We start from the raw sequence: 115,343 nt of genomic DNA on the forward strand, positions 1-115,343 counted from the left end.
GTAATGGTATAAAAATAAATAAATATGAATAAATATTCATAAGGTGTTTAAAAAAAAGTGGTTTTATTGTATCATAGATAATAGAGAAATAATATTGAACTTATCTGCTATCAAGTATTTATATCAGAATTATTTTGTGAAATAAGTAGTTGGAATATTTTTAAATATATTACTATTGTATAATTATTAATAATAAATTCCTTGACAGATATATTTATAAAATATAAAATAATATAAAAAGATAATTGAATTTTATATCAAGTTAAAAAGTACACTTTAAATTGGTCCTGTGAGGCCAGAAAGGGAGTATGTATTTATGTTATATTTATATTCACAAAATAATTGCATAGCAATGTCAGTTAGGACTTTTTCTAATACTGATATTAAATATAGAAGGATAGTAGGGAGAAAACGTTAGTTTAGTTGTCTCCTTAGTATCCTTTTTGTTTTAGTAAGATAAGCTTTTATGAAGTGTATTTTTAGCTATATATATTTATATTTTAGGAGGGCTAAATATGAAAGGGAAGCTAATATTAGAAAATGGTATGATATTTGAAGGCAAAGCTTTCGGATATTTAAAAGACAGTATAGGGGAAGTAGTATTTACTACAGGAATGACAGGCTATCAAGAGGTTTTAACTGATCCATCCTATTATGGACAGATTGTTACTATGACTTATCCCCTTATAGGTAATTATGGAATAAACTTAGAGGATATGGAATCAAAGACACCAAAGGTTAAAGGATTTATAGTAAGAGAAAAATGTAATTTTCCTAATAACTTTAGATGTGAAATGGATCTTGAAAGTTATTTAAAACAAAATAAGATAATAGGATTAGAAGGTATAGATACTAGAGCATTAACTAAGGTATTAAGAAATTATGGAACTATGAAGGGGATGATCTCTTTAGAAGATATTACTTTAGAAGATGTTAAAGAAAGAGTAGATGGCTTTTCAAATAAGAATGCAGTTAGTATGGTAACTACAAAAGAGAAGTACACTGTAGAAGGAAAAGGAAAGCATATAGCAATAATAGATTTTGGAATAAAGGAAAATATAATTAGAAACTTTAAAAAGAGAGACTGTAGATTAACAGTATTCCCAATGAATGCAACCGCAGAAGAAATTTTAGAGGTAAATCCAGACTTAGTGTTTTTATCAAATGGGCCAGGAGATCCAGAAGATTTGGGAGATGTAATAACAAATATTAAAAAGTTAGTAGGAGAGAAACCGTTAGCTGGTATATGTTTAGGACATCAGATTTTAGCATTAACCTTAGGTGGTACAACTACTAAATTGAAATTTGGTCATAGAGGGTGTAATCATCCAGTTAAGGATTTAGAAGAAAATAAGGTTCATATTACATCACAAAACCATGGATATGTTGTTGAGACATTACCAGAAGATGTTGTAGCAACTCATATTAATATTAATGATGGAACTATTGAAGGAATGAAGCATATAAAACTTCCTATATTCTCAGTTCAATTTCATCCAGAAGCTGCAGCAGGGCCACAGGATAGCCAGTATATATTTAATAAGTTTTTAAAGTATGCACTATAGGAGGGTTTAGATATGCCATTAAATAAAGATATTAAAAAAGTTTTAGTTATAGGGTCAGGACCAATAGTTATAGGACAAGCAGCAGAGTTTGATTATTCAGGAACTCAAGCATGCCAGGCATTAAAAGAAGAAGGAATAGAAGTAGTATTAGTAAATTCAAACCCAGCTACTATTATGACTGATGCAGAAGTTGCTGATAAGATTTATATAGAACCATTAACAGTAGAATTTTTAGAAAAGGTCATTGAAAAGGAAAGACCTGATAGTATGATTACAGGAATGGGAGGTCAAACAGGACTGAACTTAGCTGTAGAATTATATGAAGCTGGAATTTTAGAAAAATATGATGTAAAAGTAATTGGTACATCTATTCAATCTATCAAAGAAGGGGAAGATAGAGAGCTTTTCAGAGATATGATGAATAGGATTAATGAGCCAGTTATCCAAAGTGAAATAATAACACAAATGGAAGCTGGAATTAGATATGCAGAGCAAATAGGTTATCCAGTAATAGTTAGACCAGCCTATACACTAGGAGGAACTGGTGGAGGAATAGCTGATAATGAATCAGAGCTTAGAGAAATATTAGCGTCAGGATTACAGCTAAGTACTATTGGGCAAGTTTTGTTAGAAAAGTCAGTTAAGGGATGGAAAGAAATAGAGTATGAAGTAATGAGGGACTCTTATGGAAACTGTATTACCGTATGTAATATGGAAAACATTGACCCAGTAGGAATTCATACTGGAGATAGTATAGTTGTAGCACCATCACAAACTTTATCAGATAAAGAATATCAGATGCTTAGAACTTCAGCAATTAATATAATAAATGCTGTAGGAATTGAAGGAGGATGTAATGTACAATTTGCATTAAATCCAAATTCATTTGAATATGCAGTAATAGAAATTAATCCTAGAGTTTCAAGATCATCGGCTCTAGCATCTAAGGCGACAGGATATCCAATAGCTAAACTTGCTGCAAAGATAGCTTTAGGATATGGATTAGATGAAATTAAAAATGCAGTTACTCAAAAGACATATGCATGTTTTGAGCCAACATTAGATTATGTAGTAGTTAAGATTCCAAAGTGGCCATTTGACAAATTCTTTACTGCAAACAGAGCCTTAGGAACTAAGATGATGGCAACTGGAGAAATAATGGCGATAGGTGCTAATTTAGAAGCAGCATTGTTAAAGGGAATAAGAAGCTTAGAAATAGGAAAATATTCATTAGATCATCCTAAGTTTAAAAAACTAAGTATTCAGGAATTAAAGTCAATAGTAGTTAAACCAGATGATGAAAGATTATTTGCTTTAGCGGAAATGATAAGAAGAGATTATAGAATTGAAAGTATAGCGAAAATAACAGGAATAGATATATTCTTCTTAGAAAAATTTAAGTGGATAGTAGAAGAGGAAACTAGATTAAAGCTAGGCAAAATAGAGGATTTAGATAAAGAATGGTTATTAAATTTAAAGAAAAAGGGATTCTCAGATAAGGCTATAGCAGACATGCTTAGAGTTGATCCTGAAGATGTTTATAGATTAAGAAGTATATGGAATATCAAGCCTGCATATAAGATGGTTGACACTTGTGGTGGAGAATTTGAAGCCTTATCACCATACTATTATTCAACTTATGAACAATATGATGAGGTAGAAGTATCTGATAACAAAAAAGTAATAGTTATAGGATCAGGGCCAATAAGAATAGGACAAGGTATAGAATTTGATTATGCTTCAGTACACTGTGTAAAATCATTAAAGAAAATGGGAATTGAAACTATAATAATTAATAATAATCCAGAGACAGTAAGTACAGACTTTAATATTTCTGATAAGTTATATTTTGAACCATTAACGGAAGAGGATGTTCTAAATATAATTGAAAAAGAAAATCCATGTGGAGTTATACTTCAATTTGGAGGTCAAACAGCCATTAAGCTTGCTAATTTCTTAAAGGAAAAAGGAATTAAAACTTTAGGAACTACAGCAGATCAAATAGATATGGCCGAGGATAGAGAGAAATTTGATGAATTATTAGAAAGTTTAGGAATAGATAGACCAAAAGGCAAGGGTATTTGGTCAATAGAAGAGGGCTTAGAAGAAGCAAGGAGATTAGGATTCCCAGTATTGGTAAGACCATCTTATGTCTTGGGTGGACAAGGTATGGAAATTACACATGATGAGGATGAATTAAAATACTATTTAAATAATGCTTTTGCTAAGGATAGCAAGAACCCAATTTTAGTAGATAAATATTTAATGGGTAGAGAAATAGAAGTTGATGCTATATCAGATGGAGAAGAAATATTAATTCCAGGAATTATGGAGCATCTAGAAAGAGCTGGAGTTCACTCAGGAGATTCAGTTACGATGTATCCAAGCCAAAATATAAGTAAAAAAATTAAGGATAAAGTATTAGAGTACACAAAGAAAATAGCAATTGCTATAGGAATAAAAGGTATGATTAATATTCAGTTTATAGAGTTTGAAGGGCAGCTTTATATAATAGAAGTTAATCCAAGGGCATCAAGAACTGTTCCATATATAAGTAAGGTAAGTAAGGTGCCGATAGTAGATTTAGCTACAAAGGTAATGCTAGGATATAAGTTAAGAGATTTAGGATATGGAGTAGGTGTGTACAAAGAACCAGAGTTAGTATCTGTTAAGGTGCCAGTATTCTCAACTCAAAAGCTTCCTAAAGTGGAAGTTTCATTAGGGCCTGAAATGAAATCTACAGGAGAAGTATTAGGCATAGGAAGAAATATTAAAGAAGCATTATACAAGGGATTTGTAGCAGGGAATATGTACCCTTCAAATAAAATAGGAAAGATATTAGCAACTATTAAAGAACATGATAAGAAAGAATTTTTACCAATAGCAAAGATGCTATCAGCTGCAGGATATAAATTTGTTGCAACTAAAGGAACAGCAAAGCTATTAAGTGAAGCTGATATAGAAGTTGAAGTAGTAAGGAAGTTACATGAAGAGAAACCAAATATATTAGATACAATTAAGAATGGAGAAATTGATTTAGTTGTAAATACTCCAACAAAGGGTAATGACTCTAATAGAGATGGATTCTTAATAAGAAGAGCTGCAGTAGAAAGAAATATAGGTGTAATAACAGCGTTAGATACATTAAGAGCAATAGCAGAAGTTATGGTGCAAGAAATAGATAAAAAGGATTTAGAGGTATTTGATATAACAAAATAAGACCATATATTTTTAATAAGAAAGAGGCTTCATATTAAAAAAGCCTCTTTTTAATATTATTCTAGGTTTATAATAAGCTTAGAAGGTATTTAAAAATTAATGAATTTATGAGGGAGATAGATAAATGGAAAAGTATAAAATGAGTTGGCAGAAAGATGGCATTGTTTTACGTTCCTTTCAGCATGGACAAGCAGATAAGTATTATAAGGATTGCTTCCAAGTACCAGATGAAGAGGTAGATAGATTAACTGGCTCCAGTGGTAATCTTAACTATGAAGGAGTAGTTAATTATTATAATAGAATTGTGGATGATACAGATAGATATGATTTTATGATTATTGATTCAGAAGGAAGATTTATTGGAGAAAGTGTTATTAATGAAATAGATTGGGAATTAAAATCTGCAAATTTTAGAATTGTTATTTTTAGAAAGGAAGGCCGTTCAAAGGGGATAGGTTCATGGGTAGTAAAAGCTACTAGGGATTTTGCTTTTGAATATTTAAATCTTCATAGATTAGAACTGGAAGTGTTTGCATTTAATCCAAGGGCGAAAAGAGCTTATGAAAAAGCTGGATTTAAAGTTGAAGGAGTAAAGAAAGAAGCTATTCTTAATGGAGATAAATATGATGATGTTATTATTATGGCTATTTTAAAAGATGAGTGGAAGGCAATTAAGGAGTTAGAATAATTATTAAAGATACTAATTTTAGAAATATAATTTAATGTAATTATATTTCTAAAATTATATTTACATAAATTTCTAAACAGATATTTTTTAATAAATATTTACAAAAATAGAGCCAAAATCATTGACAATGAACATGTGTTCGGTTAATATAAATATAGAACTTGTGTTTGGTTGGAGGGTCGTAATGAATAATGATGTTTTTGTAAAGTTAAATTATAAAACAATTGGAGAATTTAAGAGCTTAATAGTAGATAGACAACATAGAGATTATGATAATGATAAATATATGATTTGCACTGGGAAGTATGATAAGGATGGCTGGACATTTGTATTTAAAGCAAACAGCCTAAAAGAAGCAGAGGAGTTTATTAATAAAAACTCTATAAAAAAAAGAAATATAATTAGCAAAAGAAGAATTATAGAAGACAACATCTCACTAATTAATAGTGATAAAATACATATTCCAGCTTGGATATAAAAGAAGGACTCAATTTTTTGAGTCCTTATTTTATATAAAAAACTGTATGTACTAGAAGTATGTGTCATTTATAAGGAAATATATTAATTATTTAATATGAAGGGTAACTTAATAGTAAATGTAGTCAAATCTTTATTACTGCTTACACTGATACTTCCATTACAATTATCAATTATTTCCTTAGTTATGTATAAGCCGAAGCCATTATCGCCATTTTTATTTTCCTTGGTTGAAAAGCCTTCTTCAAAAATTTTTTCAATAATATCTTTACTTATTTCAGGTCCATTATTTTGTATATGTATAATTATATGATTATAGTTATAATAACTTTTTATTATTAGTAGTCCTTTTCCGTCTAGTGCTTCAACAGAGTTTCTAATAATATTAGAAATGATTCTTTGAAGATCTAATTCACTTATATTTGCATGCTTTAATTCAGCATTTTCATCTATAAGGACATCTACATCTTTTAAATCAGTTGAGTTTACCACTTGGGATATAAGGGATAAATCAGAACTTATAACTTTTACTTTAGATGAAATATCATGTCCTTCTATTATCCCTTTTAGTAATTCACCTAATTTTTCATAGTTCCCCATAAGATAGGCCCCATATAAGTAGGAGATTTGTGAACCATAATCATGCTTAATTTTTTTTAATTCATTAATTTTTTTTGCTAACTCTCTATTTAATCTATTAATTTCTTTAGCTTTTTTATCTATACTTGCAAAATAGATAGTAATAAAGATAATAAATGCTGCTAAAAAAACAAATATTATTTCTTTAAAAATTGGATTATCTTTATCATTAGAAATAAATAAAAATGATATTGTAAAATCCAGAACTAAAGTAGTAATTATTAATGTAAATATTGAAGAAATTCTTGATCTAATAATTAGTCCTATTTTAAATAGGAATTTCATATTTTTTAATACTAAATATGAAATAAAAAATTGAGGTAGATACATTATTAATATGTTTGCATATGTTACATCTACATTTGTATTATTTATTACAAACATAAATGAAGAAAAAGTTAGAATTACAGTTAGTCCGATTAATAAATAAACTATGGTAAATCCAATGGTTGCTCCAAGTTTATCATTCTTATAAGCAAATCCAACTAAGAATACTAATTCAGCAATATGTATAATTATAATAGATAAACTAGAATTACCGAGTGCTTTGGTAACTATTGTAATAAGTAACCAAAGTATAATTGATAATAGAATTATTTGCTTTTTACTTTTTTTATAATTTTTATTAACGCAATAATTTGCAGAGATTACAAACATAATGCTTTGAAGAATACTATTTATAGTATCAATTAATCCTGTATACATAATTTTCTGTCCTTCTATCGTAAGTATATATATAAAAAGAGCTGGTTTTAAACAGCTCTTTCAAAGTTTTTTAAATATCTAATAGATTTTTAATATAATCACTATAAAGATCTCTTAACTTTTTCATATTATCTTCTAATTCAATAAGTAGAGTAGAAGCTAAAGAATAGTCTTCAGTTGAAATAGCATCCTTAATACGAGTAAATAACCCTTTTGAAGTATAGGTATCCTTCATTATATAATGTCTTAAATTATTTATCGTCATCCAGTTAGATATATCAAGATCTAGTGCATTATTAGAATGTACTAATTTAAAGCTTCTAATTTCATTTGAGTGATTTAATATAATTCTATGAATTATATCAGTAGTCCATCTTTGAATTATTGCAAGTTTAAAGCTATTTATTAATTGATCGCTGAAAACATCATTTCTCTTTAATACTTTTAATTTCTCTGAATAGTTATCTAATTGTATTAGATTTTCATAAACTGTAGCAGGTGCTTTTCCAAAATAAGAATCTCTTTCTTTATCACTATAGAATTCAAATACATCTTCTTCGCTTCTATAGGCTCTATCTTTTTCTAAATAACTTGCATCTTCTCCTGCATTTTTAGAAAGCTCTGCTAAAAGTTCTTCTTCAGTTTTGTTATTTTCTAGTGCATAAATGATTCCATCAAGCATAGACATATATGAAACTGCAAGAGTTAAATATATATTACTATGTGGATTTGGAGATCTAAGTTCAAATCTCGTTGCTAGAGGATTTGCTAAATCTCGTATTAGGCCTATTAGTATTGTTCTATTTCTAGATGGATTATCAGGAGACACACCTAGTGAAGTAACTATACATATTGGTGCTTCAAAACCTGGCCTTAATCTCTTAAAGGCGCCGTTAGTAGTAGATATAAATGGATTCATTATTTCATAGTTTTTTAAGACACCCATTATAGCACCATAGCCTATTGTACTTAAGAAATCTTCTTTTGTAGCGTGGAATAAATTAATTCTTTTTCCGTTCTTTAATTTTAAACTAACACCTAAGTGAACATGCATCCCTGAGCCTGCTACATCATCAATAGGTTTAGGTTTAAATGTAACATCTAATCCATATCTTCTAAAAGTTTCTTGAGTTAGAATTTTTACAAATATTTCGTTATCTGCGGCTTGAACTGCATCAGCATATTTCCAATCTATTTCAAGTTGTTCCATTATATGATTAAATTGTCCGTTATGATCTAATTGAGATTTTACTCCACCAACTTCTTTATGTCCCATTTCTGGTTCAAAGCCGTACTCTTCCATAAGTAAAAGAGTTTCTTCAAGAGCGGTTCTTACAGATCCTTTAGTTCTTGTCCAGTATTGTTCTTGTAAAACTTGAGAAGTAGATAATTCTTCAATGTGAGCTTTTTCATTTGGAGTCTTCACCCAAAACTCTAATTCTGTTGCAGAAGTGATAATTATTTCATCAATATTATCATAAGTAATTTTAAAAGGCTTCAGTGTTTCAGGTTTATTTTTAAAGATATCTAAAAGAGTTGATTTAAAAGTGCTTATTGCAGAGTGCAAAATATTTCTTGAGCATACAGGTTTATTATTATGAATTAAGAATGAAGGGATTCTAAGGGTGCCGACAGGTTTATTAGTAAAGGAGTCAATATGCTCGTAATTATAATCAACAAACCAATTGGCATTAATGTCAGCCACCATATCTACTTTTGCGTCATTTAAAGTAGCTATTCCAGGAAGTACAACTGAAGAACCATCTGTCTGAATAGCAACTCCATTTAAGAATGAATCTATATCATCTAGAAAAAGCCTAGAAGGAATTTTTTCATCAGTATCATTTCCTGATAAATCTATTCCAACGATAGATACAAACTTTATTTCAGGGTGTTCATTAAATATTGTAAATAGATCTTCTTTATTGTGTTTTGTTTTTGGGATTAAATAGATTAAATCTTTCATAAAAATCTTTCTTGCCGAATTATAACAAGAAAATAGTCACTTCCTTTCATGTATAATCGAATGATTAAGTGGTATAGACATCATAACATTCGTGAAATCAAACAATTTATAAAGAAATTCTATTATATACAGTGTATCGTGTCAATAATTAAATTTACTAAATTTTAAAAATATTTTTATTTGAATTAATAATTATTTCTTTTGGATATCCTAAAAAGTCCAAAAGTTTAATAGCATTTCCAGTATTACAAATTCCTTCTTTTAATTTAAAATCAAAAGTTAATCCTTCATTTTCATCTATATCTTCACAGAAGTAGTATCTTAAATATTTATCATCACAACTTTCAGCTAATTCTAAATCATGAGTTGCAACCATAGAAATGGCATTTCTATTCATAATATATTTTAAAATTTCCTTAGAAGCTGATATTCTTTCTATAGGGTTAGTTCCTTTGAATATTTCATCTATTATACAGAAGGCAGGAATAGGATTATCTAAGGAATTTAATATCCTAAGAACCGAATTGCATTCCTCTAAATAATAGCTAGTACCTGATAAAACATCATCAGATAAACTTAATGAAGATATAACTCTAAAGAAAGAACCATGATATTCATCACAAAGACTCATTGAAAGAGATTGTGATAATAATATGTTTGTAGCTAAAGTTCTCATGAAAGTTGATTTACCAGACATATTTGATCCGGTTAAAATTACTCCCTTACCTTTTAAGGTAATACTATTAGGTACACCATTTTCTAACAATGGATGAACTACATTTTTAACTATTAAGGTTTTATCATCATTATTTAGAAATTCTGGAATACAGTAATTGTTCACTCTACATCTATAGGAAGCCACTGAAATATATGCTTCTAAATTTCCTACTAATGCATATAGTTCTATTAGATTTTGTCTGTTATTTTTAATTATGTTGATGATTGAGTAATATGAACGGATTTTAGTTAAGAAGAATCCATTTATTGTTTCAATAAATATATCTAATTCACTGGAAGTGTAGATATATTTTGTTTTGCTATCTATTTTAGAAAGTGGGACAAGAAGCTTATTTATTTTTTCTATATAATCATTTAAAACTTCATCTTCTAATTTAGATATTTCTTTAGCTGCTCTTATAAAGTTTCCTAAGTATTGAAGTGAGGAAAGTTCATATTCAATTTCAGAAGCTGTTTTCATTGATATAAGCATATAGATGACAAAGATTCCAAGGAAGATTGATATATATTTAGAGCCAAAAATAAAGAAACAAATTAATACTATTAATGAAGAAAGAGCTATGAGATTAAATAGTAAAACCTTTGCTTTGCTAACATTAGCCTCTGTATTAAATAATTTAAATATATCGCCTTTTCTTTGTCTACCAAGGTTAGATAGAATTTGTTGAATATTACCTCTAAGATTTTTATCTTTAATAAATTTTTCAATTATGTTATTTCTTTTATTAATAGATTCAGTAGTTAGTTTTGGTGTTCTTAACAAATAATATAGCATTTGTTCTCCTGGAGTTGATGAGCATATACTTATTTCTGCTAATAAGTCATCAATATTTAAATCATAGGCTGTTTGATCGTCTATAGTATAAAAATCTTTTTCATTTATATTATTAGGACCATACTCTTTATAAAACGCATGAATTTTTTTGAAATTAAGTTTATTATCATAAGCTTCAGGCCAGGAATTAATTAAATATTTAATTTCATTAAGTTTTTTAGATTTATCATAGAATCTAGAGGATAGAATTACTAGCAAAACAAATAATGCAATTCCTATTTGATATGCTCTACCACCAACAGATGGACCTATTTTAAATGTTAAGTAAATTATTATTGCTGATGATATTAATGAAGAGTAAGTAAGGATCTTGTAATAGAGTAAATTCTTTTTCATAGTGTACCTCCAAGTTAAGATTAATTTAAGAGTATATTAAAAATATAATAAATGAAATTTGCTTTGCTATTTATAATTATAACATTTAATTCCAAATTTCTATTGCAAATAATAAATTTATAGATTTATCATTGAGAAAGGTATAAAATAAAAAGTAGAATTAAAGAAAATGGAGTGAGATAATTGGACAATAAGAATAGGCCAATAGGTTTTTTTGATTCAGGAGTTGGTGGTTTAAGCGTATTGAAAGAAGCAATAAAGTTAATGCCTAATGAGGATTATATATATTTTGGAGATGCAAAGAATGCTCCCTACGGTATGAAGAGTGTAGAGGAGGTAAGGCGTTTAACTTTTAATGCAGTAGAGTTCCTATTAAGCAAGGGAGTTAAAGGAATTGCTATAGCCTGCAATACAGCAACTAGTGCAGCTGTAGCTGATTTAAGAAAGGTATATCCTGATTTACCTTTAGTGGGAATAGAGCCAGCTTTAAAGCCAGCTGTTGAACTTAATAACGATGGAGATATATTAATAATGGCAACAGCTATGACATTAAAAGAAGAAAAATTTAAAAATTTAATGGATAGATATAAAGAAAGTGCATCAATTATTCCAGTGCCATGCCCAGGCCTTGTAGAGTTTATCGAAGCAGGAAAGTATGAAGGAAAAGATGTAGAAGAGTACCTTATAGAAAAAATAAATACATATAGAAATGGAAAGATATCCACTATAGTATTAGGCTGTACTCATTATCCATTCATAAAAAATACTTTAATGAAGATAGTTGGTGAAGAGGTAAAAATTATAGATGGAGGGTTTGGAACATCTAAAGAACTAAGGAGAAGGCTAAGTGAGAAGAACTTATTATCTGAAAACACAAACAAAGGAAAAATTGAAATTATAAATTCATCTGATAATAGTGAGGCATTAGAATTAAGCTATAGATTGCTAAGAGAAGAGTAGTCTTCTTAACATAGGTCACAATTAAAAAATTAGAATTGTATTTAAAACTCCGAAAGGAGTTTTTTTCAATTTATTAAATAAGCAACTAAATGAAAAAAAATATATTGTTAAAATATTGACAAAATAAAAGCGGGTTGATATATTATAGTAAAGAGAATATTCAGAATATTTAAATAAATATTATTTCTTAAGGGGGGAATATCTTATGGAAATTAAGGTAAAAGAAATATTAGGAGAAGATATAACTATAGAAGATGCTATATTATTAAGAGAAATGATTAGAAATAATCTAAATGTTGGGGTTGAATTAGACTTTGAAGGATTCAAGAGAATTCCTACAACGTTTTTAAATATGTTATTTAGTGATCTTATTAATAGTTTCGGAAGAGACTTCATTTTCAAACAAGTTTACGTTAAAAATTTATCAAATTATACTGATTATTCAAGAGTTGTTTTAGGAACTACATTTCAATAAGATGATGGGATATAGAATATTATTAAAATTTATTAAGAAGAAGTTTAATTGTATGTTAAATTTCTTCTTATATTTTTATGAGCATATATTCGAAATAATAATATCTTAGCTAGATTCCTTTCGAATTTTAAGCCATAATTAAATATTGTTTTTACTTCCAAATAATATATAATTACTATAAGAGATAAATATATTATATTACCTAAATATTGTTATTAAAAGAATTGAAATAGTAAATCTGTTAATAATAAATAAGGATTTACATTGAAAGGAGATTTTATATGAAAAACCCAATAGTAACTATAAATATGGAAAATGGAGGAGTTATTAAAGCAGAGTTATATCCAGAAGTAGCTCCAAATACAGTTAGAAATTTTATAAGTTTAATAAATAAAGGATTTTATGATGGAGTTATATTTCATAGAGTAATACCTGGTTTTATGATACAAGGAGGATGCCCAAATGGAAATGGTATGGGTGGCCCAGGATACAGTATTAAAGGCGAATTCACAAGGAATGGATTCAAAAATGATTTGAAGCATTCAAAAGGAGTTCTTTCTATGGCAAGAACTATGGTTCATGATTCAGCTGGAAGTCAATTTTTTATAATGGTAGAAGATGCACCACATTTAGATAACCAATATGCTGCATTTGGAAAGGTTATAGAAGGGATGGAAGTTGCTGATAATATAGTGAAATCTAAGAGAGATTATAATGATAAGCCACTTGAAGATCAAAAAATGGTTAAGGTAACTGTTGATACATTTGGAGAAACTTATGAGGAGCCAGAAAAGGTAGGTAAATAGCTTAAAAAGGGGGAATAGAGAGGTATATGCTTAGTAATGATAAATGTATATTAATTTATAATGCACCAGAAAGTGAACTTAAAGAGTTAAGAAATGAAGGTTATAAGTTGATAGAAGTATCGAAAGAAATGACAGAAATGACCGTTTCTGATATATTACATGGACTAAGATTCGAGACTGTAAATGTAGAATTGCCAAATGAAACTGTTATTTTATTTAATTGCTTTTCAGATGAAGAAATTAAACTAGCTATAACAGGTATTAGACAAAGATTTAAGGGTGGAATCTTCGCAGCAGTTACCCCGACTTCAATTGAATGGAAATTTAGTTATTTGATTGAACATTTAATTGAGGAGAGGGAATGGTACTTAAAAAATCAGAAGGGAAGATCTTAAGTGAGTAGAGTTGGCGATAAGATAAAGGAAGCTAGAATAAAAAATGGATTGAGTCAAAAGGCTTTAGCGAAGAAACTAGGAGTTGCAGAAAAATTTATTAACGAAGTTGAAATAGGAAGAAGAATAGCTCAAGAATCTTTTATTGAAAAAGCATCAAAGGTATTAAAAGCAGATTTAAATGACGTTAGTATGGTTGTAACAGATGAATCTTTATTGGAGGAGAGAAAGGCTATAAAACAAGTGAAGAATAGTTTTTCTGAAAAGCACAATAATGCAAATAATGATGAGGTCTGGACTAATGCTTTTTCATCTGTATTAAAAAATGTGCCTATATTTGACTATACTTTAAAAAATAATAAGGGATTTAAAGAATTACCTATTCATTCAAATAAGGTTGAAGGCTTTGCTCAAGATAAGGTTCTATATATAGAGATTCAAGATGATGAAATGTCTGGATTTAGAATGTTAAAAGGAGATTTAGCTTTTGCAAGTCTAGTTAAGGAACCAAGTAATAATGGAATCTTCTTAGTGGACTACAAAGGGAAGAGAGCTATAAGACAAATAAAATTACTAGGTAATTCAAAGGTTTTATTAGTCAGTAATGGAGGAAGCCTCTTAACTGAAACTATGAATTTGAATGAACTTTCAGTATTGGCTAAGCTTGAAAGGCTAGAAATAAAGTTATAGTCATATGTTATAAGACATGTATATTGATATTTAATATATTTTATTGCATAAATTTTATAATTGTTTATTAAAAAGAGATGAATATAAATTTCATCTCTTTTTTTTCGTATAATTCTCACAATAAATTTAATTTTCATATATTAATATAAATAGCTTTTCGAGGTGATAGTAATACAAAATTTAAATTCAAATAAAATAAATTCTGGATTAGGGTTAATTCAAAACATATCCAAAAATTTGTTGGGTAAATTGGGGATTAATTTTTGGATGAAAAATCAAACTGAAAATACCATAGAAGTCACTATTATATCAGGGGATACTCCGGAAAATATACGAAAATTAGTAGAGGATATAGGGGGAAGCTATTATGATTTAGGTTATGGATTTGGAATTGTAACAATTTCTATAGAAAATATAGTTAAACTTGCTAATATTCCATCAATAGAATATATAGAATTACCCAAGCAATTATATGTTACTGATTCAAATAGCAATAGGGCAGCATGTGTAACCACAGCTAGAACTTATTATGATATTCAAGGCGAAGGCATTCTAATTGGATTTATAGATACTGGAATAGATTATACTCATCCAGCATTTAGAAATAGTGACGGAACTACAAGGATAGATTATATATATGACTTAAGTGCTGATGAGAAGGTGTATAGCAGAGAAGATATAAATCGTGCGTTACTTAGCAATGATCCATTTTCAATAGTTCCTTCTAATGATACCGTTGAGCATGGAACCCATGTTGCAGGTATTGCATGTGCAGGAGGTAATATTCTCCCTGAATACTATGGAGTAGCACCTGCTAGTTCTATTGCAATGGTAAAGGGTACTAGAGGGAATTTTGCCTTAAGTAGCAATATAATGAAAGGATTAAGGTTTTTAGTTCAAGCAGGAAAGGAATTAAATAAACCGGTAGTAGTTAATATTAGTCTTAGTACTAATGATGGAGCTCATAATGGAACAAGTCTTCTTGAGCAATACATTTCAACTATATCAACATTAGAGAGAGTAACTATAGTAATAGCAGCAGGAAATGAAGGGGATACAGCACATCATATAAGTGGAAATCTGAATAGACAAAATAGAATATCTATAAACGTTGCATCAGACGAACCAGGTGTATTATTAAATTTATATAAGCCAGTTTTATCAGAGATATCTATTAGAATAACTAGTCCAACCGCTGCGACTAGTGGAGACATACGAGTTAGAGAAGGATATTATGAAGGAATCATAGGAACTGATAGATATCAGGTTTACTATTCGGGACCCAAGCCTTTTGATATAGTAGGTGAAATTACAATTGCTATATTAACTAATGCGCCGTATATATTATCAGGACAATGGGAAATTAGAATTGATCTATTAAATGATTATAGTGGAATTTATGATATGTGGTTACCAATTGCTGAAGGGCTTAATGTAAATACTAAGTTTTTACAACCTACAGTATTAAATACCTTAGGAATACCAGCAACAGTAACTAACGTTATAGCTGTAGGAAGTTATAATTATTCAACTAATAATATTTCTTCTTTTAGTGGGAGAGGAAAGCAAACTATTTATTTACCAATTAGACCTGATGTGGTTGCTCCAGGTGAAGGAATATTTGCACCTGTTCCCAATAGAAATTTTGACTCCAAGAGCGGTACATCTATGGCAACCCCCCATGTTGCGGGAATAGCTGCATTGATGATGCAGTGGGGAATGATAAAGAAGAACGATCCATATTTATATGGGGAGAGACTTAAGTATTTTTTGGTAGTAGCAGCGAATAGAAGTAGAACAGATATAATATATCCTGACCCTAGTTGGGGATATGGTGAAGTTTGCTTAAGAGCTGCAATTGAAAAAGTTATTGAAAATATAGGTTATTAACAAATCAGAGAGGTGGTGAATTAATAAGTATAATGAGTGATCAAACAAGAAAAATTGAAATTAATAATGTTGATGGATACAGACAAACTCAAAATGTATTAAATATTTATGATTTTATTAATAGAATGCAAGAACATGTAGCTGATGGAGACGAAACAGAAGTAATAGGAATTTATATTGAATATAATAATTTAGAACAGCTTAATAAAGTAAATGAAATTCCAGGAGCTTCTGTTGCAATATTAAGTGGTAGTTATGCAATAGTGTTTATACCTATCAATAGAATATCAGATATAATTCCTTATATAAAAGATATATCAGAACTTGAGGTTCCCGCAATTTATACATTAGCGCAAACTTCTCCAGTAGAAGCAAGTGGTGCTACTTTATTTCACTCAAATCCTTTTATTCAATTAAACGGAAGAGATGTTTTAATTGGTATTATTGATACAGGTATAGATTATTTAAATAGAGAATTTATGAATGAAGATGATACAACGAGGATTGTGAGAATATGGGATCAAAGTATAGAAGGAAATCAAGAGATATATGGAGTAAAACTTGGTGTAGAGTATAAAGAGGATGAGATAAATAAGGCTATACAAGAAAGCAAAAATGGTGGTGATCCTTATTCAATAGTAAATAGTAGGGATACAATAGGACATGGTACTTCTGTTGCTAGTATTGCTGGAGCTAGAGGTTATAATCAAGAGGTTATTGGAGTGGCTCCAAATTGTAAATTTGCTGTAGTTAAGCTAAAGGAAGCAACTAATTTCATTCAGAGGCAAGCCGGGCTTGATGATATTAAGGAAGGAAGATATTCAAGTATAGAAATAGTTTTAGCAATTATGTATTTATCAAAGGTAGCAGATGAACTAAATAAATCTATGGTAATTTGTATACCTTTAGGCACTAATACAGGAGCTCATGATGGAACAGGTACAGTTGAGTCTTCAATTAATGCTATAAGTAATCAGGTTGGAATTGTTTGTGTTACAGGAACAGGAAACGAAGGAGATACGGACACTCATACTGAGGGAAGATTTACGAGAGCTGGAGAAGTACAGAGTATAGAAATTAGAATGGGCAGGAATCAAAAAAATTTGAATTTTCAAATATATGTACAACAGCCAGATAGGGCATCTTTAGGAGTAGTGTCCCCATCAGGAGAAGTAATAGAAAGAATTCCAGCTAGATTGAATAAAGTGGAGAATGTTAGTTTTGTCTATGAAGGAACTAAAATGAGAATTAGTTACATTTATCCAGACCCAGTTACTGGAGCTGAAGTGATAAGTATTGAAGCAAGAGGGTTAAGGGAAGGCATATGGCAATTTAGGTTATACGGTGATTATATTGTAGATGGAAGGTATTGGAGCTGGATACCTCAAAGAAGTCTATTAGATCCAGATACAAAATTCTTAAGTCCGAGCCAATATACCACATTAACAATTCCAGGAACAGCACAAAGTGCTATAGTGGCAGCATATTATAACCAAAATAATAATGCAGTTGTTGGACAATCAGGAAGAGGGTTTACTAGGGATGGTAGAATAAAACCTGATGTTTCAGCTGGTGGAATAAATGCTGCAGTAACTACGCCAGGAGGGGCAACTAAAACAATTAGTGGATCTTCAGTGTCAACTGCAGTTACAGCTGGATGTTGTGCTCTTTTATTACAATGGGCGATTGTGGAAGGAAATGATACAAGAATATATCCTTTAGAAATCAGAAGTTTTTTAATAAGAGGTACTACTATGAGAGTTGGTGATAGATATCCTAATGAACAATGGGGTTATGGCTCAATAAATATGAGGGCTGTTTTTGATTCTATACGAGAAAATATATCAGGAGGAGTAGGTAGTACTACAAGGGTTAATGAAGAATATAGTGTAGGTAATTTATTTATAAGAAAGCCTGATAATATGTAGTTCATTGATATAAAAAGAACAAAATTTAAAATAAGACATATATTGATTAAAGAAGAAATAATAAAGGAGTAATATATGGCTCAAGGTAGGTTAAAAGTTCAATGTTTTGTAAATGAAACTTATGTACCCGTTGAGAATACGAAGATAACTATAAGACCAGCTGGAGGTGGAGATAATATTCAAGAAAGAATATTATCTACAAATTCCATGGGAGAATCTGAAATTATAGAATTAGAAGCACCTCCATTAGAATATTCTCAGCAACCAACTGGACAGGTACCTTATAGCATGTACGATATAAGGATTGAAAGAGAAGGATTTCAAACTATTTTAATAAATGGGTGTCAAATATTTCCGGATCAATTAGCGATACAACAATGTAATCTTATAGAGTCCTCAGGAATATTAACTAGAATGGAGAATAATAATACACAACCTAATGTGACGAATCCACAGTCTAATGAACAAAATGTACAACCTAATTTTCAAGATGGAAATATCAATGAAGTTATTAATATAGGACCTAATGTTCTAAATGGAAACTATCCAGAAAAAATTCCAGAAGAAGAAGATAAACCTCTTCCACCTCCAACAAGTGGAGTAGTTTTACCTAGACCTGTTGTACCTGAGTTCATAGTAGTTCATGCAGGGGGACCTAATAATACATCAGCACCAAATTATAGAGTTCTTTATAAAGACTATATTAAGAATGTAGCTTCTTGCGAAATTTATTCAACTTGGCCAGAAAGTACTATAAGGGCTAATGTATTTGCAATAATTTCATTTACACTAAATAGAATATATACAGAGTGGTATAGAGGAAAAGGAAAGAACTTTGATATAACCAATTCAACGGCATATGATCATGCATTTACTTATGGAAGAAATATATTTGAAAGTATAAGTGCGGTAGTAGATGATATATTTGCAACTTATATAAAGAGAATAGGAAAAAAGCAACCTTTATTAACACAATATTGTGATGGAAAGAATGTAACTTGTCCTGGTTGGATGACTCAGTGGGGAAGCAAGTACTTAGGGGATCAAGGAAAAACACCTTTTGAAATTTTAACTAGTTTTTATGGTAGTGATTTAGAGCTAGTGACAGCAGAGCAAGTTAAGGGAATACCTAAATCCTATCCAGGATATGATTTAATAATAGGTTCTAGGGGGCTAGAAGTTCAATCTATACAAGAGTATTTAAATAGGATATCTCAAAATTATCCTTTAATTCCTAAGGTATCACAAGATGGAATATTTGGACCAAAGACATCTGAAGCAGTTAAAGTTTTTCAAGGAGTATTTAATTTGCCTAAGACTGGAGTGGTAGATTATGCAACTTGGTATAAGATTTCTGATATCTATGTTGGAGTAAGTAGGATTGCTGAACTTAGAGGAGGCTCAAGACAAGTAGAAAGAATCTTTATACCTCCTAGGTCCTTTGATAATTATTACGACAAAGCGGTGCCTAGATTTAATTATTTTGATGATATGTAAAAAAGGAGCTGTTGTGACAGCTCCTTCTATTAGTTTAATTCTTTTTTATGTTTAAAATAAAAATATACTGTTTGCATAATAAATACTAAGCTTAGCATTCCGAAAAATGGATACAAAGAGCCTATAAGATTGGAAAAGCCAATTCTTGATATAGGCAGTGCAATTAGAAGAACTATAAATATTCCATTTCTAAATTTTATGTTAAATGTGTTATCTAAAGTTTTGCTAATTGAATAAACATCTGAAACTTCAGTAGAAAACATCTCAAGCAAAATAACTATTAATAATAAAGCTTGAATTATATTACCAAAGGGTTGTGCAACAAACAATAATGGTATTTCATACTTATGTATGTAAGGTTGATTTATCATAAGCAAAAAGTTGATTGAAAAGCTTAAAGCTACTAATCCTAAAGCACCTAATGCGATTCCAAAGAACATTGTTTTAGGTTTTCTTATTTGATTGCTTAAAGGAACGAGAACACCTAGGCAGCAAAGTGTATTATAACCGGAATAAAGTATAGTAGATAATACAATACCAGTTTTTTCAGGTTTAAATTTTGTCATTTGTTCAAGTGAAACCATATCTTTACAAAACATAAAATATAAAAAGGTAATTAGCATAATAGTAATAACTAATGTAGGAACAATAAATGAGTTTACCTCAATTAATCCATTAGTATCTCTAAGCAAGAAGAATATAGCAAATCCCACCATGATTAATGATCCTACAATTTTAGGAACTCCAAAAAATTGATTAATTAATGCTCCGCTACCAGCTAATATTATAGAAGCACTAGAAATTAAATATAGTGTTGTTATTACTCCAGTAATCTTACCAAGAATATTCGGACTAACAATTTTTATAACGTCACCATAAGAATTTAACTTATACTTAATACTTATTTTAGAAACGATAGATCCTAAAGCAATATAAAATATACCGCATACTATGATTCCTAAGAAGCTTACTATTCCATAGGATGTAAAGAATTCTTTAATTTCTTGTCCAGAAGCTAAACCAGCACCAACTATTGTTCCTATAAAGACAACAGCAACTTGAAAAATTTTAGAAAGTTCGTCTTTCATTTTAAATCCCCCTAAATAATATCTACTAACAATATATATAAGTTGTTAACCTTTTATTCCTTTAGTTTTCAAGAGGATATATGTAAGTTTAAGTTAACTAGGAACTAAGTAACGAAATAAGTAAGCTTACATATTCATAAATTTGCAATAATATATGAAAATGAATAAGCTATTAATTTTTAGGAAAAATAACCTTAAGGAAGCGGAAGGAGGAATTAATTTGAGAAAAAGAATTTTACCATTAACTTCTTTGTTATTATTTTTCTTAATGCTGTTTTCATCATGTTCAAAAGTAGGATATACAGAAGATGAAAGAGATATATTTAGTCTTAAAAAAGCTTTTGAATTAGCAGATGAATACTTAGCATTAATAAAAAACAATAATATTGAAGAAGCTAATAAATTATGTACAGAGAAATTAATAAGTAATAATAAAAATATATCAATGGGAACTTCAAATATAATAGCATATGCTCCTGATAATTTTATAGAATCTTCAAAATCAGCATTTATGACATTTAATGTTATAAGAAATTCATCATCTGAACCTAAATGTGATTTAGATAATTATGCAATTAAAGTTATAAAAGAAGGAGATAACTATAAAATAGATGAAATAAAAGCTATAAATTTAAAACAAGTATATGTTAGTAATAAATCTTTAAGACTTATTGGTGAAGATGGAGGAAAAAGTGACTTAATTATTTCTTTAAACAACATTCCTAAGGATGTTTATTTAAAAGAAAATGAACTTATGCTTTATAAGGAAAAGGTAGATGCAGAAAAATTTGGTCCAGTAACATTAGGGTATAATGGAAATAAAATAGCTATCTCAACTATAAATGATGATAGGGTATTTATATCTATTGCATATATTCAAGAAAGCAAAGAAACACAAGGTGCAAGCTCCCAAGGAGATGAGGGAGGAAATAGTAACCAACAAGGTGGTAATAAAGCTAGTGATTTAGAAGGCTTACTTGATAAACCTGTAGCTAAGAAGGTAATTCCAATAGATATGTACAATGAAGTAAAAATAGATAATTTAGTATTTACTCATGAAGAAAGATTCTTAATAGCTCAATTTACTAATTCAGATTCAGTTAAGAGAATGAAAGTATATAATAGTGCCAGTGGAGATTTGATAGAATTAAATTTTGATGAAGAATTTCCTGAAGATAAGTACACCATAGAACTAGTAGACTTTGAAAAAGATGAGTTTGAAATAAATATAGTTGCTAAAAGTGGCGTAAATGATATTGATTCAGAAATTCCCGGCAAATATAAGGTTGATATAGAAGAAAAAGAAATTAAAAAAATATAGAAAATACTTAACATATATAAATATTGTAGTAGAATAAAAGTACAACTTAAATATATTATAGTGGTACTTTTATTTTTTTGGAGGAATTTATGAAAAAATGGAATGATAAAAGATATCATAGTTTGAATTATTATCTTAGAAATAAGTTTAATGAGAAAGTATATAAGATATCTTTAGATGGAGGATTTACTTGTCCTAATAGAGATGGGAAAGTCGCTAAGGGAGGTTGTACTTTCTGTAGTGCAAGAGGCTCAGGGGATTTTGCTGGTAGTAGAATATTATCAATTACTAAGCAGTTCGAAGATAGAAAAGATATGATGGAAAAGAAGTGGAAGGATGGAAAGCTTATTGCTTACTTCCAAGCATATACAAACACATATGCACCAGTTGATGAACTTAGAAGAAAGTATAATGAAGCTTTAGAACAAAAGAATGTGGTTGCCATATCTATTGCGACAAGACCAGATTGCATAGATGATGATGTTTTAGATTATTTAACTGAATTAAATGAGAAGACATATTTAATAGTTGAACTTGGACTACAAACTATAAATGATGAAAGTGCTAGAAACTTTAATAGAGGATATGACTTTGAAGTTTTCGATAATACATTAAAAAGACTACTTGAAAGAAACATTGAAGTAGTTGTTCATACAATCTTCGGATTGCCGGGGGAAACAGAAGAAGATATGTTAAAAACTGTTGACTATATAGCACATTCAGGTGCTAAGGGTATTAAGTTCCATTTACTTCATTTAATGGAGGGAACTAAAATGGTTGAACAATATGAAAGTGGAGAGTTAAAGTTACTGACTCAAGAGCAATATATAGACTTGATATGTAAGGGAATATCAAGAATACCAGAAGAGATGGTAGTTCATAGGCTTACAGGGGATGCACCTAGAGATCTTCTGATAGGACCAATGTGGAGTTTGAAGAAATGGGAAGTTTTAAATGCCATAGATAAAGCTCTAGAAGATAATGATATATGGCAAGGTAAAGATTTCAAATAGCCACATAGAATTGGGGGAATATATATGAAATTAGATATAATTATTTCTGCTGATAATATAAAAGAAGAGTATTTAGAAAATAAAATAGTGGTTGTTATTGATATGCTAAGAGCAACATCAGTAATAATAACTGCTTTAGCAAACAAAGCAAAAGAGGTATTTCCGATACTTACGATAGAGGAAGCTTTGAAGAAGAAAGAAGAACTCATAATTAATGGAGTAAATCCATTACTTGGAGGAGAAAGAAAAGCATTAAAGATAGATGGTTTTGACTTTTCTAATTCACCTTTAGAGTATACTTCTGATAAGGTTCAGGGAAAAAGTATAATTTTAAGTACCACTAATGGAACAAGAGCAATTAATTTAAGTTTAAAAGCTGAGGAAATACTTTTAGGAGCTATAATAAATGCTAAGGCCGTTACTAGAGAGCTAAAAAATTATAATAAAGATGTAGTGTTTATTAATGCAGGGACAAATGGAGAATTTTCTATGGATGACTTTATTTGTTCAGGTTATATGATAAGTCTTTTATGTGAGAAGGATAATCATGATCTCTCTGATATAGCTAAGACCGCAAAGTATATATATGAGAATAACACTAATTTAGTTGATTATATAAAAGAGGCTAGACATTATAATATTCTAAAAAGTTTAAACTTATTAAGGGATTTAGAGTATTGCTGTAAAAAGGACATAATAGATGTAGTACCTAAGGTGGATAAAAATATAAAAAGTATAAAAATTTAAATAATTGATAAATTTTTTTCAATTATTTGAAATTTTTTATTGACATTGGAAATAAAAAGAGATATCATAATATTAGATTGATAATCAATATCAATTAGTAACTTAATATATTATTAAAAGCTCCACACTTCTAATAATATACTATATAAATATAATTAAACTCCTATATTATAGAATTTATTTCGGTAAAGATGGCTAAATTTTCAAATTAGCCATCTTTTTTTGCGTAAAAATGTAATATTTAGATTTAATTTTCGATATAAAAGATGAGGAGATAAATAGGGGTGATAAAATGAGAATTGGTGAGGATAATTTTATAGAACTTTTAAAGAAAAAATATCCTAAATCATTAGATTATATTATAGATAATTATGGTGGACTAGTTAATACAGTAGTTTCAAATTCTCTTAGATTAATAGGAGATCGAGGGTTAATTGAAGAATGTATAAGTGATGTTTTTATTTCAGTATGGGAAAATGGACATAAATTTAATGGAGATAAAAATAATTTTAAAAGTTGGCTGGCGGGAATAGCAAAATATAAATCTATAGATTATTTTAGAAAGCATTCTAGAAGAATTAATAGTGAAGTTATTAACGAGAGCTTACAAGATAGTATAGATATAGAGGATGATTATATAAATAATGTAGAAGCCAAAAGGTTAGTAAAAATAATAATGTCTTATGATGAACCAGATAAAAGTATATTTATTAGAAAGTTTCTATTGGGAGAATCAAGCAGTGAAATAAGTAAGGCTATAGGCATAACAATAAATAATATAAATATGAGAATATTTAGGGGCAGACAAAAGCTAAAAAAAGAATTTTATGGGGAAGAGGAGGTATTATAAAATGAAAGATAAAGATATCTATGAAATTTTAAATGATATAGAAGTTGAAACCCCTATAGAGGAAACCCCTCTGAGTAATCTTCAATTAAAAAGAATTAGAAAACACATTAAAAGAAAAGCGTTTAGAAATAGAAAGAAGTATTTAATAGCGGCATTAATATTTTTTAGTTTTATATTTGTAGTATCTCCTCTTGGAAATGATGTAATAGCTAAGATAAAGGAAAAGCTAGCTTTTAACTCGGCCTATGGAATTATTTCTGTGGAAGAGAATAAAGACTTATATATGCTAAAGGAACCATTTACAGTAAGTATAAATAATAAAGATATGCTAGTTAAAAGTATAAACAATAATGGAGACGGATTATTTATTCAAATAATAGGAGAAGCATATCCTATAGAAGCTAAAGAAATTATATACGACATTGGAATAAAATTAGAAAATGGAGAAACTAAAGGGTATGATAGCTACGGATTTAGTGCAAGTAGTGGTAGCGTTGTTATGGAATTATGGATGGATATAAGAGAAAGTGATGTAAAAGATTTTGATTTAATATATAAAGATAATGTATTAAAGGAAGTATCTTTAGATAAGGCAGATTATAAGTATAATTACGATGATATTGGAGGAAACACTACTAATAACGGGATATTAATAGGAGGAACTAGTTACTATATAGAAAATAAGAGATATTTTAGGATTTGGAGTGATGAAAGTTCATTATTATCTAAAGATTATGATGTTAGGATTGGACATATAACAATTAAAGAAGTAAGAGATGAAAATGGAAAGTTATTAAGTTTTGAACCAAGCAATGAAGGAACATGGAATGAATATAAAATTTTAGATAATTATAGAGGAAAGATTAATATTAAAGTAGAGGAAGTTGATTTAAGCTATACCTTAAATACTCCTACAGAAATAAAAATTAATGATCCAGAGAAAAATGGAGACTATATTTTAGATAAGGAGTTAACATTTGTTGGTATTGAAGATAAGATTAAGGTTACTGAAATTAAAAAAGTAAAAAATGATATAGTTGTTTGTTTTGATCTTTCAAATAATGATTCTAACGATAGATTATTGTACTTGCTTAGTGATAACTCCAGGTCAGGTAGTGGCATGGGAGATAGGGAAAATATGATTGCAGAAATAGATCTAGATTATGCAGATTTAAGTTTGTATGAAAAGCTAACAGGAAATATAACCGTAAATATTAACAACTTAGATATATTGCAAAAAGGAAACTGGGAATTCACTATAGAGTAATAAAATATCAAAGTTTACGGAATATATTACATGAATAATATATTGATTATATGAAAATATTATAATTAATCAGAATTTATTAAAATGAATTTAAGATAAACATTTATTACATCTTTATGAATGAGATGAAAACATTATACTTAAAGGAGAATTTATAAATGAGTAGATCAAAATTAATTATAGTATTATCGTCAATAGGATTGGTAGTTATATTAGCAGTGGGCGGTATTTTATTAGTATCCAATAAGGAAACACCTAATAATATCGAGCAAACTGAAAATAAAGAAGAAAAACAGAACAATGTAGTTAAGGAAGACAATAAAAATAATAATACAAATAACAATGAAAATAATAATATACCTCAAGATAACTCAGATACAAACCAAGAAGCTGAAAAATATGATTCTAATAATGAAACAGATAATTCTTCACCAGAAATAGAAGAAGGAAATAACAATTCTTCAAATAATGTTACTCCTAGTACTGAAAGTAAGCCACCAAGTAATCCAAATACTGTTTCAGATAATAGTTATATAGGAGAGATTGAACAAGCCATATTCCAAAGAGTTAATCAAGAGAGAGCTGCAGCGGGTGTACCAGCATTAAGCTATAATACAACTATGGAGTATTATGCGAGAATTAAATCTAAGGATATGGGAGATAACGGATACTTCTCACATGAAGACCTGCAAGGAAATTTAATAACTGTAAAAATGCAGGCAGATGGAGTTTCTTATAGAGCTTGGGCAGAAAATATTGCATATATTCAAGGTATGGACGGAAATAGTTCTATAGCAACTAAGTTTATGGATAATTGGATGAACTCATCAGGGCATAGAGCAAATATTTTATCAACAAACTATACTAGTATAGGTGTAGGAGTATATAAGATAGGGAACACATATTATGCAACTCAAGAATTCTATAAATAAGAAAAATTAATAAGTTTATATTTTTATTAAAATCTAGCTTTTTTAGCTAGATTTTTTTGTTGAATTATTGAATTACATGAAAGTATAAAATGGAAGAATAGGTAACAATAATTGTATTATAAAAGTAAAAATCCACTTAAAGTAAGAAAAAAGTAATAATATACATCAAAAATAAATATATACTTAGAATATGCATTTATGATTGATTAAGATTATCTTTTGAAAATATATATCAATTACTTTTTGTAAATAAAAATTTATTTTAAGGAGGATTACAAATGATTAGATCAAGACTAATTACATTTATAACCACACTTATATTATCTGGGACAGTAGTTACTGGAAGCATGTTTATTAATTCTGATAAAGAAAATAAAAATATAGATACAATAAAATCTGAAGTCAAGGAAGAGGAATCTAAATATAAAGAAGAAGTAAAGAAGGTAGAAACTGAAGAGCAAGCCCAAAAAGAGAAAGACGAAGGTGGAGAGATTAAATCTAATGAAGATAACGTTGAAAAGGGAACTTCAGCAGATAAAAACAATACGAATAATGAAGTAGCTGTAGTGACGCCAAAACCTTCAGAGACTGAAGTGGAGGTAAATAATAGATCAAATACTGAAAATGTAGTGCCTGTTGAAAAGCCAGCGGAAAAGCCTGTTCAAAGGCAAATAGAAAAACCTGTTGAAAAGCCAGTTGAGAAACCACAGGATAACAATACAGTTCCTAATAGTAGTAACTATATTGCAGAAATCGAACAAGCTATATTCCAAAGAGTTAATCAAGAGAGGTCAGCAGCAGGATTGCCAGCTTTAAGTTACAATACAACTATGGAGCATTACGCAAGAGTTAAATCTAAGGATATGGGCGATAATGGATACTTCTCACATGAAGATCAGCAAGGAAATTTAATAACAGTAAAGATGCAAGCAGATAGTATTTCTTATAGAGCATGGGGTGAAAATATAGCATATATTAAAGGAATGACTGGAAATAGTGCTTTAGCAACTAGATTTATGGATAACTGGATGAACTCACCAGGACATAAAGCAAACATATTATCAACGAAGTTTAGTAGTATAGGAGTAGGTGTTTACAAGATAGGAGACGCTTACTATGCAACACAAGAGTTTTATAACTAATAAAGGTAATAAAAAACTTAGCTAAATAGGCTAAGTTTTTTATTATACAATTATTTACAATTATATATACTAATGATAATATATATAGCAATTACATAAAAATAATACGCAATAAAAAATATAAAAGTATAATTGAGGTGTTGTAGATGAAGGGGTTAGGAACTATAACTTTAGAAACAGAAAGATTAATTTTAAGAAAGTTTAAAATGGAAGATGCAGAAGCTATGTATAAAAACTGGGCATCTGACTCAGAGGTCACAAAATTCCTTACATGGCCTGCACATAGCAGTGTAGATGTGACTAAAATAATTTTAGAGGATTGGATTAGTAATTATAAGAATGATGATTTTTATAATTGGGCGATTATATTAAAGGAAAATGGGGATGAACCTATAGGTAGTATAGGAGCTGTAGAAAAAAATGAAAGAGTTAATATGGTTCATATAGGTTATTGTGTAGGAAAGAACTGGTGGAATAGAGGAATAACATCAGAAGCATTAAGAGTATTGATTGGATATTTCATTGAGGAAGTTGGAGTTAATAGAGTTGAGGCTAGGCATGATCCGAACAATCCGAACTCAGGAAAAGTAATGATGAAATGTGGTATGAAATATGAGGGAACAATGAGACAGGCAGATATAAATAATCAAGGTATATGCGATTATTCAATGTATGGAATTCTTTCTAAAGAATATATGGATTTAAAATAGTTTATTAACATTATAGGGGGAAATAATGTGGATAATATTAATAAAACGGAGGAATTATGGGGATAAAAAATAAGTTCTTGTTGATTTTTCTAATATTAATAATATTGGGTATAAGTATAGTCAAGTCATTAGATTTTAATACTAAAAAACAAAGTATAAATAAAAATAGTACAGAAAATATAAATGCTATTATTAAGAAATCTAACATATCAGAAAAATCTATAGAAGCAGAAGAAGTTATAAAAAATTCTTTTAAATATAGAAATGACCATGAGTTAGATAAGTTATTAGAATGTTATACAGATAGACATAAATATGATAATTTTTGGTTTGAAAATTTAGAGATGATAGAGGTCAATAATATAGAATTAGTAACTGATGAGTCATTATATTGGGTTTATATAAATAATGTATTAATAAATGAAGCTAATTTAGATTTTGAAGAATTAAGAATATATAAAGTTGAATATTGTATAGAGTTTAAGGATGATACTATAGAGCCTATTAATAGTGGTAATAATTCTAGAAACTTTTATTTAATTAAATTAAAAGATTCAGGTAAATGGCTTATACAAGATGTAGGGGATTAAGACAATAGTATAAAAATAGACGACTGTAAAGTCGTCTATTTATTTAATATCCCTATTAAACAACTTGGAATATAAAGAATTTTAAGTAGTAAGACTCATCAGAATTCCATAGAATTGGATGATCTGCACTTTGAGTTCTTATTTCTACTTGTCTTAAAGTTCTTCTAGCATCATGAGCAGCTTCTAGAACTGTTTTCTTTAGTTGCTCTTCACTCATATAGTGAGAGCATGAACAAGTTGCGAAGTAGCCACCAGACTTAACCATTTTTAAGCCTCTAAGGTTTATTTCTTTATATCCTCTAATAGCTGATTTAATTGTATTTCTTGACTTTGTAAATGCAGGTGGATCTAATATAACAACATCAAATTGTTTTCCTTCTCTTGACCAGTCACCAAGAACATCAAAGGCATTATGACATTCGAATTTTACTGTATCTTGTAAGCTATTAAGTTCTGCATTTCTTTTAGCACAATCGATAGCATGCTGAGATACATCAATACCTAGCACTGATTTAGCACCTGCAATCCCTGCATTTAATGCAAATGAACCAGTATGAGTAAAGCAATCTAATACATCTTTATCCTTACAAATTCTATGCATAGCTGCTCTATTTTCTTTTTGGTCTAAGAAGAAACCTGTCTTTTGACCATTCTCTAAGTCAACTATATACTTAACTCCATTTTCAATTATTTCAATATTAGTATCAAATGGTTCAGTTAAGAAGCCTTTAGTTTGTTCAAGACCTTCAATTTCTCTAGTCTTGATATCACTTCTTTCATAAACACCTTTAGCACCGAATTCATCAACTAAAACTTTAACTATTAAGTCTCTGTACTTATCCATTCCTAAAGTTGAAATTTGAATTACATAGTAATCCTCAAATTTATCTACTGTAAGACCAGGTAAGAAGTCAGCTTCACCAAATATAAGTCTACAAGATGAAGTATCTATAACTGTTTTTCTATATTCATAAGCAGCTTCAAATCTTCTTTTAAAGAAATCATAATCAATTTCTTCATTTATATCTCTAGTCATAATTCTTATTGTTATTTTACTTCTGTCATTAATATAGCCTTTTCCTAGGAAGTAATTCTTATGATTGTATACTTCGACTATATCACCATTTTCATAATCACCATCATATTCATTTATTTCATCAATATATATCCAAGGTCTGCCTTGCTCAGCTCTTTTATTTTTCCCTTTATGTAAATAAAACTTACTTGCCATAATAATAGCTCCTTCCCTAATAAGTTCTATAAAATTATAACATAATTATAAATTAAGTATAGGGGAGAGGTATAAATACTTAAAGTAAAAAAGCTAGAATGAATAATAAATAATTAAATTAATATATTTATAATGTGAAGAAATTTTAGGGAGATTTTTATGATATTTAAGGCAATTGTAATACCAACACCAAAAAGAATAAGAAAATACTTAGAAAATGCTTTAATAGAAATTAGTTCACAAAGCATTAGTAAGGAAGAATATCCTAATAAAGAATTAAAACATATCAATTTATCAAAAGATAGCTTTAAGAATTATGGAATAACAATGAAAATATTTTAGAATGAAAAACCACTTGTTGTATAACAAGTGGTTTTAGGGGAGATATAATCTATATGCTAACATAGTTTGGGGGAACTATATTAGTTATTTTTCCAGATGCTTATCAATCAAATTTTGGATTGTAGGGGTACATCTGTAGCCTCTGCAGCCACCTGTACAAGCTCCTGTTGCCTTAGAAACTTCTTCTACAGTATGGGCTCCGGCTTTGATTGCATCTTTAATTTTGGATCTTGGTATTGCCTTGCAAGTACAAACTTTAGTAAGCTTATCAAGGACTTGTTCGTTTAAGTTATTTTCCATTTATCTTTCCTCCTAATATAAAGAAATAGATTAAGGAAAATAAAGGGGATAAAAAATAAATTTTGTATTTATTCTTTATGTTTATATTATAGTTACTATAAAAAGGAAAGTCAATACTAATTGATAAAAATTATTAATTAATTTTTAATATTAAGTTAATTTATTGTTAATATTATTATATTGATATTTTTCCTTAAATTTATTAAAATATTATCAAATATAGACTTTTATAATATTTTACTTTGTAGTAGAATAGGTATATAATTTGTAATTTAAAAACTGTGATTAGGAAAAGTACTTATTTGGATACTTTAAGAGAGTGGCTGGTGGTGAGAAGTCATAGTGAAGATTAAGGAAAATCACCTAGGAGTTTGAGGCTGAAAGGTTATATAGCTGATTAAGTTTTTCACGTTAGCCTGCGTTAAAGGATAGAGTATGTTTGTACTCGAAAATATAAGTATTCTATAATTATGTGAAAACTTATAACCTTAGGTGGTATAGCGAATATCTTCGTCCTATTGGGCGAGGTTTTTTTATTATAGAGTTTTATTTATTTCAATATAAAGCTACATCTGCATAATTAGTTATTTATAGTTAATAATGTAAGATGTATTTAATTTTGTTAGTTAAAATCAGTATAACCTTAAAGCAAATAGCTTATAGATATAAATTAATAAACGGAAGGGAGTTTAGACATGTACAAAAAGGTTGAATTACCAAAAGGATTTGTTGGTATGGAAAAAGAAGTGGCAGATCTTTGGAAAGAAAATAATGTAATTAAAAAGAATTTTGATATGAATCAAGATGGTGAGTATTTCACATTCTATGATGGACCTCCAACAGCAAATGGAAGACCTCACGTAGGACACGTATTAACAAGAGTTATGAAGGATATTATCCCAAGATATAAGGTTATGAAGGGATATAAGGTTATAAGAAAAGCTGGTTGGGATACTCATGGGCTTCCAGTAGAGCTTGAAATAGAAAAGAAACTTGGAATTTCAGGAAAAGAACAAATAGAAGGTTATGGAGTAGAAAAATTCGTTAAAGAATGTAAAGAGTCAGTATTTACTTATGTTAACATGTGGGAAAAGATGACTGATCAAATAGGTTACTGGGTAGATATGGAGAATCCTTATGTTACTTATCATAACTCATATATAGAATCTGTTTGGTGGGCATTAAGCCAAATGTGGGAAAAAGGACTTTTATATAAAGGTCATAAAGTAATGCCATATTGCCCAAGATGTGGTACTGGACTTTCTTCTCATGAAGTATCACAAGGCTATAAAGATGTTAAAGATTTAACTGCCATAGCTAAATTTAAGGTTCAAGGAGAAGAAAATAAATATATACTTGCATGGACAACAACTCCATGGACATTACCTTCAAACTTAGCACTATGTGTAAATAAGGCATACGATTATATTGAAGCTAAAGTTGGTGAGGAAGTATTAGTAGTTGCTAAGGACTTAGCTCCAAAAGTGTTAGGTGAAGATTACGAAGTAATCAAGGAGTTTAAAGGAACTGAATTATTAGGAACAAAATATGAAAGATTACTTCCATTTGGAGAAGTAGATGGAAAAGCTTTCGAAGTTATTCATGGTGATTATGTAACATTATCAGATGGTACAGGTATCGTTCATATAGCTCCTGCATATGGTGAAGATGATAGCTTTGTTGCAAAACAAAATGGAATAGGGTTTATAAACTTAGTAGATGCTAGTGGTAACTTTGTAGAAGAAGTAACTCCATGGGCAGGAAAGTTTGTTAAGAAGTGCGATGACAGCATAGTTAAATATTTAGAAGAACACAATAAGTTATTTAAGGCTGAAAAGCATACTCACTCATATCCACACTGCTGGAGATGTGATACACCACTTCTTTACTATCCAAGAGAAAGCTGGTTCGTTGCAATGACTAAGCTTAGAGATAAGCTTTTAGAAAATAATAATAAGATTAATTGGTATCCAGATAACATAAGAACAGGTAGATTTGGTAAGTTCTTAGAAAATGTTATTGACTGGGGTATATCAAGAGATAGATACTGGGGTACTCCACTTCCTATTTGGGAATGTGAATGTGGCCACAGAGAATGTGTAGGAAGTATAGCTGAATTAAAGGAAAAAGGAATTAATGTTCCAGATGATATTGAACTTCACAAGCCGTATATAGATGGTGTTAAACTTAAGTGTTCTAAATGTGAAAAAGAAATGACTAGAACGGCTGAAGTTATCGACTGTTGGTTTGATTCAGGATCAATGCCTTTTGCTCAATTACACTATCCGTTTGAAAATAAAGAGCTATTTGAAAAGAACTTCCCAGCTCAATTTATTTCAGAAGCGGTTGACCAAACAAGAGGATGGTTCTATACATTATTAGCTATTTCGACAGCTATATTTGATACTAATCCATTTGAAAATTGTATAGTTTTAGGTCATGTTTTAGATAAGAAGGGCTTAAAGATGTCTAAATCAAAGGGAAATGTAGTAGACCCATTTGAAGTTTTAGATTCACAAGGTGCAGATGCTACAAGATGGCATTTCTATACTGCAAGTGCGCCATGGCTTCCAACAAGATTCTCTGTTGATGATGTTCAAGAAGCGCAAAGAAAATTCTTAAGTACTTTATGGAATGTATATTCATTCTATGTGTTATATGCGGATTTAGATAAGTTTAATCCATTGGAATATAAAGATTTTAAATCAGAAAATGTTATGGATAAATGGATAATGTCTAAACTTAACACTTTAATTAAAGAAGTTGATGAAAACTTAGCTTCATATCAAATAACTCAAGCTGCATTAGCTATTGAAGAGTTTACAGATGAGTTATCAAACTGGTATGTAAGAAGAAATAGAGCAAGATACTGGTCAGAAGATTTAACAGATGATAAGATTGGTGCTTATGTTACATTATATAGAGTATTAACTACTTTAGTTAAGGTGGCAGCTCCGTTTGTACCATTTGTTACAGAGGAAATTTATCAAAACTTAGTTATAGGTTTAGATAAATCTACAGAAGAAAGTGTACATTTATGTGCATGGCCATTAGTAGATGAAAATGCAATAGATGAAAAGCTAGAAAAAGAAATGGATTTAGCATACACAATAGTTAAACTTGGTAGAAGTGCAAGAAATGGTGCTAATATTAAAAATAGACAGCCACTTTCTAAGATGTTATTATCAACAGATGCTATTCCAGAATACTACGGAGATATTATAAAAGATGAGCTTAATATTAAATCTGTAGAATTTGGTGCTGATTTATCAGAGCATGTTAACTTTGAAATTAAGCCTAACCTACCTGTTCTTGGAAGACAATATGGTAAGTTAATTCCAGGAATAAGAAAAGAGATTGCTTCTAAAAATCAAATGGAATTAGCTCAAAAATTACAAGCTGGTGGCACTGAAACTATTACAGTAGATGGAACTGAAATAGTATTAAATAGTGAAAGCGTACTTGTAACTATGCAAGGTTTAGAAGGATATGCTTTTGCTGGTGAAGGCGAAATTGGAGTTGTTCTTGATACTACTATTACAGAAGAATTAAAAGAAGAAGGACAATTAAGAGAAATAACTTCAAAGATACAAAATATGAGAAAAGAAAAAGGCTTTGAAGTTGCTGATAAGATAAAATTATTTGTTTCAGGAAATGATATGTTAATTGATATTATTAACAAATATTCAGATGTAATAAAGAGAGAAACATTAACTCAAGAAATTGCTGTAAATGAAGATGCTGATTATACTGAAACTGTTATTAATGGTGAAAAATTAAATATGACAGTTAAAGTAGTTAAGTAGGATAAATTATGTTAAAAAGTTAGAAGTTTCTATGAAACTTCTAACTTTTTACTTATTTTATAGTAAGTTCTTATAAAGAATAATCTTGAATATTGTATAAACTATTTGTTAATAGTATAATTATTGTTAAAATAAGATAAATATAAATATTTTAAAATGGAGTGATGTGCATGGCTACTTCTATAAAAGATGTTGCTAGAGAAGCAGGAGTATCAATTGCGACTGTTTCTAGAGTGTTAAATGACATAGATGTTGTAAACGAGGACACAAAAAAGAAGGTTTTAGATGCTATTAGCAAGTTAGGTTATAGACCTAATATTGTTGCAAGAAGTCTAAAAACTCAAAAAACAAAAACAATAGGAATCTTAGTTCCTGATATATCAAGTGGATTCTATCCAGAGATAGTTAGAGGAGCTGAGGACGTTGCTAATATCTATGATTACAACGTTATCTTATGTAATTCAGATTTTGATGGTGAAAAAGAGAAAGAATATCTAAGAGTTCTGAGAGAAAAAATGGTTGATGGAGTTATTTATATGAGTTCATCTCTACAAGAAGAAACTTTAGGTATAATAAATGAATTAAATTTAACTACTGTTTTAGTTGAGACTAAAGATAAAGAAGAAAGTCTACCTAGTGTAACTATAGATAACATAAGTGCTTCAAAAGAAGCAACTAACTATCTATTAAACAAAGGAGCATCTAAAATAGCCTTCGCAGGAGCTAAAAAGGGGAATATGAATGCTTGGGGAGATAGATACATAGGCTATGAAGAAGCATTAAAGGAAAAAGGGCTTAATATAGATGAAAGCTTAGTATACTTTGGAGGATTAAAGGTTAAAAGCGGCTATGAAGCGGTTGAATACTTTGAAAATAGTAATAAATCATATGATGCAGTAATATGTGCTTCTGATGAAATTGCTATGGGAGTTATAAATGCATTAAGAGAAATAGGAAAGAAAGTTCCAGAGGATGTTAGTGTTATAGGATTTAATGATAATATTATGTCTTCAGTATTCTATCCAAAAATAACAACAATAAAGCAACCAAGTTATGATATGGGATCTGTCGCTATGAGAATGCTAATTAAGATGTTAAACAATAGAGAATTAGATGAGTCTCAATTTGTTCTTGATTATATGTTAGTAGAGAGAGATAGTTGTAAATAAGAAATTAATTGAGAAGTGCAAAGATATCTTTGCACTTTTAATTTTATGAAAATTCGACTTGTAAAAAGCAAGAAAAAAATTACAAAATTTTTTAAATTATATATTGTTAGGAAATAAAAACCATGATATAATAATATAAAATCATTAAACGTTTTCAAATTTCAACTGTGTATAAAAAATATTCATTTGATTGGTATGGGTAACTAATCACTGAGAAAATTGGGTTATGGTCAAAAAAAACAACTTCTAATAGAAGTTGTTTTTTTTTATGTACAAACTATATAATACCTTCAATTTTTAATATGTTTTCTAATTCTTGAACTTTTTCAGTTAAAGTAACAAATTTTTCTCTTAACTTATCTTTAGGCATATCAGCATCATCTATAAATTTTTCAATATCTTCTACTGTTTTTAGAGCCTCATCTATATCTTGTTGAGCTATTCTTAAGTTTGATTCCTTCATAAACTATCTCCTTTATGTATTTAAACATAATTAATATTACATATATTCATCCTATCACTAATAAATAGCATATTCAAGTCATATATTTATAGAAGTAATTATTTGAGGTGAGATTTTGATAAATTATATTTGGTTTATTATGATTTTTTTGGGGATTTTAATTGGGCTATTTACAGGTAATGGGGAAATTATATCCAAGTCAATAATTAATTCAGCTGATTCAACCGTTTCGATGATTATAGGGTTAGTTGGACTTATGTGTTTTTGGTGTGGAGTTATGAAGGTTGCAGAAAAAAGTGGATTCACAAATAAATTAGCAAAGGTTTTAAGACCAATTTTAAAACTTATTTTTAAAGAAGCGGCTAAAGATGAAAAAGCATTAGGTGCTATAGTTATGAATATAACTGCTAATATGATGGGGTTAGGAAATGCAGCAACACCATTTGGAATAAAAGCAATGCAAGAGATGGATAGGCTTAATAAAGAAAAAGGAGTTGCTTCTAATGATATGTCTCTATTTCTAGTTTTAAACGCAGCATGTATTCAATTAGTTCCTTCAACAGTTATTTCTATAAGAGCAGCAGTAGGATCAAGCAATCCAGGAGCTATAATACTACCAGCTGTATTAGCTAGTACAGTTGCTGCAATCACAGGAGTTATGCTTTGCAAATTATTGCAAAGATATTTTTAAGGGAGGGATTATTATATGTTTCAATATATAACTAAAAGTATAATTCCTATAATAGTAGTAATTATATTAACTTATGGAATGTTCAAGGGAAGAAAAGTATATGAATGGTTCGTTGAAGGAGCAAAAGAAGGATTAAAAGTTTGTCTTAATATCTTTCCATATCTTTTAGCTATGATAATAGCAGTTAACATATTTAGAGAAGCGAAGTTACTAGATATATTAAATAATATGATATCTCCGATAAGTAGCTTGATAGGGCTTCCGAAAGAAATAATTCCTTTAGTTTTAGTTAAGCCACTATCTGGCAGCGGAGCTGTAGGAATACTAACTGACATAGTAAAAACCTATGGTCCAGATAGCTACATAGGATTAATTGCTTCTGTAATTATGGGAACTACTGAAACAATTTTTTACACTGTTACTGTGTATTTTGGAGCTATCCAGATTAAGAAAATAAGACATACTGTATGGGCTGCAGTATTAGCAGATTTAACTGCTATTATAGTTTCAATTTTCCTAGTTTCAAGACTCTTAATGTAAAATATATAGATAATAAAAATTAATCAGTATGTAATTATTTTGTAACTAGTTGATACTATAATTAACATATAATATATATATGGATTAAAGAGGGAAGTGAGTGAAAAATGAAATGGATTGAAAAATTATTTTTAACTGAAGATGAAATCAAAATTATTTCAATTTATTTAGCCTATGGAGCAGGTGCGGGAATATTAATTGGATTAATTTTTAATAATATAGAGCTATGTTTTTCATTAGGAGGAGTAATTTCTATTGTAATTTCACTTTTTAAGATATATATAGGCAAAATTAGAAAGTCTAATAGAATTAATATAGATAAACTTTAGGAATAATATGTATTTTAATTTAGATAAGCTATATAATAATAAATTATATAGCTTATTTATTTTTTAGGAATAATTAGAACTATATAGATAAACTTTTTTAATTTTACTAAGGGTGGTGAGATAATGGCTTCAGAAAAATTTTATATGGTAAGTGATAAAATTATGCCAGAAATTTTCAAGAAGGTATTAGAGGTTAAAGAGAATCTTTTGACAGGGAAAGCAAAGGATATAAGTGAAGCGGTAAAGAAAACAGGAATAAGTAGAAGTACATTTTATAAGTACAAGGATTGTATATTCCCACTGGCTGAGGGGATTAACAGTAAAAAAATAACTTTGGTTGTTTTACTATCACATGAGACAGGTACCCTATCTAAGGTTCTAGATTGTATTGCTTTTAATAAGGGAAATATATTAACTATAAATCAAGACATACCAATTAATATGGCAGCTAATGTGACAATAACATTAGATATAGCTAATATGAAAAAAGATTTAAAGCATTTGGTAAATACTTTAAGAGGATTACAGAACGTAGTTAGTGTTAAAGTATTAGCTATGGAGTAAGGAAAGGTGTTAAAATGAAAAGTGATTTTTATAAAAGTAATAGGACTAGGGTATTAAATAAAATAAAAGATAACTCTGTATTAATACTATTTGCAGGAGTAGCACCTAAGAAGACAGGTGATGAAAGTTACCTCTTCACACCAAATAGAAATTTTTATTATTTAACAGGTATTGATGAAGAAGATCATATTTTAGTTTTATCTAAAATAAATGGAGAGGTTAAAGAATATTTATTTATAAAGGAAGTCGATCCTATCAGGGAAAAATGGGAAGGAAAGACTATTAGGAAGGAAGAAGTGCCTGATATTAGTGGAATTGAGGATGTTAAATATTTAGGTGATTTCAATAGCTTTTTAGAAAGGATTATTCTTAATAAAGAGAAAATTAATATATATTTAGATATGGAAAAGGGAAATCCATCTTATGATTTCTCAAAAGAAATTAGAGATAAGTACTATAGCATAAATATAAAAAATGCTTATAGGTTAATAGCAGAATTAAGACTTATAAAAACTAAAGAAGAAGTAGATAGGATAAGAAAAGCAATATCCATAACAATAGATGGTGTTAAAGAACTTATGAAAAATTCTAAAGCTGGAATTAAGGAATATGAACTTGAAGCATATTTTGATTTTGTATGTAAGAAAAATGGAGTTAAGGATTTGGCTTTTAAGACTATAGCAGCAGCAGGAAAGAATGCAACAGTTTTACATTATGTAACCAATGATTCTGAATTAAAAGATGGAGATTTAATTTTATTTGATTTAGGAGCTCAATATAAATATTATAATGGAGATATTTCAAGGACTTTCCCTATAAATGGGAAATTTACAGAAAGACAAAAAGAAGTTTATAATGCTGTTCTTAGTGTAAATGAGAGAGTAATAAAGGAAATGAAACCAGGAGTAAACTTTTTAGAAGTAAATAAAAAAGCGAAAGAATGGATTGCTGAAGAATGCATTTCATTAGGGCTTATAACAAATAAAGAAGATGTATCAAAGTATTATTATCATAGTATAGGACATAGTTTAGGAATGGATACTCATGATATAGAACTTGAAAATAGAAATGTTATTTTTGAGCCAGGGATGATTTATACTGTTGAGCCTGGCATATATATAGAAGAAGAAGGAATAGGAATAAGAATAGAAGATGATGTACTAATTACTGAAGAAGGTAATGAAGTATTAACTAAGGAAATGATTAAAAGTGTAGAGGAAATTGAGGAGTTCATGTCTAGTAATATGAATAATCTTTAGAAAATTCTACATATAAGTTTGCAAAAACACGATAAAAATTGTATAATATTACAGTAAATTAAAAGTAAATAACGATAAGGGTAGAGGAGCGATACTTAAAAGTACTATTAATGAGGTAAGCACTATGAATTAATAGGAAAGGAATTATCGCCGAAGCGTATGATTAATGCTTTAATATCATATAGCTGGGGTTGCATAGAATATATGTAACACTGTCACAAAGTTTATTTGTGGTGAGCTATCACTTAGGGGATTTAATCTTATATTTATAAGTATATTCTGGCCTTGAGTGAAGACTCAAGGCTTTTTTATTTATGAAATTATATACTTTAAAATTTTCCTACCCATATATTATTTGCAAACTTTAAGGAGGATTTGAAATGATAAACAAAAGAAATATTAGAACTATAATAATGACTTTATTTATGGTTTTATTATCAACATCAGTTGTTTTTGCAGCGGAAGTAGACACAGCTACAGCTAATGCAAATCATTATGGATTTTTAACTTTAATACCACCAATAGTAGCGATAGTATTAGCATTTTTAACAAAGAATGTAATAATATCATTATTTGTAGGGACATTATCAGGGACATTTTTAGTTAGTTTAGTGGACAAGTCCTTTATATCAGCGTTGGTTAATTCTTTCTTAGACTTTGTATCTAGAGTACTAAATTCTTTAGCGGACCCATGGAATGCAGGTATAATACTACAAGTATTAGTAATTGGTGGTGTCATACACTTAGTAGCAAAGATGGGGGGAGCTAAGGCGGTAGCAGAAGCACTGGCAAGAAAGGCAAAAACAGCTAGAAGTACTCAATTAGTTACTCTTTTATTAGGACTTGCAGTGTTTTTTGATGATTATGCTAATTCACTTATAGTTGGTCCTATTATGAAGCCGGTAGCAGATAAAATGAAAATATCTAGAGAAAGACTTGCTTTTATTATAGATGCAACAGCAGCACCTATAGCTGGACTTGCAATTGTATCAACATGGATAGGTTTAGAAGTTGGCTTAATAAATGATGCTTTTATAAATGGAGTAGGACAACAAGTAGATGCTTTTGGAGTTTTCTTACAAACTATCCCATATAGATTTTATAATATATTAATTTTATTCTTCGTATTTGTTACTTCGTTATTATTAAAAGATTTCGGACCAATGTATAAGGCTGAAATAGAGGCTAGAAGAAGGGGCTTAAAGGATTCTGAAAATGATAGTGTTTCAGAGTCGAATGTAGATCACTCGGAGCTTGAGCCTAAAGAGGGAATTAAGTTAAGTATATGGAATGCAATTATTCCAATAGGAGTACTAGTAGTAACTGCATTAGTTTGCTTCTACTATAGTGGATACTCAGCAATAATGGGTGGCGAAGATGTAGCTCTTCAACAAGTAATAACTAACTCGCCAATGTCATTTAAAGCAATACAAGAGGCTTTTAGTGCATCAGATGCATCAGTTGCATTATTCCAATCAGCTTTAATAGCTAGTATCGTAGCAATGGCTTTAGGTGTGGCTAGAAAAATATTTACTATAACTGAAGCAATAGATACATGGATAGATGGAATGAAGCCTTTAGTTATAACTGGTGTAATATTATTATTAGCATGGTCATTAAGTTCAGTAATTAAAGATTTAGGAACAGCTAAGTATTTAGTTACATTACTTTCTGGATCATTACCAAACTTCTTGCTTCCAAGTTTAATATTTATACTAGGATCAATAATATCTTTTGCTACAGGAACTGCCTATGGAACTATGGGAATACTAATGCCTCTTGCAATTCCATTAGCTTATTCAATGAATCCAGATATGAGTTATGTTATTGTAAGCACAAGTGCAGTCTTAACAGGAGCAATTTTTGGAGATCATTGTTCACCAATATCAGATACAACTATTCTTTCATCAATGGGAGCTGGATGTAATCATATAGCTCATGTTAGTACTCAGATGTGGTATGCAATATTCGTAGCTGCTATTACAATAGTATTCGGATATATTCCAGCAGGATTTGGATTACAATGGTATATAGTTCTTCCTATCGCACTACTTGCTATATATCTAGGAGTACAAATTCTTGGGAAAAAGGTAAATGAAGCAAAATAATTAGGAGCTGTTGAGCAGCTCCTAAATTTTTTTATTTTAAAGCTCCTCCATGAAAGTAGAGCTTGTATATTTGTTCACCACGGTATAGCATACATTCTACTCCATTAAAAGAATGTATTGTGCCATCCCAATTACAAATGTAAATAAAGTCACCATCTTCAAAGTGTTTAGGGCCCCTAAAAGGATTCTCTTCAGATACATTTTGCAAGGATTTCTTTAAAAATTTACTAAATCCACTAGGAACGTCATTAGTAAGTAATTCTCCTTTATAATTCATTCCCCAGCAAACCTTTTCATCGTGCCAAACTAATTCTTCGCCAATAAAACTCTTATCTCCAATATAGCTGTCATGATAATAGTAATCATATTTTTTATAGACATAGTCTTTAGAGTTTGGTCTAGTTGATTTTTCTTTTTTTGCTCCAGAAGCATATGTATTTTTCTTAGCTTCTACTATAAAGTTTATAAATTTGATTGAATCCACCATAAAAATTCCCCCTTTTACTGCGTTATTATAAATTATATAAGAAATATTTAATCAAATCAACAAATATTCAGAAAATAAAGTGAATTGAAAATAGTTGTACTATGGTTTATAGTGAATTATATATATTATAAATAGAAATTTTAGATAAGGGGACATTAAATATGAATAATTTAAAAATGCTTAGAGAAGCTATGAAAATCGAAAATATAGATTATTATATTATTCCTACTAGCGATTCTCATCAAAGTGAATATGTAGCAGAATATTTTAAGGGAAGAGAGTATATTTCCGGATTTACTGGTTCAGCAGGAACTCTTTTAGTTGGATTAGAAGAAGCATATCTTTGGACAGATGGAAGATATTTTATTCAGGCAGAAAAAGAGCTTGAAGGAAGCGAAATCTCACTTATGAAAATAGTAACACCTGGATACCCGACAATTAATGAATGGATAAGTGATAATATAAAAGCTAATGAAGTCCTAGGATTTGATGGTAAGTTATTTTCAATTAATGATTATGAGGGATATTTAGGCATTGCTAAAGAAGTCGGCTTTACTATTAATATGGATAATGATTTATTAGAGAGTATATGGGGCGATAGGCCAGAGCTTCCCAAAAATGAAATATTCATTCATGATGAAAAATATTCAGGGAAATCTACTAGGGAAAAGCTTAAAGAAGTAAGAAAAAATATAGAAGAAAAAAAGGCAGATTATTATATATTATCTTCTTTAGATGATATTGCTTGGTTATGCAATATAAGAGGTACTGATATTAAGTTTAATCCTGTAGCACTATCATATGTAGTTGTTGGAAGAGAATATGCTAATATTTATATTGATAATAATAAAGTGGATGATATAACTAGAAAGAAGTTAAATCTTGAAGGGATTGAAGTTAAGGATTATGGAAGTATTGAAGATGATGTAAAACTTTTAAGTGGAACAATTATACTTGATCCAAGTAAATTAAATGCCAAAATATTTACTTCATTAAATGATAAGTTAAAGGTAGTAAGAGAAGCTAATATAACTACTAAATTAAAAGCTATAAAAAATGAAGTGGAAATAGCTAATTGGGAAGTATCTCAAGTAAGAGATGGCGTAGCCATGGTTAAGTTTATTAAATGGCTTAAGAATAGTATAGGCAAAGAAAAAATAACAGAAATATCAGCTAGCGAAAAATTAACAGCCTTCAGAGCTCAAGGAGAAAATTATAAGGGAGATAGCTTTGCTACAATAGCAGGATATAAGGATCATGCTGCTATGATTCACTATTCAGCTACAAAAGATAGTGAATATGAATTAAAACCAGAAGGTATGTTTTTATTAGATTCAGGCGCTCAATACTTAGATGGAACTACAGATATAACAAGAACTATTGTATTAGGTCCAATTACTGAAGAAGAAAAGAGAGACTATACGCTAGTTTTACAAGGACATATAGCATTAGCCTCTGCTAGATTCTTAAGAGGAGCTACAGGAATAAATTTAGACATATTGGCAAGAAGGCCTCTTTGGAACTATGGAATAGACTATAAGTGTGGTACAGGTCATGGAGTAGGATTTTTCTTAAATGTTCATGAAGGACCTCAAGGAATAAGACCAATGGGAAATTCAGTAGAATTAGAACCAGGAATGATTTTAACCAATGAGCCAGGTGTATATAAAAAAGGAAGATTTGGAATAAGAACTGAAAATACACTTATAGTTGAAAAAGATATTGTATCGGAAGAATTCGGTGAATTCTATAAATTTAGAACAATATCATATTGCCCTATAGATTTAGAAGGTGTTGATGTAGAGATGCTATCAATTCAAGAAAAAACTTGGCTTAATGAATATCATAAGATGGTGTTTGAAAAATTAAGCCCATATCTAGATGAAGAGGAAAAAGAATTCTTAAAAGAAGAAACAAGAAGAATATAAGTAATGAAAAATGAAGAAATGAAAAAATGAAAGAATTAATGAGGAAATTCAGCGAAAGCTGAATTTCTTTATTAATTTTAAAAATATATTTAATTAATTGTAGATAATTTCAAGATTAATCATTAAGATATATTAAGAATTTTTCTTAATATAAATTTTTAAAGCCTTAATTAAGAGTACTAAAGCGTATATTCCTAAAACTACAAAAGCTAAAACTAAAGCAATATTAAGAAATGACCATATAACAATATTTGATGCAAACTCCATAAATTATTCCCCCTTTTTTATATATAAATAAACTTAATAACACTATTACGATTTATGATAATATTCACCCTAATATGTTACTATTGAAGTATTAAGTTATATCTATATTAATTCTTAATAGTCTAAAACTATTCCTCTAACCACCTTACAAACTGGACTTTATAGAACTATTTTTTACAAAAGCTGTATCCTTTTTTATAGAATCCTTGTTTCTCATAAAATTGATGTGCCCCTTTTCTTGAAAGCCCACTGTTTAGTAAAATGGTAGTTACTTGTTTAGTCTTCCCATATTCTTCAGCTTCTTGTATAAGTCTTCTTCCTATCCCCTTTTTTTGATATTTTTCACTAACAGCCAATGCAATAATACGCATTATCCTACCTGGTATTTCAAAGGCTAAGCTGATTTGTATTCCTATAAAACCAACAACTTGATTATTCTCTAACGCAACAAAGATAAAGTAATTTCCTTCTTTTTGCATTTGCATAATTCTATTTTGAAAATCTTCTATAGAAACATTATATCCCAATTCTAGTCTTATTAGTGTACATATTCCTAGCATATCATTTTGGTCAAATGGTTTAATCTCTATCATAATATCACCTTATCAAATTCTAATTTCTCGATTAATTATATAAACAACTACCTCGCATAATAATACAATTGTTTAATAATAGATATTTTTATTATACATTAAAACGTAGTTATGTTCCATAAAATGTAAAAACTAACAGTCTAATTTATTTGAATATCCTTTTATAGATAGCATAGTTTTGGAATATACTACTATAACTTTCTAAGTTTATAGTATAACTCTTTAATATAAAAATTAAGGAAGGTACTATTTTACAATCTCAATTGCAAAGTAGTATCTTCCTTTATTCTTCATTCTTTCATTCTTTCATTAATTATGCATTACGCATTATCCATTATCCATTATAAAGGCTCCGCCTTTATTTCGGTGGTGATATAAACTTATTAACTAATAATCCCATTAATATTCCAAAAAGAGTCTCTATGATTCTATTAAGTGCATAGTGAATTGGATCTCCAAAAGCATGAACTGTAGTTACAGCAAGAAAGGCTATGCAAGATATATTTATGGCACCAGGTTTATTTATTAAGTTACATGAATAAATAACAGCTATGATTCCTATTGCAATAGTTAAATAAACTAAGAGTTTTCTAATTATATAAATATCAATATTGTATGTGAAAAATCTACATGCAATTAAAAATAAGAGCCCAATTATAGCGCCTAAAATTGTCCCTACACCTCTATTTATAGCTATTTTTACTGAATTAGAAACTGTATCTTGCACACAAAAAACAGCAGTTAAACAAGCGAAAAAAGGCTCATTTGGAAAAAATAATAGGCATAGAAATACTGCAAGAGCAGTCTTAATAGTTCTTAGTCCAATTTTGGGAAAAGTAAAATTCATATTATGTCTCCTCATTTCTAGTTAGTTTTCTCAACAGTATTTTTAGTCTTTGGTGGATTTATATACTTGTTAATTAATATTGCAACTATTACACCAAAGGCAGTTTCAATTGTCCTATGCACTGCATACATCAAAGGGTCAGTAGAGTTATGAGAAATTAAAATTGCCATTAATGTAATAGAAGATATCGAACAAGCTGAAGGCTTTTTGATTAAATTACATATATATATTATTAATGAAACTCCAGTGGCAACTATTAGTGGTAAAAACTTTTCTAAGTTTAGACTATTAACTGCATATAGAAGGATTAATGATATTATACCTCCTAGTAATGTTCCTATAAGTCTATTTATTCCGATTTTCAAGGAATTTTCTACGGTGCTTTGGACGCAAATTACAGCTGCTATTGCAGCAAAAAGAGAATTTGGCCAAAGTATAAGGCATATTAAAACAGAAAGAGCTGTTTTGATATTTCTGGACCCTATATGAGGAATTTCAAAATTTTCCACAGTATCAACTCCAATCTTTTTTTTATTATTATAGCACATAAAATATATGGCTTTACAAAATATATAAATCATGGATTTATAAAAAAGTATATAAATTTTATTGCATAAATAGAAATAATTAGTATAGAATTATAATAAAATAATAAGTTTAGTATAATAATTGTACAGAAAGAAGGATAATATGCATTTTTGGATTTACATATTAATTTCGGAATTAATCCCATTAGGTCTATTTATTATAGGTGGGCTATATGAATCAAACTCTACTAGATATGAGGAGATGAAATTTGGATATAAGAATCAATATTCAATTAAAGATAAATTTTCATGGGAATATTCAAATAAACTTGCAGCAAAAATTTTTGGCTCAATAGGAAGTTTATTATTTATAGTTAATGCTATAATATTATTTATTTTTGGAGTAGGTACATTTACGTTTGTTTTATTATTTAGTTTATTTATGGTGATTTTATCTAGAATGATGGTAGATAAAATTATAAAAAAGAAGTTTGATAATAAATGATAGTTTAAAAGTAATTGACAGTAAAATTAATATAGAATATCATAATAATAATGATTTAAATGCTATGAAGAGAAGAGTAGTAAAGGAAAGAGTGTCTAAAGAGAGCTAGATTAGGTGAAAGCTAGCGGCATAAAGCTTTATGAAGATGGTCTTGGAGCATATTCTCTGAGCTAGTAAGTTAGGGGAATACGGTAGCAACCGTTATATTGCAAGGTGATAAAATGTCACCTGTTGAGATATTTATTGCGAAATAAATATGAATTAGAGTGGTAACACGTATAATGCGTCTCTATGTAGGTTTTAATATACCTATATAGGGATTTTTTTATATAAATGAAACGATTATTATTTAGGAGGAAAATGGTATGTGTAAAAAGACATATTATATTACTACACCAATTTATTACCCATCAACTAAACTTCATATTGGTAATACTTATACTACTGTAGCAGCTGATGCTTTAGCTAGATATAAGAGATTAACAGGATATGATGTAATGTTTTTAACGGGAACAGATGAGCATGGACAAAAAATACAAAGGATTGCTGAAGAAAAAGGAATAACACCTAAAGCTCATGTAGATGAAATAGTATCAGGAATTAAGGATTTATGGAAGATAATGAACATAAGCTATGATAAATTCATAAGAACTACTGATGATTATCATATCAAAGCTGTTCAAGATATATTTAAGAAGCTTTATGATAAGGGAGATATCTACAAATCTTCTTATGAAGGTTTATACTGTACACCTTGTGAATCTTTCTGGACAGAAACTCAATTAGTTAATGGAAATTGTCCAGACTGTGGAAGACCAGTAGAAAAGTCAAAGGAAGAAGCTTATTTCTTTAAGATGAGTAACTATGCTGATAGATTAATGGAGTATATTGAAGCTCATCCAGATTTTATTCAACCAGAATCAAGAAAGAATGAAATGGTTAATAACTTCTTAAAACCAGGCTTACAAGATCTTTGTGTTTCAAGAACAAGCTTTAATTGGGGAGTTCCAGTTACCTTTGATGAAGGGCATGTTGTTTATGTTTGGATAGATGCACTTTCTAACTATATAACAGCTTTAGGATATGGAAGCGATAATAAAGAACTTTATGAAAAGTATTGGCCAGCAGATGTTCACTTAATTGGTAAGGATATATTAAGATTCCATACTATTTATTGGCCAATAATGTTAATGGCTTTAGATTTACCATTACCTAAGCAAGTATTCGGACATGGATGGTTACTTGTTGATGGAGGAAAAATGTCTAAATCTAAAGGTAATGTTGTTGATCCAGTAACTTTAGTCGAAAACTTTGGAGTAGATGCAGTTAGATACTATCTATTAAGAGAAATACCATTTGGAGCAGATGGATTATTCAATAATGAAATATTTATAAAGAAGATAAATTCTGATCTATGTAATGACTTAGGAAACTTATTATCTAGAACTGTAGCTATGATAGAAAAGTATTTTGATGGAGTAATTCCAAATAATAATGTCAAAGAAGCGATAGATGATGAATTAATAAGCTTAGCTTTAGGAACTCCAAAGAAAGTAAATGATGCAATAGAGCACTTAAGAATACCAGAAGCTTTAGAGCATATATTTGATTTAATAGGAAGAGCAAATAAATATATAGATGAAACTACACCTTGGATATTAGCTAAGGATGAAGAAAAGAAAGAAAGACTTGGAACAGTTTTATATAACTTAGTAGAAAGTTTAAGATTTGCTTCAGTATTATTATCTGCTTTCTTACCAGAAACAAGCAAGAAGATAAACGAGCAAATAAATGCAGCTAATATAACTTTTGAATCATTAAATAACTTTGATGGAACAATAGTTGGAACTAAGGTTCAAAAGGGAGAAGCATTATTCCCAAGAATAGATGTAGATAAGAAATTAGCTGAATTAGAAGCTTTAAGAGAAGCTCAATTAGCAGCTAATCAAAAAGAAGAAAAGAGAGAAATAACTCCAATCAAAGAAGAAATAACTATAGAAGACTTCGAAAAAATAGACTTAAGAGTAGTAAAAGTATTAGCTTGTGAGCCAATAAAGAAAGCTAAGAAATTATTAAAATTAAAAGTAGATTTAAACGGAGAAGAAAGACAAGTGGTTTCAGGAATAGCTCAATACTATAAACCAGAAGAGCTAGTTGGAAAATACGTAGTATTAGTAGCAAACTTAAAACCAGTAACACTAAGAGGTGAATTATCACAAGGAATGATACTAGCAGCAGCTACTGATGATGATAGTTTATTAAAACTAGTAAATCCAGGTGAACTACCAACAGGAAGCCAAGTTAGATAAATAAGTAATGAAAAAATTAAAAAATGAAATAATGAAAGAATTAAGGAATTAAAATTTAAATATATTTAAATTTTAAAATAGTTATCTAAGAAACTCAGCTTTAAGCTGAGTTTCTTACTAATATTTCATTTTTTCACTCTTTCATTTTTCCAATTTTAAAAAGGGGGTTTTTATGAATATAATAGTTGGAAACGCATGGCCGTATGCTAATGGGCCTTTACATTTAGGGAGAATAGCAGTGCTACTTCCTGGGGATATTATTGCAAGATATCATAGACTTATGGGAGATGATGTGATATTTTTATCAGGAACTGACTGTCACGGTACTCCTGTAACTATGAAGGCTAAGGAGGAAGGAATAACTCCTTTAGAAGCTACTAATAAATATCATGATGAATTTATAAAATGTTTTGATAGTCTTGGTTTTTCTTTTGATATATTCGAGAAGACGCATTCAGAATATCATCAGGAGAAGGTTAAAGAATTTATTCTTGATTTGTACAATAAAGGTTATATATATGAAAAAGAAATTGAGCAGACTTATTGCGAAAGTTGCAATGAGTTTTTATCTGATAGATATGTAGAAGGAAAATGCCCACATTGTGGGGAGATAGTTTCTGAAGAACAGTGTGAAAATTGTTCTGAGATTATAGATAGTGAAGAATTATTAGAGAAGAGATGTAAGCTCTGTGGTAGTGAAACTATCGAGAAGACAACAAATCACTTATTTTTTTCTCTATCAAACTTTGAGAATGATGTTAGGAGACTTTTGATCAGACAAAAGGGATGGAGAGAAAATGCACAAAAAATAGTAAAGAGATATTTAGATGAAGGCCTAAGAGATAAGGCTGTAACTAGAGATTTTAATTGGGGAGTAGATGTACCGCTTGAAGGATATGAAGATAAAAGAATCTTCGTTTGGATAGAAGCCGTAATGGGATACTTGACAGCTAGTATGAAAGCTCTAGAAGGCAAAGATGAAGAGTGGAGAGAATATTGGGAAGGTGAAGATTCAAGAGTTTATTTTGTTCATGGAAAAGATAATATTCCTTTCCATACAGTAATATTTCCAGCAATTCTTGCAGGGCTTGGAATAAAGAATCCTAATTTACGAGTTATATCTAGTGAGTATTTAAAACTAGAAGGAAAGAATTTTTCATCAGTAAAAAACTGGGCAATATGGGCAGATTATATAGTTGAAAAATATAATGTGGATGAGTTTAGATATTACTTAACATTAAATTCTCCAGAAGTAAAGGATACTGATTTTACTTGGAGAGATTTTATCTCAGTTATAAATAGAGACTTAGCCAATAACATTGGGAATTTTATAAGTAAGATTATAGGAACTATTGTGGAAGAGTATGATTGTATAATTCCAAAAGGAAATTTATCTAAAGAATTTAAAAATGAGATTTTTAATTTATACTTTGAAGTAGGTGACTATATAGAAGAAGGAAAGTTTAAGAATGCTCTTTTGGATATTGTTAGCTATGTAAGAAGATTTAATAAGAGCTATGAAGCGAAAGAAAAAAGTATTTATGAGGCATTGCAACTTATAGTAAATCTAACAAACTTATTAGAGCCATTTATGCCAAGTACCTGTGAGAAAGTTGGGATTTCATTAGGTTTAGATAAGCCTATATGGAGTTACACTGAAAAAGAAAAAGGTAAGATCTCTAAGCTAGAAAATCTATTTAGTAAGATAGATAAGAAAAGAGCAGTAGAAGAAGTTAAGATATTAAAAGAAGAAAAAAATTAATTAAAAAATGAAAACCCTAGATTAAATGATTTGGGGAATAATTTAATCTAGGGACCATTAGATGGTTTTAGGGGTAAATAATAATGCTTTAACTACTTTACAGGTATTATGATATATCACTTTTATGACAGTACTGTGTCAAAAAAATAAATAAAATATGAATATTACTCTATGTTAAAAAAATTTAACATAGGATTAATATTTACAAGTTAGATTAATCATTGTATATTAAATTTGTTAACTAATTGTTAATTAAATATTAATTAAGTGTTAATAGAAGTAAGAAGATGGTAAGGAGAAATATTAATGAGTAGTTTTTCTATTTTAACTGGACTTATTGGAGGTCTAGGTCTGTTCTTATATGGAATGAAATTAATGGGAGATGGCCTAGAGAATGCAGCTGGGGAAGGACTAAAATCAATATTAGAAAAATTAACAAGTAATAAGTACATAGCAGTTTTAGTAGGTGCAGCTGTTACGGCAATAATTCAAAGCTCAAGTGCTACAACAGTTATGGTAGTTAGTTTCGTGAGTGCTGGGTTAATGACATTAGCACAAGCTGTTGGAGTAATAATGGGAGCTAACATAGGTACTACAATAACTGCACAAATGGTATCATTGGATTTAGACGCAATTGCACCAATTTTCGTAGGTGTAGGAGCTATAATATTATTAGTTGCAAAAAAGAAAAAGGTACGTGATATTGCAAGTATAGCATTAGGTTTTGGTATTTTATTCTTAGGAATGGGTGCTATGTCAACAGCAATGCAACCAATTTCTGAAGCAAGTTGGTTTAAGGAGTTTGTTATTATAGTAGCAAATAATAGTATATTAGGATTACTTGCAGGACTTGGGATGACTGCGGTTGTACAAAGTTCTTCAGCTACAACAGGTATATTAGTAGCTTTAGCTACTACAGGTTCTATAGATATGAAATTAGCTTTTCCAGTAATCTTAGGATGTAATATTGGAACTTGTGTTACTGCAATATTAGCATCTTTAGGAGCAAATAGAACTGCAAAAAAAGCAGCATTAATGCATTTATTATTTAATACAATGGGAGCTATAATTTTCTTCCCTTTCATAGAACCATTTATAAGATTTATTGAAGGCACAGATCCTAACGTTACAAGACAAGTGGCTAATGCACATACTATATTTAATGTAACAGTAACAGTAGTATTATTACCTTTATCAATGTATTTAGTTAAATTAGTAAATAAAATTATGCCAGGCGATACTGAAATAGAAAAAGAGGGAGCTATATATTTAGATAAAAATCTTTTAGATACTCCAGTAATAGCTAATGGACAAGTATTTAAGGAAACTTTGAGAATGGCTAATAAAGCTAAAGAAAATTTAGTATTAGCTATGAGAGCATTCACTGAAAATAATGAAGAATCAGTAGATAAAGTATATAAAAATGAAAAAATTATAAATGCTTTAGAAAAGGATATAACAGATTATTTAGTTGAATTATCTCAATTAGACCTACCAGCGGAAGATGTAAAGCTATTTAGTTCAACATATCATGTTATAAATGATATTGAAAGAATAGGAGATCATGCAGAAAATATTGCAGATTTAGCAGTTGAGAAAATGAGTAAGGGAATACATTTAGGCGATAAAGCTAAAGGTGAAATTAAGTTAATATTTGATAAGACTATTGAAGCTATTGAAATTGCAATAGATAGTTATAATAATAAAAGTTTAACTGCGCCTAAAGAGATAGAAGTTATAGAGGAAGAAATAGATATTTTAGAAAAGAAGCTTAGAGAGAATAATATAAAGAGATTAAATGAAAAATCTTGCTCAGCAGCATCCAGTGTCATATTCTTAGATCTAATAAGTAATTTAGAAAGAATAGGTGACCATGCTAATAATATTGGGAATGCTGGTAAGAAGTAAAAAAAGTAATAGTAAAAAGGTAGAAAATAAATAATATTTTCTACCTTTTTATATTGTTTTAAAATATTTATAAAGCTTTAATTGGTATGTTATAATTTATAAAAGTAATATGTATGCTGTGAAGAAGATTAAATGGAGGTAGTATGAAAAGAATAGTAGTTGTTGGAAGTATTAATATGGATTTAGTGATAGAAGCTGATAGAATTCCTAAAATTGGAGAAACACTAAAAGGTGAAAAGATTAGTTACTTAATTGGAGGAAAAGGCGCCAATCAAGCTGTTGCTGCATGTAGATTAGGAAATGAAGTGAGTTTAATTAGTTGCGTTGGAAAAGATGATTTTGGAGATAAATCTTTAAAAATATTAGAGGCAGAAGGTATAGATGTACATGGAATAAGATATAGTGAAGAATCATTCACGGGTATTGCTAGTATATTTAAAACAAATAAAGATAACTCAATAATAGTGATACCAGGAGCGAACGATTTATGTACTAAAGAGATAGTTGATGAAAATATAGAAAGAATAAAAGAAGCAGATGTACTAATAACGCAGTTAGAAATTCCTATTGAAACAGTTGAATATGCATTGAAGATAGCTAAAGAGAACGGAGTTAAGACAATACTAAATCCAGCACCAGCAATAGAAATCAATAAAGAAATTTTAAAAAGTGTAGATTTAATCACTCCTAATGAAACAGAATTCGAAATAATTTCAGGAAGAAATTTTAATAACGCTAATGATCTTGAAGATGCGATGCTACTATGGCAAAATGAAAATCCTTCAACTAGATTGATAGTTACTAGGGGGGAGGATGGTTCCTCTTATGTAGATAAAGGAAAAGTAAAAACAATAAATGCCATAGATGTAAATGTTATAGATACTACTGGAGCCGGGGATACTTTTAATGGAGGGTTAGCTCATGGAATAAGCCATGATTTAAAAATAGAAGAGTCTATAATTTTCGCAGTAACAGCAGCATCATTATCAGTAACTAAGCTTGGTGCACAAACAGGGATGCCTAAAGTTACAGAAGTGAATAATGCTTTAAATATAAAGTGATAAAGAAATGTATATATATGTAACAACAGAATAATTTAATCAATGGAATTAAATTTATAACAATTTGTTTATTATTGAATTTTTTGTACTATAATGATAAATATGAAAATAAAAATAAACTTGGAGGTATGAAGGTGGAAAATATGTATAAAATATATGATACTCACGCCCATTATGATGATGATGCCTTTGATGAAGATAGAGAAGCTATTTTAAAAGAGTTAAAATCAAATGGGGTTATTGGAATATTAAATTGTGCATCTAGCTATGAAAGTATAGAAAAAACATATAAGTTAACTATAGAAAATGATATTATTTATGGAGCATTAGGAATACATCCTGAAAATGCCGACGAATATAATGAAGATGTAAAAAGTGAGATAATAGGGCTAATCAATCAAAATCAAAAAATAATTGCCATTGGTGAAATTGGATTAGATTACTATTGGGAAGAGAATCCTTCAAGGGAAGTTCAAAAGGATGTATTTAGAAGACAGATGAAGCTAGCTGAAGAGTTAAATCTACCAGTTGTAATTCATGATAGAGATGCACATGGAGATATTCTAGAAATAATTAAAGAATTTCCTAATGTAAATGGAATAATCCATTGCTTTTCAGGAAGTGTAGAATTCGCCATGGAGTGTATAAAGCTTGGTTATTACATAGGAATTGGTGGAGTCGTAACATTTAAGAATGCTAAGAAAATTGTTGATGTGGTAAGTAAAATTCCTATAGAAAAAATTCTAGTAGAAACAGATGCACCATATATGGCACCAGTACCAAATAGAGGAAAAAGGAATAAATCAGACTATATAGCATATATAATAGAACAGATTGCTCAAATAAAGAATTTAGACCCTAAAGAGGTTAATTCGGTTGTAAATAACAACTTTATGAGGTTGATAGGAAAAGATATATAAAGTAAAATTAGAAGATGTTAGAATATTTTTACAATACGTCATTTAACTGAAGATAATTTTTTAATAAACAGCCTACTTTCAATAAATAACTGTAAAACTGCTATTATATTTATAATTTATATTTAAGTATGCACAGTGTTGCATTTTTAGTACAGTTTTTTATGCAGGAGGTCAAATTTGACAAAAGCGCCCGATTCAATTATAATTCAAAAGACGCTCTTGCCAAAGGGAGGAAGTAGAGATGGTAGAAAAAATTAAAAAATACCTGAAAAATAACTTTTCTAACGGTCCAAAGGCAAAAATACTGATAGGGGTTTTATTTATTACAGTAATTCTATCAGTGACGTTCGTAAATATGAGGAAGACTTTAACGATGGAAATAGACGGCAAAGAAGAAACATTTGTCACATATAAAAGGACTGTTAAAGATGTGTTGGATACTAAAGGGATTGTAGTTAATCCTAAGGATAAAGTTCAACCAGCTTTAAATAGTAGTGTATCTGAAAAAGATACAATATCTATTAAAAGGGCTGTTTCGGTAGAATTGACTGTAGGAGATAAGAAAACAAAAATAGATACTGCAGAAGATACTATCGAGGATATGCTGGAGGTAGAAAAAGAATCACTTAAAGAACAAGGCATTGAATTTAATAAGGGAGTAGATGAAATAACTCCTGCACTAGATACGGAGATTACACCTGATTTACAAATTGACCTAGTTAAGGTTGAGGTAAAGAAACATTTAGCTTCAGAAGCTATTAGTTTTGATGTGGTTTTAGAAGAAGATCCAAATCTTGATAGTGGCCTTGAAGAAATTAAACAAGAAGGAACAACAGGAGAAAAGGAAGTCGTTTACGAAGTTGTATATAAAAACGGCAAAGAATATTCAAAAACCATTAAGAGTTCGAAGGTAGTAGTAGAACCAGTGAATAAGGTAGTTGCGCAAGGAACAAGAAGAACATTCGCAAGTAGAAATGGGCAATTATTAGAGTATAAGAGCGTTTTATATGTAGAATCTACAGCATATAGTGGTGGCGGGGTTACAGCAACAGGAACTGTGCCTGTAAGAGATCCAGATGGAATTAGTACTATAGCGGTAGATCCAAGAGTTATCCCACTAGGATCATTAGTATATGTTGAGGGATATGGTAAAGCAGTAGCTGCAGACACTGGCGGAGCTATAAAAGGTAATATTGTTGATGTATATGTCAATTCTAATGAAGAGGCATATAGTAGCTGGGGAAGAAAATATAATGTTCCTGTTTATATTTTAGCTTATCCTGGAGAATGGTAAAAAAAGGGGATGCTCTAAAGAGCATCCCTATATTATTTATATCGTTTTTATTTTTTAAGAATTTGACATAATAGATATATAGGGATAAATTAATAGTTAGGTATATTTCAGAAAGGAAGTCAATATTTTGATAAAGGAAGTTATTGTAGTTGAAGGCAGAGATGATATAACAGCTGTTAAACAAGCTGTTGATGCTGAGGTTATAGCCGTTGGGGGATTTGGAATTAATGCTAGAGTTATTGAGAGAATAAAAGAAGCCCAAAAAAGAAAGGGTGTAATAGTATTAACAGATCCTGATTTTGCAGGAGAAAAAATAAGAAACATAATATCAAAGAGAGTCAAAGGAATAAAACATGCATATATTGCTCAAGAGGACGGAATAAAAGGGGATGATATTGGTGTTGAAAATGCATCTCCGGAAGTTATAATTGAAGCTTTAAATAGAGCGAAGGCTTCAGAAGAAGTTATTGAAGAAATATTTACCTCAGAAGATATGTTTTATTTTAAATTAACAGGAGACATTAATTCGAAGAAGAGAAGATTAATGTTAGGAAAAGAACTTGGAATTGGTTATGGAAATGCAAATCAAATGTTAATAAGATTAAATAAATATTCTATAAGTAAAGAAGAGTTCATTGCGGCAATAGAAAAAATAGAAAAAATTCTAGGGGTGAATAAGTAATGGAAATTAAAGATGTAAAAACTGCTGAGTTAGTTAAGAAATATAACTTTAAATTTTCAAAAAGTTTAGGACAAAACTTTTTAGTTGATGATTCAGTACCAAGAGATATAGTATTAGGTGCAGAAGTAGATGAAAATGATTTAGTTATAGAGATAGGCCCTGGTGTAGGAACATTAACAGCTCAATTATTAAATAAAGCAAAAAAAGTAGTAGCAATAGAATTAGATAATGATTTAATTCCTATATTAACTGAAGAAATTGGTGATAATCCTAAGTTTACTTTAATACATAATGATGCTTTAAAAGTTGATTTTAATGAAGTCATAGGAGATGAGAAGAGTGTAAAGCTAGTAGCAAACTTGCCTTATTATGTGACAACTCCCATTATAGTTAAACTTTTAAAAGAAAACTATAACTTTAAATCATTAACTATAATGATTCAAAAAGAAGTTGCTGAAAGAATGAATGCAGAACCAGGAAATAAAGATTATGGATCTCTTTCATTATTAGTTCAATATTATTGTGATACTAAGATAGTAAGAAAGGTGCCACCTCAATGCTTCATTCCTAGACCAAAGGTTGATTCTATAGTAATTAGATTAGATAGATTAAGTGAGCCTAAAGTAAAGGTAGAAAATGAAAAATTATTTTTTGAAATAATAAGAGGATCATTTAATATGAGAAGAAAAACTCTTTGGAATGGAGTTAAAAATATAGGATTATCTAAGGAAAATTTAGAATTAGCGTTTCAAGAAGCTAATATAGATCCGAAAAGGAGAGGCGAAACACTTAGCATAGATGAATTTGCTATTTTATCTGATAAAATAAATAAATATTTAAAATTAAATTAAATAATAGGCTCGTGAGAAATTTGGAGTAAAATACAAAAATCTCACGAGCTTTATTTTTAACATATTTATATATCAATAGCATATAATGTATTGAATTAATGTAAAATGGAGGTTCTAGAGGTTTGTCACAATTAAATAAGTTGTATAGAAATTTTATTATTCTACAAGAAGATGAAAGAGGTTATTCTAATTCTAACGACAAAACCTTATCAGGATATTCAAAGATAGAGGCAAAGGGAAGTTCATGTAAGATTTCTTTCTATGCTCAAAATCTAAGAAAGGATGATGAAGAATATTGTATTTTAGCTATATGCAATAAAAAAGATACTAAAAAAGTATTGAATTTAGGTAAAATATCAGTATCAGATGGTGGAAAGGCAGAGATAACGAAGGAATATCCTTTAGATAATGTAGGTGGTTTAGGAATATCCTACGACAAGATTTCAGGGGCTGCAATAGGAAAAATGAAAAACGGAGTTCCTATTATAGTTATGTGTGGCTTTATTAATGGTGAGCAACCGGGAGATAGTTGGAAAAACTATAGTTTGGTAAACTGTGCTCATAGCAAATCTAAGGAAAAGATAGAATATATGAAGAAGGAAGAGAAAAAGAAAAAGAAAAAACATAGAGATGGCGAAATAGAAGAAATAGAAGATATAGAATTAGTAGAAACTGAAGAAGAGGTAAAAGAAGAAATAGAAAGAGATGATGAAGTAGAAAAAGAACCAGAAAATGAACCTGAAAAAGAAATCCAAGTTAACGAAGCAGAAGTTAGAAGTAAGGAAGAGACAATAAATGAAGTAGATGGAGAAAGCACTGAAAGAGAAGATATAGAAGGTAATGAAGAGGAGACTAGAAATAATATAGAAGAGGATGATGAGAATAATCCATTTTCAAAACAAAATTACAATGAGAATCCGTTTAATCAAAATATCCAAGAGAATTTATATGGGATAGAAGATTTAAATAGAGGCTACATCAAAAATAAATTTGATGAATATGAGGAAAAATTAGAAGAAGAAAATACTGAATTTAAGGTTAGAGGTAGCGTTGGCGAGTATTTTGAAAGCTTAGCTAATGGATTTGAACATTGCAGAGATAGATATGAGGAAATTAAATACTGTAAATGGTACAAGATCCCGGTAAATGATTTACATGAAATGTGTAATATGTCTAATTATAATAGGTATGCGGTAGCATATTATCCGATGCTTAATTATTATCCATATATAAGAAAGTATAAACATTTTATGTTGGGATATAAATGTGATGAAAATGGAATTTTAAGATATATTGTATATGGAATTCCTGGAGAAAAAAATAAGGATGAACAGCCATATGAAGGGAAGACTGGATTTGTAACTTGGGTTAGTGATGAGTCTAGAGATGGAATGGGATGTTGGTTAATGTTCTATGATTTTAAAAATTCAACAGTTGTTGTACCTATGCAATAGGTACGAACAAAATGTACTTATATATCCTAATGAGTATGTTAAATGAATAAGAAAATCTACACCATCACCCTACTGGTAGTCCTTATGTTCTTAATATCATCTATGAGAAACTTATTTATCGAAGATATAAAAAATGTTGCAATGTCCAATAATAATATTGAGAAGTTTAATAAGCATATATTGAGAGAGGGAAAGTATAGTTTTTCATTACCAGCAGGATGGGAAATAGATAGTGTAAATGATAGTAATAATGATATAATTGTTACTTTCAACGATAAGGATGATCTATATGGAGATATATCCATTATAAATACAGATATAGATAATGTTTATGGAGATAAAAAAAGTGATATAGATAGTGATATAATTATTGAAGAAGGTTACGAGTGGACAATTATAACTGAAATCGACGAAAAAATTATCAATAATTACTACATTAGAGATTACTCAGAGGGAAAAGTTCTTATAATAAAGTTTTCTTATACAGAAGGTAAGCAAAAAAATAGTATAAAGGTAGTATTAGATTATATAGCAATGAGTTTTATATAAGCTATCAATAAAATTTGCTATTAAAGAGTTAAAGTATTATAATTTATTTATAATTAGGAGAAGTAATTACTTCTCCTAATTAATTATAAAGAATTGTAGGGTGACCTTTGTATAGAGGGGAAGGATATTATTGAAAAAAACAACAAAATATTTAATGGCTACATTAATGTTTATATTATTATTTAATTTATCGTCTTGTGAAATTGTGGATAATATAAAAAATAAATTTAAAAATAATAGCTATTTTGATAATGTTGGCATGGTTGACCAAATAAGTATTCAAAGTATAAGAGACAAATCTTTTAAATTTCTTGTTACAGATGAAAAAGCTATTGCAAATCTGTATGATCTTTTATCAAAATCAGAAATTAGTGAAGTTAAGTCAGATTTACAACCAGACTACATATTTGAAATCAAAATGGGAGATGAAGTAAAACAATATAATTATGTAGTTGGTGCTTATGAGGGGAATTTTTATAATGATGAAATGAGTTTTACAGTTTCTAAAAGACTTGATGAAGGTCTTCTTCAAAACTTATCAATTATAAGAAAACCGAGAGAATTTGAATACATATATTATGAACCAATTTTAGATATCATCAATCAATTAAGTAATACTTTGGATTATGGAAATAAAAAGGTAGGAGTAGATATCAAGGATGATATAGACTGTCTAAAATATATATTCTCTACTGATTTAGAAAATTTCTTACAAAGGGCTAGAAAGACAGCTCCTAATATTGACATAATAGATAATAATGAAAGTGATTTCGATATTATTATAAGGATAAAAAATAGAGGGCATAGTACAACTGAATATAAGAGTAATATTACTGTAGAAGATAAGAAGGAAGTAAATCAATATTACTACTATATAGTTGGAGAAAATGAATATAAAGAATGGAATATTAACATCTATACGGAAGATAACCTTCCTAGAGATGTAGAAAAAAACTGGTAGGAGGTGTTATTATGTCAGGTTTTTCAACTGGCACTAACCAAGAAAAAGCAAAAAAAACATTCACTCTTGGGCAAAATGGGCCTAGAAAATTACAACCTAAATATGGTGTGATAAAGAATGTTATAGGCGTGATAAGTGGTAAAGGTGGAGTAGGTAAATCCACGGTTACAGGAATATTAGCAAGCACATTAAGAAAAAAAGGTTACAAGGTAGGGGTACTAGATGCTGATATCACAGGACCATCTATGCCAAGATTCTTTGGAATAAATGATAAAAGAGCTAATATAGAACCAATTGATGAGAATAATTTTAAATACTATCCTGTACAATCAAAGGGTGGGGTAAAAGTTTTATCAATGAATTTATTAATTCCTAAAGAAGATGATCCAGTAGTATGGAGAGGCCCTATAGTATCAAGTGTTTTAACTCAATTATTTACAGATACTGTCTGGGAAGAATTAGATTACCTATTAATTGATATGCCACCTGGAACTTCAGATATAACTTTAACTGTAATGCAAAGTTTCCCTATTAAGGAGCTTATAATAGTATCAACACCACAAGATATGGTTTCTATGATAGTTAAGAAAGTTATAGCTATGGCAAATAAGATGCCATTACCTATAAGGGGTGTTGTAGAAAATATGTCTTATATAAATTGTCCTGGTTGCGATACTAAGATAAAAGTATTTAGTAAGAAGTCAGCAGAAGAACATGCTGAATATTTAGATGTACCACTAATTGGTGAGTTGCCTATTAATGTTGACTTAACAGAAGCATTAGAGCAAGGTAAAGCAGAAGAATATGTAATCAATAATGATTTATATTCATTAATTTTTGAAGGATTATATTAATACACATAAAATATAAGCTCATGGGAACACTAGTAATGAATTATTTGTGAAAGAAGGGATATGGCATGAAAGCTCACGTAGATAAAGATACATGCATTGGATGTGGACTATGTCCATCAATATGCGAGGCTGTATTTGAAATGGACGACGATGGGAAGGCGGTAGCTAAAAACCCTGATGTTCCTAATGAGCACGAAGATGAAGCTAAAGATGCAGAAGCAAGCTGTCCAGTTAGTGCAATTAGCGTATCATAATAAAAAAGATGCTTGAAATCAAGCATCTTTTTTATTTTTAGAAATTTATATCTTATTTAAAAGAAATCAACCAATTTATCTTGAATAATTTTTGGCTTATTACTTGGAGAACTACTAATCATATTGGAATCAATATTTACTGTATCTCCTATATTTATGTAATTTGATACTTGATTTAAAGGAACTTTAACTATAGTATCATCGTCTAATGCAACAAAAGCCTCAAAGAAGTTATAATCAATTATTTTACCTTTCAAAAAATAACACCACCTATAAATATATTAGTGTTATTCTTCTCAAAATATAAGGATTTAATACAAAGAATAATTATTTATATAAATCTTTATATATAATTTTAAATACTTTTAAAGATTCCTCAATCTTTGGTTTCAAGAGAGATTTTCTTGTTTCATATTCATTAATACCCTTAGTAGTTAATGAATAGATTTTTTGAAATTTTTTCTTGGGATTATCCCATTCACCAACAATATATTCTTCTTTTTCAAGTTTTTTTAATAATGGATATATCCCACCAGTACTTGGTATCCAAAGCCCATTTGTTTTTTCACCTATTTTATTAGCTATATCATTTCCATTTGCTGGACTGATGCTAAGAATGTGAAAAACATATATGGGAAGTAACCCCTTTGTGAAAACCTGCCCAACAGACTCTTTTTCTTTTTTAATCTTTTTAAGTTCTGCAATTTTTTCTTTATATTCTTGATGAAGCCTTTGTTCTTCTTCTTTTATATCTTCTATACTGCTTAAGTGAAGATTAAATTTATTCATTTTAATCCACCTTTTGAATCGCTAGGCCAAGTAAACCGGGCCCTCCATGGACTCCTAAAGCAGGACTAATTTGTGATATATCTATACTTAATATATTATCTAAATTTTTCATTGACTCTAAAATACTTTTAGCTTCATCCAAAACACCACCATGAAGAACCCAAACATTACAAGGACCTTCATTAAGTGCCTCTTTTAAGATATTAGTAAGCTTAACAATAGATTGCTTTCTACCTCTGGCTTTACAAACTGTATAATATATACCATCTTCATTAACAGTAACAACTGGTTTTAAGTTTAACATATCGCCTATAGTTCCACTAATTTTACCAATTCTCCCGCCCTTTATTAAATATTCTAATGTATTAACAGTATAATATCCTGTAATTTTTTCTCTTATAGTTGGAAGAGCATCAACTATTTCTTCAAAACTTTTTCCTGAATTAATTAAATCAGCTACCTCCATGGCAACGATTCCCTCAGGCATAGCTAATATTTTTGTATCAAAAACATGAGATGTTAATTTAGGATGATCTTCTAATGCTAATCTGATTGAATTAAAAGTTCCAGATAAACCACTAGATATAGTTACAGCTATAACATGAGTATATCCTTCATTTTCTAATGAAATTAGCATATCTTCTAAATCCTGAGTACTAGGAAGTGAAGTTTTTGGAATTTCCTTTTCTAAATTACTATAGATTTCATCGGCAGATATCTCTATTTTATCTCTATATTCTCCATGAGAATAAGAGATTCTAAGTGGGAGTAAATAAATATTTTTCTCTTTTATTGTCTCAAGAGATAGGTCACACGCGCTATCAACTATTAATGCTATTTTTTGCATAATAAACCTCCTAACATTAACTTTATTTTACAATTTAATTATAACATAACGAATAATCATATCAATACTGATATAGTTTAGTATTAGCAGTATTGATATAGTTAAAAAGCTATAAATAAATTAATATGTCAAAAGTTAAAAAATAGTAAAAAACACTAATACAGAAGTATATATCATAGGAAGTCTATATAGCTAATTAATTCTAAGTTTTTATCAATTGAAAAGAATATTTTTAAGTAATATAATAAATACTAAGATACACTATATATTGTGTTAGGGAGGTATATATTATGCTATATGTTGTTAAAAGGGATGGAAGGGAAGTTCCTTTCGATTCTGTTAAGATAGCTAATGCTATTAAAAAGGCAAGTAGTGAAACTGGGGAAAAACTAAGAGAAAGTGAAGTATTAGCAATAGTACAAAAGGCAACAAACTACATTGAAAAAGAAAAAAATATAAATATAACAGTTGAAGAAATTCAAAATATAGTTGAGAAGGCTTTAGTAGATATGGGGTATGGAAATATTAAAGTGGCATATTCTAACTATAGGAAAGAAAGAACACATATTAGAGAAATAAAATCTGATTTGATGAAAGCTATTAAAAAAATTGGAGTAGAAACTGATAGAGATAATGCAAATGTAGGAAATAATTTTAGTTCTAAGCTGTTAAGAATAGCATCAGAGTCTAATAAATGGCACAATTTATCTATGATGCCTAAAAAGTTAGCAAAAGCTCATGAAAATGGAGACTTATATTTTCATGATTTAGATAGCTATAATTTAACAATAAATTGTCTTCATATTCCAACTAAAGAAGTTCTTGAAAGAGGATTTAATACTGGTTATGGGACAATTAAAAAACCAAGGAGAATTGAGACAGCAGCAGAACTTTCTTGTATATTACTTCAATCTTCTCAAAATGATATGTTTGGAGGGCAATCTCATCCTGACTTTGATAATGACTTAGGTATCTTTGTTGAGCCAACCAGAAAGGAAATAAGAGAGGAACTTGAGGAATTAGGCATTGATAAGGATAAGATTGAAGTTATAACTGAAGAAAGGTTAAAAAATAGAGTTAATCAGGCTATGCAAGGTATAGTTTATAATTTAAATACAATGCATTCAAGAGCTGGTTCTCAAGTACCATTTAGCTCGATTAATTTAGGAATTCCTAATTCAGATGATTCAGCATTAATTTGTGAAGCATTTCTAAAAGAATATGAAAAGGGGTTAGGGAAAGGAGAACAACCTATTTTCCCAAATATTATTTTTAGAGTTAAAGAAGGTGTAAATAGAGAGCCAGGAGATAAATATCACTATTTATATCAATTAGCTTGTGAAGTAGCAGCGAAAAGAATGAATCCTACATTTATGAATATAGATGCAGATTTTAATAAAGAATATTATGATGCGGGATATATGCCAGCAACTATGGGATGTAGAACTTATTTAATGAAAAATGTTAATGGTGAGCCTGGATGTAAAGGAAGAGGGAATATAGCTCCTGTTACAATTAATTTACCAAGAATCGGAATGCAGGCAAAAGGGGATATAGAAGAATTCTTTAATATATTAGAAATGAGATTACAATTAGCTAAAGAGTCACTATTGCATAGATATAGTATTTTAAAGAATCTTAGAATTAAAGATTTACCTTTTGTAGGAGGACAACAATTATTAAAGGGAGCCGAGGGGCTATGCCAAGATGATTCCATTGAACCAATATTGAAGCAAGGTACATGGGGAATAGGATTTATAGGACTTGCAGAAACATTAGTTGCTTTAATAGGATATCATCACGGAGAAAATAAAAGAGCAAGTGAATTAGGAATTGAAATTATTACTTATATTAGGAACTTTACAGATAGAGCGATTGAAGAAACTAAACTAAATTGGAGTTGTTATGCTACTCCAGCAGAGGGACTTTCTGGAAAGTTTATAAAGAAAGATAAGAAGATATTTGGCGTAATTAAAGGTGTTACAGATAAGGATTACTATACAAATAGCTATCATATACCAGTGAATTATCCTATATCAATAAAGGATAAAATAGATATAGAAGCACCTTATCATAAGCTTTGTAATGCGGGACATATAAGCTATATAGAAGTAGATGATAAGCCTTCTGGAGAAGTTATAATGAATATATTAGATTATGCTTATAAGAATACTAATATTAGTTACTTAGGTATTAATTTCCATATAAGATATTGCAAGAATTGTGGAGAATACTTAAATAGCAGTGAAAGAAAGTGCTGTAAATGTGGAAGTGAGGATATCCAAGGTATTTCTAGAGTAACTGGATATTTAAGCCTAGATGAGAGATTTGGACCAGGAAAATATCAAGAAAGAGCAGATAGAGTATCTCATTCCGGAAAAAAGAAAAATTATAATGTGCTTTAATGCATAAATATAAGAAACGATATAGTCTTTTGTATAAGGCTATATCGTTTTATTTATATCTACAAATGCAGGATTTTTTTATTATGTTGCAGAAATTTGAATAAAATATATCGGTTAATATAAATTAAAGAATAAAAGTGAAATAAATATATTAAAACTTGCAATTTTCGTAAAAATAAAAGGAATTTAACTTGTTTGTAAATCATATATATGGTAAAATAACTATTAATAATTTTCAGAAAATAGTGAATATTAAATTGGGGCAAGCCATAAAAAGTAATAGATAATCTTAAAAGGGGGAAGCTTATGTCAGTAAAAAATACAAAAAAAGGCAATGAGGTCTTCATTGTAGATACTACATTAAGGGATGGAGAACAAACAGCAGGAGTTGTTTTTGCTAATGACGAAAAGGTAGCTATAGCGAGGATGTTAAGTGAACTTGGAGTTGATCAACTTGAAGTTGGTATCCCTACTATGGGTGGGGATGAAAAGGAAGCAATTAAAAAAATAGTAAAAAGTAATTTAAAATCAAGTATTATGGCCTGGAATAGAGCTGTAATAAAGGACATAGAAGAATCAATAGATTGTGGAGTTGATGCAGTAGCTATATCTATTTCCGTATCTGATATTCATATTAAGCACAAACTCAAAACATCTAGAGAATGGGTATTAGAAAACATGGTTAAATCAGTAGAGTTTGCAAAGAGAAATGGCTTATATGTTTCTGTAAATGGAGAAGATGCATCAAGAGCAGATCGAGACTTTTTAGTACAATTTATTGAAGCAGCAAAACAAGCTGGTGCAGATAGATTTAGATATTGCGATACAGTTGGTATAATGGAACCATTCAAAATATGTGAAGATATAAAATATCTTTATTCAAAAACCCATTTTGATATAGAAATGCATACACATGATGACTTTGGAATGGCTACTGCAAATGCTTTGGCAGGTATCGTGGGAGGAGCATCTCATGTTGGCGTTACAGTTAATGGACTTGGTGAAAGAGCCGGTAATGCTGCATTAGAGGAGGTTTTAATGGCTTTATTGTTTCTTCATAACTATGAGGGAAGTATTAATACTACTATGTTTAGAGAAGTTTCTGAATATGTATCTAGAGCTTCAGGTAGAGTGCTTCCATCATGGAAGGCTATAGTTGGTGATAATATGTTTGCACATGAATCAGGCATTCATGCAGATGGAGCTATTAAGAATCCTAAGAACTATGAAGCTTTTGATCCAGGAATAGTTGGACTTGAAAGACAAATAGTTATAGGCAAGCATTCTGGTAAGGCTGGCATTATTAATAAGTTTAAAGAATATGGAATAGTGTTAGATGATATTTCAGCTCAAGGAGTTCTTCAAATGGTAAGAGCAACTTCAGTAAGATTTAAGAGAAGCTTATTTGATAAGGAATTAGTACAGATATATAAGGAATACTTAAGATTAAAAGAAGAAAATGTAAATTAGAAAAGGGGGCAATAAATAATGGGGGACAACTTAGTATATAAGATACTAAAAAGTCATTTAGTTGAAGGTTCAATAGAGACAGGTAAAGAAATAGGAATTAAAATAGATAGAACATTAACACAAGATTCTACAGGAACTATGGCTTATTTACAATTAGAAGCCATGGGTATAGATAAGGTTAGGACAAAAAAATCTGTAGCATTTGTAGATCATAATATGCTACAACAAGGTTTTGAGAACGCTGATGATCATAAATTTATTCAAACTGTAGCATCTAAATATGGTGTTTATTTCTCGAAGCCTGGTAATGGAATATGCCATCAAGTTTTTTTAGAAAGATTTTCGGTTCCAGGTGATACCCTTATAGGATCAGATAGCCATACACCAACATCAGGAGGTGTAGGTATGCTTGCGATGGGAGCAGGTGGACTTGATGTTGCATTAGCTATGGGGGGAGGAGCCTATTATATTACTACTCCAAAGGTTTGCAAAATAAATTTAGTTGGTAAATTACAACCTATGGTAGCAGCAAAGGATATTATCCTTGAAGTTTTAAGACGATTAACAGTTAAAGGTGGAGTTTCTAGAGTTTTTGAGTATGCTGGAGATGGAGTTAAGACATTATCTGTTCCACAAAGAGCTACAATTACAAATATGGGTGCTGAATTAGGAGCTACCACATCGATATTCCCTAGTGATGAAAATACATTAGAATATTTCAAGGCACAGGGAAGAGAAGATGATTGGATTGAGTTTAAAGCAGATGAAGATGCTGTGTACGATGAAGAAGTAACAATAAACTTAAATGAACTTAAGCCTTTAGCTGCTAAGCCACATAGTCCAGATAATGTGGAAGAAATAGAGAGTATCGGGAAAATAAAAGTTGATCAAGTAGCAATAGGAAGTTGTACGAATTCTTCTTATGAAGACCTAATGAGAGTAGCTAAAATACTTAAGGGAAAAAAGGTGCATAACGATGTAAGTTTAGTTATAGCACCAGGATCAAGACAGGTTATGGAGATGATAGCTAGGAATGGAGCATTAGCAGATATAATAAGTGCTGGTGGAAGAATATTAGAAAATTCATGTGGGCCATGCATAGGTATGGGGCAAGCACCGGGAACTAATGGTGTATCTTTAAGAACCTTTAATAGAAACTTCTATGGAAGAAGTGGAACGTTGACGGCTAAAGTTTATTTAGTAAGCCCAGAGACAGCTGCAGTTTCTGCTATAAATGGAGTGCTAACAGATCCAAGAGAGTGCAATGTAGATATATCAGTAGAAATGCCAAAGGAATTTTTAATAGATGATTCAATGATAATTGAACCTGCGAAGAATGGAGAAGAAGTAGAAGTAGTAAGAGGACCGAATATAAAACCATTCCCAGTAAACAAGCCATTGGGAGATGACCTAGATGGAAAAGTATTAATAAAAGTAGATGACAACATTACTACAGATCACATTATGCCTTCTAACTCTAAATTATTGCCATTTAGATCAAATATTCCTTATTTGGCTGAGTATTGTTTTAATACAGTTGATGAGGAATTCCCTAAACGTGCAAAAGAAAATAATGGTGGAATAATAGTAGCAGGCAACAATTATGGGCAAGGTTCTAGTAGAGAGCATGCAGCTCTTGTACCGCTATACTTAGGAGTTAAAGCTGTAATCGCTAAATCTTTTGCAAGAATTCATAAGGCAAATCTTATTAATAATGGGATAATACCGATGGAATTTGAAGCAGAAGTAGATTATGATAAAATTGAACCTTTAGACGAACTTGCAATAGCTGATATTCAATCTGCTTTAGTTAACGGGAAAACTATAGTTAAAAATATTACAAAAGGGAGTTTCTTTAATGTATATATTAATTTAACAGAAAAAGAAATAAACGTAATAAAATCAGGTGGAAGGCTAAATTATGTTAAGTTAATAGGATAATATCTATAAAATAGCATGCAAAGTGATTATTTCATTTTACATGCTATTTTTATCTTTCTTATTGGGATATAATTTAATAAAGGGATAATATGAGGAGGATATATGAAAAAGAGAAGCGTACTTATTTTATTTATAATACTTTTAATTACGGCCGTAGCAGGTTTTTATTATATTCCTAAGTTGGGAGAATTATTAAGTGGATATAATAATGAAAATATAAATGAAGATATAGGAAAAGAAATTGAGCCTATTGAAGAAGAGAAAGAAGATAAAATTACCATAGAAATAGCAGCTACAGGAGATGTTTTAATACATAAAGAAATATTAGAAACACAGTATGATGCGGAAAGTGATTCATACGATTTTAAGAATACACTACAATATGTAAGAGAGTATTTAACTAATGCTGATTTAACAATATCAAACTTGGAAGGTACATTATCAGGAATTGAAAACTATGGTTTTTCTGGATATCCAAGCTTTAATGCTCCAGATGAATTAGCTGATGCTATGAAGTGGGCAGGGATAGATGTAGTTAATAATATGAATAATCATTCATTAGATAGAGATATCAGGGGATTTTATAGGACTAGAGAAACTTTAGAGGATAGAGGATTTGACATAATAGGTACTAGGTCAACTGCAGATGATCCTAGATATATAATAAAAGATGTTAAGGGAATAAAGGTTGGAATAATATCATACAGCTATGCTATGACTGCTGAAGGAGGAGTTAGGGGATTAAATGGAACTCCGATATCAAGTGAGGTTTATCCTTTAATGAATACCTTCAGAGAAGACTCTTTAGAAGATGATTTTAGTGCTATGAAGGAAGAAATAGATAAAATGAAGTCAGATGGAGCGGAGGTTATAATATTCTATATGCATTGGGGAGATGAATATGAGTTAGAGCCAAATGAAACTCAATTGGAAATAGCTAAATTCTTAGCTAATAATGGAGTAGATATAGTTTTTGCAACTCATCCACATTCATTACAACCTATAGATGTTATAAAGTCAGATGATGGGCTTAAAGAAATGCCTGTTATTTACTCTATGGGAAACTTTTTATCTAGCCAAAGAACCGAGAGAATAGAAAATCCTTATACTGAGGATGGAGTTATTGTATTTGTTAAAATTAATAAAGATGAAGATACTGGGGAAATAAAAGTTGAGTATCCAACATATTTACCAACTTGGGTAAATTGGTATGGCAAGGATGGAAAACTATTTTATGAAGTAGTGCCAGCAACTATTAATGATGCTTCTTATTTAACAGAAGAAGGAAAAACTAGAGTTGTAGAATCTTTAAATAGAAGTAAGAGCATAATAGAATCTTATAGTGATAAAATAAAGATAATAGAATAATTTAAAGGGGATGTAATTTTTGAGGGACACTATTAGATTAGCAGGAATAGCATATGAGAGCTTAGTTAATGGACCAGGAATAAGGCGAGTATTCTTTTCACAAGGATGTAATCATAATTGCAGAGGGTGCTTTAATCCAGAAACCCATGACTTTTCAGGGGGAGAAGAAAGAAATATTAATGAACTTATAGAAGATGTATATAAAAATCCTATGATTAAGGGAATAACCTTTAGTGGAGGAGATCCCTTTGAGAGAGCTGAAGAATTTGCATATATGGCTAAAGCATTTAAGAAAAGAAATTTAAATATTTGGAGTTATACAGGATATACCTTTGAATATATAATTAATAATTTAGATAAGAGAAATGGATGGAAAGAGTTAATTAATAATTTAGATGTATTAGTTGACGGAAGATTTGAAGAAGATAAAGCTGTTGAAGGCTTGAAATTTAGAGGTTCAAGTAATCAAAGGATAATTGATGTAAGAGAAAGTTTAAGGACTGGAGAAATAGTTATTTTAAATTTTTAAACTTGTTTTATTTTATTTAAAAGAATATAATTATCAAAAAAGAATATTATAGTATTCGTATATGCTTGAAAATATGGTTCAAGTGTTTCTACTAGGAAACCGTAAATATCCTAACTACGAAGAAAGTATTGCATGAATTTTCTTGGCTTTATTGCTAAAAAATATAAGAAGGACAAGCTTATAGAATACTATATTTTAAGTAGTAAAGGGGAGAATATACATGGAATTATTAAAGGAAATGATAAGAACTAAAGGAAAAGTAAGAGAAGGGAATATATTAAAGGTTGATTCCTTCTTAAACCATCAAATGGATATAAAATTTCTAAATGAAGTTGGTAAGGAATTTAGAAAAAGATTTGAAGGTGAAAAAATAGATAAGATACTAACAATAGAAGCATCAGGCATTGGAATAGCTACTATTGCTTCACAATACTTTGATTATGTACCAGTTGTATTTGCAAAGAAGGCTGAAAGCTTAAACTTAGATAAGGAAGTATATGAAGCAGAAGTACATTCTTTTACTAAAAATAAAACATACAAGGTTAGAGTAGGTAAACAGTTCTTAAATGAAGGAGAAAATATCTTAATAATAGATGACTTCTTAGCTAAAGGGTGTGCAACTAAGGGAATGATAGATATTATTAATCAATCAAAAGCAAACTTAGTTGGAATAGGAATAGTAATAGAAAAAGGCTTCCAAGAAGGAAGAAGCCTTTTGGAAGAAATGGATGCTAGAGTTGAGTCTTTAGCAATCATTGAAAAGTTTGAAGAGGGAAAAGCCATTATAAAGAAAATTATTTAAAATAAAAGTTAAAAATTAAGGTAGGGATTTAAATTATAATTGAATTTCTATCTTTTATTTTTTATTTATAAATATATTATATATATTTATAAAAATTAGGTATGAATATATTTTTTTCTGCTGAATAATTTCTATATATGTATAAAAATGGAGAATAAAAATTTATTTTATTTACACATTATTACAAAAAAATATAATTTACATAATATAATATTAAATGACAAGCTTGTTTTAATATTAAACTGTAGGAAAGATCAAATGGGGTTATTATTGATTTAAAATAAAAATTATTAAATTAATAATAATCTTAAAACTATGATTTAATAAAAGGTAATATTTCTGGAATTATGGATACGTATTCACTTTTCAAAGTAAATAATCAGATTAAAATTAATATGTTAATGGGGGAGATTATAATGAAGAAAAAAATAATTGCGGCTATATGCTTAGTTTGTTTATCAGTCCCAGTCATTGCGAGTGCAGGAACTACAGGTTGGGTGAATGGTTATTTAAATAATCATTCTATTAGAGCAAAATTAGAAGGATACAATGATACAGGTATTGCAAGGACAGAACTCGTAAGCTGTACTGGTGGGAATTGTACACATGGGTTATATACTTATATTGAAGGTATATCATCAAATGGAGCTTTAATTAGACCAGGAGTAGAGGAATGGGAAAGTAATGCATATGCTACAGGATATATAAGTCAATATGTTCCTGGAGCAGCTTATTTTAATAGTAGACATTCTACTGTAACTAATGATTCAAGCAAATATTTACAAATACACAATAATTAATAAAAGATAATATTTATAATGGAAACGTACTGTAGGTATGTTTTCATTATTGAAAGGTAAAGCAATGAAGAAAAATAAAATAGGTTTTAATATACAAACATTTAATTTTCCAATAGTATTGGGATTTACTGTTTCATTAATTTCATTATTTATTGCAATATCATTGTTTAAAACTAATTTTGATTTTTTTAATGATACAAATATATATTGGAATAATAAAGTTAGTTTAAATATAAAAATGAAGTCTAAAATTAATAGTAATAGTTTTTACAAAAAATTAAATGAAGGTGGAATATATTATTTAAATCAAGATGAAATATATAAAAGAGACATTAAGAATATTAATTATGTAAAGGGAATACATGATATTGATTTAAGTGAAATAATACCACTATATTCGGGTGAATTTTTAAATGAAGAAGAAGTAAATTCTGAAGAAAAAGTTGTAATGATAGGTAAATATCTAGAAAAATTTACTTATAAAAAAGATGAGAAGATTTACATAGATATATACAATGAAGAATATGAGGTTAAAGGATTTATTGGAAGAAAAGGTGAGAGTAAATATTCTATATATATACTTATGCCAAGTAAGACATATAATAAGGTGCTTAATACTGAAGAGACAGATAGTTATGTTATAGAAGTAGACAAAAAAACAAACAAGGAAATAGTAGATAAAATTAACAATATCTTTAAGGATGACATAATTGATATAAATGTCAATTATACACAATTAAATAAGCCTATTGCAAAAGCTTTTGAATTAGAAAAAAATATATTAACAAACTTAAGTATAGCTATAATTTTTTCAATAGTTTGTAGTATTACATTTGTTTTACTATGGGTTGGGAAAATTAGTAAAAATATTTCGATAAGAAAAGCATTAGGAGCCAATGGAAATGACATATTTATGTTTGTGTTTAAAAATTTAACCCAAATGCTTATTATTTCAGTAATTATTGCTTTGATATTATCTTATGGACTATTAAGTATAGCGATAAGATATATAGCTATTTTTTCAATAAGTTTAAACATAAGTGTTATTTTGCAGTCAATTTTAATGTTAATTATACTTATAATTATACTAAGTAGAATATTATTAAAAAAGTTTTCGAAAATGGATATAAGTAATTTATTAAGGAGTTAGAAGAATGAAAAATAGATTTAGCGCAATAAATATAAAACCTATAGAACTCCTGTTTATAACAATAATATGTAGTTGTACTATATATTTTATATTTTCAACTATATCACAAGTAAATTTTAAAAGTGATATATTAAAAAAATATGAAAAAAATTATCCGCTTGATAGAGGAATATTTACAAGTTTTAGTGAAGTAGTAGATAATGAAAGGCTCATTATTAAAGAAGATTTAGATTTAAAGTTAGAAAGAAATATATATAGTTTTTTTAGTAGTCAAAAGGATATAATAGATAAAATATATTTTAATAATTTAAAAATATATCCAATGGACGTTATGAATATAAAAAAAGAATCAAGCAAGGATTTAAAATTAAATGGAGATAATGAAATTTTAAAATTTTTTTGTATTAATAAGGACTATTATATTGATTATATAAAGGACTATATAGATGGGGTAGGATTTAAAGATATAGACTTTAAAGGAGATGGGATAAGGACTCCTATTTTACTAGGGAGTGATTTTAAAAATATCTATAAAATAGGAGAAATAATTCAAAATGAAAAAACTAAGGAAACCTTTGAAGTTAGGGGATTTATTAAAAAAGATAAATTTATATTTTCTATGACTGGTAGTCCTGCATATGGAATGGAAAGTTTAAATAATTCAATAGTATCTACATATAATGAAGAAGGTCTAGAAAGAGCCATGAAAAAGAATTTATCAATGAAAAATGAAAAGGATATTATGGACGAAGATGCTGTATTAATTTATGATTTAACTAAAATAATACCAAGTATAATTCTAAAGGTAAGTCCTGAGTATGAATTAGACCAAGCTATGAAGGAATTAGATAAAAGACTTATAAATAATGGGTTATCTGTAGAATTATTATCTATGAAAAGTGACATAGACACGTTTATAGAGAGATTCAATCATGAAATTTCATTTAATACATTAATATTATCTGTTTTTGGAATACTCTCAATAATGGTAGTTTCAACAATAATTAATTATACAATTCAAAAGTTTAAATATAATATAGGTATATTATATTCAATAGGAGCTACAACTAAGGATATATTAAATATATTTTTTAGTAAAATAATACAAATATCTGTTATTGCATTAGTATTTGGTGGAATATTGTATGTAAACATAAGAAAATCTGTATATTTATTCTTTGTAAATGAAATAAGGATTGAATACATAATATATGGTTCTATTTTGTATATGAGTATAATATCTGTTTCATTTATAGCTCCAATTATAAAAATGAGAAAATACGAACCTATGGATTTGTTAAAGGGTGGAAGAGAATGATTGAATTAAAAAATATATTTAAAATTTATGGAGAAAAAGATTCTATTACAAAAGCACTAGATAATATTAATTTAAAAATAAATGATGGAGATTTTATTAGTATAATGGGACCTTCAGGATGCGGGAAAAGCACTTTGCTAAATATATTAGGGTGTCTTGATATCCAAAGTAATGGAGATTATATTTTTAAGGATAATAATATTAAGGATAAAACAGAAAAACAATTAGCATTTATAAGAAATAGAGAATTTTCATTTATATTTCAAAACTTTTCTTTAATAAAAGAATTAAATGTAATTCAGAATATTATATTACCATTAGAGTTTAGTGGAAAAAGAAAAGTTGATTACGAAAAGATTAATAAATATATGGATGACCTAGGTATATCAGAATTGAAAGAACGTAAAACATACACACTATCGGGAGGACAACAACAAAGAGTTGCCATTGCGAGGGCATTAGTACAAGAATCTAATGTTATATTGGCAGATGAGCCAACGGGAGCGCTAGATCAATCAAACAGTATAGTAATTACTCAAATATTAAAGATGTTAAATGAAAGGTACAATAAAACAATTATTTTAGTTACTCATGACAAAAATGTAGCTAGTTGTGCAAATAAAATAATTGAGATGAAAGATGGGAAAATATTAGTATCTTAGTTTATAGTAAAAGGGCAAAACATATATGTGAGATTTGACTTTTTAGGTTTTAATCACTTAAATGAAGTTGGTAAAGAGTTTAGAAAAAGATTTGAAGGTGAAAAAATAGATAAGATATTAACTATAGAAGCATCAGGTATCGGAATAGCTGCTATTGCTTCACAATACTTTGATTATGTACCAGTTGTATTTGCAAAGAAGACTGAAAGCTTAAACTTAGATAAGGAAGTATATGAAGCAGAAGTACATTCTTTTACTAAAAATAAAACATACAAGGTTAGAGTAGGTAAACAGTTCTTAAATGAAGGAGAAAATATCTTAATAATAGATGACTTCTTAGCTAAAGGGTGTGCAACTAAGGGAATGATAGACATTATTAATCAATCAAAAGCAAACTTAGTTGGTGTAGGAATAGTTATAGAAAAAGGCTTCCAAGAAGGCAGAAATGTGTTAGAAGAAATAGGAGCAAGGGTTGAGTCCTTAGCTATAATTGATAAATTTGAAGATAGTAAAGTGGTATTTAAATAATTAACATATGTTTTTTTATAAGACTTAGCTTAAGCTGAGTCTTATTTTTATATTTATTAAAATAGTAGATTAATATTAATAAGTAACCTTAATATATAATTAATATATTGTACAAATTATTTACATATAATTTTTTAAGAATAATTAAATGACATTTATCACGATATCTCAATTATATTTATCTGTTAGAACATAGTCCTTTTCTTTATAATCTTCATTTTTTATCAATAATTTAAGTAGGGCATCCTTGAAAGCTTCTAATGAAATGTCTTCCTTTTAATTTAAAATATGAACAAGTATTTTTTTAAAAGTGATTCAAATCACATTTTTATTTATTTGAATTCTGTATTATAAAAGAAGGTTGATAAACACAATCAATACAAAATTACCAGGAGGGCTACATATGAAAAATATTGATAAGGTAACATTAGCTCAGGATATATTATGGGCTGGGAAAATAGATGACCGTGAGGTGCCATTCCACAGGCTTGTGCTGGCTAAAGGAACTACCTACAATTCTTACTTGTTAAAAACACAGAAGCCGACTGTCATTGATACGGTTGATATAGAATTTGGCGGTGAATTTGTAGAATATTTAAGAACACTTATTGACCCTAAAGAAATTCAATATATAGTTATTAATCATACAGAACCGGACCATTCAGGTGGACTAGCCTCTTTGGCAGCACAAGCACCTGAGGCGGTAATAGTTTGCACAGAAAAAGCAGTTATCGAACTACAAGAAATGTACAAGTTGCATGACCGTAAATTTTTAGTTGTTAAGGATGGAGATACCTTGGATATCGGCGGCAAAACATTATTGTTCAAAGAAACTCCATATCTTCATACAGAAGAAACAATGATTACATACTGCATTGAAGATAAAATTCTGTTCCCTTGCGATATCTTCAGTACACATGTAGCAAATTACAAGTTCTTTGATGATGCAGCAGATGGGGATATTACAGAAGATTTCATAGGTTATTACAATGTAATTATACATCCGCACCGCAGATATGTCGGCACATTAATCAGTGCGCTTAAGGGACTGGATGTACAAATGATTGCACCTTCCCATGGATATATTCTACGAAAAGATGTACAGAAATATATAAATTTATATGCTTCCATGAGTGCCAATACTGATATAGATAAGAAAGTAACAATTATTTATACAACTATCAAAACCAATACAAAGAAAATTGCAAATATATTAAAGGAAGCCTTTGAAAGAAATAGTATACAAGCAACTGTATTTAATGCTGATAAGTCAGACAAGGCAGAAATTCTTGCAAGTATCCAGGAAGCAGACGCTGTATTAGTGGGCAGCTCCACAAGATATGCAGATATGATTGGAAATTTGGAAGAGGTATTGGTTGCTATGAAAGCTATGAATCTGGAAGGAAAAATTGGTGCAGCCTTTGGTTCCTATGGTTGGAGCGGAGAAGCCATTGAAGTAATTCATGACTATTTACTTGAAACCAATATGAACGTTCTGAGCACCTCAAAGATAATTAAAACTACAGGGATGACACATGTAGAGTTCCCTGTCAGAGTCAGATTCTCTCCAAAGGGCAAAGAAGAAATAGTAGGGAACGCCGCAGGATTTATTTCAGATATGCTGCATAGTTCAATCTAATAACATAAGATAAGAAGGTGGAATAATGAGCAAAAACTATGTGATAATCGGTGGAGGTGTTGCTGCAGTCAATGCGGCAAAAGCTATCCGTGATATAGATGCAGAGGGCACAATCAAGGTTTTCGGTAAAGAAAAATCAATGCCTTACAATAGAATATATCTGTCAAAGGAGTTATTTTCAGATTTAGGGAGTGAGAAGAATCTTATTAAAAAAGAAAATTGGTTTAATAAGAATAATATTTCAGTGTCTCCCGATACAAAGATTACTGATATAAATACAGATTCTCGATATGTAGTTACTGCAGATGGAAAGCAGATACCTTATGATAAATTACTAATATGCACCGGTTCTAAAAATAGGAAGCTACCTGTGGAAGGTGCAGCGAAAAAGGGTGTCTTTACTATAAGAGAAATGCAGGATGCTGAGGATTTCAAAACCTATGTTGAGGATAAAAACCATACTTTGATCATTGGAGGAGGAATTCAGGGCCTTGAAACAGCTTGGTCATTGGTTAAGGCTGGTAAAACAGTAACAATTGTTGAAGCTGCACCGCGACTTATGCCTCGACAACTGGATGAGAGAACATCCGCACTGCTAAAAAATAAGATTGAGGCATTGGGGGTCAGTGTTTACGAAGATGCTTCCATAAAAGGAATTTTAGGCGATGATGAAGTTAATGGGCTACTGATAAATAACGGTGAGTCTATTAATTGTGACAGTATAATTTATTCCATTGGTATACAACCTGATATTGAATTGGCAGAGGCTACTTCAATTAAGACAAATAGAGGCATTATTGTTGATGAAGAGATGAGGACTAATGTTGAAGATATTTATGCTGCCGGGGATGCAGCTGAATTGAATTGTGAAGTTGAAGGGCTATGGGGCGCAGCAATGGAACAGGGAAAAGTTGCCGGACTGAATATGGCTTCTTCAAGAACCTCCTATAAAAAGGCCCTGCCAGTGACAATATTTAATGCCTTTAATCTGGAATTATTTTCAGCTGGCCTTGTAGATGAAAACAAGTGTGATGAATCGGTAATTGAAGATGACGGTAATGAAAGGTACACCAGAGTCTTTATAAAAGATAAAAAAATCGTTGGTGTGATTTCCCTGGGGGGGATTGATGCATTAACTCCATACACTAATGCCATAGAGGGTGAAATTTCACTGGATAGAATTGATTTAAACGGTATAAGTGTCAGTGAATTGATGAATGAACTAAAAAGAGAAAGTGGATTGAAAAAGTATGTTTGCAAACCCTGCGGTTATGTTTATGACCCTGAAAAGGGTGATCCGGATGAGGATGTTGAACCTGGAACAGCCTTTGAAGATTTGCCAGAAGATTGGGTATGCCCGGTTTGCGGGAAAAGCAAGGATAATTTTGCAGAGATAAAAGAATAAACACTAGTGGAAGTACCGAACAATGTGACGTTGTTCGGTACTTCTTTATTAATAAATTACTGCTGACAATCTTATATATGAGATGAAACCTTTAATTTCTTATTTGGATAAATATTATCTAAGATATCGGTTATGTTAAAGCTTTATTATTATGGTCCTCTTATAATAAGGCAATAAGAGTAAAATGAGGAGAATTTAAATTATAAGTAAAAAAATATATCAACTTGAAACTTTGACATGCCCCATCTATGTACTTAAAATTGAAGGGAATGTTAACTTAAATCATCAAATGGATATAAGATTTCTAAATGAAGTTGGCAAAGAGTATAGAAAAAGATTTGAAAGAGAAAATATCTTAATAATAGAGGATTTTTTAGCTAAAGGGTGTGCAAACTATTTAGATAATGCTTGTTAAAAAGAAATAAAGTGACATTTATCACTATTTATATTAATGAGTCACTAATATAATTTAAAACATAAAGTGCATTTAGGAGGAGTATTATGATTGCAAGTTTAAATGATGTAATTAAGCGTTATGGTGATAAGGTAATTTTAGATAATTTAAAATTTGATGTAAATGAGGGAGAAATCTTAGGATTACTTGGACCAAATGGAGCAGGGAAGACTACTGCTATTAGAGCTTTAGCTGGACTTATAGGAATAGATTCTGGTGAGATAGTCATGATTGGAGAAAGGCAAGAAGTAAATAATATAAAACTTAAACAAAATCTTGGAATAGTTACTCAAGAAGTTACTGTTTTTGAAGATTTAACAGCAGAAGAAAATATTAAATTTTTTGGTGGCTTATATGGATTAAAAGGAGAGAAATTAGAAAAAAGAGTTAAAGAAACATTAGAATTCGTAGGACTTTTAGAGCATAAGAAGCAGTTTCCTCCAAAGTTTTCAGGAGGAATGTCAAGAAGACTTAATATAGCTTGTGCTCTTGTACATGAACCTAAATTTATTATTATGGATGAGCCAACTGTAGGCATAGATCCTCAGTCTAGAAACTTCATTTTAAAATCTATAAAGGAATTAGCTAAGAAGGGAGTTACTATACTTTATACTACTCATTATATGGAAGAGGTTCAAAATATCTGCACAAGAATTCTTATAATGGATGAGGGAAGAATTATTGCCCAAGGGACCTTAGAAGAATTAGTAAGCCGTATTCAATATGAAGAAAAAATAAAAATGAATGTAGCTAATCCATCAGAAGAACTAAAGGATAAGCTTAAAGCTATACAAGGAATAAAAAATGTATATCAAAATGATTCAGAGTATATAATTGTTTCAAGTGCAGGTTCAGGAAACTTAAATAGGGTGTTAGAAGTAGCTCAAAAGTATGGAGGTGTTTCTGGAATTACGGCTGAAAAACCAACTTTAGAAGATGTATTTTTAACTCTTACTGGAAAAAAACTTCGTGATAAAGGAGATGAGTAAGATGAGAAAAGACCTATTTTTCCTTGTATTTAAAACTTATTTAAAGCGTATGACAAGAGATTTACTTGGATTATTTATTTTTACTGTTTTACCTATAATAATAATATTTATTTTAAGTAGTGTATATAAAAATAATTCTCCACAAGTACAATATGTTAATGGATTTAATATGACGACGACATATCTTTCTGTTGGTATGATGCTTATGTTCCAATTAAATAGTGGACTTTACGTTATAAATTATTTGAATTACGACCTTGAGAAATCTATGAAATGGAGACTTCAAGCAGGACCTTATCCTAAGTATGGATTTGCTTTTTCTTGTCTGATGGCTTCTTTAATATTTAATTATATTCAGGGATTACTTATAGTATTATTTACTTCTATATTTATGAAGGCGTATTGGGGAAATATTTTTGTTACACTTTTTGTAATTTTACTTATATCTTTAATTTCACAACTTATGAATATAGTCGTATTTTTTATAGTAAAAAAAATTGGTGTGGCAGAGAGCTTATCATGGTTTTTGGCATGGATAATGGCAGTTTTAGGAGGTCTTATGTTTGAATTACCTAAAAATGATTTCTTTTATTTTATGCAAAAATACGGAACTCCTTTTTCACTTGGAAAAACAGCTATTGCTTCTTCCGGTTTCATAGAAAGTTCTACTAGTGATTTATTAATAGCATTAGGAGCTTTAATTTTAATAGTAATACTTCTTATGTATTTAGTAATAATTATGGGAAAGAGGAAATTAGTATGACAATATTTTATTATACATTTATAAGAGTTTTAAGAAACAAACAAACTTTTTTTATCATAACATTGATTCCTATTATTATGATATTCATACCAATGCTTTGGAGAGAAAAGTCTTTATTAGGGCCTACCCTTTATGGAATAGTAATATTATATGGCGCATTTTTACTAGCTAAAAGCATTATGTCGGATAGGGTTAATGGTACAATCATACGTATTTTTTCAGCACCTATAAAAACTTATGAATATTTAACCCAAACTCTTTTAGCGTATTCCTTATTACTAACAGTTCAAATTGGTCTAATAATAATAATTGGAAAATTATTATATAATTGGGAATTAATTTTAGCTTTAAAACTCTTTTTATGTTATACTGTTTTTGCAACAACATCAATAGGATTTTCTATTGCTTGGAACTCTTTGTTTAGAAGCAAAATAATGTCTGATGCTGTGTTTAGTGTTGTTATAAGTTTGATGTCAATTTTAGGCGGAATATTTGTACCGATCAATTTACTTCCAGACGTATTTAAGAGGGTAGGTATGATATTCCCAACTTACTGGTTATCAAATGCCTTAATTAGTTTAAATCAAAATAATGATTTGCAAAATTATTTATTATCTATAGCAATACTGATGTTATTTACAGTTTTATATACCATTTTTGGAAGCAAACGAAGACTCGAATAGTTTTAATAAAGGTGATTCATATGAATGATAAAGTGTTTTTTCTTTCACCGAAAACCTACGCTTTAATATATAGGATAATAGGATTAATAATACTTTGGATAATTTGGATGAAAACTGATTCCAATCTATCTGGATTAATCGCTATACTTTTTATAATGATTTTAATGCTAATTAGATGGCGTTATAAAAAATTTAGGTGGACCTTAATTTTTGATAAGTGCATATATCTTCTAACTTCTATGTTTTGGGAAAATGCAGCTTATGGTCTAATAATTTCAGCATTTGATTCGGTATATTATAAAATATCCTGGTTATCTTTATTGTCAGTTATATATGCAGCTTATTATAAGCAAGACTATCTACTACTTATAATTATAATTCATAGTTTATTTTGTGGATTTATCTTAAGGGAATGGCAAAAGCAAAATGATGATAATATAACTAAAATAGATCTAAGGAATAAAAAGTTATATGAGCTTGAAATATTAAAAGATGATTTATTAACAGCAAATACACAAGTCGCAAGAATGGCAGAAGTATCTGAAAGAAGTAGAATATCAAGGGAAATTCATGATAATGCAGGACATGATATAATAGCTGCATATATGTCTTTGCAAGTTGTTGAGGAATTAATATCCAATGAAGATTCTAATACTAAAGAGATGTTTTCAGAATCTATGAAACGATTGGAAACTGGGATTACTAAAATTAGAGACACAGTTCATAATTTATCACCTTTAACATCTATAGGAGTAGATTATATTAAAGATTTATGTGAAAAATTCCCTTTATGTCCTGTTAATTTAGATATATATGGGGATACATCAAAAATTCCAGTTTATTTATGGAGCATAATTGAACCATGTGTAAAAGAATCATTAACTAATATTACAAGGCATTCTAATGCTAAATATGTAATGGTGACCTTAGATATTACTCCTTATATAGTAAGGCTTAGTATTGAGAATGATGGAGTAAAGAAAAAAATAAATACTAGAGGAATAGGTATTAAAAATTTAATACAGCGAGCTAATGCAGTAGGTGGAAATATTTCTATAGATGTTTCAAATGTTTTTCGCTTAGTTTGTGTATTACCTATGGATTAAGGGAGGAGCCTTATGAAGCTTATAATAGTAGATGATGATAAGTTAATATGTAAAAGCCTAGAAGTTATGCTTTCAAAAGAAGCAGATATAGAAGTAATAGGAATAGCTAGTAATGGATTAGAAGCTATGGATTTATGTAAAAAGGAAAATCCGGATATTATTTTAATGGATATTCGTATGCCAGATGTAGATGGAATTCAAGCAACTCATTTAATAAAAAAGCATTATCCTAAAGTAAGAATCATGATGTTAACTACTTTTCAAGATAAGCAAAATATACAATCAGCATTAAAGGCTGGAGCAGAAGGATATCTTTTGAAAACAGATAAGATTTCTAATATTGCAGAGAAACTAAGAATATTCTATGAAGGTGTAACAGTTTTAGATAAAGATGTTTTAAGTAACCTTACAAACCCTGATAAGACTATTTTAGAGAAGCTTACTCCAAGGGAAAAGGATGTTATCTTGCTAGTTTCTGAAGGGCTCACAAATAAAGAAATATCATCACAGTTATTCTTAAGTGAAGGTACAATTAGAAATATAGTATCTGTTATAATGGATAAATTAGGAGCAAAAAATAGAACTCAATTAAGTAATATAATTAATGAAAATAATTAAAATAAATAGGAATTCAGCTAATGGCTGAATTCCTTTCTTAATTTATAAAATTATTTATTATTAAAAAGAGCCTTAAATTCCTCTGGAATTTGTAAAACCTCTTCACTATTACCTCTTACTTATTAAGATAATATTCCATAACATTTTTCACCTTAGGTATAGTAACATGACTGCCGCCTCTATCTTTTACATCTTCAATTAGCATAGCAATTGAAATTTTAGATGAAAATGGATCAGTAGAAACGAACCAGCCATTTTCAATTCCATTTACATCATCTTGAGATTCTTTTATTTCAGCAGTACCTGATTTACCAGCAACTCTATGGCCAGAAACAGCTCCATCAGCAAGAGTAGCACCAGCATCATTTACAGAGGCTGTAAATGCATCAATTAAAACTGGTAAGTTGTTTTCTGATATTAAACCTTCTTTCCATACATTAGCTTCAGAGTTTTCACTTATAACTAATCTAGGTTGCATCATATTACCTTGATTTGATAAGGTACTATAGAATAATGCTATATGAAGTGGTGTTACCATAACTTCACCTTGTCCATATGATGTATCAGCAAGAAGAATATCTCTATTTAAATCTCCATCATTTGAAATCTGAGTTGACTCCATAGGATATTCAAAATTTAAATCTTCACCTATACCAAAAGATTTAAGTCCATTTATATATTTTTCACTTCCAAGATCGAGGGCTACTTGAGCATAATAAATATTATCTGAATGATTAGCAGCAACTTTTAGGTTAACTCCTATTCCTGGATCTGTAACCCTGGTTATTTTATAATCTCCCCAAGAACTATCTTTTTGCCAAGTTAAACCCTTAATATCTTTTGCTTCATTAGGGTCTAAAACACCATTCTCTAAACCTATGATAGAAGTTAATAATTTTATAGTTGAGCCAGGTGCATAAGTTTTATTAAATCTATTTATTTCATCAGCGTTGTTAGTCTCCTCCCACTTAGCTTCTTGAGTTTTGCTTATATAAGTAGTAAATGTATTTGAATCATAGGAAGGAGCACTTACCATAGCTAGAACTTCACCAGTTTTAGGATTGACAGCAGTAGCTGCACCTTTTTCTCCTGACATTTCACTATAGATTTTATTTTGAAGATCATAATCTACTGATAAAGTAATGTCTTTTCCATCTTTAATTTCTTTACTAGCTATAGTTATTTCATCCATACCACGTTCTATATAAATTTCAGAAGCATCTTCACCTTTTAGTGTATCTTCGTACACTTGCTCTAAGCCAGCCTTACCAATAAGGCTCGTATCATTATAGCCTTTATCTGCATTTTCCTCTAATTCTTCAGCAGTAATACTTCCTATATATCCAATAAGCCTTCCAAAGGATTCTCCGCCATAATATATTCTTCCTATTTTTTCTTTTAGAAGGATTCCATCAGTATCTCTATTTTTTAGTGTAGCTATTCTTGGATCAGTAGTTAATATATCTACTAAGGGGATGAAGTGCTCTGGATTAGTGTTAGCTTGAAGTTTAGTAGTGATATTATCTTCACTTATATCTAACGCAGTAGCAATTTCAGTAATTTTAGATTCTATATTTGATTTATTAAAGTTAGCAGGATAGATTCCAACTGTATAAATAGTGCCATCCTCTGCTAGTACTTTTCCGTTTCTATCAAGAATATTTCCCCTTTTAGCTTGAGTTGTTGAAACTCTGATTTTATCATCCTTGACCATATTAGGGAAAATTAAGCTCTCGTCCCATTTTACCTTATACTCTTTATCTTCTTTTAACAAAGTTAATTTATATTCAGTAAGATTAATATTACCAGTTATTGTATCCATATTCAGAGTAAATGGTATGATAATAACTCCATCTTCTTTTATCTTTTCGTCATTAACCTCAAATGTTAAGTTATTAGCACTTATTGCAGTAAAAATATTAGTATATCTTGAAATAAAATCTTCTTCTGATATGTATTCCTTTGATTCATTAGTTAACATTTCATACATAGCAGAATAATCTGCTTGGACCCATTTTTCAGTAAAACTATTAAATGACTTTTCAGCTTTACTCATGCTAGTGCATCCATTAGATATTAGCATAAAGCTTAGAAGCAATGAGAAAACTACAATTAACTTAAAATTATTTTTGAATTTCATACAGTATACCCCTTTTACATACATATTATTTTATATTATATCACTAAACTAAATTACTAAACATAAATTTGCAAATAAAAAAGCGCCGAAGCGCTTTATAAATAAATGGGGGATGGGACCTGTATAAACAGGTATTGTATCTACATTAGTATTATTTACAGTAATAAGATTTCTATACATAAAAAATAATAAATTTTCAAAATTTATCATAAATAATAATTATTATTGATTGAATGCATTATCTCATAGTGGTATTATTAGTTAAAGAACATTTACGATGAGGTGATAAAATGAATATAAATTATAAAAAATTAACTTGTTCAACAGCAGATGCCTTAGTTATCTATTTACTAGAAGATAATTTACAAGTGTCAAATGAAGAGTTAAATAAAAATATAAAATTTGCAGAGGAAAAAGATTTATTTAATGGAAAGAATGGACAAGTTTATACTTTTACAAGACAACTTAATGATACTATTCAAACAGTATTTTTAGTTGGTTTAGGAAATGAGAAAGGCTTAAATTTAGAAAAAATTAAAGAAGCTACTGGAAAAGGAATTAAAAATATTAAGGCACTAGGTCTTACAAACATATTCTTAAGAGTTCCTCATACAGAGGTTATTAAGTTAGAAGAAATAATTAAGGCTATGTCAACAGCAGCTATGTTAGGTAACTATACATTTAATAAATATAAAACTGATGCTAAAGAAGAAAAGGAATTAAATGTTTCAATTTCTAGATGCGGAATAAAAGAAGCAACTAATGAAATAGAAGATGCAATTAATGAAGGTGTTGAAATAGCAAAGGGTATAATAATTGCAAGAGATTTAGTAAATGAACCATCAAATGTAATGTATCCAGAAACTTTAGCAGAAGCAGCTGTTAATATTGGTAAGGAAAGTGGATTTGAAGTAGAAGTTCATGGAGTTGAAGAAATAAAAGCTTTAAAAATGGAAGCTTTCTATAATGTTGCAAAGGGATCTTCAAAGGAACCTAAGCTTATCGTTATGAGATATTTTGGAGATAAAGATAATAGTGAAGAAGTTCTTGGACTTGTTGGTAAGGGATTAACTTATGACTCAGGTGGATATTCAATTAAGCCAAGTAATAGTATGAAGGATATGAAATCAGATATGGGTGGTGCAGCTTCAGTTATAGGAGCAATGTCTATAATTGCAAAAAGAGGACTAAAAATAAATGTAGTTGCAGTTGTAGCTTCTTGCGAGAACTTAATTTCTGGTAATGCATATAAGCCTGGTGAAGTAATTGGTTCTATGGCAGGAAAGACTATAGAAGTAGACAATACAGATGCTGAAGGAAGATTAACTTTAGTAGATGCAGTTCATTATATAATTAGTAAAGAAAATGTTAATGAAGTTATAGACTTAGCAACACTAACAGGTGCGGCTTTAGTTGCTTTAGGTGAAACTACTACAGCAGTAATAACAAATAATGATGGATTCTATAATGAATTAAAAGTAGCTTCAGAATATACTGGAGATAAGATGTGGCAATTACCTGCTTTTGATGATTATAGAAAATTAATTAAATCTGATATAGCAGACTTAAAAAATACTGGCGGAAGATTTGCTGGAACAATAACAGCTGGTCTATTTATAGAAGCTTTTGTTCAAGATAAGCCATGGTTACACTTAGATATAGCTGGAACAGCTTGGACTTCAAGTAATAGTGACTTAGGAGTTAAAGGTGGAACAGGAGCTCCAGTTCATACTTTATATGAATTAGCTAAGAGAAGAAGCAAGTAGTAGTTAATAAGTAAGAAGTAAAAGTTAAAAGTTTAAAAAGGTGCTCGGGTTTACCCGAGCTTCTTAATTTATGTAGACTTAAAAATAGATTATATATTTTTCAATTCAAGTTTATTGACAAGCTTTATATTAAAATCTATATTAAAGTAATATAGAGTAAGATAAAATTAGTGTAAGGAGAATTAAGATGAAGAAAAAAGTAGCATTTATTTGTGTCCATAATTCTTGTAGATCTCAAATGGCAGAAGCATTAGGGAAGTTATATGGAAGTGAAGTTTTTGAAAGTTACTCAGCTGGAACTGAAACTAAACCTCAAATTAATCAAGATGCAGTAAGAATAATCAAAGAATTATATAACATAGATATGAATGAAACTCAAAAATCTAAACTAATTAGTGACATACCAGAGACAGATATAGTTATAACTATGGGATGTAATGTAGTATGTCCAGTAATGCCAGCTAGTCATATAGAAGATTGGGGACTAGAAGATCCTACAGGTAAGTCTGATGAAGAATTTATTAAAGTTGCTAAAACTATAGAGGAAAAAATTAAGGATTTAGCAAATAGAATAAAAGATAAGGAAATATAAAATATATTATAATGGGTGGTGTAATTCCACCTATTATAATATATTTGAAAATTCGTTTATAAAATCATAAATACAACGTGTTATACCTCCAAATAAATTAGATTTTCCATCTAAGTTATTTGGTAAAAGAGTAACATCCTTTGAAAAAATTGAATTTATTTCATTATTAATTAAGGTTAGGTATTCAGGTATATAATCTATTAATTCACTATGTATAAATATATTATCTGGAGCGAATAAGTTAAATACATTAGTTATGCCCGTAGCCATTAACTTTATGTTATTTGAAATAATATCAATAGCCTCAATATCATTAGAATTATATAGCTTACAAAGTTCTTTTATTGTCTTAATTTTGAGGCTTGATTTTTTATTAAAGTCTTCTAGTAAAGCTGGAATAGAACAATACTGTTCAAAGCATCCATAATTACCGCAAGGACATTTTTTACCATTTGGAATAAGTACCATATGTCCTATCTCACCTGCACGACCTTCAAATCCAGTATATAGTTTTTCATTAATAATAATTCCAGCACCTATTCCTGAATGAACATTTATTACTATAGAATTTTTCAATGATTCCTTAGAATTTTCGAATTCTCCAACTGCAGCTAAATTAGACTCATTTTCTAAATGAAATGAGATATTTGGCATAATTTTAGATAATTCCTCTTTTATATTTATTTCATCTAAATCATAGTAAGGTGTGAATTTAATAGAATCGTTATATACTCTACCATGAATAGCAAGGCTAACCCCTATTAGACCATAAATATATTCTTCTGTATAATTTTCTAAAGATTTAATTATATCAGTTATAGTATCAATGACGTTATCTTTGTTAATTGATGTTTCAAAGTGATTATAAGCTAAAATATTTTTATTTAAGTCAGTAAGTAAATAACTAACATAGTCTATACCTAAATCTATTCCTAAACTTAAGCCGGCCTTCTCATTTATCTTAAGAAGAATAGGTTTTCTTCCACCGCTAGAGCTACCATTTCCAACACCTATTTCAGAAACTATATTTTTTTCTATTAATGAGCTAATAATTTCAGAAACACTAGCTTTATTAAGATTAATTAGCTTTGAAATATCTATTCTAGATATATTAGGATTATTAAAAAGTAAATTTAATATCTCAACTATGTTATCCTTTCTAATGTTAAATTTATTTTCCATTGTGTACCATCCTTATCGATTGTTTATAAATAATATAGCATAGCAATATAAAAAGTTCAAAAGCTATATTTGGATAAAAAAACGAAAAAATAGCCAATGTAAACATTGACATACTAAAAATAAGGGTGTATTATTAAGTTAGATAGGAAAACTAACTAATTAAATGAGGTGAGAATATGGGATTTTTTGATAATGTAGAAAAAATAAAATATGAAGGACCAAATACAGACAATATGTTTGCATTTCGTCATTACAATCCAGAAGAAGTAGTTTTAGGAAAGCCAATGAAAGAACATTTAAAATTTGCAGTTGCTTATTGGCATACTTTCTGTAGTGATGGTTCAGATCCATTTGGAAAAGGAACTAATCAAAGAAATTGGATAACAGATGATCCAATGCAAACAGCAAAAAATAAGGTTGATGCAAATTTTGAGTTGTTAGAAAAATTAGGAGTTGAATATTTCTGCTTCCACGATATGGATGTTGCTCCATTTGGAAATAGTTTAGAAGAATTCTTCCATAACTTAGATGTGATAACAGATTACATGAAAGAAAAGATGGACAAGACTGGTATTAAGCTTTTATGGAATACAGCAGATAGACATGCTAATCCTATATATGTTAATGGTGCTGCATCAAGTCCTAATATAGATGTTTATGCAATGTCAGCAGCTCAAGTTAAAAAGGGAATTGATATAAGTAAAAAATTAGGCGGTAAAAACTTTGTATTCTGGGGTGGAAGAGAAGGTTATGAAACTTTACTAAACACAGATATTAAATTTGAAGAAGAAAATATCGCAAGATTATATAAAATGGCAATAGCTTATTGCGAAAAGATTAATCATAAATTAACTTTCTTAATTGAACCAAAACCAAAAGAACCAATGACTCATCAATATGATTTTGATTCAGCTACAGCTTTAGCATTCCTTCAAAAATATGACTTATTAGGACACTTTAAGTTAAATATTGAAGCAAACCATGCAACTCTTGCTGGTCATACTTTTGAACATGAATTAAATGTAGCAAGAAACTACAATGCTTTAGGTTCAATTGATGCTAACCAAGGAGATGAGTTATTAGGATGGGATACAGATGAATTCCCAACTAACGTTTATAATACTACTTTAGCAATGCTAGAAGTATTAAAGAATGGTGGACTACATGATGGTGGAATAAACTTTGATTCTAAGGTTAGAAGAACTTCATTTGAGCAAGAAGATTTATTAATAGCTCATATTGCAGGAATGGACACTTATGCAAGAGGATTGAAAGCAGCAGCTAGAATAATTGAAACTGGATTCTTAGATAATGTTAAGAAAGAAAGATATTCATCTTATGATAGTGAATTAGGTAAACAATTATTAAACAATGAATTAGATCTAGAAGCTTTAACTAATCATGCATTAGCAGTTAAAGAAGTTAAGAATAAATCATCACATATTGAATTCGTAAAATCAAAATTAAATGATTTAATATACTAAAATTTAGGAGCTGTTTAACAGCTCCTATATTAAATAATTGGAGGATATTTTTATGGAATATGTTATAGGTTTGGATTTAGGAACAGGATCTATTAAAGGGATAGCTTTAAACAAGGCTGGTGAAGTAATATTAAAACATTCAGAGTCTTATCCTATATACAATAATAGGGAAGGACATTCTGAACAGGAGCCAGAAGATTGGTATAATGCTTCAGTTAAGGTTTTAGAAAAAATAACTAATGATTTAGGCGGGGATGGATTAAGAGCTATAAGTATATCAGGCCAAATGCATAGCTTAGTATTATTAGATAATGAGGATAAACCTATAAGAAGAAGTATTCTATGGAATGATACAAGAACTACTAAGCAATGTAAATATATAATGGATAACTTTGGAGAAAAAGTAATTGGAATTACAGGTAATAAGAGTCTTGAAGGATTTACATTACCAAAGGTATTATGGATAAAAGAAAATGAACCAGAAAACTGGGAAAAAACTAAAAAGTTCTGTTTACCTAAGGATTATCTAGTATTAAAATACACAGGTAATATATGTATAGATATTTCTGATGCTGCTGGAACACAAATGTTAGATATTAAAGAAAGAAAGTGGTCTGAAGAAATAGCAAATTTATTAGATTTAGATTTAGAAAAATATCCTAACATATATGATTCAACTGAATGTGTTGGAGAATTAAATGAAGAATTAATGAAAAAGTTAAATGCTAAGGGAAGCGTTAAGATTTTCCCAGCTGGATCTGATAATCCATGCTCAGCATTAGGATCAGGAATAATAAATAAAAATAGAGATTTATTAAGTATAGGAACTTCTGGTGTATATTTAAAATATGAAGAAGAGTATAAAAATTATAGTGGAAAGCTTCATATGTTTAATAATGTATTACCAAATAGCTATTACTCAATGGGGGTAACTCTTTCTGCTGGAGATTCCTTAAGCTGGTTTAAAAATACCTTTGCAAAGGATAAGGATTTTGATGAACTTTTAAGTGGAATATCAAATGTTGAAGCAGGCTCTAATGGATTATTATTTGCTCCTTATATAGTTGGAGAAAGAACTCCTTATGCAGATAGTAATATCAGAGGAACTTTTATAGGAATAGATAAAAGCCATGATTTTAATCATTTTGCAAGAGCTGTAATTGAAGGTATAACATTCTCATTAAAGGATTGCTTTAGTATTTATGAAGATGATAGTGAGAGAGAAATAATTTCAGTAGGTGGAGGAGCTAAATCTAAAGATTGGCTTCAAATTCAAGCTAACGTATTTAATAAGAAGGTAATATCTTTAAAAATAGAAGAAGGCCCATCTCTTGGAGCTGCAATTATAGCATCAGTTTCTTTAAATTGGTTTGATTCTTTTGAAGATGCTGTAAAAGTAATAGTAGAAGAAAAAGAATGTTATTATCCAAATGCAGAAGCAGTAGAAGCATATAAAGAAGCTTATTCTCGTTATAGAAGAGTATATGAAAATATAAAAAACATATAACTAAGGTGCTGGCGCACAGTGAGAATTAAAAAATGAAAGAATGAAAGAATGAAGGCAGAAACTCTTTGGAAGTTTCTGCCTTAATATATTTACATTATAAATTATCGTTTTCGATTGTTTACCACAGCTATTTTTATTAGTCTTTTTCTAATAAATAAGTTATTTAAAAATAAGTGAAAGTGGAATTATTAAAAGTAATAGATACATAAAGAAGAGAAGAAATTTTTCGAATGAAGATAACTTCCTTTTCTTATGGTCAATTATCTTAATGGATTTTTCATCTTTAAAATATTTAATTGCATCTAAAAATAGTTGCTCGGTTTTATTGCCAAAAGGTCTTGGATAAAATTCTTTGCCGTCTTTAAACTTGATACCTATTGTTTCACATTGATTCCACATATCAATTAAACTTTCTATATTTTCAATTTCATTTGAGTATCCTTCTTCTAGTAGATTATAAGTGCGGCCCATTTTATATATAAAGATTCTATAATCAGTAATGAATATTCCAAGGTATATGATAGGTTCAGCCCCCCAGGCTCCAGCCCAAACTCTATGAACATCCTTTTCAAAATAACTTTGAAGAGCGATGATTTTATATTTAATTTTCTCACCCTTAGATAATTTAGATATAACTATATTCTCTAATTCTAAAAATGCAATCTTTTTTAAGACTTTATCATTTTTTATTTTATAGAAATCTTCACCAATGGTATTTTCTTTTTCAAGTGATATATTTTCTAATTCTTTAATTTCATCATTAGAGTAGTCTATTGAGTTTAAAAGCCTTAATAAATCTTTATTTTCCATACTATTCACCTACAATCTTTTTTAATTTTTTTCTAGCTCTTGAAATTCTTGTGTAAATATAATCTTCCGTGCATTCTAATTCTAAAGCTATTTCTTTTATTGAAAAGCCTTCATAATATCTTTTAATTAATATAACTCTATCTTTTTCATCAATATTTTCTAGAAGTATATTAATCATTTCCGTATTTTCAAGTTTATCAAAGTTATCTTCTTCATTTGGAAGGATATTTGGAATGTATTCTACTGAATTATTCACTTTATAATTTTTACGTTTTATATCTAAGGCTTTGTATTTAGTAATAGATATTAACCAGTTCTTAAAGCATCCTTTTTCTTCATTGAAACAATCAATGTTAAACCAAATAGTAGTAAATACATCATTATAACATTCATCAATAAACTCTTTTTCATAGGGAGCATTTAGTATCTTAGATGAAATATAAACAACTAATTTACCGTAGCTATCCATTAATGTACAGAGACTGGTTTTATCCTTGTTTTTAATACCTTGAATCAGAGAGTAATCATTTGACTCCAAAGCAATCTCCTCCTTATTTATTCCTCTATATAATATTCGTTTAATATACCACTTTTCTGTCAATCAATTTATATATTTTACCATAATTTAGATTAATTGATTTTAATATTTTCTATTATTATAAATACAACAAAAATGTAAAATAAACTTGACACAAAAAGTAAAGCGAACTATACTATAATTGTAAAGGTAACTTTACAATTGGGGAGGTGTAAAGTTGAAGACTAGGATACAGGAATTAAGAAAAGAACGTAAGATAACACAAAATGAATTAGCAGATGCATTAGATGTAACTAGGCAAACTATAATATCTTTAGAAAGTGGAAAGTATAAGGCATCATTAGTACTTGCTCACAAGATTTCTCAATATTTTGGACTGAAAATAGAAGATGTATTTATTTTTGAGGGAGATGAAAATTTATGTTAGGTATGTTTTGTAGTAGCAACTGTAAAACTAATGAAGAATATAAGAGAGTTATAAAAGGAAGGATATTAATATTTATAGGACTAATAGTTCTTGGGGGAATAACATTATTTGTAACACTTTTAGGAGATAGATATTTAAATTTGAAGATTGATGAAAGTATGATATCAACTTACTCAGGCTTTGGAACAGGGCTAACAGTAGTAGGTGTAATACTTTTAATAAAAAACATTTCAATTTTAAATAATGAAGAGAAATTAAGACAGGTTCGCATTAGTAATACTGATGAAAGAATTAAAGAGATAAGTTTAAAGGTTTCAAAAGTTGGCTTAGGATTTATGTTAGTAACTATGTATTTAGTAGGTTTAATTGGGGGACTATGGTATCCAGTAATTACTCAAGTTTTGTTTTTCATTATATGTTTATTTCTAGTTGTATATATAATTGCCTATAAAGTTATTTCAAAAAAAATTTGATAGGAATGGAGAAGGTTTATGAGAAAATTAAATAATTATATTTGTTTTGGGTTATTAATTAATGTTTTTTGGATCATATCTAAACAACTATTTCAATTACCAGAGTTCATAAATGGATTTTGTGTAGGATTAGCAATTATATTAATACTTTTAGGAGCTTATAGAGAAAATCATGATATAAATAAGTTAAAAAACTTTAAAAGAAATATTCCTTTAAGGTTAAGACACTAATAAGTTAGTGTTATTGTGTAAATATAAAAAATAGTAATCTGGAATGTTAAAAGATTCCCTATGGAGTAGAGATAATAAGAAAGTCTACTACATAGGGAGTCTTTATTTATATTTAAGTATGTAGAAATAATAACTAATTTAGAAAATATATTTAATACTTAAATGGATTTTTGCATAAGTTATATTAAATAATTTAAGGGAGAAATATTAAGTTGAATAATAAAACAGAATGCTTTTCCAAGGAATCTAAATTAAAGATGGCAAGAACACTTCAAAAAGATGTTTCACAAATGGTTAGAAGAAAAGAAGCTAGATTAATGAATGCTATGTGGCTTGAGGTTACGGGATGTTCTGGAAATATAATATCTCTATTAAATAGTGAGAATCCAGATTTGTATAATATTTTAACTGAAATAGTGAATATAACATTTGACAATACACTTATGGGCAACGAAGGGAATTTAGCTTTTGAAAATTTTTTGGAAACACTCGATACAGAATTTATATTATTGGTAGATGGGGCAATATCAACAAAAGAAAAGGGATTTTATAATATTGTTGCAAACTATAATGGGAAACTTATTACAGCTTTGGAAGCAGTTGAACTAGCAGGTGCAAAAGCAAAGTATGTTGTAGCTGTAGGAACATGTGCTTGTCATGGTGGGATTTCAGCAGCAAAACCAAATCCTTCAGAAAGTAAAAGCGTACAAGAGGTTTTGAATCGTCAAGTCATAAAGTTGCCAGGATGTCCGTGTCATCCTGACTGGGTAGTTGGAACTCTAGCTCACTTAATCAGGTATGGAATTCCAGAGTTAGATAGTGAGGGCCGACCCCTTATTTTTTATAGCTTTACAATTCATGATACTTGTACAAGAAGAGGATTTTTTGAACAAGATATTTTTGCGCAAAAGTTTGGGGATGAAGGTTGTATGTTCAAGTTAGGATGCAAGGGACCTGTTACAAAAACAGATTGTCCAAGAAGAAAATGGAATGGATACGTTAATTGGCCTATTGGTGATAATACTAATTGCATTGGTTGTGCGAAGGTTACTTTTCCAGATGGTAATGAACCTTTTGTTAAGTATTAAGGAGGCATTATGGTAAAAAGAATTACTATAGATCCAGTTACCAGAATTAGTGGGTTCTTAGAAGTTAAGGCAGAAGTAGAAAAAGATATAATTGTAAAGGCAAATGCTAGTGGGTTACTTTTCAGAGGGTTTGAAGAAATGTTAAAAGGAAGACCAGCTTTAGATGCTATATATTTTACAGAAAGAATTTGTGGAATATGTTCAGCAGCTCATTCCATGGCATCTACTTTAGCTTTAGAAGATGCTTTAAATATACAAGGTTCTTTAAATGATAGTTATATAAGAGATATTATGCATGGTTTTGAATTTATTCAAAATCATCTAAGGCATTTTTATCTTCTCTCTATTCCGAGTTATGTAAGAATTTCAAGTGTTAAATTAGCGGGAAACAGTCAGTATAATGACTTTAGATTACCTCAGAAAATAAGTAATATAATAGAGGAACATTATATTAAAAGTATTGAACTTAGTAGATTAGCTCATGAAGGATTAGCAGTTTTAGGTGGCAAGGCACCTCATAATCATGGAATTTTTGTTGGAGGAGTTACAGTAAATATAGACTCATATAAATTAGAAAAAGTTAAAAGTATTTTAAGAAAAATTAATAATTTTGTATCAAATGAGATGGTAGAAGATGTGGAGATCATAGCTAGATATTATCCAGATTACTTTGAAAAGGGTATATCATATCCTAATTTTATGAGTTTTGGAGTATTCGATAAATATAAAGATTCTGATATTACTTATGTAAAGCCTGGAATAATAATAGATAATATTACACATATATTAGAACCCAATAAAATTACCGAACAGGTTCGTTATTCCTGGTATAAGAAAGAACAAAATATTGAAGAGGTAGATTTAGCTAAGGTAGATGCCTATACTTTTGTAAAGACACCTAGGTATGATGGATTACCTATGGAAGTTGGGCCACTTGCAAGATTAATTATTGCTGGAGAATATCCTAAAAAGCATTCATGCATGGATAGAAATATAGCAAGAGTCTTAGAGACGAAAAAGATATCAAATATATTGATAAATTTAGCAGAAAGAGTAGAAATAAAACCAAATAATCAAAAAGTTTATCAAGTCCCAGATAAAGCTTATGGAGTAGGGCTTATAGATACTACAAGAGGAGCATTAGGACATTGGATAGAAATAGAAAATCAGGTAATTAAACATTATAATATTATAACTCCAACAGTATGGAATCTTTCTCCTAAGGATGAATTAAACAATCCTGGACCTATAGAAAGAGCCTTGATTGGCTGTAAAATAAATAATATTAATGAACCAATAGAAATAGGAAGGGTTGTAAGATCATATGATCCCTGTGTGTCTTGTGCCACTCACTTAATTGGAAGTAAAGGTGATATTAAAACAATTGAGGTTTTAATATGAGTCTTAAACTTATAGCAATTGGAAATATACTTATGAAGGATGATGCTATAGGAATAAAAGTTGCAGAAGAAATAGAGGAAGAGCTTTTAAAACTAGGAGTTAGTGTTATTTATGGAGAGACAAATCTTCATAATTGCATATCAAGTGTAGAAGAAGAAGATTATATAATAATTTTAGATTCAGCCTATTATGGAAAAAGTGTAGGAGAAATAACTACTGAAGATATAGATAAATTTACTTCTAATAAGGCTGAATCTTCTCAACATATATATAGCTTTTTAGATTTATTAAATCTTTATTATCCTAATATTAAAGGAATAATTTTAGGAATTGAGGTTGAAGAGATTGATTTTGGAATTGGGTTAAGTCCTACATTGAAAAAGAATCTCAAATTAATTTCTAATAAGGTTTTAAAAATAGTAGAAAAAATAACTAATGAAATAAAAGTTCTTCACTACTTAATAAATATAGATGGAATTGTACAAGGGGTAGGCTTTAGGCCCTTTGTATATAGAAAAGCAAAGGAATATAACATATCAGGATATGTTAAGAATCTAGGAGGATCTGTAGAAATTTATTGTGAAGGTATAAAAAGTGATTTAAAAGGATTTATATTAGGTATTTTAAATGATGTGCCACCTATTTCTAAAGTTGAAAAGTTTCAATGTAAGTTTATTAGAGATAATACTATTTATAAAAGAAATTTAGATACAAATAGTTTTGTAATTAAGGAAAGTATTAATGAAAAAGTCTTTCCAAAGTTTGTATCTCCTGACATTTCAATTTGTGAAAATTGCTTAAATGACATGAAAGAAAATAAGTCTAATAGACATAAGTATGCTTTTACTAACTGTACTGATTGTGGTCCAAGGTATTCTATAATTAAGAGCCTTCCATATGATAGGCATTATACTACTATGAAAAAATTTACTATGTGTAATGAATGTAATGATGAATATAATAACCCATTAAGCAGGAGATTTCATGCAGAACCAAATTGTTGTGAGAAGTGTGGACCGAAGCTTTGGTTAACAGATAATAAGGGAGAAAAAAATATATATGAAAATCCAATTGATGAGGCTAAAAGGCTTCTTAAGGAAGGTAAGATATTAGCAATTAAAGGCATAGGTGGATTTCATTTAGTTTGTAATGGAAAAAATGAAGTAGCAATTAATATTCTTCGGAAGAAAAAACGTAGAAGTCATAAGCCCTTGGCTGTTATGGTAAGAGATATTAATCTTGTTAAGGAAATATGTGAGGTATCTTCTAAAGAAGAAATAGTATTAAAAAGTAATAAAAGACCTATTGTAATTTTAAAAAAGAAATTTCCATTTTTATTACCAGAAGCTATAGCACCAAAACAAAATTCCTTAGGGGTTATGCTTCCATATACAGGCTTACATTACTTATTGTTAGAGGAAGATTTAGATTTTTTAATTATGACTAGTGGAAATATAAGTAATATGCCAATGGAATATAAAAATCAAGATGCTTTAAATAATTTAAAGGATGTAGCAGATTATTTTTTGTTTCATGATAGAGATATTTATATAGAAGAAGATGATTCAGTAGTTAAAGTTATAGATAGTAGTGAGAAAGTTATAAGAAGAGGGAGAGGCTACTCTCCCTATATATCAAAAAGTAATAAGAAACATGAAATTATAGCCATTGGAGGTGATCAAAAGAGTTCAGTTTGTGTCTCAAAAAATGGCTATATTTATTTAAGTCAGTACTTAGGAAGCCTGGAGGATTTTAATTCCTATAATAATTTCAAATATGTAATTAATCATTTTATTGATTTATTTGATATTAATAAAAAGCTTTTAGTACATGATATGCATCCATCATATTTAAGTACAAAATATGCAAAAGAGCAAAATATAAATAAAATAGAAGTTCAGCATCATCATGCACATATGGTAAGTTGTATGGCAGAGAACTCAATTTATGAAAATGTAATTGGAGTTATTTTTGATGGAACTGGCTTTGGATTAGATGGAGCAATATGGGGTGGGGAATTTTTTATTGGTAATAGAAAGGAATTCAAAAGGGCTGGTCACTTAGAATATATAAATATTCAAGGTGGCAATAAAGCAATAGAAGAGCCTTGGAGATGTGCAGTAAGTTATTTATATTATTTAGGATATAATCCAGCAGAAATACTTAAAAATATAGAAAAAGAAAAAATTGAAGTAGTAATACAAGCTTTGCAATCAAAAGTAAACTGCTTTTTATCCTCTAGTATTGGGAGATTGTTTGATGCCGTAGCATCAATTATTGGACTTAGAAATTATATAACTTATGATGGACAAGGAGCCATAGAATTAGAAAATATAATTGATAAAAATATAAATGAAAGTTATATGTATGATATTAATGAAATTCATGGAGTATTTCAAATAAAATACAAAAAGATTATAGAAGGCATATTAATCGATATAAAGCAAAAGGAACCTATATCTAAGATATCAGCGAAGTTTCACAATTCATTAGTATATTCAACTTGTGATTTAGTTTGTATTTTAGGGAAAAAGGAAGGTATAAGGAAGGTTGTTCTTAGTGGAGGAGTCTTTGAAAATGAGTATTTATTAAAGCTATTAAATAAGAATTTAACTAAAAAAGGATTTCAGGTTTTTTACAATAAAGAAATTCCAACAAATGATGGAGGATTATCTTTTGGACAACTTAATATAGCTAGTGAGATATTAAGTGAAAATTAATTGTAATTTAAATACTGAAAGGAATGTAATAATATGTGTTTAGCAATACCAGGTGAAATCATAGAATTGAGCAAGGATACAGCAAGGGTAAGTATTATGGGGCTAGAAAGTGAGATAAATATTCAAATAATTGAAGAACCAAAGGTGGGAGATTATGTTCTAATACATGCAGGATGTGCTATTAAAAAAATTGATATAGAGTATTTTGAAGAATTAACTGAAATGCTAGAGTTACTTTCAGAAGTAGAGGGTAACTATGAATAAAAGAGATTTAATAAAAAAGTTTTTAGAAGAAATTAATAGCTCTTCAATAAATAAGTTTAATGTTATGGAAGTTTGTGGAACTCATACCCAATCTATATCTAAGTTTGGAATTAGAAATTTGGTAGAATCAAAAATAAACTTAATATCTGGACCTGGATGTCCTGTGTGCGTTACTTCTGAAGGATATATTGATGCGGCTATAGAAATTGCTAAAGAAAGTAATGTGATTTTAGCAACCTTTGGAGATATGATGAAGGTTAAAGGAAATAAGACAAGTTTAATTGATGAAAGAAGTAAGGGAAAAGATATTAGAATTCTATATTCACCTTTAGATTCAATAAACCTTGCAGAAGAAAATAAAGATAAGGAAATAGTTTTTTTAGCTGTTGGATTTGAAACTACAGCACCAATAATTGCTTTAACTATAAAAACAGCTAAGGAAAAAAAGATTAAGAATATTAGCTTTTTAATAGGCATAAAGAAAATGGAGCCTATATTAAATCATATACTAAAGGATGATAATTTAAATATACAGGGATTTATCTGTCCTGGGCATGTAGCGACAATAACAGGAGCAAATTATTTTAAGTTTATTGTAGAAGAGTATAATATTCCAGCAGTAGTAACGGGATTTAATGAACTTGATATTATTGGAGCCTTATATTTTTTAATTCAAGAGCAAGGAAAGAATAAGAAAAGCTTTAAGAACTTATATAAAGGTTGTGTTACCTTAGAAGAAAACTTGAAGGTAAATAACTTATTAAATGATGTATTTATAAATTGTGATAATGAATGGAGAGGCATTGGAGATATTAAGGCTTCAGGCTTTATGGTAAATGAAAATTATAATGATTATGATGCAGCAGGAAGATTTCAAGTAAATTTAAATAAAAAAAATACTAATAAATGTGCATGTAATGAGATTATATTAGGAAAGAAAAAACCAAGTGATTGTAAGTTTTTTGGAGCAAGTTGTACTCCAGAAAATGCAATTGGACCTTGCATGGTTTCTTCTGAAGGGGCATGTTCTATTTTTTACAAATATAATAGGAGATGAATAAATGAAGGAAGTAATAAAGCTTACTCATGGTGATGGGGGAGAACATACTAAGAAATTAATTCAGGATATATTTTATAAATATTTTAATAATGAGTTGTTAACAAAAGCACAAGATGCAACGGTGTTTGAAGGGGTAAGTGGTAAATTAGCTTTTACTACAGATTCTTTTGTAGTAAAGCCAATATTCTTTCAAGGAGGAGATATAGGAAAGCTTGCAGTTTGTGGAACAATTAATGATTTAATAGTATCAGGAGCTAAGCCACTTTACTTAAGTGCAAGTTTTATTATAGAGGAAGGTTTTGAACTAGAAAATCTTAAGAAAATAGTTAAATCAATGTCACAAACTTGCTTAGAATCAAGAGTAAATATAATAACTGGTGATACTAAGGTAGTAGAAAAGGGTGAATTAGATGGAGTATTTATTAATACAAGTGGAATAGGAAGAGTATCAGATAATTATTATCAAAAGTCAATTAAAGAAGGAGATAAAATTATAGTAACAGGGAACATAGGAGATCATGGAACCACAATTGCAGTAGAAAGATATAACATTAAGGTAAAAAGTAATATTAAAAGTGATTGTACATCATTATTTCCTTTTACAGAAATACTCAAAGATAATTATGATTCAATAAAAATAATGAGAGATCCAACTAGAGGAGGCCTAGCAACTGTATTACATGAGTTTTCCGGTACTTGTGGCCTTGGAATACATTTAAATGAGAGTGATATTCCTATTAATAATGAGGTTAGTGCTATAAATGAACTTTTAGGATTTGATCCACTATATATGGCTTGTGAGGGACGAATGGTATTAGTTGTGGAAGAAAGTCAGGCTGAAAAGGTTCTAAGTTTAATTAAATCAATACATGAAGGCAAGGATGCTAAAATCATAGGAGAATTCGTTAAAGAACAGGAAAATACTATTTATATAGAGAATTATTTTGGTGGTAAAAGAATACTACCACCTTTAGAAGGGAATATGTTACCTAGAATATGTTAAAATATGATATAAACTTATTTAAGTTTTGGTACAGGGTTAACAGTAGTAGGGGGATTAATTTAAATTCGGGGCTGTTGAAACAACCCCTTAATTTATTTTAAACTAGTTTTAAATGAGAGCCATCGCAAAATGGTGGATTTTTAGTATGATTACAAGCGCATAAATGTGTTTTTTGAGTTTTTTTAGCAGTAAAAGCTAAAGGGATAAAATTTGTTCCTACATGTGCACCATTGCAAAAAGGTGAAGATGAACTTTTACCACAAGTACACCAAAAATAAGTTTCATTTTCTTTTAAATCAACTGAAATTGGATTCATTTTTGATATTGAAGATTTGTCCATAATAACTTCTTGCTTAGATTCAGTATCCATGGAATCATATTCAAATTTTATTTTATTAGAAAGGTCTTCATCTTGTTTGGCTACATTAAATAAGTACATTAATACACTTCCTGGATAAACAACGTCAACACTTAAATAGGTACGTTCTAGTGACTTTCTAGCTAAGGATATAGTACAGTTATCATCATGACCTTTATTACATTCCATGCATATCTTACATACGCTTGCAATGCCTTTAGCAATAAGATCTTTATTATATAATTTCATATCAGTTTTAGGTATTAGTTTTTCACCATCGTTGATTATTTGAATTGTATTTGGATTTGAGGCTTTTATGGCATTTATAGAAAAGCCTATATTACACTTTGACTTAACGCAATCTTTTGTTTCATAAGACTCGCATTCTAAACAAATAAGATTCAAGTTTTCTTGTGTTTTTTCATAATTATTCATTTATATCTCTCCTTTACATTTGTATTATCGTATGAAAATTATGAAGTTTAAATTTTGAGGATTTTAAAAAATATAATAACCCTAGTAAATATATTATCTACTAGGGTTATTATATTAAAATTCAGATTGTCCTGTAGTTCTTGGGAATGGGATTACATCTCTGATATTTGCCATACCTGTAATGTACATAATAAGTCTTTCAAAGCCTAATCCAAATCCAGCATGCTTAGTTTCTCCGTATTTTCTAAGCTCTAGATACCACCAGTAGTCTTTTTCGTTAAGACCCATTTCAGCCATTCTCTTAGTTAAGACATCAATTCTTTCTTCTCTTTGGCTACCACCTATAAGTTCCCCGATTCCAGGAACTAAAAGGTCAGTTGCAGCAACTGTCTTTCCATCATCATTTAATCTCATGTAGAATGCTTTAATATCCTTTGGATAATCAGTTACAAAAACTGGTCTCTTAAAGTGTTCTTCTGTAAGATATCTTTCATGTTCTGTTTGTAAGTCAATTCCCCATTCAACTGGGTATTCAAACTTCTTATCAGCTTTCTTTAATATCTCAACTGCTTCAGTATAAGTTACCTTTCCAAAGTCAGATGAAACTACATGGTTTAATCTATCTAAGATTCCTTTATCAATAAATTGATTAAAGAATGCCATTTCCTCTGGACATTCAGCTAGAACATATTCTAAAACATATTTAAGCATATCTTCAGCTAATTCCATATCATCTTGTAAGTCAGCAAAAGCTATTTCAGGCTCTATCATCCAGAACTCTGCAGCATGTCTTGCTGTGTTTGAATTTTCTGCTCTGAAAGTAGGACCAAATGTATAAATATTTCTAAATGCTAATGCATAGCATTCACCATTTAATTGTCCTGATACTGTTAGGTTACTTTCTTTACCAAAGAAGTCTTGTTTAAAATCTATTGCTCCTTCTTCAGTCTTTGGAACATTGTTAAGATCCAGAGTTGTAACTCTAAACATTTCTCCAGCGCCTTCAGCATCACTTCCAGTTATTAATGGAGTATGAGTGTAAACAAATCCTCTTTCTTGGAAGAACTTATGAATAGCATAAGCAGCTACAGAACGTACTCTAAATACAGCTGAAAATGCATTACTTCTTGGTCTTAAGTGAGCTATAGTTCTTAAATATTCAAAAGTATGTCTTTTCTTTTGAAGCGGATAATCATTATTAGACATTCCTTCCACTATAACTTCTTTTGCTTGAATTTCAAAAGGTTGCTTAGCTTCTGGAGTAGCAACTAAAGTACCTATAACAGTTATTGATGAACTAATAGGTAATTTCGAAACTTCTTTAAAGTTTTCAATTTTGTTATCAAAAACAACTTGAACGTTCTTAAAGAAAGTACCATCATTTACTTCTATAAACCCAAAAGCATTAGATGCTCTTAATGTTCTTATCCAACCAGAAATTTTAATTTCTTTAGTTAAATATTCTTCTTCGTTTCTATAAAGAGATTTTACATAAACAACTTTACTCATTTCTTTTCCTCCTAGTTAATTTTTATAAAATAAAAAACCTTCCATCCCAAATACAAGGGACGAAAGGATAATTTCGCGGTACCACCCAAGTTGCTATTATAAATAGCCACTCTTCTAACACTAAATAATGTCATTCAAATAATAACGGTTTGAATCCGTCTAAGTCTACTTAAGTGACTTTAAGATAAACTTAAATTTTCACTTGTTCGGTTAGAAACTCAGAGATGTTCTTCACTAAAGGCTTCGTATAAGGCTTACACCATTCCTTACTCGCTAAGACTACTTCCATATAGCTACTCTTCTCGTCAAAGTAATAATACATATATAGTTTATTAAGATTTTACATCAATTTACTAACATTTGCAACGTTAAATCATAATATAATTTTAGGAAATAAATTAAGGAGATTTAAATGGATAATAAGAATTTTTTAGAGAAAAAATTTATTGAATTAAATAAGCTAAAAAGCATGTTAATAACATATCCAGAAGATTATAAAAATAGCATAATGGAAGTAATGGAGAGAGTATGTAATCAAATTGAAGCATATCTTAGAGATGGTTCAAAATAGAAATTTTAGTTTTATTAAAACTATCATATGAGAATAGGGATAGTGGATAGATATATTTTTTTAAATACAACTACTATTCCTATGAAATATAGAAATTCTATAATAATAGAATAATAATATAGAATATTGAATAAAATTTAGAGAGTTCTATGGATAATTTATAAACCATTTATTTATATTCTTCAAAAAGGAAGTGATGAAAATAAAAAATAAAAAAATATTTTGGGGAATTGTAGTAGTTACATTTCTTATGAGTAGTATATTGATATATTTGTTTAAGCCAATGACAATGAATGATATTTACGATAAGCCAAATTTTGCAGGGGAAGTGATTGATGTATCTGATAAATCAATTTTAGTTTCTGTTAACAAAGATGAAGATGAAATTAAAAGTAGTGATAAAATCAGCGTCTCTCTTGATGTTAAATTAAAAGATAGTATTACAAATTTTAAAGTTGGCGATAAAGTAAGAGTATTCTATGACGGTGTTATATTAGAATCCTATCCAGCACAAATACATACAGTTTATGCAATTTTATTAATTGATTGATTAGGTTAAAATGCAAAATATCATATTGCGGTGACTTGGAGCGAATGCGAGGTCGCAAAAATATAAAATAATCAATTTTTAAACACCGAAGTATTGAGGTGTTTATTCCTTTAGTGTATAGAAGAATACATAATATCTTTTGGCGACTTGGAGCGAATGCGACGGAGCAAAAAAGATATTATGAAAATTTTATAAATACCGAAGTATTGAGGTATTTATTCCTTCAGTATGTGAGGAGATAGATATTATATTCTGGCGACTTGGAGTTTACGACGGAGCAAGGAATATAATATCTATCTCCTTTTTACTCGATTCCACTTTCATATGATGCTATTAATTGTCCAGGGAAACGTAACATTTGAGCATCTTTAACGATTCTTTTATATTCATATTCTAATTCTCTAAACTTCACATCAATACTTTTATCTTCTTTAATTTCAATTAATGCATAGGTAGAATTTGGACGACCTATTTTAGGCTTCCCAACACTGCCTACATTTACATATGTTTTATCGCCAAATTTTTTATATGAAGGAATATGAGTATGTGCACATACCAGTACATCTTCATTTATTTCTTCCATTATTTTTTTAGTATTTTCACCATCTTCAAATAGGTATTCATTTATTTTATCTGGGCTACCATGAGCAAATCTTACTTTCACTCCATTAAAATCATAATCTAGTTTTGTGGGCAATTGTGATAAAAAGAATTTATTTGAGGCTCTAACTTCTTCAACAGTCCAAGGTAGTGAAAAAGAATTGATAGAAGTATCTCTTATAAATGTAAAACCGCCATCTACTACAGAGGCATCATAATTACCTTTTATGCAAGGAATTTCTCTTCTTTTAATTAATGCTATAACTTCGTTTGGATGAGGACCATATCCAACTAAATCTCCAAGACAAACTACTAAATCAACTTTCTGTTCATCTATATCTTCTAGCACTTTCATTAGTGAATAAATATTTCCGTGTATATCTGAAATTGCTGCTATTTTCATAATTAAGCCTCCTAAATAATTAATAATTTATTATATCACTATAAATAATTTATATAAATAGATATTATTTTGTTAATGAGGTATATTATAGTTATACTAGAAATAGAGGTGAAGAATAGTATGAAGATGAATAGAGTAAATAATGTGTTAAAAGAGATGGAAAAGCAAGGTTTAAATCAAATGATAGTATCATCGCCACCTGCTATATTCTATTTAACAGGAAAGTGGTTTTCTCCAGGAGAGAGACTGGTAGCTTTATATTTAAATACTAAAGGGAATCATAAGCTTATTGTTAATAAATTATTCCCAGTATATGAGGATTTAGGTGTAGATTTAATTTGGTACACAGATATTGAAGATCCAATACAAGTTTTATGCACAATTGTGGACAAAGAAAATGTTTTAGCTGTGGATAAAAATTGGCCTGCACATTTTTTAATTAAGCTTATGAATAATAATGGAGCAAAGGCTTTTGTTAATGGCTCTCCAATTATAGATAGATTAAGAATGATAAAAGATGCTGAAGAAATAGCATTAATGAAAAAGTCATCAGAAATAAATGATAAGGTTATGTTAGAATTATGGGATAAGTTAGAAGAAGGAAAGACTGAAAAGTATTATGCTAGTCTATTAGCAGATTTATATGAAAAGCATGATGTACATGAATTTTCATTTTCTCCAATAGTAGCAGTTAGTCCTAATGGGGCTGATCCTCATCATCATTCAGATAATACTCCTATTAAGAAGGGACATAGCATAGTTATAGATATTGGTGGAGTATATAACTCATATTGTTCTGATATGACTAGAACTATATTCTTTGGTGATGCACCAAGTGAGAGACATGCAGAAATTTATAACATAGTTAAAGAGGCAAATTTAAGTGCTATAAGAAAAGTAAAAGAGGGAGTCAAATTCTCTGAAATAGATAAAGCTGCAAGAGATTATATTGAAAATGCGGGATATGGTGAATACTTCACACATAGAACAGGGCATAGCATAGGAATAGAAGACCATGACTTCGGAGATGTTAGTTCTACAAATAACGAAGAAGTTAAAGAAGGAATGATATTCTCTATCGAACCAGGAATATATCTAAAAGACGATATTGGAGTTAGAATAGAAGACCTAGTTTTAGTAACCAAAGATGGATGCGAAGTTCTAAATTCAGTAACTAAAGACATAACAATAATCAAATAAAAATTTTGAGTTGTTAAAAATAAATTGAAAATAAAGATGTAGAATGTGAAAGATATGGTTTTTTCAAAACTCCGTAAGGAGTTTTAACCTCAATTTTACATTCTACATTTTACATTCTACATTGTGCTTCAGCACATTCCTATATTTGTTCTATTATTTTATTCATAAGCTTAGTAAATGTATCTTTTACCTTAGCTGAAGTTTCCATAACTTCTTCATGATTTAAAGGTTGATCTAATATACCAGCAGCCATATTAGTTAAGCAAGATATTCCAAGAACTTTCATTCCTGAGTGTGCAGCAACAATTACTTCAGGAACAGTTGACATACCAACAGCATCTGCACCTACAATTCTTGCCATTCTTACTTCTGCAGGAGTTTCATAAGTTGGGCCGCTAAACATCATATAAACTCCCTTTTGAATTTCTATATTTAAATTTTTAGCAATTTCTTCAGCTTTTGCTACTAATTCTGGAGTAAAAGCACTAGACATATCAGGGAATCTTGGACCAAATTCATTTAAGTTTCTACCTATTAAAGGATTATCTCCAGAGAAGTTAATTTGATCTGTTATAATCATTAGGTCACCAGCTTTGAAGTTTTCGTTTACAGCACCACAAGCGTTTGTAACTATAAGAGTTTCAACTCCCAATAACTTCATAACTCTTACTGGAAAAGTTACTTCATTAAAATGATATCCTTCATAGTAATGGAATCTACCTTGCATAGCTACTACGCATTTTCCATTTAACATACCTATAACTAATCTTCCGGCATGACCTTCTACAGTTGATATAGGGAAATGAGGAAGTTCTTCATAAGGATAAAATTCTGGATTTTCGATTGAATCAGCTAATGAGCCAAGACCAGAACCTAGTATTAATCCAACTTCAGGTTTATACTTAGATTTTTGAATTATAAAATCAGCAGCATTTTTAATCATCATTGATAAGTCCATAAAAATCACCTCTATATATAAATTTATTTTGTTAACGTATAACTAGTTTCTTGTAAATTATAAAATAATTTTTGGTAAAAAGAAACATAAAAGACCAATAATATCAATATTGTTAGTATATTAGTCAAAAGATGGCATAAGCATACATAAAAAAATACTATAAGACATCACCTTATAGTATTTTCTTTTATTAATTTTTTTATTAACTAAAAGTTTATAAAAAAGTATTATTCAGTAAATAAATTTCATAATTCCGAATGGAATGAGGAATGTAATATTTATCTCCTTTTTATTTTTCTAATATTATATTCGCTACTTTAACTACATCTCCAGCACCTATAGTTAAGACTATATCATTTTCTGAAGCCTTATTTTTCAAATAATCAGCCGCTTCATCATGACTATGGACATTAGTACATTTAATTCCCTTAGCTCTTAATGCATTACCAAGATCTTCAGAAGATACTATGCCGGTGTCTTTTTCTCTTGCTGCATAGATATCCATAAGAAGAAGCTCATCAACATCATCAAAACAAGTAGTAAATTCATTAAATAATGTTTTTGTTCTTGTATAAGTATGAGGTTGGAATACAGCATATATATTTTTATGAGGTATTAAGTCAGCAGTATCTAATGTAGCTTTTATTTCTACTGGATGATGTGCATAATCATCTATTATAGTAGCTCCGTTAAATTCACCTTTATATTCAAATCTTTTATGTGCTCCTTTGCATTCTTTTAGACCTTCTTTAATTTTATCATAAGGAACATCGAATAATAATCCTACGCAAATAGTTGATAAAGAGTTTAATATATTATGTTTTCCAGTAGTATTTAAAGTAACTTCAAATAAGTCTTTATTATCTTTACAAACAGTGAAAGTTGCACAACCCTTATTATCAAAAGAAATATTCTTAGCTCTTACATCACCTTTATCTAATCCATAGCTAATAGTGTTGCATTTAGCTTTCTTTAATATTTCATTTACATTATCATCTTCACAGTATCCAATTAAGTATCCATCTTCAGGAATTATATTAGAGAATTTTTCAAATGTCTCTTTTATATGATTTAAGTCTCTATAGTAGTCCAAGTGATCAGCATCAATATTTAATATAATTCCTATATTAGGATAGAACTTAAGAAAAGATTCCTTATATTCACAGGCTTCAGTAATAAAGTACTCACTATCTCCAATTTTAAAGTTACCATCTATAATATCTAATTCGCCACCTACTAATATTGTAGGATCAAGCTCTGCTTTTAAAGTTATATGAGAAAGCATAGATGTTGTAGTAGTTTTACCATGAGTACCTGCTACGGCTACATTATATTTATGGCCTTTCATAATTAGACCAAGGAATTCAGCTCTATCAAAAAGCTCTATGTTTTGGCTTTTAGCCTCTAGAATTTCAGGATTATCTGAAGGTATTGCAGCAGTATAAACTACCAAGTCCACATTTTTGATATTATCTTTGTTATGACCTATGTATATTTCTGCACCTTCAGCCTTTAATTTATTAGTAATTTCGGATTCTTTTGAATCAGATCCAGACACTTTATAACCCTTAGTTAATAAAAGGGCAGCAAGGCCGCTCATACTAATTCCGCCAATTCCTATAAAATGTACTTTTTTATTTATATCTTCGTTAAGATTGAATGACAAAATATCAACTCCTTTTATATTAAGAATAAATTTCTAATTAAAATCAAATAAGTTTCACTTTATAATTATATACAAATTTAAGAAAATGAACACATAAAAAAGCTATATATTGTATTTTTGGTAAAAATTTTTTAAATTTTTATAAATATATGTAACATTGAAGTGATACTGATTAAAATCTATTGATATTGAGAAAAATATAGAATAAAATATGAATATTAGATGCTTAAAACGAACAAATAATTCGGAAAATAATAAAAATGTAGGTGAGATATTTTGGAGAAATTAAGTAGAAACAGTAGAGTTGTTGCTATCACAAAAATTTTAACTGAGAATCCTAATAAAGTAATAGGATTAAACAAATTTTCAGAACTATTAAATGCAGCAAAATCAACGATAAGTGAAGATATAGTTATAGTGAGAGAAATATTAGAAAAACTAGAAATGGGAAAAGTTGAAACAATTGCTGGAGCAGCTGGGGGAATTAAATTTATTCCAGGAATAGAAAAGGAAAGTAGGAAAAATTTTGCCGAAAATCTTTGCGAAATGTTAAAAGATAAAAGCAGAATAGTTCCTGGAAACTTTATTTATATGACGGATTTAATGTATAATCCACAAATTATTAATAAAGCAGGGGTGATTTTATCTTCAGAGTTTTATGATAAGGAAGTTGATTATGTTGTTACCGTAGAAACTAAAGGTATTCCTTTAGCTTATGAAGTTGCAAGAAACTTAGGTATTCCTCTAGTAATTATTAGAAGAGATAATAAGATAACAGAAGGATCAACGGTTACGATTAATTACGTATCAGGAACAAGTGGTAGAATACAGCAAATGTCCTTATCGAAGAGATCTATGCAGCCTAAGAGTAAATGCATATTTATAGATGACTTTTTAAGAGGTGGGGGCACGGCAAAAGGGATAAAAGATCTATTAAATGAATTTGAAAGTGAATTAATAGGTATTGGAGTATTAGTTGATAATATAGGAGTTACTCAAAAGAGTGTAGATGAATATATTTCAATAGTTGAACTAAATAATTTAGATCAGGATAAAGGGATTGATGTAAAACCTTCGAGTTTAATATTATAAAATATTATATTTATTACACTAAAATGATAGAATTTTTAAAAAAATTAAAAAAATTTAAAATAAAAAGAGGATTTTAACAATTTTTATAGAATTTTATATCTATCATAGCAACGGAGGTGTAGTGCAATGACAATAACTGATGTAAGAATTAGAAAGATAGCTTCAGATGGAAAAATGAAAGCTATAGTTTCTGTTACATTTGACAATGAGTTTGTAGTTCATGACATTAAGGTAATCGAAGGACAAAATGGATTGTTTATAGCGATGCCTAGCAGAAAGACACCAGATGGAGAGTTTAAGGATATAGCACATCCTATAAATACTGACACTAGAGAAAGAATTCAAGCATCAATTCTAGAAGCTTATGAAAAAGCTAAATTAGAAGATGAAGCAGAAGCAGTTGTTGAATAATTATTAGCTAATCAAAAATAAAAGGGTCAACCCTTTTATTTTTTTGTTATTAACTAATCTATGGTATATTTTGAAGCTTAAACTTGAGATGAGAGAATTTATATTAGAGAGATTTAAGGTTGAAATACTAACATCAATACAATATAATAGAGTGAGATGTTTACGAACGTTTTTAATAAAAAATATAAATTTGTCCTTAATATTTTTTTTATGAGGTGAGCTTATGTATAAATGTGCATTGATTTTAGCTGCAGGGCAAGGAACAAGAATAAAATCTAATTTACCAAAGGTTTTACATAAAGTATGTGGTAAAGAAATGGTTAATCATGTTATTGACACTATGAGAAAAGCTAAAATAGATGATATAAATGTAATTATAGGAAAGGGAGCAGATTTAGTAAGAGAAAAAACTGCTTCAAGAAATATTAGTTATTCATTACAAGAAGAGCAACTAGGTACAGGGCATGCTGTGAAATGTGCCATTGATTTCTTAAAAGGAAAAAAGGGAATCGTAGGCGTTTTTGCTGGAGATGCTCCTTTAATCAAACCAGAAACTATTGAAAAATTATTTGATACACATATGGAAAATAATAATTCTGCAACACTTTTATCTTCTATTGTTGAAGATCCAACGGGATATGGAAGAATAGTTAGAGAAGGTAATGAAGTACTGAAGATTGTTGAGCATAAAGATTGTACTGAGGAAGAATTAAAGATAAATGAAATGAATGCAGCTATTTATTGTTTTGACATAGAAAGCTTATTAAATTCACTTGAAAAATTATCTAATGATAACAAACAAGGAGAGTATTATTTAACAGATGTTATAGGAATACTTAAGGGTGAAGATAAAAGAGTTGGTGCTTTATCTATAGATTATGAAGAAACTATTGGAGTTAATTCTAGAGTGCAATTAGCAGAAGCTGAAGAGATATTAAGAAAAAGAATTAATATAAAGCATATGGAAAACGGAGTTACATTAATTGATCCTAATTCTACATATATAGGTGATGATGTGGAAATAGGAAGGGATACTATAATATATCCGGGAAACGTACTTGAGGGAAATACTAAAATTGGTGAAGGAGTTATCTTATATCCAAATTCCAGAATTGCAAATAGTATTATTTCTAGTGATGTAGAAATTCAATCTTCTGTTATAATTGATAGCCAAGTTGGTGAAGGAACTACAGTAGGACCTTTTGCATATATAAGGCCAGAATCAGTTATTGGTAGCCATGCGAGAATAGGAGATTTTGTTGAAATTAAAAAATCAACTATAGGAAATAATACAAAAGTATCTCATTTAACATATATAGGAGATGCTGAGGTAGGTGAAAACTGTAATTTTGGATGCGGAACAGTAGTGGTTAACTACGATGGTAAGAAGAAAAATACAACTATAATAGGCAATAATAGCTTTATAGGTTGTAATACTAACTTAGTATCACCAGTGACAGTGGAGGATAACACATATATTGCTGCAGGTTCAACCATAGTTAATGATGTTAAAGAAGGTGAACTTGCTGTGGCAAGAGCTAAACAAAGGAATATAGAAGGTTGGGTAGCTAAGAGAGGTCTTACTAACAAATAGTTATTTAAATAAACAAAAGTGTTAAAAATATTAAGGAGGTCTTCATACAATGATAACCCATGGAAAAAATATAAAAATATTTACTGGAAACTCACATCCAGAATTAGCGAAAGAAATTGCTGACACATTAGGACTACCACTTGGTAAAGCAAAGGTTTCAACATTTAGTGATGGCGAAATATCAGTTGATATAGGAGAAACTGTAAGAGGAGCCGACGTGTTTGTAGTTCAATCAACAAGTTCACCAGTGAATAATAATTTAATGGAACTGTTAATAATGATAGATGCATTTAAGAGAGCTTCAGCTGGAAGAATAACAGTTGTTATGCCTTACTATGGATATGCTAGACAAGATAGAAAAGCTAAATCTAGAGATCCAATTACAGCAAAATTAGTAGCAGATTTATTAACAGCAGCAGGTGCTCATAGAGTATTAACTATGGATTTACATGCAGCTCAAATCCAAGGATACTTCAATATACCAGTTGATCATTTATTAGGATCACCAATATTAGCAAATTACTTTGTTGGAAAAGGATTCGATGATGCAGATGATGTAGTTGTTGTTTCACCTGATTTAGGAAGTGTTACAAGAGCTAGAAAATTTGCAGATAGATTACATGCTCCAATAGCAATTATTGATAAGAGAAGACCTAAGGCAAATGTATCAGAAATAATGAACATTATAGGGGACATAAAAGGTAAAAGATGTATACTTATAGATGATATGATAGATACAGCAGGAACTATTGCAAATGCAGCA

At 29.3% G+C, this 115,343-nt stretch carries 104 protein-coding genes, 2 pseudogenes, 2 riboswitches and 3 other annotated features (1 of these 111 running past the window's edge); of the genes and pseudogenes, 82 read left to right on the top strand and 24 right to left on the bottom strand.

The features are described 5' to 3' along the window. Nucleotides 1-515 precede the first annotated feature (515 nt). The 4 genes from QK892_RS04750 to QK892_RS04765 all read left to right on the top strand — a co-directional run bounded on the left by QK892_RS04750 (nucleotide 516) and on the right by QK892_RS04765 (nucleotide 5,950). Nucleotides 516-1,565 carry a carbamoyl phosphate synthase small subunit gene (locus tag QK892_RS04750; protein ID WP_317272388.1) on the top strand — a complete coding sequence of 350 codons (1,050 nt, stop codon included), beginning with the start codon at nucleotides 516-518 and terminating at the stop codon, nucleotides 1,563-1,565. Between the two features lie 12 nt (nucleotides 1,566-1,577). Beyond that, nucleotides 1,578-4,784, top strand: coding sequence for a carbamoyl-phosphate synthase large subunit (gene carB / locus QK892_RS04755; protein WP_317272389.1), 3,207 nt, complete (start codon nucleotides 1,578-1,580; stop codon nucleotides 4,782-4,784). 124 nt (nucleotides 4,785-4,908) lie between these two features. Continuing rightward, entirely contained in the window at nucleotides 4,909-5,472 is a 564-nt protein-coding gene (locus QK892_RS04760) for a GNAT family N-acetyltransferase (protein ID WP_317272390.1), read from the top strand. Nucleotides 5,473-5,656: 184 nt separating this feature from the next. Continuing rightward, a complete protein-coding gene (locus QK892_RS04765) occupies nucleotides 5,657-5,950 on the top strand; it encodes a hypothetical protein (RefSeq protein ID WP_317272391.1) in 294 nt (97 codons plus the stop codon). Between the two features lie 83 nt (nucleotides 5,951-6,033). Here the strand turns inward: QK892_RS04765 and QK892_RS04770 are convergent, their stop codons facing one another. The 3 genes from QK892_RS04770 to QK892_RS04780 form a co-directional block, all read right to left on the bottom strand. Then, a complete protein-coding gene (locus QK892_RS04770) occupies nucleotides 6,034-7,293 on the bottom strand; it encodes a sensor histidine kinase (protein ID WP_317272392.1) in 1,260 nt (419 codons plus the stop codon). A gap of 70 nt (nucleotides 7,294-7,363) precedes the next feature. Then, a complete protein-coding gene (locus QK892_RS04775; protein ID WP_317272393.1) occupies nucleotides 7,364-9,259 on the bottom strand; it encodes a type I glutamate--ammonia ligase in 1,896 nt (631 codons plus the stop codon). Nucleotides 9,260-9,416: 157 nt separating this feature from the next. Further along, nucleotides 9,417-11,168, bottom strand: a complete 1,752-nt coding sequence (locus tag QK892_RS04780; RefSeq protein ID WP_317272394.1) for a MutS-related protein — start codon at nucleotides 11,166-11,168, stop codon at nucleotides 9,417-9,419. Between the two features lie 183 nt (nucleotides 11,169-11,351). Here QK892_RS04780 and murI point away from each other — a divergent pair, with 183 nt between their 5' ends. The 7 genes and pseudogenes from murI to QK892_RS04820 all read left to right on the top strand — a co-directional run bounded on the left by murI (nucleotide 11,352) and on the right by QK892_RS04820 (nucleotide 19,806). Continuing rightward, nucleotides 11,352-12,128 carry a glutamate racemase gene (gene murI / locus QK892_RS04785; RefSeq protein ID WP_317272395.1) on the top strand — a complete coding sequence of 259 codons (777 nt, stop codon included), beginning with the start codon at nucleotides 11,352-11,354 and terminating at the stop codon, nucleotides 12,126-12,128. A gap of 205 nt (nucleotides 12,129-12,333) precedes the next feature. Then, entirely contained in the window at nucleotides 12,334-12,603 is a 270-nt protein-coding gene (locus QK892_RS04790) for an STAS-like domain-containing protein (RefSeq protein ID WP_317272396.1), read from the top strand. Nucleotides 12,604-12,884: 281 nt separating this feature from the next. Then, complete coding sequence (locus QK892_RS04795; protein ID WP_317272397.1) at nucleotides 12,885-13,409, top strand: peptidylprolyl isomerase; 525 nt, start codon at nucleotides 12,885-12,887, stop codon at nucleotides 13,407-13,409. A gap of 26 nt (nucleotides 13,410-13,435) precedes the next feature. Continuing rightward, a complete protein-coding gene (locus QK892_RS04800) occupies nucleotides 13,436-13,804 on the top strand; it encodes a DUF3783 domain-containing protein (protein WP_317272398.1) in 369 nt (122 codons plus the stop codon). After that, nucleotides 13,805-14,491 carry a helix-turn-helix domain-containing protein gene (locus QK892_RS04805; RefSeq protein WP_317272399.1) on the top strand — a complete coding sequence of 229 codons (687 nt, stop codon included), beginning with the start codon at nucleotides 13,805-13,807 and terminating at the stop codon, nucleotides 14,489-14,491. 162 nt (nucleotides 14,492-14,653) lie between these two features. Next, nucleotides 14,654-18,309, top strand: a pseudogene (locus tag QK892_RS18485) (S8 family serine peptidase). Nucleotides 18,310-18,384: 75 nt separating this feature from the next. After that, nucleotides 18,385-19,806 (top strand): peptidoglycan-binding domain-containing protein, encoded by a 1,422-nt coding sequence (locus QK892_RS04820; protein WP_317272402.1) that lies wholly within the window; start codon nucleotides 18,385-18,387, stop codon nucleotides 19,804-19,806. 29 nt (nucleotides 19,807-19,835) lie between these two features. On the opposite strand, the gene QK892_RS04825 is transcribed toward QK892_RS04820, so the two are convergent. Then, a complete protein-coding gene (locus QK892_RS04825) occupies nucleotides 19,836-20,894 on the bottom strand; it encodes a YkvI family membrane protein (RefSeq protein ID WP_317272403.1) in 1,059 nt (352 codons plus the stop codon). Between the two features lie 220 nt (nucleotides 20,895-21,114). On the opposite strand from QK892_RS04825, the gene QK892_RS04830 reads away from it, so the two are divergent. From QK892_RS04830 to QK892_RS04870, 9 genes are all read left to right on the top strand, one after another. Then, on the top strand, nucleotides 21,115-22,215 hold the full coding sequence (locus tag QK892_RS04830; protein ID WP_317272404.1) for a hypothetical protein: 1,101 nt from the start codon (nucleotides 21,115-21,117) through the stop codon (nucleotides 22,213-22,215). 89 nt (nucleotides 22,216-22,304) lie between these two features. After that, nucleotides 22,305-23,228, top strand: a complete 924-nt coding sequence (locus tag QK892_RS04835) for a TIGR01212 family radical SAM protein (protein ID WP_317272405.1) — start codon at nucleotides 22,305-22,307, stop codon at nucleotides 23,226-23,228. A 24-nt stretch (nucleotides 23,229-23,252) separates the two neighbouring features. Next, complete coding sequence (locus QK892_RS04840) at nucleotides 23,253-23,975, top strand: 2-phosphosulfolactate phosphatase family protein (RefSeq protein WP_317272406.1); 723 nt, start codon at nucleotides 23,253-23,255, stop codon at nucleotides 23,973-23,975. 292 nt (nucleotides 23,976-24,267) lie between these two features. Next, complete coding sequence (locus QK892_RS04845; RefSeq protein WP_317272407.1) at nucleotides 24,268-24,825, top strand: sigma-70 family RNA polymerase sigma factor; 558 nt, start codon at nucleotides 24,268-24,270, stop codon at nucleotides 24,823-24,825. A 1-nt stretch (nucleotide 24,826) separates the two neighbouring features. After that, on the top strand, nucleotides 24,827-26,092 hold the full coding sequence (locus QK892_RS04850) for a hypothetical protein (protein WP_317272408.1): 1,266 nt from the start codon (nucleotides 24,827-24,829) through the stop codon (nucleotides 26,090-26,092). Nucleotides 26,093-26,250: 158 nt separating this feature from the next. Beyond that, nucleotides 26,251-27,024, top strand: a complete 774-nt coding sequence (locus QK892_RS04855; RefSeq protein ID WP_317272409.1) for a CAP domain-containing protein — start codon at nucleotides 26,251-26,253, stop codon at nucleotides 27,022-27,024. 278 nt (nucleotides 27,025-27,302) lie between these two features. Further along, nucleotides 27,303-28,166 (top strand): CAP domain-containing protein, encoded by an 864-nt coding sequence (locus QK892_RS04860; protein WP_317272410.1) that lies wholly within the window; start codon nucleotides 27,303-27,305, stop codon nucleotides 28,164-28,166. Nucleotides 28,167-28,312: 146 nt separating this feature from the next. Further along, complete coding sequence (locus QK892_RS04865; RefSeq protein ID WP_317272411.1) at nucleotides 28,313-28,876, top strand: GNAT family N-acetyltransferase; 564 nt, start codon at nucleotides 28,313-28,315, stop codon at nucleotides 28,874-28,876. Between the two features lie 56 nt (nucleotides 28,877-28,932). Beyond that, on the top strand, nucleotides 28,933-29,466 hold the full coding sequence (locus tag QK892_RS04870; RefSeq protein WP_317272412.1) for a DUF4829 domain-containing protein: 534 nt from the start codon (nucleotides 28,933-28,935) through the stop codon (nucleotides 29,464-29,466). Between the two features lie 55 nt (nucleotides 29,467-29,521). On the opposite strand, the gene QK892_RS04875 is transcribed toward QK892_RS04870, so the two are convergent. Beyond that, a complete protein-coding gene (locus tag QK892_RS04875; RefSeq protein WP_317272413.1) occupies nucleotides 29,522-30,697 on the bottom strand; it encodes a class I SAM-dependent rRNA methyltransferase in 1,176 nt (391 codons plus the stop codon). Between the two features lie 159 nt (nucleotides 30,698-30,856). Here QK892_RS04875 and QK892_RS04880 point away from each other — a divergent pair, with 159 nt between their 5' ends. After that, nucleotides 30,857-31,039, top strand: a complete 183-nt coding sequence (locus QK892_RS04880) for a hypothetical protein (RefSeq protein ID WP_317272414.1) — start codon at nucleotides 30,857-30,859, stop codon at nucleotides 31,037-31,039. Nucleotides 31,040-31,123: 84 nt separating this feature from the next. Here the strand turns inward: QK892_RS04880 and QK892_RS04885 are convergent, their stop codons facing one another. Next, nucleotides 31,124-31,339, bottom strand: coding sequence for a (2Fe-2S)-binding protein (locus QK892_RS04885; RefSeq protein WP_317272415.1), 216 nt, complete (start codon nucleotides 31,337-31,339; stop codon nucleotides 31,124-31,126). A 272-nt stretch (nucleotides 31,340-31,611) separates the two neighbouring features. Continuing rightward, nucleotides 31,612-31,860, top strand: a binding site (T-box leader). Nucleotides 31,861-32,034: 174 nt separating this feature from the next. Between QK892_RS04885 and ileS the strand changes: the two genes are divergently transcribed. Continuing rightward, complete coding sequence (ileS, locus tag QK892_RS04890) at nucleotides 32,035-35,145, top strand: isoleucine--tRNA ligase (protein WP_317272416.1); 3,111 nt, start codon at nucleotides 32,035-32,037, stop codon at nucleotides 35,143-35,145. Nucleotides 35,146-35,315: 170 nt separating this feature from the next. Then, nucleotides 35,316-36,314, top strand: coding sequence for a LacI family DNA-binding transcriptional regulator (locus tag QK892_RS04895; protein ID WP_317272417.1), 999 nt, complete (start codon nucleotides 35,316-35,318; stop codon nucleotides 36,312-36,314). Nucleotides 36,315-36,591: 277 nt separating this feature from the next. On the opposite strand, the gene QK892_RS04900 is transcribed toward QK892_RS04895, so the two are convergent. Then, nucleotides 36,592-36,777, bottom strand: coding sequence for a hypothetical protein (locus QK892_RS04900; RefSeq protein ID WP_317272418.1), 186 nt, complete (start codon nucleotides 36,775-36,777; stop codon nucleotides 36,592-36,594). 115 nt (nucleotides 36,778-36,892) lie between these two features. Here QK892_RS04900 and QK892_RS04905 point away from each other — a divergent pair, with 115 nt between their 5' ends. From QK892_RS04905 to QK892_RS04930, 6 genes are all read left to right on the top strand, one after another. Beyond that, the gene (locus QK892_RS04905) at nucleotides 36,893-37,468 is read left to right on the top strand and encodes a nucleoside recognition domain-containing protein (protein ID WP_317272419.1); all 576 of its coding nucleotides are present in this window, start codon (nucleotides 36,893-36,895) and stop codon (nucleotides 37,466-37,468) included. A gap of 15 nt (nucleotides 37,469-37,483) precedes the next feature. Then, on the top strand, nucleotides 37,484-38,008 hold the full coding sequence (locus QK892_RS04910; protein ID WP_317272420.1) for a spore maturation protein: 525 nt from the start codon (nucleotides 37,484-37,486) through the stop codon (nucleotides 38,006-38,008). 107 nt (nucleotides 38,009-38,115) lie between these two features. Further along, nucleotides 38,116-38,337 (top strand): hypothetical protein, encoded by a 222-nt coding sequence (locus QK892_RS04915; RefSeq protein ID WP_317272421.1) that lies wholly within the window; start codon nucleotides 38,116-38,118, stop codon nucleotides 38,335-38,337. 123 nt (nucleotides 38,338-38,460) lie between these two features. Further along, the gene (locus QK892_RS04920) at nucleotides 38,461-38,901 is read left to right on the top strand and encodes an ACT domain-containing protein (RefSeq protein WP_317272422.1); all 441 of its coding nucleotides are present in this window, start codon (nucleotides 38,461-38,463) and stop codon (nucleotides 38,899-38,901) included. Nucleotides 38,902-38,915: 14 nt separating this feature from the next. Beyond that, nucleotides 38,916-40,160 carry an aminopeptidase P family protein gene (locus QK892_RS04925; protein WP_317272423.1) on the top strand — a complete coding sequence of 415 codons (1,245 nt, stop codon included), beginning with the start codon at nucleotides 38,916-38,918 and terminating at the stop codon, nucleotides 40,158-40,160. Between the two features lie 73 nt (nucleotides 40,161-40,233). Continuing rightward, a riboswitch (Lysine riboswitch) is annotated at nucleotides 40,234-40,409 on the top strand. A gap of 131 nt (nucleotides 40,410-40,540) precedes the next feature. Beyond that, on the top strand, nucleotides 40,541-42,268 hold the full coding sequence (locus tag QK892_RS04930; protein WP_317272424.1) for a Na+/H+ antiporter NhaC family protein: 1,728 nt from the start codon (nucleotides 40,541-40,543) through the stop codon (nucleotides 42,266-42,268). 31 nt (nucleotides 42,269-42,299) lie between these two features. On the opposite strand, the gene QK892_RS04935 is transcribed toward QK892_RS04930, so the two are convergent. Further along, on the bottom strand, nucleotides 42,300-42,755 hold the full coding sequence (locus QK892_RS04935; protein WP_317272425.1) for a DUF5680 domain-containing protein: 456 nt from the start codon (nucleotides 42,753-42,755) through the stop codon (nucleotides 42,300-42,302). A gap of 161 nt (nucleotides 42,756-42,916) precedes the next feature. On the opposite strand from QK892_RS04935, the gene QK892_RS04940 reads away from it, so the two are divergent. Then, on the top strand, nucleotides 42,917-44,683 hold the full coding sequence (locus QK892_RS04940) for an aminopeptidase P family protein (RefSeq protein WP_317272426.1): 1,767 nt from the start codon (nucleotides 42,917-42,919) through the stop codon (nucleotides 44,681-44,683). Nucleotides 44,684-44,815: 132 nt separating this feature from the next. Here the strand turns inward: QK892_RS04940 and QK892_RS04945 are convergent, their stop codons facing one another. The 4 genes from QK892_RS04945 to QK892_RS04960 form a co-directional block, all read right to left on the bottom strand. After that, nucleotides 44,816-44,950 (bottom strand): hypothetical protein, encoded by a 135-nt coding sequence (locus tag QK892_RS04945; RefSeq protein WP_317272427.1) that lies wholly within the window; start codon nucleotides 44,948-44,950, stop codon nucleotides 44,816-44,818. A gap of 167 nt (nucleotides 44,951-45,117) precedes the next feature. After that, complete coding sequence (locus QK892_RS04950) at nucleotides 45,118-45,543, bottom strand: GNAT family N-acetyltransferase (RefSeq protein ID WP_317272428.1); 426 nt, start codon at nucleotides 45,541-45,543, stop codon at nucleotides 45,118-45,120. A gap of 358 nt (nucleotides 45,544-45,901) precedes the next feature. Beyond that, a complete protein-coding gene (locus QK892_RS04955) occupies nucleotides 45,902-46,390 on the bottom strand; it encodes an FUSC family protein (RefSeq protein ID WP_317272429.1) in 489 nt (162 codons plus the stop codon). A gap of 17 nt (nucleotides 46,391-46,407) precedes the next feature. Further along, nucleotides 46,408-46,899 carry an FUSC family protein gene (locus QK892_RS04960; RefSeq protein ID WP_317272430.1) on the bottom strand — a complete coding sequence of 164 codons (492 nt, stop codon included), beginning with the start codon at nucleotides 46,897-46,899 and terminating at the stop codon, nucleotides 46,408-46,410. A gap of 181 nt (nucleotides 46,900-47,080) precedes the next feature. Between QK892_RS04960 and QK892_RS04965 the strand changes: the two genes are divergently transcribed. From QK892_RS04965 to QK892_RS05030, 14 genes are all read left to right on the top strand, one after another. Beyond that, on the top strand, nucleotides 47,081-47,422 hold the full coding sequence (locus QK892_RS04965; protein ID WP_317272431.1) for an SdpI family protein: 342 nt from the start codon (nucleotides 47,081-47,083) through the stop codon (nucleotides 47,420-47,422). A gap of 55 nt (nucleotides 47,423-47,477) precedes the next feature. Further along, nucleotides 47,478-47,716, top strand: a binding site (T-box leader). Nucleotides 47,717-47,787: 71 nt separating this feature from the next. Beyond that, on the top strand, nucleotides 47,788-49,731 hold the full coding sequence (gene metG, locus QK892_RS04970) for a methionine--tRNA ligase (RefSeq protein WP_317272432.1): 1,944 nt from the start codon (nucleotides 47,788-47,790) through the stop codon (nucleotides 49,729-49,731). A 172-nt stretch (nucleotides 49,732-49,903) separates the two neighbouring features. Further along, a complete protein-coding gene (gene metG, locus QK892_RS04975) occupies nucleotides 49,904-51,493 on the top strand; it encodes a methionine--tRNA ligase (RefSeq protein ID WP_317272433.1) in 1,590 nt (529 codons plus the stop codon). Nucleotides 51,494-51,799: 306 nt separating this feature from the next. Next, nucleotides 51,800-53,401, top strand: a complete 1,602-nt coding sequence (locus QK892_RS04980; RefSeq protein ID WP_317272434.1) for a Na/Pi cotransporter family protein — start codon at nucleotides 51,800-51,802, stop codon at nucleotides 53,399-53,401. Between the two features lie 143 nt (nucleotides 53,402-53,544). Continuing rightward, on the top strand, nucleotides 53,545-54,462 hold the full coding sequence (gene rbsK, locus QK892_RS04985) for a ribokinase (protein ID WP_317272435.1): 918 nt from the start codon (nucleotides 53,545-53,547) through the stop codon (nucleotides 54,460-54,462). A 134-nt stretch (nucleotides 54,463-54,596) separates the two neighbouring features. Beyond that, nucleotides 54,597-55,382, top strand: coding sequence for a TatD family hydrolase (locus QK892_RS04990; protein ID WP_317272436.1), 786 nt, complete (start codon nucleotides 54,597-54,599; stop codon nucleotides 55,380-55,382). Nucleotides 55,383-55,623: 241 nt separating this feature from the next. Continuing rightward, nucleotides 55,624-56,676, top strand: a complete 1,053-nt coding sequence (locus tag QK892_RS04995) for a 3D domain-containing protein (RefSeq protein ID WP_317272437.1) — start codon at nucleotides 55,624-55,626, stop codon at nucleotides 56,674-56,676. Nucleotides 56,677-56,803: 127 nt separating this feature from the next. Further along, a complete protein-coding gene (gene rnmV, locus QK892_RS05000; RefSeq protein ID WP_317272438.1) occupies nucleotides 56,804-57,358 on the top strand; it encodes a ribonuclease M5 in 555 nt (184 codons plus the stop codon). Continuing rightward, the gene (gene rsmA, locus QK892_RS05005; RefSeq protein WP_317272439.1) at nucleotides 57,358-58,209 is read left to right on the top strand and encodes a 16S rRNA (adenine(1518)-N(6)/adenine(1519)-N(6))-dimethyltransferase RsmA; all 852 of its coding nucleotides are present in this window, start codon (nucleotides 57,358-57,360) and stop codon (nucleotides 58,207-58,209) included. The genes rnmV and rsmA overlap by 1 nt, the downstream gene beginning before the upstream one ends. Before the next feature lie 122 nt (nucleotides 58,210-58,331). Then, nucleotides 58,332-59,663: a DUF7922 domain-containing protein gene (locus tag QK892_RS05010; protein WP_317272440.1), complete on the top strand. Its 1,332-nt coding sequence runs from the start codon at nucleotides 58,332-58,334 to the stop codon at nucleotides 59,661-59,663. 42 nt (nucleotides 59,664-59,705) lie between these two features. Next, on the top strand, nucleotides 59,706-60,212 hold the full coding sequence (locus QK892_RS05015) for a hypothetical protein (protein WP_317272441.1): 507 nt from the start codon (nucleotides 59,706-59,708) through the stop codon (nucleotides 60,210-60,212). A 130-nt stretch (nucleotides 60,213-60,342) separates the two neighbouring features. Beyond that, the gene (locus QK892_RS05020) at nucleotides 60,343-61,173 is read left to right on the top strand and encodes a hypothetical protein (RefSeq protein ID WP_317272442.1); all 831 of its coding nucleotides are present in this window, start codon (nucleotides 60,343-60,345) and stop codon (nucleotides 61,171-61,173) included. An 11-nt stretch (nucleotides 61,174-61,184) separates the two neighbouring features. Beyond that, complete coding sequence (locus QK892_RS05025) at nucleotides 61,185-62,027, top strand: Mrp/NBP35 family ATP-binding protein (protein ID WP_394855004.1); 843 nt, start codon at nucleotides 61,185-61,187, stop codon at nucleotides 62,025-62,027. Nucleotides 62,028-62,092: 65 nt separating this feature from the next. Next, a complete protein-coding gene (locus QK892_RS05030) occupies nucleotides 62,093-62,281 on the top strand; it encodes a ferredoxin (protein WP_317272443.1) in 189 nt (62 codons plus the stop codon). Nucleotides 62,282-62,337: 56 nt separating this feature from the next. Here the strand turns inward: QK892_RS05030 and QK892_RS05035 are convergent, their stop codons facing one another. The 3 genes from QK892_RS05035 to QK892_RS05045 all read right to left on the bottom strand — a co-directional run bounded on the left by QK892_RS05035 (nucleotide 62,338) and on the right by QK892_RS05045 (nucleotide 63,917). Further along, nucleotides 62,338-62,538 (bottom strand): hypothetical protein, encoded by a 201-nt coding sequence (locus tag QK892_RS05035; protein ID WP_317272444.1) that lies wholly within the window; start codon nucleotides 62,536-62,538, stop codon nucleotides 62,338-62,340. Between the two features lie 70 nt (nucleotides 62,539-62,608). Next, nucleotides 62,609-63,070, bottom strand: coding sequence for a PadR family transcriptional regulator (locus QK892_RS05040; RefSeq protein ID WP_317272445.1), 462 nt, complete (start codon nucleotides 63,068-63,070; stop codon nucleotides 62,609-62,611). 1 nt (nucleotide 63,071) lies between these two features. Continuing rightward, nucleotides 63,072-63,917 carry a DegV family protein gene (locus tag QK892_RS05045; RefSeq protein WP_317272446.1) on the bottom strand — a complete coding sequence of 282 codons (846 nt, stop codon included), beginning with the start codon at nucleotides 63,915-63,917 and terminating at the stop codon, nucleotides 63,072-63,074. A gap of 290 nt (nucleotides 63,918-64,207) precedes the next feature. On the opposite strand from QK892_RS05045, the gene nrdD reads away from it, so the two are divergent. The 18 genes and pseudogenes from nrdD to QK892_RS05135 all read left to right on the top strand — a co-directional run bounded on the left by nrdD (nucleotide 64,208) and on the right by QK892_RS05135 (nucleotide 84,547). Continuing rightward, nucleotides 64,208-66,322, top strand: coding sequence for an anaerobic ribonucleoside-triphosphate reductase (nrdD, locus tag QK892_RS05050; protein ID WP_317272447.1), 2,115 nt, complete (start codon nucleotides 64,208-64,210; stop codon nucleotides 66,320-66,322). Nucleotides 66,323-66,628: 306 nt separating this feature from the next. Next, on the top strand, nucleotides 66,629-67,792 hold the full coding sequence (gene nifV / locus QK892_RS05055) for a homocitrate synthase (protein ID WP_317272448.1): 1,164 nt from the start codon (nucleotides 66,629-66,631) through the stop codon (nucleotides 67,790-67,792). Nucleotides 67,793-67,810: 18 nt separating this feature from the next. After that, nucleotides 67,811-69,733 (top strand): aconitate hydratase, encoded by a 1,923-nt coding sequence (locus QK892_RS05060; RefSeq protein ID WP_317272449.1) that lies wholly within the window; start codon nucleotides 67,811-67,813, stop codon nucleotides 69,731-69,733. A 102-nt stretch (nucleotides 69,734-69,835) separates the two neighbouring features. Beyond that, a complete protein-coding gene (locus QK892_RS05065; protein ID WP_317272450.1) occupies nucleotides 69,836-71,101 on the top strand; it encodes a CapA family protein in 1,266 nt (421 codons plus the stop codon). Nucleotides 71,102-71,120: 19 nt separating this feature from the next. Next, nucleotides 71,121-71,630: an anaerobic ribonucleoside-triphosphate reductase activating protein gene (gene nrdG / locus QK892_RS05070; protein WP_317272451.1), complete on the top strand. Its 510-nt coding sequence runs from the start codon at nucleotides 71,121-71,123 to the stop codon at nucleotides 71,628-71,630. A 35-nt stretch (nucleotides 71,631-71,665) separates the two neighbouring features. Next, nucleotides 71,666-71,767: riboswitch (purine riboswitch) on the top strand. Nucleotides 71,768-71,850: 83 nt separating this feature from the next. Continuing rightward, nucleotides 71,851-72,432: a xanthine phosphoribosyltransferase gene (locus QK892_RS05075; RefSeq protein WP_317272452.1), complete on the top strand. Its 582-nt coding sequence runs from the start codon at nucleotides 71,851-71,853 to the stop codon at nucleotides 72,430-72,432. A gap of 416 nt (nucleotides 72,433-72,848) precedes the next feature. Further along, complete coding sequence (locus tag QK892_RS05080) at nucleotides 72,849-73,232, top strand: hypothetical protein (RefSeq protein WP_317272453.1); 384 nt, start codon at nucleotides 72,849-72,851, stop codon at nucleotides 73,230-73,232. A 64-nt stretch (nucleotides 73,233-73,296) separates the two neighbouring features. Next, complete coding sequence (locus QK892_RS05085; RefSeq protein ID WP_317272454.1) at nucleotides 73,297-74,382, top strand: ABC transporter permease; 1,086 nt, start codon at nucleotides 73,297-73,299, stop codon at nucleotides 74,380-74,382. A gap of 4 nt (nucleotides 74,383-74,386) precedes the next feature. Continuing rightward, on the top strand, nucleotides 74,387-75,700 hold the full coding sequence (locus QK892_RS05090) for an ABC transporter permease (RefSeq protein ID WP_317272455.1): 1,314 nt from the start codon (nucleotides 74,387-74,389) through the stop codon (nucleotides 75,698-75,700). Next, nucleotides 75,697-76,362, top strand: a complete 666-nt coding sequence (locus QK892_RS05095) for an ABC transporter ATP-binding protein (protein ID WP_317272456.1) — start codon at nucleotides 75,697-75,699, stop codon at nucleotides 76,360-76,362. Before QK892_RS05090 ends, QK892_RS05095 begins: the two co-directional genes overlap by 4 nt. Before the next feature lie 57 nt (nucleotides 76,363-76,419). Then, nucleotides 76,420-76,890: pseudogene (locus QK892_RS05100) on the top strand (xanthine phosphoribosyltransferase); the annotation flags it as partial. Between the two features lie 403 nt (nucleotides 76,891-77,293). Continuing rightward, complete coding sequence (locus tag QK892_RS05105) at nucleotides 77,294-78,529, top strand: FprA family A-type flavoprotein (RefSeq protein WP_317272457.1); 1,236 nt, start codon at nucleotides 77,294-77,296, stop codon at nucleotides 78,527-78,529. 25 nt (nucleotides 78,530-78,554) lie between these two features. Then, nucleotides 78,555-79,934 (top strand): rubredoxin, encoded by a 1,380-nt coding sequence (gene rd, locus QK892_RS05110; protein WP_317272458.1) that lies wholly within the window; start codon nucleotides 78,555-78,557, stop codon nucleotides 79,932-79,934. A gap of 501 nt (nucleotides 79,935-80,435) precedes the next feature. Further along, entirely contained in the window at nucleotides 80,436-81,377 is a 942-nt protein-coding gene (locus QK892_RS05115) for an ABC transporter ATP-binding protein (protein WP_317272459.1), read from the top strand. A 1-nt stretch (nucleotide 81,378) separates the two neighbouring features. Continuing rightward, the gene (locus QK892_RS05120) at nucleotides 81,379-82,140 is read left to right on the top strand and encodes a hypothetical protein (RefSeq protein WP_317272460.1); all 762 of its coding nucleotides are present in this window, start codon (nucleotides 81,379-81,381) and stop codon (nucleotides 82,138-82,140) included. Beyond that, entirely contained in the window at nucleotides 82,137-82,823 is a 687-nt protein-coding gene (locus QK892_RS05125) for an ABC transporter permease (protein WP_317272461.1), read from the top strand. The genes QK892_RS05120 and QK892_RS05125 overlap by 4 nt, the downstream gene beginning before the upstream one ends. A 20-nt stretch (nucleotides 82,824-82,843) precedes the next feature. Beyond that, nucleotides 82,844-83,929: a sensor histidine kinase gene (locus QK892_RS05130; RefSeq protein ID WP_317272462.1), complete on the top strand. Its 1,086-nt coding sequence runs from the start codon at nucleotides 82,844-82,846 to the stop codon at nucleotides 83,927-83,929. 12 nt (nucleotides 83,930-83,941) lie between these two features. Next, nucleotides 83,942-84,547 carry a response regulator transcription factor gene (locus tag QK892_RS05135; protein ID WP_317272463.1) on the top strand — a complete coding sequence of 202 codons (606 nt, stop codon included), beginning with the start codon at nucleotides 83,942-83,944 and terminating at the stop codon, nucleotides 84,545-84,547. Between the two features lie 115 nt (nucleotides 84,548-84,662). Here the strand turns inward: QK892_RS05135 and QK892_RS05140 are convergent, their stop codons facing one another. Continuing rightward, nucleotides 84,663-86,687: a penicillin-binding transpeptidase domain-containing protein gene (locus QK892_RS05140; protein ID WP_317272464.1), complete on the bottom strand. Its 2,025-nt coding sequence runs from the start codon at nucleotides 86,685-86,687 to the stop codon at nucleotides 84,663-84,665. Between the two features lie 290 nt (nucleotides 86,688-86,977). Here QK892_RS05140 and QK892_RS05145 point away from each other — a divergent pair, with 290 nt between their 5' ends. Together QK892_RS05145 and QK892_RS05150 are read left to right on the top strand one after the other, a co-directional pair. Then, complete coding sequence (locus tag QK892_RS05145) at nucleotides 86,978-88,453, top strand: leucyl aminopeptidase (protein WP_317272465.1); 1,476 nt, start codon at nucleotides 86,978-86,980, stop codon at nucleotides 88,451-88,453. A gap of 187 nt (nucleotides 88,454-88,640) precedes the next feature. Next, nucleotides 88,641-89,045 (top strand): arsenate reductase ArsC, encoded by a 405-nt coding sequence (locus QK892_RS05150; RefSeq protein ID WP_317272466.1) that lies wholly within the window; start codon nucleotides 88,641-88,643, stop codon nucleotides 89,043-89,045. A 33-nt stretch (nucleotides 89,046-89,078) separates the two neighbouring features. Here the strand turns inward: QK892_RS05150 and QK892_RS05155 are convergent, their stop codons facing one another. Beyond that, nucleotides 89,079-90,227 carry an ROK family transcriptional regulator gene (locus QK892_RS05155; RefSeq protein ID WP_317272467.1) on the bottom strand — a complete coding sequence of 383 codons (1,149 nt, stop codon included), beginning with the start codon at nucleotides 90,225-90,227 and terminating at the stop codon, nucleotides 89,079-89,081. Between the two features lie 176 nt (nucleotides 90,228-90,403). On the opposite strand from QK892_RS05155, the gene xylA reads away from it, so the two are divergent. Together xylA and xylB are read left to right on the top strand one after the other, a co-directional pair. After that, a complete protein-coding gene (xylA, locus tag QK892_RS05160) occupies nucleotides 90,404-91,711 on the top strand; it encodes a xylose isomerase (RefSeq protein WP_317272468.1) in 1,308 nt (435 codons plus the stop codon). Between the two features lie 52 nt (nucleotides 91,712-91,763). Next, entirely contained in the window at nucleotides 91,764-93,218 is a 1,455-nt protein-coding gene (xylB, locus tag QK892_RS05165) for a xylulokinase (protein ID WP_317272469.1), read from the top strand. 159 nt (nucleotides 93,219-93,377) lie between these two features. Here xylB and QK892_RS05170 read toward each other — a convergent pair whose 3' ends face one another. Together QK892_RS05170 and QK892_RS05175 are read right to left on the bottom strand one after the other, a co-directional pair. Then, complete coding sequence (locus tag QK892_RS05170; protein ID WP_317272470.1) at nucleotides 93,378-94,028, bottom strand: hypothetical protein; 651 nt, start codon at nucleotides 94,026-94,028, stop codon at nucleotides 93,378-93,380. A gap of 1 nt (nucleotide 94,029) precedes the next feature. Then, nucleotides 94,030-94,566 (bottom strand): sigma-70 family RNA polymerase sigma factor, encoded by a 537-nt coding sequence (locus QK892_RS05175; protein ID WP_317272471.1) that lies wholly within the window; start codon nucleotides 94,564-94,566, stop codon nucleotides 94,030-94,032. A gap of 217 nt (nucleotides 94,567-94,783) precedes the next feature. On the opposite strand from QK892_RS05175, the gene QK892_RS05180 reads away from it, so the two are divergent. The 9 genes from QK892_RS05180 to hypE all read left to right on the top strand — a co-directional run bounded on the left by QK892_RS05180 (nucleotide 94,784) and on the right by hypE (nucleotide 103,233). Then, complete coding sequence (locus QK892_RS05180) at nucleotides 94,784-94,993, top strand: helix-turn-helix transcriptional regulator (RefSeq protein WP_317272472.1); 210 nt, start codon at nucleotides 94,784-94,786, stop codon at nucleotides 94,991-94,993. Continuing rightward, nucleotides 94,987-95,466 carry a hypothetical protein gene (locus QK892_RS05185; protein WP_317272473.1) on the top strand — a complete coding sequence of 160 codons (480 nt, stop codon included), beginning with the start codon at nucleotides 94,987-94,989 and terminating at the stop codon, nucleotides 95,464-95,466. The genes QK892_RS05180 and QK892_RS05185 overlap by 7 nt, the downstream gene beginning before the upstream one ends. An 18-nt stretch (nucleotides 95,467-95,484) precedes the next feature. Further along, nucleotides 95,485-95,697 (top strand): hypothetical protein, encoded by a 213-nt coding sequence (locus QK892_RS05190; protein WP_317272474.1) that lies wholly within the window; start codon nucleotides 95,485-95,487, stop codon nucleotides 95,695-95,697. Nucleotides 95,698-95,987: 290 nt separating this feature from the next. Next, entirely contained in the window at nucleotides 95,988-96,785 is a 798-nt protein-coding gene (locus QK892_RS05195; protein WP_449508592.1) for a hydrogenase small subunit, read from the top strand. 9 nt (nucleotides 96,786-96,794) lie between these two features. Next, nucleotides 96,795-98,186, top strand: coding sequence for a nickel-dependent hydrogenase large subunit (locus QK892_RS05200; protein ID WP_317272475.1), 1,392 nt, complete (start codon nucleotides 96,795-96,797; stop codon nucleotides 98,184-98,186). Next, nucleotides 98,183-100,906, top strand: a complete 2,724-nt coding sequence (gene hypF / locus QK892_RS05205) for a carbamoyltransferase HypF (protein WP_317272476.1) — start codon at nucleotides 98,183-98,185, stop codon at nucleotides 100,904-100,906. Before QK892_RS05200 ends, hypF begins: the two co-directional genes overlap by 4 nt. Before the next feature lie 33 nt (nucleotides 100,907-100,939). Beyond that, complete coding sequence (locus QK892_RS05210) at nucleotides 100,940-101,170, top strand: HypC/HybG/HupF family hydrogenase formation chaperone (protein ID WP_317272477.1); 231 nt, start codon at nucleotides 100,940-100,942, stop codon at nucleotides 101,168-101,170. Continuing rightward, nucleotides 101,163-102,227, top strand: coding sequence for a hydrogenase formation protein HypD (hypD, locus tag QK892_RS05215; RefSeq protein ID WP_317272478.1), 1,065 nt, complete (start codon nucleotides 101,163-101,165; stop codon nucleotides 102,225-102,227). Before QK892_RS05210 ends, hypD begins: the two co-directional genes overlap by 8 nt. 4 nt (nucleotides 102,228-102,231) lie before the next feature. Continuing rightward, nucleotides 102,232-103,233, top strand: a complete 1,002-nt coding sequence (gene hypE / locus QK892_RS05220; protein WP_317272479.1) for a hydrogenase expression/formation protein HypE — start codon at nucleotides 102,232-102,234, stop codon at nucleotides 103,231-103,233. Between the two features lie 97 nt (nucleotides 103,234-103,330). On the opposite strand, the gene QK892_RS05225 is transcribed toward hypE, so the two are convergent. Beyond that, a complete protein-coding gene (locus QK892_RS05225) occupies nucleotides 103,331-104,026 on the bottom strand; it encodes a CDGSH iron-sulfur domain-containing protein (RefSeq protein ID WP_317272480.1) in 696 nt (231 codons plus the stop codon). Between the two features lie 114 nt (nucleotides 104,027-104,140). Next, nucleotides 104,141-105,535 carry an asparagine--tRNA ligase gene (gene asnS / locus QK892_RS05230; RefSeq protein WP_317272481.1) on the bottom strand — a complete coding sequence of 465 codons (1,395 nt, stop codon included), beginning with the start codon at nucleotides 105,533-105,535 and terminating at the stop codon, nucleotides 104,141-104,143. 52 nt (nucleotides 105,536-105,587) lie between these two features. Further along, nucleotides 105,588-105,853 (bottom strand) — a binding site (T-box leader). A gap of 94 nt (nucleotides 105,854-105,947) precedes the next feature. On the opposite strand from asnS, the gene QK892_RS05235 reads away from it, so the two are divergent. Together QK892_RS05235 and QK892_RS05240 are read left to right on the top strand one after the other, a co-directional pair. Continuing rightward, on the top strand, nucleotides 105,948-106,106 hold the full coding sequence (locus QK892_RS05235; protein ID WP_317272482.1) for a hypothetical protein: 159 nt from the start codon (nucleotides 105,948-105,950) through the stop codon (nucleotides 106,104-106,106). A 196-nt stretch (nucleotides 106,107-106,302) separates the two neighbouring features. After that, nucleotides 106,303-106,656, top strand: coding sequence for a DUF3221 domain-containing protein (locus QK892_RS05240; RefSeq protein ID WP_317272483.1), 354 nt, complete (start codon nucleotides 106,303-106,305; stop codon nucleotides 106,654-106,656). A gap of 304 nt (nucleotides 106,657-106,960) precedes the next feature. Here the strand turns inward: QK892_RS05240 and QK892_RS05245 are convergent, their stop codons facing one another. After that, nucleotides 106,961-107,659 (bottom strand): metallophosphoesterase family protein, encoded by a 699-nt coding sequence (locus QK892_RS05245; protein WP_317272484.1) that lies wholly within the window; start codon nucleotides 107,657-107,659, stop codon nucleotides 106,961-106,963. Nucleotides 107,660-107,779: 120 nt separating this feature from the next. Here QK892_RS05245 and QK892_RS05250 point away from each other — a divergent pair, with 120 nt between their 5' ends. Further along, nucleotides 107,780-108,859 carry a M24 family metallopeptidase gene (locus QK892_RS05250; protein WP_317272485.1) on the top strand — a complete coding sequence of 360 codons (1,080 nt, stop codon included), beginning with the start codon at nucleotides 107,780-107,782 and terminating at the stop codon, nucleotides 108,857-108,859. A gap of 139 nt (nucleotides 108,860-108,998) precedes the next feature. On the opposite strand, the gene QK892_RS05255 is transcribed toward QK892_RS05250, so the two are convergent. Both QK892_RS05255 and murC read right to left on the bottom strand, forming a co-directional pair. Further along, nucleotides 108,999-109,817 (bottom strand): purine-nucleoside phosphorylase, encoded by an 819-nt coding sequence (locus QK892_RS05255; protein ID WP_317272486.1) that lies wholly within the window; start codon nucleotides 109,815-109,817, stop codon nucleotides 108,999-109,001. 289 nt (nucleotides 109,818-110,106) lie between these two features. Then, the gene (gene murC / locus QK892_RS05260) at nucleotides 110,107-111,483 is read right to left on the bottom strand and encodes a UDP-N-acetylmuramate--L-alanine ligase (protein ID WP_317272487.1); all 1,377 of its coding nucleotides are present in this window, start codon (nucleotides 111,481-111,483) and stop codon (nucleotides 110,107-110,109) included. 276 nt (nucleotides 111,484-111,759) lie between these two features. Here murC and purR point away from each other — a divergent pair, with 276 nt between their 5' ends. The 4 genes from purR to QK892_RS05280 all read left to right on the top strand — a co-directional run. After that, complete coding sequence (gene purR, locus QK892_RS05265; RefSeq protein WP_317272488.1) at nucleotides 111,760-112,575, top strand: pur operon repressor; 816 nt, start codon at nucleotides 111,760-111,762, stop codon at nucleotides 112,573-112,575. Nucleotides 112,576-112,701: 126 nt separating this feature from the next. Continuing rightward, nucleotides 112,702-112,986 carry a septation regulator SpoVG gene (spoVG, locus tag QK892_RS05270; RefSeq protein WP_317272489.1) on the top strand — a complete coding sequence of 95 codons (285 nt, stop codon included), beginning with the start codon at nucleotides 112,702-112,704 and terminating at the stop codon, nucleotides 112,984-112,986. Between the two features lie 223 nt (nucleotides 112,987-113,209). Continuing rightward, entirely contained in the window at nucleotides 113,210-114,580 is a 1,371-nt protein-coding gene (gene glmU / locus QK892_RS05275; RefSeq protein ID WP_317272490.1) for a bifunctional UDP-N-acetylglucosamine diphosphorylase/glucosamine-1-phosphate N-acetyltransferase GlmU, read from the top strand. A gap of 49 nt (nucleotides 114,581-114,629) precedes the next feature. Further along, on the top strand, nucleotides 114,630-115,343 hold the 5' portion of the coding sequence (locus QK892_RS05280; RefSeq protein WP_317272491.1) for a ribose-phosphate diphosphokinase. It continues 249 nt past the right edge of the window; only the first 714 of its 963 coding nucleotides appear in the window; the start codon lies at nucleotides 114,630-114,632; the stop codon falls past the right edge of the window.

This window comes from Clostridium lamae (assembly GCF_033043255.1).
GTDB classification, from domain to species: domain Bacteria; phylum Bacillota; class Clostridia; order Clostridiales; family Clostridiaceae; genus Clostridium; species Clostridium lamae.

What these genes read in the sequence shown, in the direction of transcription:
- QK892_RS05115 (WP_317272459.1), top strand. Translation starts at nt 80,436, where the DNA reads ATGATTGCAAGTTTAAATGATGTAATTAAGCGTTATGGTGATAAGGTA.
- QK892_RS04930 (WP_317272424.1), top strand. Translation starts at nt 40,541, where the DNA reads ATGATAAACAAAAGAAATATTAGAACTATAATAATGACTTTATTTATG.
- QK892_RS05250 (WP_317272485.1), top strand. Translation starts at nt 107,780, where the DNA reads ATGAAGATGAATAGAGTAAATAATGTGTTAAAAGAGATGGAAAAGCAA.
- QK892_RS05045 (WP_317272446.1), bottom strand. Translation starts at nt 63,917, where the DNA reads ATGCAAAAAATAGCATTAATAGTTGATAGCGCGTGTGACCTATCTCTT.
- QK892_RS05170 (WP_317272470.1), bottom strand. Translation starts at nt 94,028, where the DNA reads ATGGAAAATAAAGATTTATTAAGGCTTTTAAACTCAATAGACTACTCT.
- QK892_RS05080 (WP_317272453.1), top strand. Translation starts at nt 72,849, where the DNA reads ATGAAGAAAAAAATAATTGCGGCTATATGCTTAGTTTGTTTATCAGTC.
- QK892_RS05015 (WP_317272441.1), top strand. Translation starts at nt 59,706, where the DNA reads ATGAATAAGAAAATCTACACCATCACCCTACTGGTAGTCCTTATGTTC.
- QK892_RS04950 (WP_317272428.1), bottom strand. Translation starts at nt 45,543, where the DNA reads ATGATAGAGATTAAACCATTTGACCAAAATGATATGCTAGGAATATGT.
- QK892_RS05065 (WP_317272450.1), top strand. Translation starts at nt 69,836, where the DNA reads ATGAAAAAGAGAAGCGTACTTATTTTATTTATAATACTTTTAATTACG.
- QK892_RS05255 (WP_317272486.1), bottom strand. Translation starts at nt 109,817, where the DNA reads ATGGACTTATCAATGATGATTAAAAATGCTGCTGATTTTATAATTCAA.
- QK892_RS05145 (WP_317272465.1), top strand. Translation starts at nt 86,978, where the DNA reads ATGAATATAAATTATAAAAAATTAACTTGTTCAACAGCAGATGCCTTA.
- QK892_RS05195 (WP_449508592.1), top strand. Translation starts at nt 95,988, where the DNA reads ATGGTTAGAAGAAAAGAAGCTAGATTAATGAATGCTATGTGGCTTGAG.
- rd (WP_317272458.1), top strand. Translation starts at nt 78,555, where the DNA reads ATGAGCAAAAACTATGTGATAATCGGTGGAGGTGTTGCTGCAGTCAAT.
- QK892_RS05155 (WP_317272467.1), bottom strand. Translation starts at nt 90,227, where the DNA reads ATGGAAAATAAATTTAACATTAGAAAGGATAACATAGTTGAGATATTA.
- QK892_RS05095 (WP_317272456.1), top strand. Translation starts at nt 75,697, where the DNA reads ATGATTGAATTAAAAAATATATTTAAAATTTATGGAGAAAAAGATTCT.
- QK892_RS04855 (WP_317272409.1), top strand. Translation starts at nt 26,251, where the DNA reads ATGAGTAGATCAAAATTAATTATAGTATTATCGTCAATAGGATTGGTA.
- metG (WP_317272432.1), top strand. Translation starts at nt 47,788, where the DNA reads ATGTGTAAAAAGACATATTATATTACTACACCAATTTATTACCCATCA.
- QK892_RS05125 (WP_317272461.1), top strand. Translation starts at nt 82,137, where the DNA reads ATGACAATATTTTATTATACATTTATAAGAGTTTTAAGAAACAAACAA.
- carB (WP_317272389.1), top strand. Translation starts at nt 1,578, where the DNA reads ATGCCATTAAATAAAGATATTAAAAAAGTTTTAGTTATAGGGTCAGGA.
- QK892_RS04845 (WP_317272407.1), top strand. Translation starts at nt 24,268, where the DNA reads ATGAGAATTGGTGAGGATAATTTTATAGAACTTTTAAAGAAAAAATAT.
- QK892_RS04865 (WP_317272411.1), top strand. Translation starts at nt 28,313, where the DNA reads ATGAAGGGGTTAGGAACTATAACTTTAGAAACAGAAAGATTAATTTTA.
- QK892_RS04835 (WP_317272405.1), top strand. Translation starts at nt 22,305, where the DNA reads ATGAAAAAATGGAATGATAAAAGATATCATAGTTTGAATTATTATCTT.
- QK892_RS04820 (WP_317272402.1), top strand. Translation starts at nt 18,385, where the DNA reads ATGGCTCAAGGTAGGTTAAAAGTTCAATGTTTTGTAAATGAAACTTAT.
- hypE (WP_317272479.1), top strand. Translation starts at nt 102,232, where the DNA reads ATGAAGGAAGTAATAAAGCTTACTCATGGTGATGGGGGAGAACATACT.
- QK892_RS04780 (WP_317272394.1), bottom strand. Translation starts at nt 11,168, where the DNA reads ATGAAAAAGAATTTACTCTATTACAAGATCCTTACTTACTCTTCATTA.
- QK892_RS04885 (WP_317272415.1), bottom strand. Translation starts at nt 31,339, where the DNA reads ATGGAAAATAACTTAAACGAACAAGTCCTTGATAAGCTTACTAAAGTT.
- QK892_RS04795 (WP_317272397.1), top strand. Translation starts at nt 12,885, where the DNA reads ATGAAAAACCCAATAGTAACTATAAATATGGAAAATGGAGGAGTTATT.
- QK892_RS05245 (WP_317272484.1), bottom strand. Translation starts at nt 107,659, where the DNA reads ATGAAAATAGCAGCAATTTCAGATATACACGGAAATATTTATTCACTA.
- QK892_RS04910 (WP_317272420.1), top strand. Translation starts at nt 37,484, where the DNA reads ATGTTTCAATATATAACTAAAAGTATAATTCCTATAATAGTAGTAATT.
- QK892_RS04880 (WP_317272414.1), top strand. Translation starts at nt 30,857, where the DNA reads ATGATATTTAAGGCAATTGTAATACCAACACCAAAAAGAATAAGAAAA.
- nifV (WP_317272448.1), top strand. Translation starts at nt 66,629, where the DNA reads ATGTCAGTAAAAAATACAAAAAAAGGCAATGAGGTCTTCATTGTAGAT.
- QK892_RS05030 (WP_317272443.1), top strand. Translation starts at nt 62,093, where the DNA reads ATGAAAGCTCACGTAGATAAAGATACATGCATTGGATGTGGACTATGT.
- QK892_RS05140 (WP_317272464.1), bottom strand. Translation starts at nt 86,687, where the DNA reads ATGAAATTCAAAAATAATTTTAAGTTAATTGTAGTTTTCTCATTGCTT.
- nrdD (WP_317272447.1), top strand. Translation starts at nt 64,208, where the DNA reads ATGCTATATGTTGTTAAAAGGGATGGAAGGGAAGTTCCTTTCGATTCT.
- ileS (WP_317272416.1), top strand. Translation starts at nt 32,035, where the DNA reads ATGTACAAAAAGGTTGAATTACCAAAAGGATTTGTTGGTATGGAAAAA.
- QK892_RS04825 (WP_317272403.1), bottom strand. Translation starts at nt 20,894, where the DNA reads ATGAAAGACGAACTTTCTAAAATTTTTCAAGTTGCTGTTGTCTTTATA.
- QK892_RS04895 (WP_317272417.1), top strand. Translation starts at nt 35,316, where the DNA reads ATGGCTACTTCTATAAAAGATGTTGCTAGAGAAGCAGGAGTATCAATT.
- metG (WP_317272433.1), top strand. Translation starts at nt 49,904, where the DNA reads ATGAATATAATAGTTGGAAACGCATGGCCGTATGCTAATGGGCCTTTA.
- QK892_RS04860 (WP_317272410.1), top strand. Translation starts at nt 27,303, where the DNA reads ATGATTAGATCAAGACTAATTACATTTATAACCACACTTATATTATCT.
- QK892_RS04920 (WP_317272422.1), top strand. Translation starts at nt 38,461, where the DNA reads ATGGCTTCAGAAAAATTTTATATGGTAAGTGATAAAATTATGCCAGAA.
- QK892_RS04840 (WP_317272406.1), top strand. Translation starts at nt 23,253, where the DNA reads ATGAAATTAGATATAATTATTTCTGCTGATAATATAAAAGAAGAGTAT.
- QK892_RS04850 (WP_317272408.1), top strand. Translation starts at nt 24,827, where the DNA reads ATGAAAGATAAAGATATCTATGAAATTTTAAATGATATAGAAGTTGAA.
- QK892_RS04925 (WP_317272423.1), top strand. Translation starts at nt 38,916, where the DNA reads ATGAAAAGTGATTTTTATAAAAGTAATAGGACTAGGGTATTAAATAAA.
- QK892_RS05240 (WP_317272483.1), top strand. Translation starts at nt 106,303, where the DNA reads ATGAAAATAAAAAATAAAAAAATATTTTGGGGAATTGTAGTAGTTACA.
- QK892_RS04900 (WP_317272418.1), bottom strand. Translation starts at nt 36,777, where the DNA reads ATGAAGGAATCAAACTTAAGAATAGCTCAACAAGATATAGATGAGGCT.
- QK892_RS05210 (WP_317272477.1), top strand. Translation starts at nt 100,940, where the DNA reads ATGTGTTTAGCAATACCAGGTGAAATCATAGAATTGAGCAAGGATACA.
- QK892_RS04935 (WP_317272425.1), bottom strand. Translation starts at nt 42,755, where the DNA reads ATGGTGGATTCAATCAAATTTATAAACTTTATAGTAGAAGCTAAGAAA.
- QK892_RS05090 (WP_317272455.1), top strand. Translation starts at nt 74,387, where the DNA reads ATGAAAAATAGATTTAGCGCAATAAATATAAAACCTATAGAACTCCTG.
- QK892_RS05185 (WP_317272473.1), top strand. Translation starts at nt 94,987, where the DNA reads ATGTTAGGTATGTTTTGTAGTAGCAACTGTAAAACTAATGAAGAATAT.
- QK892_RS05040 (WP_317272445.1), bottom strand. Translation starts at nt 63,070, where the DNA reads ATGAATAAATTTAATCTTCACTTAAGCAGTATAGAAGATATAAAAGAA.
- QK892_RS04760 (WP_317272390.1), top strand. Translation starts at nt 4,909, where the DNA reads ATGGAAAAGTATAAAATGAGTTGGCAGAAAGATGGCATTGTTTTACGT.
- QK892_RS04980 (WP_317272434.1), top strand. Translation starts at nt 51,800, where the DNA reads ATGAGTAGTTTTTCTATTTTAACTGGACTTATTGGAGGTCTAGGTCTG.
- QK892_RS04790 (WP_317272396.1), top strand. Translation starts at nt 12,334, where the DNA reads ATGGAAATTAAGGTAAAAGAAATATTAGGAGAAGATATAACTATAGAA.
- QK892_RS05190 (WP_317272474.1), top strand. Translation starts at nt 95,485, where the DNA reads ATGAGAAAATTAAATAATTATATTTGTTTTGGGTTATTAATTAATGTT.
- QK892_RS05075 (WP_317272452.1), top strand. Translation starts at nt 71,851, where the DNA reads ATGGAATTATTAAAGGAAATGATAAGAACTAAAGGAAAAGTAAGAGAA.
- QK892_RS05105 (WP_317272457.1), top strand. Translation starts at nt 77,294, where the DNA reads ATGAAAAATATTGATAAGGTAACATTAGCTCAGGATATATTATGGGCT.
- QK892_RS04955 (WP_317272429.1), bottom strand. Translation starts at nt 46,390, where the DNA reads ATGAATTTTACTTTTCCCAAAATTGGACTAAGAACTATTAAGACTGCT.
- glmU (WP_317272490.1), top strand. Translation starts at nt 113,210, where the DNA reads ATGTATAAATGTGCATTGATTTTAGCTGCAGGGCAAGGAACAAGAATA.
- QK892_RS05200 (WP_317272475.1), top strand. Translation starts at nt 96,795, where the DNA reads ATGGTAAAAAGAATTACTATAGATCCAGTTACCAGAATTAGTGGGTTC.
- QK892_RS04965 (WP_317272431.1), top strand. Translation starts at nt 47,081, where the DNA reads ATGCATTTTTGGATTTACATATTAATTTCGGAATTAATCCCATTAGGT.
- hypD (WP_317272478.1), top strand. Translation starts at nt 101,163, where the DNA reads ATGAATAAAAGAGATTTAATAAAAAAGTTTTTAGAAGAAATTAATAGC.
- QK892_RS04800 (WP_317272398.1), top strand. Translation starts at nt 13,436, where the DNA reads ATGCTTAGTAATGATAAATGTATATTAATTTATAATGCACCAGAAAGT.
- asnS (WP_317272481.1), bottom strand. Translation starts at nt 105,535, where the DNA reads ATGAGTAAAGTTGTTTATGTAAAATCTCTTTATAGAAACGAAGAAGAA.
- QK892_RS04870 (WP_317272412.1), top strand. Translation starts at nt 28,933, where the DNA reads ATGGGGATAAAAAATAAGTTCTTGTTGATTTTTCTAATATTAATAATA.
- QK892_RS05025 (WP_394855004.1), top strand. Translation starts at nt 61,185, where the DNA reads ATGTCAGGTTTTTCAACTGGCACTAACCAAGAAAAAGCAAAAAAAACA.
- QK892_RS04995 (WP_317272437.1), top strand. Translation starts at nt 55,624, where the DNA reads ATGGTAGAAAAAATTAAAAAATACCTGAAAAATAACTTTTCTAACGGT.
- rsmA (WP_317272439.1), top strand. Translation starts at nt 57,358, where the DNA reads ATGGAAATTAAAGATGTAAAAACTGCTGAGTTAGTTAAGAAATATAAC.
- QK892_RS04765 (WP_317272391.1), top strand. Translation starts at nt 5,657, where the DNA reads ATGAATAATGATGTTTTTGTAAAGTTAAATTATAAAACAATTGGAGAA.
- QK892_RS05120 (WP_317272460.1), top strand. Translation starts at nt 81,379, where the DNA reads ATGAGAAAAGACCTATTTTTCCTTGTATTTAAAACTTATTTAAAGCGT.
- QK892_RS04770 (WP_317272392.1), bottom strand. Translation starts at nt 7,293, where the DNA reads ATGTATACAGGATTAATTGATACTATAAATAGTATTCTTCAAAGCATT.
- spoVG (WP_317272489.1), top strand. Translation starts at nt 112,702, where the DNA reads ATGACAATAACTGATGTAAGAATTAGAAAGATAGCTTCAGATGGAAAA.
- xylB (WP_317272469.1), top strand. Translation starts at nt 91,764, where the DNA reads ATGGAATATGTTATAGGTTTGGATTTAGGAACAGGATCTATTAAAGGG.
- QK892_RS05130 (WP_317272462.1), top strand. Translation starts at nt 82,844, where the DNA reads ATGAATGATAAAGTGTTTTTTCTTTCACCGAAAACCTACGCTTTAATA.
- rbsK (WP_317272435.1), top strand. Translation starts at nt 53,545, where the DNA reads ATGAAAAGAATAGTAGTTGTTGGAAGTATTAATATGGATTTAGTGATA.
- hypF (WP_317272476.1), top strand. Translation starts at nt 98,183, where the DNA reads ATGAGTCTTAAACTTATAGCAATTGGAAATATACTTATGAAGGATGAT.
- QK892_RS05225 (WP_317272480.1), bottom strand. Translation starts at nt 104,026, where the DNA reads ATGAATAATTATGAAAAAACACAAGAAAACTTGAATCTTATTTGTTTA.
- QK892_RS04940 (WP_317272426.1), top strand. Translation starts at nt 42,917, where the DNA reads ATGAATAATTTAAAAATGCTTAGAGAAGCTATGAAAATCGAAAATATA.
- QK892_RS05085 (WP_317272454.1), top strand. Translation starts at nt 73,297, where the DNA reads ATGAAGAAAAATAAAATAGGTTTTAATATACAAACATTTAATTTTCCA.
- QK892_RS04750 (WP_317272388.1), top strand. Translation starts at nt 516, where the DNA reads ATGAAAGGGAAGCTAATATTAGAAAATGGTATGATATTTGAAGGCAAA.
- QK892_RS04945 (WP_317272427.1), bottom strand. Translation starts at nt 44,950, where the DNA reads ATGGAGTTTGCATCAAATATTGTTATATGGTCATTTCTTAATATTGCT.
- QK892_RS05060 (WP_317272449.1), top strand. Translation starts at nt 67,811, where the DNA reads ATGGGGGACAACTTAGTATATAAGATACTAAAAAGTCATTTAGTTGAA.
- QK892_RS05135 (WP_317272463.1), top strand. Translation starts at nt 83,942, where the DNA reads ATGAAGCTTATAATAGTAGATGATGATAAGTTAATATGTAAAAGCCTA.
- xylA (WP_317272468.1), top strand. Translation starts at nt 90,404, where the DNA reads ATGGGATTTTTTGATAATGTAGAAAAAATAAAATATGAAGGACCAAAT.
- QK892_RS04775 (WP_317272393.1), bottom strand. Translation starts at nt 9,259, where the DNA reads ATGAAAGATTTAATCTATTTAATCCCAAAAACAAAACACAATAAAGAA.
- QK892_RS05150 (WP_317272466.1), top strand. Translation starts at nt 88,641, where the DNA reads ATGAAGAAAAAAGTAGCATTTATTTGTGTCCATAATTCTTGTAGATCT.
- QK892_RS04875 (WP_317272413.1), bottom strand. Translation starts at nt 30,697, where the DNA reads ATGGCAAGTAAGTTTTATTTACATAAAGGGAAAAATAAAAGAGCTGAG.
- QK892_RS05235 (WP_317272482.1), top strand. Translation starts at nt 105,948, where the DNA reads ATGGATAATAAGAATTTTTTAGAGAAAAAATTTATTGAATTAAATAAG.
- QK892_RS04915 (WP_317272421.1), top strand. Translation starts at nt 38,116, where the DNA reads ATGAAATGGATTGAAAAATTATTTTTAACTGAAGATGAAATCAAAATT.